This window comes from Chryseobacterium sp. SIMBA_029 (assembly GCF_046535275.1).
GTDB lineage: Bacteria > Bacteroidota > Bacteroidia > Flavobacteriales > Weeksellaceae > Chryseobacterium.
On the sequence record NZ_JAWRXA010000005.1, the window covers coordinates 1 to 115,343 of the forward strand.

The 115,343-nt window shown below is 35.6% G+C and carries 104 protein-coding genes, 1 tRNA gene and 1 pseudogene (1 of these 106 running past the window's edge); 37 read left to right on the forward strand and 69 right to left on the reverse strand.

The window, feature by feature from the left end; genetic code table 11:
• From SB679_RS09950 to SB679_RS10020, 15 genes and pseudogenes are all read right to left on the reverse strand, one after another.
• Nucleotides 1-950: pseudogene (locus SB679_RS09950) on the reverse strand (T9SS C-terminal target domain-containing protein); the annotation flags it as partial.
• A 263-nt stretch (nt 951-1,213) separates the two neighbouring features.
• Nucleotides 1,214-2,827 carry a Na+/H+ antiporter gene (locus SB679_RS09955; protein ID WP_410702104.1) on the reverse strand — a complete coding sequence of 538 codons (1,614 nt, stop codon included), beginning with the start codon at nt 2,825-2,827 and terminating at the stop codon, nt 1,214-1,216.
• 79 nt (nt 2,828-2,906) lie between these two features.
• Nucleotides 2,907-3,911 carry a bestrophin family protein gene (locus tag SB679_RS09960; protein WP_410702105.1) on the reverse strand — a complete coding sequence of 335 codons (1,005 nt, stop codon included), beginning with the start codon at nt 3,909-3,911 and terminating at the stop codon, nt 2,907-2,909.
• A 70-nt stretch (nt 3,912-3,981) separates the two neighbouring features.
• Nucleotides 3,982-4,659, reverse strand: a complete 678-nt coding sequence (locus SB679_RS09965) for a DUF2490 domain-containing protein (protein ID WP_410702106.1) — start codon at nt 4,657-4,659, stop codon at nt 3,982-3,984.
• A 122-nt stretch (nt 4,660-4,781) separates the two neighbouring features.
• Nucleotides 4,782-5,174, reverse strand: coding sequence for a DUF1398 domain-containing protein (locus tag SB679_RS09970; RefSeq protein WP_410702107.1), 393 nt, complete (start codon nt 5,172-5,174; stop codon nt 4,782-4,784).
• Between the two features lie 140 nt (nt 5,175-5,314).
• Nucleotides 5,315-5,764 (reverse strand): VOC family protein, encoded by a 450-nt coding sequence (locus SB679_RS09975; RefSeq protein ID WP_410702108.1) that lies wholly within the window; start codon nt 5,762-5,764, stop codon nt 5,315-5,317.
• A gap of 40 nt (nt 5,765-5,804) precedes the next feature.
• Nucleotides 5,805-6,347: an SRPBCC family protein gene (locus SB679_RS09980; protein ID WP_410702109.1), complete on the reverse strand. Its 543-nt coding sequence runs from the start codon at nt 6,345-6,347 to the stop codon at nt 5,805-5,807.
• A 15-nt stretch (nt 6,348-6,362) separates the two neighbouring features.
• The gene (locus SB679_RS09985; RefSeq protein ID WP_410702110.1) at nt 6,363-6,734 is read right to left on the reverse strand and encodes a VOC family protein; all 372 of its coding nucleotides are present in this window, start codon (nt 6,732-6,734) and stop codon (nt 6,363-6,365) included.
• Between the two features lie 408 nt (nt 6,735-7,142).
• Nucleotides 7,143-7,613, reverse strand: a complete 471-nt coding sequence (locus SB679_RS09990) for a hypothetical protein (protein ID WP_410702111.1) — start codon at nt 7,611-7,613, stop codon at nt 7,143-7,145.
• Nucleotides 7,614-7,624: 11 nt separating this feature from the next.
• Nucleotides 7,625-8,080 (reverse strand): DUF1569 domain-containing protein, encoded by a 456-nt coding sequence (locus SB679_RS09995; protein WP_410702112.1) that lies wholly within the window; start codon nt 8,078-8,080, stop codon nt 7,625-7,627.
• Between the two features lie 208 nt (nt 8,081-8,288).
• On the reverse strand, nt 8,289-9,491 hold the full coding sequence (locus SB679_RS10000) for an ABC transporter permease (protein ID WP_410702113.1): 1,203 nt from the start codon (nt 9,489-9,491) through the stop codon (nt 8,289-8,291).
• 68 nt (nt 9,492-9,559) lie between these two features.
• Nucleotides 9,560-10,516: an HlyD family secretion protein gene (locus SB679_RS10005; RefSeq protein WP_410702114.1), complete on the reverse strand. Its 957-nt coding sequence runs from the start codon at nt 10,514-10,516 to the stop codon at nt 9,560-9,562.
• 17 nt (nt 10,517-10,533) lie between these two features.
• Nucleotides 10,534-11,943, reverse strand: a complete 1,410-nt coding sequence (locus tag SB679_RS10010; protein ID WP_410702115.1) for a TolC family protein — start codon at nt 11,941-11,943, stop codon at nt 10,534-10,536.
• A gap of 246 nt (nt 11,944-12,189) precedes the next feature.
• Nucleotides 12,190-12,678, reverse strand: a complete 489-nt coding sequence (gene eco, locus SB679_RS10015) for a serine protease inhibitor ecotin (protein ID WP_410702116.1) — start codon at nt 12,676-12,678, stop codon at nt 12,190-12,192.
• Nucleotides 12,679-12,724: 46 nt separating this feature from the next.
• On the reverse strand, nt 12,725-18,589 hold the full coding sequence (locus SB679_RS10020) for an alpha-2-macroglobulin family protein (protein WP_410702117.1): 5,865 nt from the start codon (nt 18,587-18,589) through the stop codon (nt 12,725-12,727).
• An 18-nt stretch (nt 18,590-18,607) separates the two neighbouring features.
• Between SB679_RS10020 and SB679_RS10025 the strand changes: the two genes are divergently transcribed.
• The 3 genes from SB679_RS10025 to SB679_RS10035 all read left to right on the forward strand — a co-directional run bounded on the left by SB679_RS10025 (nt 18,608) and on the right by SB679_RS10035 (nt 20,886).
• Nucleotides 18,608-19,363 (forward strand): hypothetical protein, encoded by a 756-nt coding sequence (locus SB679_RS10025; RefSeq protein ID WP_410702118.1) that lies wholly within the window; start codon nt 18,608-18,610, stop codon nt 19,361-19,363.
• A 3-nt stretch (nt 19,364-19,366) separates the two neighbouring features.
• Nucleotides 19,367-20,470 carry a DNA replication/repair protein RecF gene (gene recF, locus SB679_RS10030; RefSeq protein ID WP_410702119.1) on the forward strand — a complete coding sequence of 368 codons (1,104 nt, stop codon included), beginning with the start codon at nt 19,367-19,369 and terminating at the stop codon, nt 20,468-20,470.
• 119 nt (nt 20,471-20,589) lie between these two features.
• Nucleotides 20,590-20,886 carry a hypothetical protein gene (locus tag SB679_RS10035; RefSeq protein ID WP_410702120.1) on the forward strand — a complete coding sequence of 99 codons (297 nt, stop codon included), beginning with the start codon at nt 20,590-20,592 and terminating at the stop codon, nt 20,884-20,886.
• Here the strand turns inward: SB679_RS10035 and SB679_RS10040 are convergent.
• The 3 genes from SB679_RS10040 to SB679_RS10050 are packed head-to-tail and all read right to left on the reverse strand — an operon-like array spanning nt 20,864 to nt 24,644.
• The gene (locus SB679_RS10040; protein ID WP_410702121.1) at nt 20,864-22,894 is read right to left on the reverse strand and encodes a recombinase; all 2,031 of its coding nucleotides are present in this window, start codon (nt 22,892-22,894) and stop codon (nt 20,864-20,866) included. The two genes, SB679_RS10035 and SB679_RS10040, sit on opposite strands and share 23 nt — an antisense overlap.
• Nucleotides 22,895-22,907: 13 nt before the next feature.
• Nucleotides 22,908-23,552, reverse strand: coding sequence for a monofunctional biosynthetic peptidoglycan transglycosylase (gene mtgA / locus SB679_RS10045; RefSeq protein ID WP_034714897.1), 645 nt, complete (start codon nt 23,550-23,552; stop codon nt 22,908-22,910).
• A gap of 45 nt (nt 23,553-23,597) precedes the next feature.
• Nucleotides 23,598-24,644, reverse strand: a complete 1,047-nt coding sequence (locus SB679_RS10050; protein WP_410702122.1) for an ABC transporter substrate-binding protein — start codon at nt 24,642-24,644, stop codon at nt 23,598-23,600.
• Between the two features lie 59 nt (nt 24,645-24,703).
• Here SB679_RS10050 and SB679_RS10055 point away from each other — a divergent pair.
• A tRNA-Arg gene (locus SB679_RS10055) sits at nt 24,704-24,777 on the forward strand.
• A 196-nt stretch (nt 24,778-24,973) separates the two neighbouring features.
• On the opposite strand, the gene SB679_RS10060 is transcribed toward SB679_RS10055, so the two are convergent.
• The 7 genes from SB679_RS10060 to SB679_RS10090 form a co-directional block, all read right to left on the reverse strand.
• Nucleotides 24,974-25,132, reverse strand: coding sequence for a PTS sugar transporter subunit IIBC (locus SB679_RS10060; RefSeq protein ID WP_410702123.1), 159 nt, complete (start codon nt 25,130-25,132; stop codon nt 24,974-24,976).
• Nucleotides 25,119-25,763: a zinc ribbon domain-containing protein gene (locus SB679_RS10065; RefSeq protein ID WP_410702124.1), complete on the reverse strand. Its 645-nt coding sequence runs from the start codon at nt 25,761-25,763 to the stop codon at nt 25,119-25,121. The genes SB679_RS10060 and SB679_RS10065 overlap by 14 nt, the downstream gene beginning before the upstream one ends.
• Before the next feature lie 5 nt (nt 25,764-25,768).
• Entirely contained in the window at nt 25,769-26,593 is an 825-nt protein-coding gene (locus tag SB679_RS10070) for a recombinase family protein (protein ID WP_410702125.1), read from the reverse strand.
• Nucleotides 26,594-27,141: 548 nt separating this feature from the next.
• On the reverse strand, nt 27,142-30,852 hold the full coding sequence (locus SB679_RS10075) for a hypothetical protein (protein WP_410702126.1): 3,711 nt from the start codon (nt 30,850-30,852) through the stop codon (nt 27,142-27,144).
• Between the two features lie 317 nt (nt 30,853-31,169).
• Entirely contained in the window at nt 31,170-31,790 is a 621-nt protein-coding gene (locus SB679_RS10080; protein WP_410702127.1) for a hypothetical protein, read from the reverse strand.
• The gene (locus SB679_RS10085) at nt 31,783-32,757 is read right to left on the reverse strand and encodes an MvdC/MvdD family ATP grasp protein (protein WP_410702128.1); all 975 of its coding nucleotides are present in this window, start codon (nt 32,755-32,757) and stop codon (nt 31,783-31,785) included. Before SB679_RS10085 ends, SB679_RS10080 begins: the two co-directional genes overlap by 8 nt.
• Nucleotides 32,726-33,058: a hypothetical protein gene (locus tag SB679_RS10090; RefSeq protein ID WP_410702129.1), complete on the reverse strand. Its 333-nt coding sequence runs from the start codon at nt 33,056-33,058 to the stop codon at nt 32,726-32,728. Before SB679_RS10090 ends, SB679_RS10085 begins: the two co-directional genes overlap by 32 nt.
• Before the next feature lie 270 nt (nt 33,059-33,328).
• Here SB679_RS10090 and SB679_RS10095 point away from each other — a divergent pair, with 270 nt between their 5' ends.
• The 6 genes from SB679_RS10095 to SB679_RS10120 all read left to right on the forward strand — a co-directional run bounded on the left by SB679_RS10095 (nt 33,329) and on the right by SB679_RS10120 (nt 42,597).
• Entirely contained in the window at nt 33,329-36,205 is a 2,877-nt protein-coding gene (locus tag SB679_RS10095; protein WP_410702130.1) for a hypothetical protein, read from the forward strand.
• Between the two features lie 22 nt (nt 36,206-36,227).
• The gene (locus SB679_RS10100) at nt 36,228-37,223 is read left to right on the forward strand and encodes a hypothetical protein (protein ID WP_410702131.1); all 996 of its coding nucleotides are present in this window, start codon (nt 36,228-36,230) and stop codon (nt 37,221-37,223) included.
• A gap of 188 nt (nt 37,224-37,411) precedes the next feature.
• On the forward strand, nt 37,412-38,485 hold the full coding sequence (locus SB679_RS10105; RefSeq protein ID WP_410702132.1) for a DUF262 domain-containing protein: 1,074 nt from the start codon (nt 37,412-37,414) through the stop codon (nt 38,483-38,485).
• Entirely contained in the window at nt 38,482-39,582 is a 1,101-nt protein-coding gene (locus tag SB679_RS10110; RefSeq protein WP_410702133.1) for a DUF3696 domain-containing protein, read from the forward strand. Before SB679_RS10105 ends, SB679_RS10110 begins: the two co-directional genes overlap by 4 nt.
• Before the next feature lie 9 nt (nt 39,583-39,591).
• Nucleotides 39,592-40,539 carry a hypothetical protein gene (locus SB679_RS10115; protein WP_410702134.1) on the forward strand — a complete coding sequence of 316 codons (948 nt, stop codon included), beginning with the start codon at nt 39,592-39,594 and terminating at the stop codon, nt 40,537-40,539.
• A gap of 759 nt (nt 40,540-41,298) precedes the next feature.
• A complete protein-coding gene (locus tag SB679_RS10120) occupies nt 41,299-42,597 on the forward strand; it encodes an alpha/beta hydrolase family protein (protein ID WP_410702135.1) in 1,299 nt (432 codons plus the stop codon).
• 130 nt (nt 42,598-42,727) lie between these two features.
• Here SB679_RS10120 and SB679_RS10125 read toward each other — a convergent pair whose 3' ends face one another.
• On the reverse strand, nt 42,728-43,261 hold the full coding sequence (locus SB679_RS10125; RefSeq protein WP_410702136.1) for a hypothetical protein: 534 nt from the start codon (nt 43,259-43,261) through the stop codon (nt 42,728-42,730).
• A gap of 657 nt (nt 43,262-43,918) precedes the next feature.
• Here SB679_RS10125 and SB679_RS10130 point away from each other — a divergent pair.
• A complete protein-coding gene (locus tag SB679_RS10130; protein ID WP_034714818.1) occupies nt 43,919-44,152 on the forward strand; it encodes a helix-turn-helix domain-containing protein in 234 nt (77 codons plus the stop codon).
• A gap of 157 nt (nt 44,153-44,309) precedes the next feature.
• Nucleotides 44,310-44,591, forward strand: coding sequence for a hypothetical protein (locus SB679_RS10135; RefSeq protein WP_410702137.1), 282 nt, complete (start codon nt 44,310-44,312; stop codon nt 44,589-44,591).
• Between the two features lie 123 nt (nt 44,592-44,714).
• Here the strand turns inward: SB679_RS10135 and SB679_RS10140 are convergent, their stop codons facing one another.
• Nucleotides 44,715-45,512: a hypothetical protein gene (locus SB679_RS10140; protein WP_410702138.1), complete on the reverse strand. Its 798-nt coding sequence runs from the start codon at nt 45,510-45,512 to the stop codon at nt 44,715-44,717.
• 66 nt (nt 45,513-45,578) lie between these two features.
• Nucleotides 45,579-45,746 carry a hypothetical protein gene (locus SB679_RS10145; RefSeq protein ID WP_410702139.1) on the reverse strand — a complete coding sequence of 56 codons (168 nt, stop codon included), beginning with the start codon at nt 45,744-45,746 and terminating at the stop codon, nt 45,579-45,581.
• A 401-nt stretch (nt 45,747-46,147) separates the two neighbouring features.
• On the opposite strand from SB679_RS10145, the gene SB679_RS10150 reads away from it, so the two are divergent.
• The 4 genes from SB679_RS10150 to SB679_RS10165 all read left to right on the forward strand — a co-directional run bounded on the left by SB679_RS10150 (nt 46,148) and on the right by SB679_RS10165 (nt 47,167).
• Nucleotides 46,148-46,408, forward strand: coding sequence for a hypothetical protein (locus SB679_RS10150; protein ID WP_410702140.1), 261 nt, complete (start codon nt 46,148-46,150; stop codon nt 46,406-46,408).
• Complete coding sequence (locus tag SB679_RS10155; protein ID WP_410702141.1) at nt 46,408-46,698, forward strand: hypothetical protein; 291 nt, start codon at nt 46,408-46,410, stop codon at nt 46,696-46,698. The genes SB679_RS10150 and SB679_RS10155 overlap by 1 nt, the downstream gene beginning before the upstream one ends.
• Before the next feature lie 154 nt (nt 46,699-46,852).
• A complete protein-coding gene (locus SB679_RS10160) occupies nt 46,853-47,038 on the forward strand; it encodes a DUF5808 domain-containing protein (protein ID WP_410702142.1) in 186 nt (61 codons plus the stop codon).
• A 6-nt stretch (nt 47,039-47,044) separates the two neighbouring features.
• Complete coding sequence (locus SB679_RS10165; RefSeq protein ID WP_410702143.1) at nt 47,045-47,167, forward strand: hypothetical protein; 123 nt, start codon at nt 47,045-47,047, stop codon at nt 47,165-47,167.
• Between the two features lie 39 nt (nt 47,168-47,206).
• On the opposite strand, the gene SB679_RS10170 is transcribed toward SB679_RS10165, so the two are convergent.
• The 4 genes from SB679_RS10170 to SB679_RS10185 form a co-directional block, all read right to left on the reverse strand.
• On the reverse strand, nt 47,207-48,739 hold the full coding sequence (locus SB679_RS10170; RefSeq protein WP_410702144.1) for a membrane-binding protein: 1,533 nt from the start codon (nt 48,737-48,739) through the stop codon (nt 47,207-47,209).
• 293 nt (nt 48,740-49,032) lie between these two features.
• Nucleotides 49,033-49,839, reverse strand: a complete 807-nt coding sequence (locus SB679_RS10175) for a hypothetical protein (protein WP_410702145.1) — start codon at nt 49,837-49,839, stop codon at nt 49,033-49,035.
• A 211-nt stretch (nt 49,840-50,050) separates the two neighbouring features.
• Nucleotides 50,051-50,392, reverse strand: a complete 342-nt coding sequence (locus SB679_RS10180; protein WP_410702146.1) for a helix-turn-helix domain-containing protein — start codon at nt 50,390-50,392, stop codon at nt 50,051-50,053.
• Nucleotides 50,368-50,808, reverse strand: coding sequence for a transposase (locus SB679_RS10185; protein WP_410702147.1), 441 nt, complete (start codon nt 50,806-50,808; stop codon nt 50,368-50,370). The genes SB679_RS10180 and SB679_RS10185 overlap by 25 nt, the downstream gene beginning before the upstream one ends.
• Nucleotides 50,809-51,251: 443 nt before the next feature.
• Between SB679_RS10185 and SB679_RS10190 the strand changes: the two genes are divergently transcribed.
• On the forward strand, nt 51,252-52,706 hold the full coding sequence (locus SB679_RS10190) for a tetratricopeptide repeat protein (RefSeq protein ID WP_410702148.1): 1,455 nt from the start codon (nt 51,252-51,254) through the stop codon (nt 52,704-52,706).
• A 304-nt stretch (nt 52,707-53,010) separates the two neighbouring features.
• Here the strand turns inward: SB679_RS10190 and SB679_RS10195 are convergent, their stop codons facing one another.
• Nucleotides 53,011-53,541, reverse strand: a complete 531-nt coding sequence (locus SB679_RS10195; protein WP_410702149.1) for a hypothetical protein — start codon at nt 53,539-53,541, stop codon at nt 53,011-53,013.
• Between the two features lie 655 nt (nt 53,542-54,196).
• On the opposite strand from SB679_RS10195, the gene SB679_RS10200 reads away from it, so the two are divergent.
• Together SB679_RS10200 and SB679_RS10205 are read left to right on the forward strand one after the other, a co-directional pair.
• Complete coding sequence (locus tag SB679_RS10200) at nt 54,197-54,478, forward strand: helix-turn-helix domain-containing protein (RefSeq protein WP_410702150.1); 282 nt, start codon at nt 54,197-54,199, stop codon at nt 54,476-54,478.
• Between the two features lie 149 nt (nt 54,479-54,627).
• Nucleotides 54,628-54,885: a hypothetical protein gene (locus tag SB679_RS10205; RefSeq protein WP_410702151.1), complete on the forward strand. Its 258-nt coding sequence runs from the start codon at nt 54,628-54,630 to the stop codon at nt 54,883-54,885.
• A 30-nt stretch (nt 54,886-54,915) separates the two neighbouring features.
• Here SB679_RS10205 and SB679_RS10210 read toward each other — a convergent pair whose 3' ends face one another.
• Nucleotides 54,916-55,134: a hypothetical protein gene (locus tag SB679_RS10210; RefSeq protein ID WP_410702152.1), complete on the reverse strand. Its 219-nt coding sequence runs from the start codon at nt 55,132-55,134 to the stop codon at nt 54,916-54,918.
• 254 nt (nt 55,135-55,388) lie between these two features.
• Entirely contained in the window at nt 55,389-56,273 is an 885-nt protein-coding gene (locus SB679_RS10215) for a hypothetical protein (protein ID WP_410702153.1), read from the reverse strand.
• A gap of 300 nt (nt 56,274-56,573) precedes the next feature.
• Between SB679_RS10215 and SB679_RS10220 the strand changes: the two genes are divergently transcribed.
• Complete coding sequence (locus SB679_RS10220; RefSeq protein ID WP_410702154.1) at nt 56,574-56,843, forward strand: hypothetical protein; 270 nt, start codon at nt 56,574-56,576, stop codon at nt 56,841-56,843.
• A 28-nt stretch (nt 56,844-56,871) separates the two neighbouring features.
• A complete protein-coding gene (locus tag SB679_RS10225) occupies nt 56,872-57,654 on the forward strand; it encodes a GLPGLI family protein (protein WP_410702155.1) in 783 nt (260 codons plus the stop codon).
• Nucleotides 57,655-58,101: 447 nt separating this feature from the next.
• Here the strand turns inward: SB679_RS10225 and SB679_RS10230 are convergent, their stop codons facing one another.
• The 4 genes from SB679_RS10230 to SB679_RS10245 form a co-directional block, all read right to left on the reverse strand.
• The gene (locus SB679_RS10230; RefSeq protein ID WP_410702156.1) at nt 58,102-58,509 is read right to left on the reverse strand and encodes a 5-fold beta-flower protein; all 408 of its coding nucleotides are present in this window, start codon (nt 58,507-58,509) and stop codon (nt 58,102-58,104) included.
• 157 nt (nt 58,510-58,666) lie between these two features.
• Nucleotides 58,667-62,149 carry a T9SS type A sorting domain-containing protein gene (locus SB679_RS10235; RefSeq protein ID WP_410702157.1) on the reverse strand — a complete coding sequence of 1,161 codons (3,483 nt, stop codon included), beginning with the start codon at nt 62,147-62,149 and terminating at the stop codon, nt 58,667-58,669.
• 19 nt (nt 62,150-62,168) lie between these two features.
• Entirely contained in the window at nt 62,169-63,347 is a 1,179-nt protein-coding gene (locus SB679_RS10240; RefSeq protein WP_410702158.1) for a hypothetical protein, read from the reverse strand.
• 1,007 nt (nt 63,348-64,354) lie between these two features.
• Nucleotides 64,355-64,873 (reverse strand): hypothetical protein, encoded by a 519-nt coding sequence (locus SB679_RS10245; protein ID WP_410702159.1) that lies wholly within the window; start codon nt 64,871-64,873, stop codon nt 64,355-64,357.
• Between the two features lie 656 nt (nt 64,874-65,529).
• On the opposite strand from SB679_RS10245, the gene SB679_RS10250 reads away from it, so the two are divergent.
• Nucleotides 65,530-65,838 (forward strand): helix-turn-helix domain-containing protein, encoded by a 309-nt coding sequence (locus SB679_RS10250; RefSeq protein WP_410702160.1) that lies wholly within the window; start codon nt 65,530-65,532, stop codon nt 65,836-65,838.
• A gap of 163 nt (nt 65,839-66,001) precedes the next feature.
• Complete coding sequence (locus SB679_RS10255; RefSeq protein ID WP_410702161.1) at nt 66,002-67,252, forward strand: PIN domain-containing protein; 1,251 nt, start codon at nt 66,002-66,004, stop codon at nt 67,250-67,252.
• A gap of 248 nt (nt 67,253-67,500) precedes the next feature.
• Here SB679_RS10255 and SB679_RS10260 read toward each other — a convergent pair whose 3' ends face one another.
• Nucleotides 67,501-68,955, reverse strand: coding sequence for a hypothetical protein (locus SB679_RS10260; protein ID WP_410702162.1), 1,455 nt, complete (start codon nt 68,953-68,955; stop codon nt 67,501-67,503).
• Between the two features lie 369 nt (nt 68,956-69,324).
• Here SB679_RS10260 and SB679_RS10265 point away from each other — a divergent pair, with 369 nt between their 5' ends.
• Complete coding sequence (locus SB679_RS10265) at nt 69,325-69,780, forward strand: hypothetical protein (protein WP_410702163.1); 456 nt, start codon at nt 69,325-69,327, stop codon at nt 69,778-69,780.
• 78 nt (nt 69,781-69,858) lie between these two features.
• Nucleotides 69,859-70,071, forward strand: coding sequence for an ArsR family transcriptional regulator (locus SB679_RS10270; RefSeq protein ID WP_410702164.1), 213 nt, complete (start codon nt 69,859-69,861; stop codon nt 70,069-70,071).
• A gap of 84 nt (nt 70,072-70,155) precedes the next feature.
• Here the strand turns inward: SB679_RS10270 and SB679_RS10275 are convergent, their stop codons facing one another.
• Both SB679_RS10275 and SB679_RS10280 read right to left on the reverse strand, forming a co-directional pair.
• Nucleotides 70,156-71,016: a DUF4240 domain-containing protein gene (locus SB679_RS10275; RefSeq protein ID WP_410702165.1), complete on the reverse strand. Its 861-nt coding sequence runs from the start codon at nt 71,014-71,016 to the stop codon at nt 70,156-70,158.
• A 162-nt stretch (nt 71,017-71,178) separates the two neighbouring features.
• A complete protein-coding gene (locus tag SB679_RS10280) occupies nt 71,179-72,303 on the reverse strand; it encodes an acyltransferase family protein (protein WP_410702166.1) in 1,125 nt (374 codons plus the stop codon).
• A 186-nt stretch (nt 72,304-72,489) separates the two neighbouring features.
• On the opposite strand from SB679_RS10280, the gene SB679_RS10285 reads away from it, so the two are divergent.
• Together SB679_RS10285 and SB679_RS10290 are read left to right on the forward strand one after the other, a co-directional pair.
• On the forward strand, nt 72,490-73,548 hold the full coding sequence (locus tag SB679_RS10285; RefSeq protein WP_410702167.1) for a sensor histidine kinase: 1,059 nt from the start codon (nt 72,490-72,492) through the stop codon (nt 73,546-73,548).
• Complete coding sequence (locus SB679_RS10290) at nt 73,545-74,243, forward strand: LytR/AlgR family response regulator transcription factor (RefSeq protein ID WP_410702168.1); 699 nt, start codon at nt 73,545-73,547, stop codon at nt 74,241-74,243. The genes SB679_RS10285 and SB679_RS10290 overlap by 4 nt, the downstream gene beginning before the upstream one ends.
• A gap of 24 nt (nt 74,244-74,267) precedes the next feature.
• Here the strand turns inward: SB679_RS10290 and SB679_RS10295 are convergent, their stop codons facing one another.
• On the reverse strand, nt 74,268-74,891 hold the full coding sequence (locus SB679_RS10295) for a GNAT family N-acetyltransferase (RefSeq protein ID WP_410702169.1): 624 nt from the start codon (nt 74,889-74,891) through the stop codon (nt 74,268-74,270).
• A gap of 303 nt (nt 74,892-75,194) precedes the next feature.
• On the opposite strand from SB679_RS10295, the gene SB679_RS10300 reads away from it, so the two are divergent.
• The 4 genes from SB679_RS10300 (at nt 75,195) to ade (ending at nt 78,848) form a co-directional block, all read left to right on the forward strand.
• Nucleotides 75,195-75,764, forward strand: coding sequence for a hypothetical protein (locus tag SB679_RS10300; protein WP_410702170.1), 570 nt, complete (start codon nt 75,195-75,197; stop codon nt 75,762-75,764).
• 83 nt (nt 75,765-75,847) lie between these two features.
• Nucleotides 75,848-76,549 carry an ABC transporter ATP-binding protein gene (locus SB679_RS10305; protein ID WP_034713678.1) on the forward strand — a complete coding sequence of 234 codons (702 nt, stop codon included), beginning with the start codon at nt 75,848-75,850 and terminating at the stop codon, nt 76,547-76,549.
• 86 nt (nt 76,550-76,635) lie between these two features.
• Nucleotides 76,636-77,082 carry a hypothetical protein gene (locus tag SB679_RS10310; RefSeq protein WP_410702171.1) on the forward strand — a complete coding sequence of 149 codons (447 nt, stop codon included), beginning with the start codon at nt 76,636-76,638 and terminating at the stop codon, nt 77,080-77,082.
• A gap of 140 nt (nt 77,083-77,222) precedes the next feature.
• Nucleotides 77,223-78,848, forward strand: coding sequence for an adenine deaminase (gene ade, locus SB679_RS10315; RefSeq protein ID WP_410702172.1), 1,626 nt, complete (start codon nt 77,223-77,225; stop codon nt 78,846-78,848).
• A gap of 32 nt (nt 78,849-78,880) precedes the next feature.
• Here ade and SB679_RS10320 read toward each other — a convergent pair whose 3' ends face one another.
• Together SB679_RS10320 and lpdA are read right to left on the reverse strand one after the other, a co-directional pair.
• The gene (locus SB679_RS10320) at nt 78,881-79,672 is read right to left on the reverse strand and encodes a patatin-like phospholipase family protein (protein WP_410702173.1); all 792 of its coding nucleotides are present in this window, start codon (nt 79,670-79,672) and stop codon (nt 78,881-78,883) included.
• A 154-nt stretch (nt 79,673-79,826) separates the two neighbouring features.
• On the reverse strand, nt 79,827-81,215 hold the full coding sequence (gene lpdA / locus SB679_RS10325) for a dihydrolipoyl dehydrogenase (protein ID WP_317742042.1): 1,389 nt from the start codon (nt 81,213-81,215) through the stop codon (nt 79,827-79,829).
• A 286-nt stretch (nt 81,216-81,501) separates the two neighbouring features.
• Here lpdA and SB679_RS10330 point away from each other — a divergent pair, with 286 nt between their 5' ends.
• Nucleotides 81,502-82,392 carry a hypothetical protein gene (locus SB679_RS10330; RefSeq protein WP_410702174.1) on the forward strand — a complete coding sequence of 297 codons (891 nt, stop codon included), beginning with the start codon at nt 81,502-81,504 and terminating at the stop codon, nt 82,390-82,392.
• Between the two features lie 80 nt (nt 82,393-82,472).
• Here SB679_RS10330 and SB679_RS10335 read toward each other — a convergent pair whose 3' ends face one another.
• From SB679_RS10335 to SB679_RS10390, 12 genes are all read right to left on the reverse strand, one after another.
• Complete coding sequence (locus SB679_RS10335) at nt 82,473-82,733, reverse strand: hypothetical protein (protein WP_410702175.1); 261 nt, start codon at nt 82,731-82,733, stop codon at nt 82,473-82,475.
• Between the two features lie 168 nt (nt 82,734-82,901).
• On the reverse strand, nt 82,902-83,612 hold the full coding sequence (locus SB679_RS10340) for a YqjF family protein (protein WP_410702176.1): 711 nt from the start codon (nt 83,610-83,612) through the stop codon (nt 82,902-82,904).
• A gap of 34 nt (nt 83,613-83,646) precedes the next feature.
• The gene (locus tag SB679_RS10345; RefSeq protein ID WP_410702177.1) at nt 83,647-84,102 is read right to left on the reverse strand and encodes an SRPBCC family protein; all 456 of its coding nucleotides are present in this window, start codon (nt 84,100-84,102) and stop codon (nt 83,647-83,649) included.
• Nucleotides 84,103-84,132: 30 nt separating this feature from the next.
• Nucleotides 84,133-84,540, reverse strand: a complete 408-nt coding sequence (locus SB679_RS10350) for a hypothetical protein (RefSeq protein WP_410702178.1) — start codon at nt 84,538-84,540, stop codon at nt 84,133-84,135.
• Between the two features lie 77 nt (nt 84,541-84,617).
• Nucleotides 84,618-85,019, reverse strand: coding sequence for a hypothetical protein (locus tag SB679_RS10355; protein WP_410702179.1), 402 nt, complete (start codon nt 85,017-85,019; stop codon nt 84,618-84,620).
• A gap of 7 nt (nt 85,020-85,026) precedes the next feature.
• Nucleotides 85,027-85,371, reverse strand: coding sequence for a hypothetical protein (locus SB679_RS10360; protein WP_410702180.1), 345 nt, complete (start codon nt 85,369-85,371; stop codon nt 85,027-85,029).
• A gap of 68 nt (nt 85,372-85,439) precedes the next feature.
• Entirely contained in the window at nt 85,440-85,943 is a 504-nt protein-coding gene (locus SB679_RS10365) for a GbsR/MarR family transcriptional regulator (RefSeq protein WP_034713698.1), read from the reverse strand.
• A 142-nt stretch (nt 85,944-86,085) separates the two neighbouring features.
• A complete protein-coding gene (locus SB679_RS10370; RefSeq protein WP_410702181.1) occupies nt 86,086-90,177 on the reverse strand; it encodes a TonB-dependent receptor plug domain-containing protein in 4,092 nt (1,363 codons plus the stop codon).
• Nucleotides 90,177-90,605, reverse strand: a complete 429-nt coding sequence (locus SB679_RS10375; protein ID WP_410702182.1) for a hypothetical protein — start codon at nt 90,603-90,605, stop codon at nt 90,177-90,179. Before SB679_RS10375 ends, SB679_RS10370 begins: the two co-directional genes overlap by 1 nt.
• A 3-nt stretch (nt 90,606-90,608) precedes the next feature.
• Nucleotides 90,609-93,377 carry a hypothetical protein gene (locus SB679_RS10380; protein ID WP_410702183.1) on the reverse strand — a complete coding sequence of 923 codons (2,769 nt, stop codon included), beginning with the start codon at nt 93,375-93,377 and terminating at the stop codon, nt 90,609-90,611.
• A 66-nt stretch (nt 93,378-93,443) separates the two neighbouring features.
• Nucleotides 93,444-95,852 (reverse strand): YfbK domain-containing protein, encoded by a 2,409-nt coding sequence (locus SB679_RS10385; RefSeq protein ID WP_410702184.1) that lies wholly within the window; start codon nt 95,850-95,852, stop codon nt 93,444-93,446.
• 12 nt (nt 95,853-95,864) lie between these two features.
• Nucleotides 95,865-96,383, reverse strand: a complete 519-nt coding sequence (locus tag SB679_RS10390) for an RNA polymerase sigma factor (protein ID WP_410702185.1) — start codon at nt 96,381-96,383, stop codon at nt 95,865-95,867.
• Between the two features lie 196 nt (nt 96,384-96,579).
• Here SB679_RS10390 and SB679_RS10395 point away from each other — a divergent pair, with 196 nt between their 5' ends.
• Nucleotides 96,580-97,782, forward strand: coding sequence for an aminopeptidase C (locus SB679_RS10395; RefSeq protein WP_410702186.1), 1,203 nt, complete (start codon nt 96,580-96,582; stop codon nt 97,780-97,782).
• A 252-nt stretch (nt 97,783-98,034) separates the two neighbouring features.
• Here SB679_RS10395 and SB679_RS10400 read toward each other — a convergent pair whose 3' ends face one another.
• Complete coding sequence (locus SB679_RS10400; protein ID WP_410702187.1) at nt 98,035-99,096, reverse strand: NADH:flavin oxidoreductase; 1,062 nt, start codon at nt 99,094-99,096, stop codon at nt 98,035-98,037.
• Nucleotides 99,097-99,231: 135 nt separating this feature from the next.
• On the opposite strand from SB679_RS10400, the gene SB679_RS10405 reads away from it, so the two are divergent.
• A complete protein-coding gene (locus SB679_RS10405) occupies nt 99,232-99,621 on the forward strand; it encodes a winged helix-turn-helix transcriptional regulator (RefSeq protein WP_410702188.1) in 390 nt (129 codons plus the stop codon).
• A gap of 57 nt (nt 99,622-99,678) precedes the next feature.
• Here the strand turns inward: SB679_RS10405 and SB679_RS10410 are convergent, their stop codons facing one another.
• Together SB679_RS10410 and SB679_RS10415 are read right to left on the reverse strand one after the other, a co-directional pair.
• On the reverse strand, nt 99,679-100,392 hold the full coding sequence (locus SB679_RS10410) for a tetratricopeptide repeat protein (RefSeq protein WP_410702189.1): 714 nt from the start codon (nt 100,390-100,392) through the stop codon (nt 99,679-99,681).
• Between the two features lie 100 nt (nt 100,393-100,492).
• Nucleotides 100,493-102,925 (reverse strand): thiamine pyrophosphate-dependent enzyme, encoded by a 2,433-nt coding sequence (locus SB679_RS10415; protein WP_410702190.1) that lies wholly within the window; start codon nt 102,923-102,925, stop codon nt 100,493-100,495.
• Between the two features lie 138 nt (nt 102,926-103,063).
• On the opposite strand from SB679_RS10415, the gene SB679_RS10420 reads away from it, so the two are divergent.
• The gene (locus SB679_RS10420) at nt 103,064-103,357 is read left to right on the forward strand and encodes a hypothetical protein (protein ID WP_410702191.1); all 294 of its coding nucleotides are present in this window, start codon (nt 103,064-103,066) and stop codon (nt 103,355-103,357) included.
• 1 nt (nt 103,358) lies between these two features.
• Here the strand turns inward: SB679_RS10420 and SB679_RS10425 are convergent, their stop codons facing one another.
• The 5 genes from SB679_RS10425 to queA all read right to left on the reverse strand — a co-directional run bounded on the left by SB679_RS10425 (nt 103,359) and on the right by queA (nt 108,609).
• Nucleotides 103,359-104,336, reverse strand: a complete 978-nt coding sequence (locus tag SB679_RS10425; protein WP_034713717.1) for a polyprenyl synthetase family protein — start codon at nt 104,334-104,336, stop codon at nt 103,359-103,361.
• Between the two features lie 73 nt (nt 104,337-104,409).
• Nucleotides 104,410-105,276: a hypothetical protein gene (locus tag SB679_RS10430; RefSeq protein ID WP_410702192.1), complete on the reverse strand. Its 867-nt coding sequence runs from the start codon at nt 105,274-105,276 to the stop codon at nt 104,410-104,412.
• Nucleotides 105,277-105,424: 148 nt separating this feature from the next.
• Nucleotides 105,425-106,357: a sterol desaturase family protein gene (locus SB679_RS10435; RefSeq protein WP_410702193.1), complete on the reverse strand. Its 933-nt coding sequence runs from the start codon at nt 106,355-106,357 to the stop codon at nt 105,425-105,427.
• A 73-nt stretch (nt 106,358-106,430) separates the two neighbouring features.
• A complete protein-coding gene (rlmN, locus tag SB679_RS10440) occupies nt 106,431-107,465 on the reverse strand; it encodes a 23S rRNA (adenine(2503)-C(2))-methyltransferase RlmN (RefSeq protein ID WP_034713723.1) in 1,035 nt (344 codons plus the stop codon).
• Nucleotides 107,466-107,559: 94 nt separating this feature from the next.
• A complete protein-coding gene (gene queA, locus SB679_RS10445) occupies nt 107,560-108,609 on the reverse strand; it encodes a tRNA preQ1(34) S-adenosylmethionine ribosyltransferase-isomerase QueA (RefSeq protein ID WP_410702195.1) in 1,050 nt (349 codons plus the stop codon).
• A 194-nt stretch (nt 108,610-108,803) separates the two neighbouring features.
• Here queA and SB679_RS10450 point away from each other — a divergent pair, with 194 nt between their 5' ends.
• Nucleotides 108,804-109,877 (forward strand): serine hydrolase domain-containing protein, encoded by a 1,074-nt coding sequence (locus SB679_RS10450; protein ID WP_410702196.1) that lies wholly within the window; start codon nt 108,804-108,806, stop codon nt 109,875-109,877.
• A gap of 5 nt (nt 109,878-109,882) precedes the next feature.
• Here SB679_RS10450 and SB679_RS10455 read toward each other — a convergent pair whose 3' ends face one another.
• From SB679_RS10455 to SB679_RS10470, 4 genes are all read right to left on the reverse strand, one after another.
• Nucleotides 109,883-110,374: a DNA-deoxyinosine glycosylase gene (locus SB679_RS10455; RefSeq protein ID WP_410702197.1), complete on the reverse strand. Its 492-nt coding sequence runs from the start codon at nt 110,372-110,374 to the stop codon at nt 109,883-109,885.
• A gap of 171 nt (nt 110,375-110,545) precedes the next feature.
• Nucleotides 110,546-112,540, reverse strand: coding sequence for a S9 family peptidase (locus tag SB679_RS10460; RefSeq protein ID WP_410702198.1), 1,995 nt, complete (start codon nt 112,538-112,540; stop codon nt 110,546-110,548).
• Between the two features lie 432 nt (nt 112,541-112,972).
• On the reverse strand, nt 112,973-113,317 hold the full coding sequence (locus SB679_RS10465; RefSeq protein ID WP_410702200.1) for a phage holin family protein: 345 nt from the start codon (nt 113,315-113,317) through the stop codon (nt 112,973-112,975).
• A gap of 145 nt (nt 113,318-113,462) precedes the next feature.
• Complete coding sequence (locus SB679_RS10470; protein WP_410702201.1) at nt 113,463-114,473, reverse strand: LacI family DNA-binding transcriptional regulator; 1,011 nt, start codon at nt 114,471-114,473, stop codon at nt 113,463-113,465.
• A gap of 181 nt (nt 114,474-114,654) precedes the next feature.
• Here SB679_RS10470 and SB679_RS10475 point away from each other — a divergent pair, with 181 nt between their 5' ends.
• Nucleotides 114,655-115,343, forward strand: partial view of a mannitol dehydrogenase family protein gene (locus SB679_RS10475; RefSeq protein ID WP_410702202.1) — the beginning only. Its footprint extends 742 nt past the window's final position; only the first 689 of its 1,431 coding nucleotides appear in the window; it begins with the start codon at nt 114,655-114,657; the stop codon falls past the right edge of the window.

Consider the following 115,343-nt stretch of genomic DNA (forward strand, 5'->3'; position numbering starts at 1 on the left):
TTATTTCCTGATCTTTCGGATCTTGATTCACCACCGATGATGTATCCATTTGATGTCAGGGCTAAGGTTCTCAAATGATCATCTCCTTTTCCACCGTAATTTTTTTCCCATTCAACTTTCCCATCTTTATTGAGTTTGATGATCCAGTAATCACCCTCGCCTTCATTGTTGGTGGTTTTTTGTACAGTGGCAAAATTTCGGGTGTCAGGTGTATTGCCCACTTCTGTACTTGGTACATTGGATGTTTTACCTGGTACTGCTGAACTTCTTGAATAAACTCCAAGTAATGCTCCGCCGTCTTTTGTCGGAATCATTTTCTCTACTTCATCAAGTCCTTTTCCTCCCAGAATCAATTGGGAGAGTTCTTTTCCGTTTTTGTCTAATTTTATAATCAGAACATCTTTGGAACCGTAACCTCTGGCTGAGTTTTGTACGTTTCCGGTCACAAAAAATCCTAAATCAGTAGTTTGAATAACGGATCTTGCTTCTTCGTCGGAAGAACTTCCCAATGTTTTCTGCCAAAGCTCATCTCCGAATTCATTGATCCGGATCAGCCAGATGTCAGAACCTCCTTTGGAATCTTCTTTTTTATCTAATCCTTTTCCTGAATACGAAGTTCCAGCCAGAAGAAATCCTCCTTCTTGAGTGGCTACAGAAGCAGATAAGAAGTCGTGATTATTCCCTGAGAAATATTTTTCCCAGACCTGGTCACCTTGCTCGTTCAGTTTGACTAAATGAAAATCGTACCCGTTGTTTTGGGCATTATCGGTAGAAAGTTTTTTAGATTGTATTGAACTTCCTGTAATAAGGTATTGTTGATCGATAGTAGTGGTTACCTGGCTTAAGAAGTCCTGTGTGGAGGATTTAATATCTTTTTGCCACAATACTTCCTGGGCAGATATACCCAAGACTGTGCACATTGAAAGTACACTCGTGTAGAGTTTTCTCATCTATTGTGTGTTTTAAGTTTAATGCTAGCTTTTATTATATTTTCGCAAATTTAACTTTTATTAAGAGTTAAACAAACTTAATTTATAACATTTAATATTTATTTCATTAATTGTTCATTATAATGATAATACAAATATATTTCTACACAACGACAAAACGTGACGTATTATAACTATAAATGAATATTATTTTTTACAAAAAAATACCCCGGACATTAGCATGTCCGGGGTACTTATATAATTATTTCTAGTTCAGTTAAAAATTAACTGTGTGAGAATCCTGTGATTTTGGCTTCATCAAAATCCAGCTGCATTTCGATGGTTCGCATCACGTGATCATCAAATATCTTTTCACGCTTCATACGGTGAAGTTCATTTCTCTGTGCCTGGATAACCTGGCGCAGGACATCTTTATTTTCGTTCATTGCTGAGACATAATCTCCCGTTGAAGCCATGCATTGAGCTTTATCAGCCATCATCATCATTTCGTTTTCCAGTTTATGCTTTTGATGGCGTACCAGGCTGTTTTTTTCTGCAAGTTCAGAAAAGTCGGTATCCAGTTTCTGTAAAGCAGTTTCTTTTAATTTACGCATAAGAATCACTTCCTGCTTTTCTTCAGGGAGTTCACTTCCTGCATCATTGATTTTTAAGAACTTCAAGATCGGGCTTAATAATAAACCTTGCCCTACCAGCGTAATCAATATAATAACAAATGTGACGAATAAGATGATATTACGGTGGGGAAATGCATCACCATTCGGTAAAAATGCAGGAATTGAAAGAGCTGCAGCCAGTGAAACCACTCCCCTCATTGCCGCAAAACTGATGATAAAAGGCTCCCGCCAGTCAGGTTTCGGAACTTTTAACCGTAATTCTTTGGAACAGATCCTTGGAAAATACATCAAAGCATAACTGTATATAATTCTTGTAAGAATAATGGCGCCACCAATAACCACACTATAAAAAATCCCTTCCGAAATCGTATAATCCTTCATGGCAGCCACTACCACCGGCAGTTCAAGCCCAATAAGGATAAAGATGATGGTATTCATCAAGAATATTAAAACACTCCATACATTTCCCGACTGTATTCTTGAGGTGTGACTCAGATAACAATGTGAATTGTATGACATCAGCAATCCTCCCGCTACTACCGACAATACTCCCGAAAAATGAAAATGTTCCGCTCCCACATACATAATGTAAGGAACGATAAGCGTAATCACGGTATCAATATTAGAGTTGGAAGGAATTATTCTTAGCAACGCGCCAAATAACAAACCTACCCCCACTCCTAATGCTACTCCACCAATAGCCATCGTAACAAAATCCTGAACAGCATCCCGGAAAACAAACTGTCCGGAAATCACCGCTGCCAAGGCAAATTTAAATACAATTAAACTGGAAGCATCATTAATAAGGCTTTCCCCTTCCAGAATACTTGTAATTTTTTTCGGAATCTTCATATGTTTCAACACAGAGGTTGCTGCTACAGCATCCGGTGGAGAATTCACACCTCCCAGCAAAAATCCCATGGCAACCGTAAGCCCAGGAATAATCGATGAGGAAAGATAAGCGACCACTATTGAAGTTAAAAATACCAGTCCGAAGGCCATCGAAAAGATTTGTTTCCTCCATTTATGAAAATCCTGCCATGAGGTAAACCAGGCAGCCTCAAATAAAATCGGAGGCAGGAAAATAAGGAATACCAGATCCGGCTCTATTTCAATATGCGGCATTCCCGGAATAAAACTGATTAACAGACCTGCTATCACCAGAAAAATAGGATAAGCAACCTTCAGTTTTTGTCCAATCATCACCAATATCATCACAGACAAAAGCACTGCGATTGATATTATAACATAACTGTGAATCATTTATTTAGTTTTTAATGTTAATTGATTGTTTTTGAGTGAATCATTTTTAATTTCCTCTTTCCTTTTCTCAATTTCTCTGTTAAAGAACAATATTATTCTTCGGCACTACTGCGGGAGGAAGATCCGGTTCGTCCAGCATATCCCTCATATCAATCTCAATGGTACGGCTGATCTGGGTAATGGGAACATCATTTGGACTGCCTTCAAAAGGATTCATGGAAGATTCTCCCACCGTATCCAATGTATGGAAACACCAGGTAACCAAAAGTGAAAATGGAATATTAAACCATAGTGTATACCCTTCCAGCATCGTTCCGTCACCGAGTTTATCAAGCTCTTTAATCAGTCCAAAAGGCACCGAAATAATAAATATCAGGAGAAGATAGGTTGCGATGGAAGAGAAATTTCTTGGATAAGGAAAATTCTTAATTCTTTCTGCCTTTCCCTGATTATCCGTAAATTTTACCAGCTGCTGGTTGATTTGTGTCCATTGAAAATCGTTGATTTCTCCTTTTGCATAGGCTTCAGACAAGGCTTTGCTTTGAATTGCTGTAAGCTGTGTGGCTCTATTTTTTTTACTCAGGACATATTGAAGTTCTGATGCTGGCAAATACTTTTTCAGTTCATCTTCCAATTTGGAAAGTCTTTCCGGGATTTCATATTTCTTTGAATACTCATCAAACTGTGCCGTATCCATATTCTCCCAGGCCCTGGACTCACGGAGCTGAAACCTCAATGCAGTAAGCCATGCATAATGACGAAGAAACATCTCTTTTACCTTATCTGCATTTTTTTCGGAAAGAGAATCTCTCAAAATATATCCGAAACTTCTGCTCTCATTAATAATCGCCCCGTAGATTTGCCTCGCTTCCCAAAGTCTGGCATAACTCGCGTTATTTTTAAAACCAACAATAAAAGCAACGGCAGTTCCCATAATAGCGATGGGCTGCCAGGGAATGGAAATAAATTTCCAGCCCAAAAAATACAATACGGTCGGAATAGCCGATAATATTGTCAAGATATAAATACTGCGCCTTGTCCATATTGCGAACTCGAGTGCTCCAAATTTTTTTCCTGAATGCATACTGTGTCTTATTTTTGTTTTCGTGTATTTTTTATAACCTCATTGCCATGATCAATATAAAGATTTGAATTTAGTTTTTGGTAAACGGAATATTATTATAAAAACCAATCTGAATCTGCCCGCGGTTTTTATTTTCCTGGATCTGATTCATATATCCTGCTTCGATTCTCATATTTTTATTGATCACATATCCAAGTGCTCCATACACCCTGTTTCTATCGAAAGTTGGACTGTTGAGATTAAGAAATATCTCATTATACGCTGAAGCATACAGCGCTTTTGGCAGCATTTCTTTTTGAGTAATCGGAATATTTACCCCAAGCATATACCGAAATCTCATTCTGAAATCATCCTGGAGAAAACGTTCCTCCAACCGATAGCGGTGCTGCAGATTAAAACGTCCGAATTTCTGTTTTGTAATAAACTGCTGGAAAATGCGGTGTTCAATATTTTCTTTTTTTTCTCCGTTTACGTAAGGCCGGCTCAAAATGAATCCATATCCTAATAAAACATTGTTGTTATTTTCTGTAAGATCGTAACCAATCCCTGTGCGGATTAACAGCTGTTCTAAATCTCCGATTGCATCAAAATTCCGGTACTGAATCTCATTATGCCAGTTCAGTTTTTTGTTGATCTTGTTATTTCCAAAATACATATACCAGGCGCCTACATCATTTTTCTGAGCAAATGAAAAGGTTGCTCCCAAGCAAAACAAAGTGAAAACCAGCTTCGTAAAAATCTTTTTCATATCTTTTGATTACTATTATCTATCGTATTTAACAAAAATAATACTTTAAATCAATAATAGCAAATCCTATTTTCTGATCAAAAATCAAAAAATAGGACTAAAACAAGACTCTTATTCTACTCTTAACCCGGAATCTGTTCTATTAAAATTTCATTTCCTTTTTTATCAAAATAGATGCAATTCATCGTATCCAAATCCATCTTCCAACCTTCAACACCGCTTTCTGCACAGTCGTTGCAAAAGGTAAGATAATCTGTACCACCCTGCTGATGAAGTTTTAATCTTGATTTAAAATTACTGAGATTTACCGATTCACTAATCGTCAATCGATCATATTTACTTCCTGTATCTGCCGATTCGTTTTCCGCGTCGGCATATTCAATATTTCCGTCTGCCACATAAGCTGTGTAATGGGAAACTCCTAATTTTTTGATGGCCTGAATGTATGCCGGAAAGTCTGCACCGCTTTTTACTTTTTGGTGCTCTGCTTTAATTTCATCAATGGTAAATTTCATTTGTCTTTTATTTTTTTTAATGTGTAATGTGTTGATGTTCCAAAAGTAAAAATTCCGGAATGCAAATGTATTATAAAATAAAAACCGACAGATTACCTGCCGGTTTATTGTAACTATATGTCGTATACAAAATATGAATGTTATGGATGCTGCTGCGCCTTTGCAGGATCATCATAGTTCACCATCCATCCGATGCCGAATTGATCGGTAAACATTCCAAAATAGGCACCCCAGAAAGTATCTGATAACGGCATGGTTACCTGTCCTCCGGCAGAAAGCCCGTTGAATAATTTTTCTGCTTCTTCCTTAGAATCTGCATTGATAGAAATAGAGAAATTATTTCCTGCCTGATAACGGGAAGACCATTCTCCACCGGTATCACTTCCCATTAATATGGTTTCTTTGGAGATCGGAAGAGAAACGTGCATAATTTTGTCTTTATCTTCTTCAGAAGTTTCTTTTCCTTCCATCGGAGGCATTTCTCCAAAAGTTCCGATGTAAGGGTATTCTCCACCGAAAACTGATTTATAAAAATCAAATGCCTGTTTGCAATTTCCATCGAACGTTAAATAAGCGTTTACTGTTGCCATAAAGTGTTTTTTTAAGTGTTTTTAATTATTTTTATCATGATTAAGGTCTCTCCGCGATTTCTTTTAATTTCGAAAGCCCTTTCTGATAGTCTTTTCCCACAGAGCTTTCCATGTCCATAAACACCTTCATTAAGGTAAAAGGATAAGGAATTTCTGATGTGAATCCCCATGTCACCTTACTTCCACTTCCTTCCGGAACTACCTTCACATACGCGTTGGCAGAACTTTCATAAGGCGGTGCATAGGTAATGGATGTATCGATTCTTTTGTTTTCTGCATCTAATTTGGTGAGCTCCTGACAGCCTTTTACCGCTGCATTTTTACTGCTTGTCCAGCACATTTTTTCACCCGGCTGCCCAGTTGTGCCCGACCAGTCTTTTTTCATTCCCGTATCAGCATCATTCTTAGGATTCCAGGTATCTATTGCTTTTAACGTATTAGTATACTGCCAGACTTTCTCTGCCGGAGCATTGATAGAAATAGATTTTTCATATTGACATTTTCCGGAAACAAAAGCGGCAATAACAAGCCAGAGAATAAGTACGGAGCCAAGAACAATGATAATTCCTCTTAAAACTTTCATAAATAGGTATCGAAATTATCGGTGTTGGTCTATTAAAATCATATTTCCATCCGGATCTTTCAGGAAGATGTGTTCCGGACCTGAAGTTGTTTCATCTGCTTCTTTATCAAGCATAATTCCATTTTCCTTTAGATGTTTCTGAATATCTCTTACATCCTCAAAATCCTCCAGATTCTGGGCATTTTCATCCCAGCCCGGATTGAAGGTAAGCATATTTCCGTCGAACATAGCCTGAAACAGCCCAATCAGGGTACTTCCGTTTTTCATGATTAAATAATTCTGTGCTGCACTTCCAGCCATCACGCTGAAACCCAGCTTTTCATAAAAATCTTTAGATTTCTGAAGGTCTTTTACACTCAGGCTGAGTGAAAATGCTCCTAATTTCATATGTAATTTTTTATATATAAATTAAAAATTTAAACTACAAAAGTAGTCTGTTTAGTTTAAACCACCCCGTCAAATCTTTGATTTGCCACCCCTCTGAAAGAGGGGAATGTGATTCTACCAATTAAGGTTGATGAACCTATTCTCTTACTATTCTTAAAAACTTAAAAAATCCTTAATGGTTATTATTTTTAACTCTCGCAGATCATGCAAATTGAGCTGATTTTTCTTTTATAATCATAAAAGAATCTTTGTTTTTTTAAGTCACGTGTACTTTTATGCAGTATAAGTTGACTTATAAACCTCTAAGCATTTAAAAACTTTGTGACTTTTGTGGTTCAATATATAATCACAGATTTCTCAGATTGACACAGATGATTCTTTTAAACTTGTGCAGATTATTCAATATGATTATTGATTTTTGAAGCGCGTTTTGAAATCCAGACTGGCATCATAGCTTTTCCAATCACCGGTAAATTCAATATTCTGGGCTTCTATTTTTTCGGTTTTCTTATTCCATTTGAAGATATAGGTGAATTTCCCTTTGAAAAGTCCGGAATGTTTTCCTTTATTTTCTTCTGCCAGTTCATAATCTCCGAATACCACCCCTCTTTTCCCGGAATCTTTATATTTCGTGATGGTTAATTTGCCTTCAAACTTCGTGTAGGTTTTATCAACAAGAGAGTATCCAGCAATAAAGTATTCCTGATCATTTTTTTTATTCTGTTCAGAAATATTGATTTTAAGTTTTAGTTCCTGCCCTTTGTTGCCAATCGTTCCCGTGTAAGGTTTGCTGTTATTAAGCCAGACATTGGAAATATCAGGCATTTGTGCACATACAAAGTTGGAGATCAGAATGAGGAATACAATAATTTTTTTCATAAGGTTTACCGTTAAACGCCAAATTGCGACAGGTGATGATTCAGGTGTTTGGCAAACATATTATTCCACTCATTTGAGTTTAATTTTCCAAAGGAAAAAGATTCTTTACCATCAAAAGCAGGAGCTCCCAACTGTTGGGTTTTTTGGATAAAACCGATCAGCCTTTTCTTTTCTTCATTAAAATCTTTTCTTCCGCTAATAAGAAACTGAGGTGCCGTAGGAGAATTTCTAGGGTATGCTTTTTCGCTAACGACTTTAGATTTCACGAAATTTTTTAAAATAAACTTGGCAATTGATCCCGGTTTTTTATGTTTTTCAGGCTCATATACCATTTCATAGGTAATACAGCAATGTGCCAGCATCTGATCAACCGTCATTTTACCCCACAGGCCATGTGTATCTTCAATAAGCTTATTTATTCTATCTATGTAATTCTGAGCATCTTTTGCTTCAAATACGTTTTCCATAATGTGTTAAATTGTCTACACACAAATATATTAGTTTTTTTCTTTTGATTTTCTAATCTTTTAAAAAAACGAGGTATTAATTGCAAATTTCTAAATGCATCAGGAGTCCCGAAGATTGGAAATAAACGATTGAAAAAGGATAAATAGTTTTTTTACTGTTGACATAAAAATTATGATAACCGTGTCAAATTAAAAGGAAACAGGCTTTCTATATTTCTTCGAATTCGTTATCAGCATTTTCTTCTATGGGCTTTACATACCTGAATATAAGCCAAAGTTTAATTTTAAGGGCAATCCATCCGATAATCGCATAGATAACCAACAAAATACTCAAATGCCTCAGATAGGGAAAGGTAAGTTCTACAGAACCTTTTTGAATCAGTAAAATTTTAAAAGCCTGTAAAAATGGGGTCAGAGGAATAATATTCGCAATAAACTGTACAAAAGCAGGCATTGCACTCAAAGGCCATGTAAATCCGCTGATAATAAATGCAGGAGAAGCGATCACCATCAGTATCTGTGTTGCCTTCAGGGCATCCGGAATTAATATACTGATAAAGACCCCTAAAAAGGATACTGAGCCGACAAAAACCGCGGTCAGAAGAATGAAATTAAAAATCCCTTCCGGCATTGGAACTCTGAATATCATGTGCATGAAATAGTAAATTCCAACAATAAGAATAGAGAATACCCAAATTGGAATGACTTTGATGAGCATGGTTGGAAATGCCCATCTTTTCATTTTAACATATTCTTTCACAAAAGATCCTCCCTGGAATTCAGCAGCAAAACTTACTGCCATGGCGAGCAAAATCACCTGCTGCAGCACAACAGCGAGCATAGCAGGCCACATAAAAATGAGGTAATTTCCTGTGGTATTAAAAAGGGTAATATAATTGGCTTTGAACGGTTCATATTGGGTAGCTGCTTTTACCGCTGGCATTCCAGCTTTTTGCAGTGCTTTAATGGATACTCCGGCCGAAAAAGTTCCTATGGTAAGCTGCAGCGCCTTGGAAGCAAAATTAGCAGTCAATACGTTTCCGGTATTCACATATACATTAAGCTCGGGATATTTTTTCTGCAGTATTCCTGCTTCAAATTTTGAAGGAATAATAACTACAGCCGCTGCTTCATGCCTGATCACTTCATCTTTAATACTGAAAGGTTCCTGAACATACCGGATGACTTTTACGCTTTTATTATCTTCCAGCATTTCTGTAAGCTGGCTCGAAAGAGGCGTATTATCACGGTCAATCACCAGAATAGGTGTGTTTTCAACTTTTCCGGTTTTGTAAACGAAACCCAATAAGGTGGCATAAAATACCGGAGCCAGAAAGAATACGGTTCTTAAGGTAGAATTGCCGATAAACATCTTGAATTCACGTTGTAAAAGTCGGAAAAATTCTTTCATAAGTAGTTGAAATTAGGTAATGGAAACATCTTGAAAAAGTCTTATGTCTGGAATCTGAAATATCCTATCTATTTAAGGATAACATTTGCATTGACCAGAATATTTTTAGCTTTATTCATATCGGCAGGTTTTACTTTAATTTCATATACGGCGTCCTGCAGCTGATAATCGGGATAGGCAGTGGTAATGTCTGCATACCTTGTCAATTGTTTGATGTAGACGATGTTTCCTTCCAGGTTTTCTTTATTATAAACTACCTGCATGTTCACCGTCTGTCCTTTTTTGTATTTTGAAATTCTGCTTTCCGGAACGGTAAATCTGAAATAGGTACTTTCAGGGATATACCCATTAAATAAGGCAAAACCTGCTGTAGCAAGTTCCCCGGTATTTAAACTGATGGTTTCTATTTCCATATCGTTGGTTGCAATGATATACCTTTCGGAATACGCTACATTGGCTTCCTGCAAAGCTCCCTTGGCCTGCGATGCCTGCCCGGCTGCCATTTCCACTTTCTCTACACGCGTGCCTCTTTTTACATCATCAAGCTCTGCAACTACGGCATCATACTGTGCTTTTGCTCCCTGCATTTTAGCATATACCTCATCATAAGCCTGTGGAGACATTAAACTGTCGCGGTACATGTTATTTGCTCTCCTAAAGGATTTCTGGGCAAATTCGTATTGTTCTTTTAAGCCTTTATATTTGGCATGAAGCTGTCTCAACTGGTCTGCAGTAGCTCCATTTTTGGCCATCTGCTCCTGTGCTGTCGCAGCACTTACAGCGCCCTGAGCCTGTGCAATTTTTGCAGAAACTTCCGGTACGTCAAGCTGTGCCAGTGTATCGCCTTTTTTCACGGTCTGTCCTTCTGAAACATATATTTTCACAATCCTGCCGGTTACTTTCGGGGCAAAAGAGATAACGTCTTTTTTTGTTTTGCCTTCAGAATCATTGAGGTTTTCTTTTTTATTATTACAACTACCCAGCAACAACAGAACAGCAAATACGAGAGATATATTTTTGTGCATCATTTTAAATTTTAAGATTAATACAATTTGGCAATATTCAGTTCCTGAGTAGATCTCATCAGTTCTATTCCTGCTCTTCTCTGGTTGAAAATTGCATTTTGATATTCAAGTTCTACAATTTCCAGATCATTTTCTGCATCAATAAGCTGAGAAGATTTGCTGAGTCCGTATCTGAATTCTTTTTCCGCCTGAACGAGCGCATTTTTTGCCAGTTCTTTTTCTTTCGCCTTCAAGGTGATTTGTGCGCTTGCGATATCATAATTGGTCTGGTTATTAGCCAGGTTCAATGTAAGTTTTTTCAATGCGTCTTCTTTCTGATTCTGCAAAATTTCTTTCCCTATTTTTGCGGTTTCTTCGGCATGCTTTCCTTCTTTTCCATCGAAGATTTCCCATTTAAAGCCTATTCCTGCGGTAAGTAGAGGGAGAATATTGATATTGGTCGGTCTCCAGTCGAGTTTTGCACCACCATATCCCAATGCGGGAACGGCCGGTATAATATTATCTGAAGTTTTAATTCTGCTTCCATACAGTCCGATATAATAAGCGGATGCCATCAGCTGTACTTTGGGAATCATCCAGGTTCTTTCTGCTTTTATTTTATAATCGGCAGCGGTAATTCCGTGTTCTAATGCCCTGATTTCGGCCCTCTGTTCGATTCCTTTTTCTGCAGAAAGCAGTTCTACAGGTGATAGCACAGGATCAATTATTCTGAGGCGTTCTTTATTGATACCTGTTAAAATATAAAGTTGGGTGAGAAGCAGTTCTTTTTTACCTTCATATTCTACCATCTTGGCATCCAATGTCGCCTGGGCGAGCTCAATTTTTTTATGGTCGTAAGGGGTAATTAAACCGTAGCCTAATGCTTTATCTGCTGTTTTACGGTTGATATCAAGTCTTTTTTTGCTTTCATCCAATACTTTTTTAGACTGATGAACCAATGCAAGCTGGTCATAGGCTTTGGAAATACTGGCTACGACCTCATCTCTTGTTTTTTCGAGAAGAATATCTTCAGACATTTTTTTCTCTTCAATGGCCTTTTTCAGGTATTTCACTTTCCCGCCTGAATATACCAGCATTTTGGCATCTGCTTTTGCAATTCCGGAAAAACCTGATACGTTCAGGTTATTGTTGAAACTTCCTTCTGGAATATTGATGAAAGGTCTGAGATTGATTTCCGGAGAGGTCAGCCGTATGGTACCGTTTAGATAACCCGCCTGCCCACTGAGTTCCAGTGTGGGGAGAAAAATGTCTTTCAGTTTGTGTTCATCAAGATCGGTCAGCTTATTTTGGGTAATCTGCATTTTGAGGTCGGAATCCCGAACCATGGCACTGTCTAAAAGTTCTTTGAAGTCCGGCGCAGATTGTGCCCATCCGAAGACAGGAAGCGCGATAAAACCAAGCGTAAAAATCAATAAATTGTTTTTCATGGTTCTTGTTTATAACAAATATAGTGCAAAAAGGGGTTATTTCATAGAAGAAAAGCCACGAAACAGTGAATTTAAAAAACGTTTATCATACGTTTAACGTAAACACTCTATTCATTATTGTTTTAAAGAAATCTTTTAAGTTTTATTTAAATTTAAAAAAGTTGATTTTTTTCTTTGTTTAAAGCTTAAATAAGAAAAAAACTCCCCACAAATGCGGGGAGTTTCGTATATAAATAAGGGTTCAGACTATTTTTGAACGGCCTTCTTCATTGCTGCGTCAGAACGTAAAATTCTATAACGAACTTCAAGGTCTTTCGGAACATAGAATACTAATGGCAGTTTGCTGTTGTATCTTACAATTTGCGGCTGCAGGGTTACAAACTTTTTGGTCTTTTTCTGATCAAGACAAGCCATAAGGGTACCTCCTGTTTCGCCTTTAGATTCTACTTCGTAATAATTATATCCCCATCCCTGAAGATCCTGAGCTTTTACATCTCCTATCAGAAAGTACTTATTACAGTCGAGCATTTTTTCTGCTCCTACAAAGAACTCAACCTTTAAATCATCTTCATTTTTTGCTACCGGAAGCTGAATATACACCTGCTTGTATCCGTCTTTCGCTTTAGGAAACATTTCAATCTGTAGTTTTTCAAACTTTTCTGCTTTCTTTTGCGCGAAAGCATTTACTCCTACCAACATTACCAATCCAGTAATTAAAGTTTTTGAAAATTTCATTTTGTTTTATTTTTAAAAATTTTTACTACAACCCTATAGCCAAAAATCATTCCACAATCTGAATATTGGTGCCTTTTGTATGAGCATTCATCTGCGGTGCATAGTAGTTTTGTATCGTTGTAATCCCATTAGAGAATTTTCCGGATGCATTAGCTACGTAATCATATTCAAATACATATTTGCCTTTTGGCATAGATTGAATATAGAAATTGGTGGAAGCATCTTTAGTTGACTGATAGTAGCCTAAATTGTTTTTCCACTGGTATCCGGACAATACATCTACCGGTTCAAAACCTGCTGCACGCATATCTTTAATATGAATAAATTCCATAGCTCTGTCAGTATTAAGGATCATTCTTACGGTTACCTTATCTCCTACTTTTAACGGAGTTTCCGGTGAAATTTTCTGAAGTTCTTCCCCGTTTACGGTTTTCACTTTTTTATACAGTTCTTTGGTCACAGAGATGTAGTTTTCAGAAGATTTTATTTTATCCAGATCTTCATAATACTGCCAGAATAATCCACCCTGAACAATCCCCGGACCTGGTTTCGTAACGGTAACTGTTGCTAAGTTTTTATCTATGGTTTCAGTTTTTACCGTTGATTTTACATATCCCGTTGCCTGGGTTTGAGGATTCAATTCTTTTCCTCCCCAAACAATGGTTGCTTTATCGCTTTCCGAGCCCGTCCATGATTTCCCTGAATTCAGGATCGTAAAGATCACTTCTGCAGTTCCTCTTGAACTTCCCCATGAGTTTACTTCTTTCTGGGTCACCAGCCAGATTTTCATATCTTCAATCATTTTCTGATCGTTTGGTTTCAGGGTATTGAATGCCTCCAATGCTCCGGCATGGTTAACTACTTTGGAACTGAACCATCCCCAGTCATTCAGATTCTGCTTCCAGTATACTCCTTGTGTTTTGGTATCTGTGGAAGTTTCTTTCAGGTAGGTCATCAGTTTATCGGAAGTAGTTTTCAATCCGTAATCGTTCATCAGTAAGGCTGCACGGTGTAGTCCAAAGAACGTAAAATCGGTAGCCTTAATAGTTTTAGCTTGCTCTTTTACCAGGGTTTTCAGCGTTGCTCCTTTTCCTTGTAACGGATATTGTTTTTCCCAGTAATTTCGGGTGTTAAGATAATCCAGGGTCCAGTTGTTCCAGACATTCTTTTTCTTCACATCCCAATATCTATTAATCTCATTATCGACATACTGTACCAACTTGGCCACCATTTCATTCTGGGCTGAACTCTGATAGTCTTTTGCATTATCTTTTAGCCAAAGATTGATTTTCCCTAAATTCTTAAGAATATACAATGAAACTCCATAAGAACTTGGATATCCGGAATACCATGAGAAACCACCGTCAGGATTTTGCAGCTTTTTGAAATCATCCCAATCCTGGTTGATAGAATTTTTCATAGTATTGGCATCAAATAACAAGGCCAGTTTCTGCATCTGCTCGCCTTCATTTTTACTTTCCAGCACCCATGGTGTTTCTTCCAGTAATAATTGTTTCAGTTCCTGATTTTTTTCAAGATTTGAATTCAGTAATCCTTTGCTTTGGTATTCTTCAAAAACCGTTTTCATTTTTGGATTGGCCTTAAATATTTCTGAAGCCAAAACATCTGCAAACCACTTATTAAAGATCACATCTGCAGAACTGTTCTGGTCGTTTTTCAGACTTGGAAGGGCAAACATGATTTCCCAGATCGGGTTGGTGGTCAGTTCAAGGGTATTGGAAACATTGGAAACCGTAGCAGAGTTTGTATTCTGAAGGTTATCCAGTACAAATGTTTTGGTTTCGCCTTCTTTTACAAATACCGGAACGGCATCGGTTACCAGCATACGGTTCGGCAGAATAGCGACTGCTTTTTGTTCTCCATCGGAATATGCTCCTGCTTTGGCAACGACTTTTAAAATAATCGATGAAACATTGTTTGGAACTTTCACCTTCCATGTTAGTGCAGAATTTCCGTTTTCATTAAGGTCAAAATTCTGCGTAGCTGCATTAAGTCCAAATTGAGAAGAAATGTCTTCATTAGTGAACGCATCCAGGATCTGCAGGTTGGCAGAACCGTTTAATTTTTTACTGGTTAAGTTGGATAGTTTTGACTGTAAGTTCAGCTCATCCCCTTCTCTTAAAAATCTTGGATAGTTCGGTGTTACCGAAAACTCTTTCTGGGTAACGACCTGTTTTTCCAAAGTGGCAGCACGAGCATCTTTGGTATGTGCCAGGAATAGTAATTTCCATTTTGTTAAGGCTTCTGGAGAAGTGAATTCAAAGCTTACATTTCCTTCTGCATCTGTTTTTAAATCCGGATAGAAAAATGCTGTTTCATTAAGATTTTGGCGTATAGGTACATTGCTCAAAACAGTATCAGTTGGTGGCAGGCTTTCTACTTTAGGAGCCTTCAAAGGTTCTGGAACAACATTTTGAATAATTTCATATTTATCTTCGGCATAAACGGCTTCACTATTTCGAGCCATCTTAGCTTGGGCAGCAACCGGTGCTGGTTTTTGTAGGCCTGAAACTCTTCCTCTTATCAGCATTTCCGCACCTCCCAGACTGCCATCAAACCAATTAAACTGAGGTACCTCAACAGAAGTCCCGTCCAGATATTGCAATCTTTTCTGATAATATTTCTGAAGAAGATTCTGTCTGATATCATAAGAAGTTACGATTGCATATGGATAGTACAAATTCTGCCAGCTGAAGCTGTTTGAGGCAAACTGATCCAACGACATATCGTACATATTGGCCAATACTTCGGCATTGATTTTTTCTTTATCATTACCAGCTACTTTTACGGTCCATTTTTCTTTCATATTCGGTTCCAGCTTATCTCTGAAAGTAACGGTTTCAATGGTCAGCGGCTGTTCTGCTGCTTTAATTTTCAAATTAACAGATTGTGTCTGTACATCATTGAATGCCACTACCTGAAACTGGATATTCAGAGTTGATACACTTTTATCTTTCGGAATATCTGCGGTATATTCCAATACTCCGTTTTTAAACTTCTGAACTGTTGAAACTGTTTTTCCGGATCCATCCTGTACGAATACATTAACCGATGCATCAGGAATGGCAGAATACACATACACTTTAGCCTTTTCTCCTCTAGAAAACTCATTTTTAGGTTCTATCACCGTAAGGAATGGTTTCTGGTAAGATGGTAAAGAATTTTTGTTCCAAACACTAAAGTTTTGTGAAGATTTTATGGTGTCTTTCCCTTCGATATTATACAATTCCAACTGATAATCTCCGGCGCTCAGTTTTCCAAGATCAAGGTTTTCTGACGGCTGCTGCACTCTGTCGAAAAGCACTTTTTCAACTTTCCAGTTTTTCAGTTCTTCATTTTTATCAAATATATCGTGCGGGAATTTACTGATGAATTCTTCTTTTGAATATTTCGGCAGATTCTGTACTTCAGATTTGAAGTTATCTCTGAAAATCCGGTTAGGAGTTTCCAGTTTTGACAGTTTCGCCTGATATGTTTTTTTCAGATCCTGCTCATTGTAATTTTTGGTTTCTACTTTTAGCTTTACATTTTCATCGGCAAAAACAGTATTGATGGCATCTGCTTTTATATAATGAGAAACAGAAGCTACTTTCAGCTGTGTATTTCCGGTTTGTGTTTCGCCATTAATATCGGTAACGGAAGCATTAATATCATAATTATCAATCTGGATACCCTCCAGTTTTTCATCTTTTTTAAGGTCTAAACGGATAACGAATTCTCCCTTTTCATTGGTTTTGGCTTCTCCCAATATTGAGTTTTCATTATCATTGCCTTGTGGATACCACCAGAAATATCTCCAACGGATATTGTGTTTTTTAATTTCATACTGTACGGTAGTATTGCTTAATGCAACTCCGGAGAACATCATGGCTTTCCCTTTCAGTTCAATGGTTTGACCATATTTGTATTCGTCTTTTACAGGATCGAAAGTAACTTCGAATTTCGGTCTCTTATACTCTTCTACTCTGATATCTTTATATCCTTCTCCTTCATTGGTCTGCAGGTAGAAAGTTCCATTTAATTGACCTTTTGGCAGGATAAAACTTCCATGGTAAGATCCAAATTCATTGGTCGTGAAATTCTGAGAAGACACTTCCTGGCCATTGGCATCTATTAGCGTTATTTTCTGGCTGATTCCTGATGCTACGGATTCTACCTCTTTATCAATTTTCGTGTTGATTGTTTTAAAATAAACTGTCTGTCCCGGTCGGTAGATCGCCCGGTCTGTAAAGATCTGTGCTTTGGTACGGTTTTGCTTATTGGGATTGTATTCTTCTGCGTTTCGGTCATTTCCATATATCTGCATGATCTGGAAATCATTGGATTTCGGTTGCTGGATTAAGAAATTCCTGTAATAGTCGGTGCTTTTAGTTTCGGGAAGCTTGAAAACTCCGTTTTCATTGGTTTTGCCGTCTACTTTATTTAAGGATTTTCCGGAAACAAATTCATAGAAGGTAATATTTTCATTAGCAGCAGACTTTCCGTTTTCGCTGTTCACCAGTTTCAGTTCATTGGAAAGCTGATTCCTGTCTGTTTTAGTTTGATAAATAATGGTATTTGCGGACACCAAAAAGTAAAAATTCTGTCGGGAATTTTCGTCTTTGGCATCTGCACCGGCTACAGAGTATTCTGCAAGATAAATTCCTGACGTAAGAGGTTTAATTTCCAAAGAAGTTTTATGAAGCTGATAATCTTTAGGATCAGAAAGCTGATACGTTTCTTTTCTTACCAGATTCTTTTTTATTTTACTGAAAGTGTCCCCATAAGAATTCTGGATGTATTGCATCGCTGAAGCATAATCCTCCTTTACTTCATAAATGTTGATTGAAAATTCTGAAACATTCTTATATTCTGCCACCAAATGAATCGGCAGATTACTCTGAGTCTTCGGTTCATATTTAAGAGTCAGATAAGGATTTAAGATTTGATTTTCCGTGTTTTTAATATTGGCGATAAAAGGAGATTTTGGGTATTGCATTTTTGCCTGAGCCGCAACCGCCAACGCTTCTTTATCTTTCTTTTTCCCGGTAAGTTCATTCATGATTTCTTCCATGATTATTACCTTATAATCGCCTTCAACATTAGATTTCACAAGATTCTGAAGCTGTTCGATCTTATCTTTGCACTGATTGAAATTACAGTTTTCATTCAGCTTTTCGTTCATGAAAAACAACTTGGAATTCCCGCTGTTCATTGTGATCAGCTCATCATATATTGTATTGATTTTAGTTCTGTTTTCCGTAAGTTCATTTTTCGTAAAAAGATTATTATCGGATAGAAAGCTTACTTTTTTCAGGGAATACCAGTCGAGCAATGTTGGGAAGTATGCCACATCTTTGGTATTAGTAAAAACATCGCTGTATTTTTTCAGCGCCACATTTTTCATATCCTGCTTCTGCTGATCAAGCTCCTGAAAGCTTTTGGTAAGATAATTTTTAAAATCAAGCTTACTCCAGGTCTCTAGCTGTGAAACATCCTGTGAATTGAGATTGGTTCTGCCATTGACTTTCCAGGAATTCTGATTGTAATAATCCATGAAAAAACCTTGCAGCAAAACGCTGTATACCAATTTTTCTTCTCCTTTCAAATGGCTGTCTGCACTTTGAAGTTTAGTGAAAAACTGGGAAGCGGCATTATTCTGATCATCATCCTGGGTTTGGTTGACGATACTGAATTCTGCTTTCAGAGAACGGATGAGCTGCAGTGCATTATTTTCTTTCATAGCCTGTTTTTGTATGTCTAAAACAATTGGAAGATTAGATTTAAAAGTACCTTTCTTACTGTTTTCTGCTATTTTTTTCCATTGGTCGTCGTAGTATTTCTGGGCGAAGACCGCTGAAAAGTTGAGCATTAACAGCAAAAGCATAAAAATCTTGGAAAATCTTTTCATATATGTTATTTTTGATAAATGAATTTCTTAAAAATACTCAAAAAATCCGTTATAGACAGTCAAGTTTACGTATCCTTAACGGGAACTCTTTTTGCAGTATTCTTCATGGAAGAGCAAAACACATTCCGTTTCCCTTCTGTAGCTTTGATCTTCATTACTTATTTTAGCGGTTATCTGTACACTAAATACCAGTATACACGGCACTTTTTTAAAATTCTGGTCTTAAATGCCATCGCCGGAGTTATCTGTGCAATGCTGATCATCCATAATCATAATGAGATACGACTGCTGAAGTGGTTTATCATCGTGGTATTAGGACTGCTGTACAACAGTTTTTTCCTGGATGTTTATATCCGTAAAATACCTTTATTAAAAGTTTTTTACGTTGGATTGGTCTGGGCACTCGTCAACTGCTGGCTGACCTTACCGGAATTCAATCTTCCTATTTTCCTGATCAGTTTCTTTTTTATCACGGCGCTGGTCCTTCCGTTTGACATCCGGGATATGAAAAGTGATACGGTACAGACCTTTCCCAGGTTAATTGGCATTCAAAACACAAAATACATTGCCTATCTGCTGGTTTTTGTAAGCAATATTCTATCTGCACTTTATTTAAAGCCGTCGTATTCTCTGGCATTTTTTTTATCAGGAATTATCACTTATATTCTTATTTATTTCTCTGAAAATAAAAGAGATGACGCCTACTTTTCATTCGGTATTGAAACTTGTTCTGCACTTCCTTTTTTATTTCTACTAATAATGGAGTATTTTTGACGAATGATTATCAAGAAGCTTTCTTTATATAATTTCAAGAACCATTCAGAAAAAAAGTTCGAATTTTCTCCGCAGATCAATTGTTTTGTAGGAAATAACGGTGCCGGAAAAACCAATATCCTGGATGCGATGCATTATCTGTCCGTGGGAAAGAGTTTTTTAGGAAACCGCGATTTCAACAACATCAAAAAAGATGAAGATTTTTTCACGATTGATGCTGAGATCCAAAATGAAGACAGCGAGGATATCATTAAAATTTCTCAGCCTAAAGAGGGAAAAAAACTTGTAAAAAAGAATGATAAAAGCTATGATCGCCTTTCTGATCATATCGGATATTTACCGAGTGTCATGATTTCGCCTTATGATTCCAACTTAATTTCAGATTCCGGAGAAAGCAGAAGGAAATTTCTGGATTCAATGATCTCACAGACCGATTCTGGTTACCTTTTTGATCTTATTCAGTATCAGAAAACAATTCAGCAGCGAAATGCGTTGTTGAAATATTTTGCTAAAAACAGGGTTTGGGATAAGGATTCTCTGGATATTTACAATGATCCTATTACCCGTTTCGGAACAAAGATTTTTGAGAAAAGAAAAGATTTTGTAGAGCAGTTGAATCCTATTGTTCAGAATTTCTATACTATTATTTCCGGCGGAAAAGAATCGGTTTCGGTTTATTATCAGGCAGATTTAGCGGAAGGTTACGATCCAACTTACCCTGAAACTGCTTTTCAGGAGCTTTTGGCTCAAAGTGTAGAAAGAGACCGTATGCTGACCTATACTTCAAAGGGAATCCATAAGGATGATCTTTTGTTTGAAATGGACAACACGCTCATTAAAAAAATAGGTTCACAAGGACAACAGAAATCGTTCCTGATCTCTTTAAAACTGGCCCAAATGAGCCTCATCAAAGAACTAACGCACAAAACCCCTATTCTTCTGTTAGATGATATTTTTGATAAGCTGGATGACAACCGCGTCTCTCAGCTCATTGAACTCGTTAATCAGGAGAATTTCGGACAGATCTTTATTACGGACACGCATAAAGAACGTACTGAAAGTGTAGTGAAAAAAATTAATGAGGAAAGTATTATTTTTGAGGTGTAAGATGCTAGATAGCAGATTATAGATTTCAGACGTCAGATTTTAGATTTTAGATTTAGAATTACAACCGGATATTAAAATTACAGAATAGACTATTAGATTATTCCCTTGTGTAAAGCCCCATGAAGAAGAAAAAAAAACGTGAATATCAGTCATCAGATCTTGTGAAATCCTTTGCCAGAATCCATGGATTTGAAGATAAGCTGGTTGCTTTTGAAATTAAAGATTTCCTTGAAGACTATCTGGATGAAAGCCTTTTCAATGAGATTCAAAGTGTGAATATTGAACACCATATTGTGATCATTAGAATCAATTCTCCTTTGCTGAAGAATGATTTTAAGATGCGTAAAAGTTTTTATCTGAAAAAATTTCAGGACAAGTTCGGTATAGAAAAATTTAATGATCTTCAGATTTTGTAGAAATCGTACTGTTCATTAAGTCATCCGCTTTTTTATCAAGACCGGAACTCAGCGGAAAGAAAAATTTAAAAGGATGCTTTCTGAAGTATCTGAAAATTTCTTTATAAATCTCACTTACCTGCCCAAAGTTCATCTTTCTGGATCTGAAGGCCAAAAACATAGACAGTGAAAAACTTACCAGGAAGTTGAAGAATCCTATTAAGAACACGGTAAAGAAAGAAATCCAGAACGTATAAGAATCTACGGAAAAGTCTTTTCCATACAATCCTAACGCGAAATTCCCTGCAGCGAAGGTAATGTGCCTGATATCCAGATCAAGGCCAAAAAACAGCCCTACAGGCGCCGTAGCCCCCAGGAAAACTCCGAACCAGAAGTTGGAAACAATACCCGGCCAATTTTTAGCATAATATTTAGACAAACCTTTCGCAAATTTCTTTCCTAAAAAGTTTCTGATCGGAAGGTTTTTAGCAATCCTTTCCGGAATCTGATAAAACACAGAATTGTTTCCGATATTCCCTGAGATAATCCCTGATATAAAAAGATAAAAACCGGCAATACTTGCGTGGAGAATAGCTTTTGATTTAAAGGGATCTAAGTCCATCAGTAATTTATCAGATCTTTCTACCGCTAAGTTTTGGGAGAAAAATACATCCAGTCCATAAATGATCGCCAGAGCAATCGGAAAGGAAAGCAGGACATTCCCTACAAAGGCAATAAACTGGCTTCGGAACAGCTTTGAAACAAGGTGGGCAAATTCTGTATTATTTCTTTTATTATTTCCTTCTTCGGCCAATACTTTAGTCATGGTAGCCGCTGTCATAGCTGGTTGTTTGGTCGCCAGCGTGAATCCCATCAGGTAAATCATTACAAATCCCATCGCATAATTCATCGAATATAAAAACGCATGGGAGAAATCACTTCCGGGAATATAGCCGTACAGCATTTTCAGTACACAGAGTGCTCCTACGATGATTCCGCCGCCACTGGCTTTGTAGAACATCGTCATGTATTCTTTCCGGGTTGAGGTAATGTAATGGGTACCGGTTTCTGCGGTATGATTGGTAATCAGGTGGGAGATCAGACGGGTACTGTCGTTGATCAGGTCTGCAATATTATTTTTATGTGATTTATACCTTACGATATTAAAAATCAACTGTTTAGATTTGATAATAATATCTTCTTCACTATCAATTACCAGCAGCTGAACGATTTCATAAATCCTCTCGGTCTGTTGGCGGATCTTCAGCAGTGACTGGTTAATTTTCCCGGAAATTCCATATTTGGCGGAATTTTTAAACGCTATGTTTACAAATTCCTGACAGTGCTCTGCATAAATCTTGATCTGTTTATAGCGGCTGTCTTTCGAATGAAGCTGTAAATAAGGATTTTTCTCTAACTCCTCAGCCAGCGCTTCCAGTTCATTCTGGAGTGCCAGAAACGGATTGTCAAAATTACGGTATTCGGGAGCCATTCTGACTACCTCAACTTCCATAGCCATCCCGGTTGCCCGCCAGGAAAGGATATTCATGGAGAAAATAAGTTCTTTCTTTACGGCAGGACTGGTGATAAAATCTGCAATTCCTAAAAGCGTCAGAAATTCATTCACTTCATTCTCGGGAAGATTGTGCAGGTATTTCAGATCTTTGTTAGGCCTTAAGCTTACGTTATCGATCATGTACCACACTGTATTTTCATTTTCTACAGGCGGCAGGATTTTATTCAGTATTCTTTTTTTAAGCTCAGGAAAAAAGGCATTTTCCGAGAGAATATTGGCTTCCGTTAATGATAAATTAAAGGGTCTTCCGTCAAAAATATTCTGCAGATACAGTTTAAAGTTTTCCGTATACCCTGGATTACTTCTGAAAAAATTCAGAACATCCGTAAAATCGCTCCTTTTAATGCTTTCTATAAACTCTGCAAAGGGTTCCAAAGAGCGTGTTTCATTCTTAAAAGAGAAATATTTTTTAAGAACGGATTCAAAATTTGTACTTGAAGTAAAGAATTTCATTAGTACAAAGATACTATTTCAAACTTACATTCCTCATTTGTCTCATAATCCAGTTATGTTTCTTTCTTAAATAGGGCGATGGATTTTTAGGGTCATACTTTTTAGGATTAGGCAGAACGGCCGCAATCCATGCTGCATCTGAAGCACTTAAGTCTTTGGAAGATTTTCCAAAATAATATTGGGAAGCCGCTTCCACTCCAAATACTCCTTTCCCCATTTCAATGGAATTCAAGTATCTTTCAAGGATAATATCTTTAGTCCATACTTTTTCTATGATAAAGGTATACATGGCTTCCAGTCCTTTTCTGAGCCAGCTTCTGCCCTGCCAAAGGAAGACATTTTTCGCTGTCTGCTGAGAAATGGTGCTTCCGCCCCGAATTTTCTTTCCTTCCTCATTATGCTTCATGGCTTTTTCTATTGCCGTATAATCGAATCCGTTATGGATAAAAAACTTTTGGTCTTCGGAAGCAATGACTGCTTTTTTCACATTATTTCCCATGTCATCATAGGAAATATAATCCCGCTTCAGTTTCCCGAATTCAAACAATGCTCCGATCTGCGTAATCGTAACCGGCGGATTGAAAAACCTGCCCCATATGATAAACACTACATTCAGAACAAGAACGATAAAGATGAACTGTTTAATTTTTTTCCACATAACTTTTTCTAAAAAAGAAGTACAAAAATAAGCAAATACTCTGAGTTATTGCAATTCCTTCATATAGGTTAGTTGATAATCCGGCAAAAGTTCGGGGTGAAAAATTTTAATATAATCTTTCAGAATCAGGTCTGCCCGTACTACGCCACTCTCAAAAAAGTCATTGGCTTTCTGTTTTTCTTTTCCTGTGATCACATACATATGGCCTTTATTGAAAACATCCAGCTTTCCGTAGAACGGATTCATCCCCAGCATTTCTTTTTTGGAAGTATGGTTTCCTGCGTTTACCCAATATTGCACACCGCTGGATTTGGCATAGACTTCTTCAAAACTCATGGTTAAAGCTTTCTCTTCGGTATTATCTTTTAAAATATAGGCTGCGTTGGCATCGGAAATATAATTAGCTACAGAAGTTTTACCTCCCGGAAGATACCATACATCCCCATACATTTCATTCGCCAAGACTGCAGGTCTTTGCTTTGCTTTTAATGCCAGTTGTTTCAGACTGTTGTAATTCTTTTCAATTTCCTGGTATTTAGCAGCTGCTTCTTTCTCTTTTCCTAATAATTCTCCAAAAAGCTTTACATAGGCTGTTTTTTCCAACGGTTTTTGTTCCATATATTCATCCAGGAAAATCACCTGAATTCCATTGTTTTTCAATAACTGATACGCATTGTCAAAACTGGCAATATAGTTCGTGAAGATCGCATCAGGTTTCAGAGAAATAATTTTCTCAATATCATATTTCTGATCACTTCCTACATTCTGGATTTTTCCTTCTTTAAGGAGCGATTGAATTTTTTCTGAATAAATATATTCCGGACTTGATACTCCGATAATCAGATTTTCCGCACCAAGCTCTGAAATATAACCCGCCATACTTGCATTTAACAGGATAATTTTCTTAAATGGAGTCTGATTTGATTTAAATTGATAGGTGAAATTCCCCGATTTTAACTCCAGTACTCCGTTATTCTCTTTATACTGCGTTCTATTTGATATTACAGATGCATCTGCGGATGAAATTTTTTGTTCTCTCTTACAGGAGATTAGCACTACAACTGTAAATAAAAGTAAAATTCTCTGTTTCATCTTTCAAAGAAAGGAAAAAAGTGCTATATTTGCAAACCCTTAATCAACAAGGAAACAACGGCCTCGTGGCGCAACTGAATAGCGCATCTGATTACGGCTCAGAAGGTTACAGGTTTGAATCCTGTCGAGGTCACTTAAGGAGACAACTATCGAATAGTGTCTCCTTTTTTTATGCCAATAAGAATCTGTGACCCAATCTTTTACAATCTGGTCAGGTATAGTTCGATTTTTTTTAATTAGAATCTTTAGGCTGTTTTCAATAAACAGTATAAAAGTGCTTAAACAGGCATTTAACTCCCCTTTAGCATACGTTCGACATCTCTTTAAGGTTATAAGTTTTTTCTCTCTTTTAACTTATTATAATTTTTTGATACTAAATATAGCAATTCCAATATAATTATTGCTTCATTATCATCCACATGAATACCATTCTTTGCTAGTATGATAATAGCCTGTTCAACTGTAACATTTTTATCAATGAAATTCATTTCGACTATTTTTTGATAATATTTTTGAAAATGCACTATTTAAATTCAAAGAAAGATTTCCTGTCTTATAATCAATATTAATAGGCGGGATAAGATCTATAAGATATCTTTTATCCGCTGTATCAAACTCTTGAAATCCTTGAAAAATTTTAGCAAATAATCTATTTTCTACAGGGTCTTCTTTTCTATCAATATCTTTTAATTTAGCAGTAATATCATGAAGTTCCCTTTTAAGGCATTTAGTGTTAACCTCATTCTCTTTTTTCAATTCATTATAATCATCGAGCTTCAGTATTCCCACTATAAATAACTTTCTAGCTTGAGAAAGAGTCCCTCCTTCCTCTTTTAGTTTTCTCTCAACTAAATTTTGCGAATGTAAATAACCTGCTTTTAGTGTTTTAATATTTTGATCTTCCAAAATATTACTGAATAATTCAATAGCATTACTTGAAAGCACCCATTCCTGAAGTTTATTTTGATAACAATTATTAAGAAAAACCGCATTTATCCTTATTCTACAGCCTTTATGACAATGATAATAAGGATACCTTTGTTTTGAACCTTGTGAAAAACTCCCAGTAAGTTTCCGATCGCAAATAGGGCAAATTAAAAAACCCCTTAAAAAAAACATAGCTTTTAAATTATCTTTTTAGCTGTAGTTTTTTTTGGGGTATTAATAATCGACTGAACCTGATAAAACAACGATTCAGATATCAATGGTTCATGTAATCCCTTTACGACTTGTTCTTCTTTAGAGTTAAATTTTATTGGTACAAGACCACAATAAACTGGGTTCCGTAAAATTCTGAAAAAGTGCGATCGTGAACATATCAGTCCTTTATCATTAGCCGCCCTCTGAATCTCAGATATTTTATGGTCATTTTTAGCAACCTGATGAAAAATCCATTTTATCAGGTCTGCTTCCGGCTCCTTAGGAGCAATAACCTTTTTACCATCTATTAATGTCAGATTGATAAATCCCAAAGGAGCTTTACTGGGATACCTACCCATTAATTTTGCACGACGAATACCGTTGGCCGTATTTTGTGCTCTTCGAGTATTTTCCGCTTCTGGAACAGCTAAATATACTGCAAGCATAACCGTGCTTTCCGGAACAGAAAGATCTAAAGGCTGATCAATAGCCATTGCTGTTGTTTTATATTTCCGAAGCATTCCTATCATTTCATAAGCATACTCAACATTACGACTAAATCGATCCCACTTGATGAATAATATGTTCCTATCTTCTCCTGATGATTTTTTTTTGATTATTGAAAATAACTTTTTCCATTCAGGGCGATTAAAATTTTTAGCGGAATAATCTTCACGATAAATTCCTATAACTTCGATATTGTTATATTTACAATATTTTAATAGTCGATCCTCCTGCTCTGGTAAGGAGTACCCCTTTCTTCTTTGTTCGTCCGTACTTACACGGACGTATAAATAGGCTGTTTTCATACAAATAATGTATTAAATTAATACATTAAAAATAGAAGTAAGGAACTATATATCCTATTAGCCATATTGATTTTAACTGCAACAGAACTAAGGAAGAAATCAACATTTATAGATTAGACTTTATGACCCAACGGGCAGTCAACTGTTGTTTGTACGACAGTAACCGCAGTAATTAAATGACATTGTTACATATTAATACGACACCCACATATCACAAGTATTTTAAGGAACTGAAGAATTTTAACTACGTTAAATACATACCTTCCTATCATCCAGGATATCGCAGCACAGTGGAAATACTACAGCCACGGCGATTTTAATGTATAAAATATAGCTTAATATTCATCTTTAATTCGCAGGCATATATTCATTAGCATAATCATGGCAATAATTTGAATATGTTTATAATCAAACTTTTATACTGTTTTGAAGAGGAGTGTTAGGATATTAGTAGAGATCAACACCTACAAAAATTCTAGACCAGGGAATATAAAAACAATGCACCCCACAGAGCCAACAAAATATAATAAAAACAGTGAGTCAACCTATTACCAAAAGCCTCTAAAAATATGTTTCCTTTCTTGATTTGTCTGGCGATTTTCGGATGCGATCCGCTCGTCAAGGTAGTTTTTATGTTTAAAATATTTGTAATGATTGGGCATAGAAAGAATGGCATCCTTTATTTCTCTTAGTTCTCTGGATTTAAAATCCGACCAGATCTCATGTCCAGTTGAGCTAAAATGATTGTTGTGAAATTGCAGTTTCATAAAGAGGGCAAGATCATCGTTCTGCGAAATAATCTGTTGAATTAACCGCATATAAAACTGTTTAAGGCTGTTTCTCGCAGTATCAATAACCATATTGAGCACGTTAATGTCTTCCGGAAAGCCCATTACTATTTTCTCAAGTACTTCGAACGCTTTTTCGTGATGCTCCTCCTGAATTGAATTAAAAAAAATACAAGCTAAATGCTCAGTACTTGAAAACCGTGTAATCTCTGCTATTTTCAGCATTGATCGGTATACCATTTCGCTTGCATTAGAAAATCCCCATATTCCACTAAGTATCTTATTATCCGTTTTATATAAAATTCTTTCTGAGTTAACAAGCCAATCAATGTAGCGGTCAAAAAACAGGTTATCTCTTTCCACTAGAAGCATCAGCTCACGACCATCATAATCAAAATTTCCCGGCATTTCTTCCTGCTGAAAGTAAATTTCCTGACAAAGCCCCAAGTTGGAATCGAGCAGTTCTGAGCTTTCCTGAAAGAAATTGTGTTTAAGTTTATAAATGAAGGAATTGTTTTTTGTCCTATTATCATATAATGCCTGCATTATACGTCCTTTTGTCCCGGAACGATAATCCTCATACTGGTTATAGTGGTCCCCATAGATATCTATAGCTCCTGAATATAAGGTATAAAACGCAGTCAATTGATCAATTTTTTTATCATCAATTTGATCTTCGGGTAAGTAAAGGAAAAGGCAATTTATCCATTCGTTTTTATTTGTGAACTCATATTTGTTGATAAGTAAGTAGAATCGATCGGTTGATTCTTTCCCTTGCATTAAAATAGGCCAAATAATACTTGACCCACTGAGAAAGGCGATATTGCCATTTTGTAAGTAGAATTCCAAACATTCCATGCCTAGTTCCAAGTTCGTTGACAAAATGTTCCGAATCAAAATAGCTACTCCGTCTCCAGCACTACTGAAAAAGGGCTTAAAATCAAATATTTCAATAAGTCTATAATATATGTTTCTAAAATCTTCCAAAGATTTAACAGATATTTTCTCTGAAATTAATTTAGTCTTATGCATCCGGAATTCTTCCCAGCTAATCGTTTCGTCGATCAACCCATACTTCATTGAGAGCATCGAATAAAGCTCATACGTTGCACTTGTGAATTTTTCGCGTAAAGATGATAATACCATTGGTGAAGTAGAAATATTTTTCTCCACTAAATCGACGTATCTGTTTACAAAATAAGACTCTACAAAATTCTCATGATGCATGCACTTATCAATAATTGCTAATATACCATCAAAATCTTGTTCAATTTCGGGATATTTTAAATACTTTTCTGCTCTTATATAATTGATGAGCAACAATCTAACAAAAGGTTTGTGTGATTCATAATCATCGAGATAATGGTTGAGAAGCTGGCTTCTAAATCTCTTTAAAATATCTTTCAATATGTATCTGTCATCAATTTTTTCATATAATTCATTACGCCATGAAATTTGAAAAATGACATGATCCATAATTAGGTACAATGCATATTTATATTTTATATCTGTTTTTGCCTCCCCTATTAGGAAATCGAAGACAAATGAAATTTTGGGAAGCCCGTTCAATATTTCAGTTTTATTTACATATAGCCTTGCTTTCAGTTTGTCTATTAAAATAGCAAGAGTTTCAGGCTTCTTTCCGGCATATTCAAAACTGAGGTATATTGCAGTTTTGAATTGATCTAATTCTACAAGATAGAAGGTTTGTAAAAGATCTAGGATCTCATCATTAGGCTGCTTGTGATGGGGTTTGACTAAACTTTCATATGAAAATACTTGCTCATCTGAGAATTGAGTACTGTTCTTATTTGTTGAAATCCAGGTAAAGAACAGATCAGGAAAATATTTGCTGAAAATTCTCATAAATAACAAGGCTGTCCCATTGTTGTCCTTAATCACATTCCAAAAGGATTGCCAATCGGTATACTTTTTAGCTATGACATTGTCTTCTCCGAATGCATTAATGGACGGAATGACTGAATCCTTTAGCCTATAGGTATTTCTTTCATAACAATGAACTAACAGCGTATTAAAATCCAAAATTGGATTTCGAAAAAAACAGTCGTAGAAAAAATAAGTTGCGATAATCTGCTCGCTGATCCTAACCACAGAACGGTCAAATATTTCTGTAATTTCAAGTTCCTCTAGCTCAAACGCACATTCAATAAATTCATCAACATTAAGACCAAAAGAAGTTATAATATCCTGTTCCTCAGGTAGCGATGTGTCAATGGTATAAAGAAAGGAGATTATGCCTAATACTTGACGAGTATGCTTTTTGCTAAGAATCTCTTTTTCAATTAATATATTGTCAAAATATGCATCATAAACCCGAGTAACGTCTCCCAACACATTTGCATCTGGATCCGATTTCATGGTTTCTGCGGCCATAATAGCCAGTCTAGGATTCCCGTCGCTAATCTGAGCAATACGATTTATAATTTCCCAATCATTGACCTGAAAAGGCTCATGTGAAATAATTTCTTTGATAATTTCATCACTGAGTTTGGCAAGAATAAAGCCATGAGGCTTCATACTTCCGCACTGCTTGATTACGTCATCTTTTGCATAGTCCCTCACCGTCATTATCACTTTCAATCTCACGTCAGATTCTACAAACTTCTCAAGTACCTTTATAAGATTGTTCAACTGCCTGTTGGCATCGTCAATTAGAAGGATATAAGACTGCCCTGCTTGAAGGAAGGTTGCCAAGTCCTCCGTAATTTCGCCGGATTTTGGAAAAATATAAAAAGAAGTAAATTCTTCGTTGGACTTTATAAAGCTATCCATCGACTCTATAGCAAGCCTCGATTTGCCAACTCCTGCTGGACCACTTAAAAGGACCAAGTCATGATAAATTAGTTGTTCAATTAATACAGACTTTTCATGCTCTCTACCTACTAGCGGATTATCCAACGGAGTGGAGAGATTCTTTTTATGGTATTGTTTTAAAAATTCTGGCTTATTTAAGACTTGGCCAGTGTCAAAAGCAATCCCCAAAAAATCTTTTGCAAAGACTTTGCCTGCTGTAGAATAATAATATGCCAACTCGTGTAAACCAATAATTTTTAAACCGATGCCAACATCTGTACAAATCGATTCAAGGGCTTCTGATGCACCGGTGTCAACAGATGAATTACAACATAAATATATTGAGTCTACCTTTTCTTGAGGAACCTGAAGCTTGTCAAAATTAAGACAAGCCTTGAGGTCCGCCACCAGTTTTTTATTAAAGTCCGCAGAATTTAAATTATCCTTCGTAGTACATTCTCCAAGAATATACTTCCCGTCATCTTGCTTTAAATAGATATCTGGATGTCCTTTTTTTGTCTTTTCTTTTCCATCTACTGTACCCGGACTATGGATTAGACCTCCAACATTATATTTTAGGTATTCTATACAAACAATTTGGAACTTTCCTTGCTCCATTGCCCTAAGTTCTTGGGTGATCTGCGTGTATTTGCTCATTATTGTTGTTTGTAAATATAAAATATGACAAAAAGAACTAATTAGATCTCGAAATTTATAAAATTAACTCCCTGAATCACAATTAATAACTAGTACATAATATTAGCACCAAGAACAATATCAATTCCTTTCGAACCTTAATTCGACGGCATCCAAAGTCCATTGAATTTGCTAGCTATCTTTAGTAATTGGAATGAAAATCAAGCAATATAAGATTCTACAACTTCGTACAGTCAGCAATTATTACATTATATAGCAAAAAATTACAATTCTTTTCTTATTTACTTTTCACCTTTTAATCAAACCAATTTTATCATTTACAGAAAAAAACAAAAGTAGAAAACCATGAATGCATATAGACAAATAACAAACATAGCTCTTTTGTAATACTCCTGTGCCATTACCAAATTCGAGACTTTCATATTTATAATATCTTCATTACCCTTAATAATTTTGAAAAAAATAAGAAGGATCTCCCTTTTAAATTTGTTTTTATCTCCAGGAATATTTATATCATCATTTCCCAACACATGATATATTCCTCTTTCCAATACTTTTATTGAGAACCATACAGTTCTAAGTGTATAAATGGCTAAAATTACAGATATTAATACGGAGATCTTAATAACTCCATTAGGGATATCTTTACCCCAAATTAATGTATTCGCGCCGATCACAATCGTATTTGCCAAACTTAATGAGCCTATAAAGAGAGCTGCTTTGGATTCAGTACCTTTTCTGCGGTCTTCTTCTTCTTGGTATATCTTACCTTGTAATTGTAGAGCAAGATCTAGATTTTCCTCCTCAATTTTGATAATAGTTTGTACCTCGGATGCCTCGCATTCTGCGGTTAAATTTTGATCAGAGACCTCGCTATTATCGTCCACTTCAAGCAACGGCCAAACCAGCTCTCTAAGTTTAAGTAAAATTTTATTCATCAATTTTGCTCTTTAACAAATTTACTATTGCTCCTGAGATATTAAAATCAAGCAATTTTTCAATCCATGCCCATTGGCCATTCGGATTAATTTCAAGAAATACGTATTCTCCATATTCATTCAAAATAAGATCAATAGCGCCAAAATTTAAATTTAAAAACTTCACCAAGTTGATACATTTGGTTGAAATTTCTACTGGGAGGGTATAAATACTGTGTTTAAGCCCATTTTGGCTAAATCTCCAATCTACTTTCGAATCCTCAGAATCCTGTGAGTGTATTAAGGCTGCAAATACATTATCTCCCACAACAGTAATCCTTAAATCGCCTTTCTTCTTAATATGTTCCTGGAAAAATGTTGGACAACAGCGAACACGCTGCACATTAATATGATCCAAGTACACTTTATTGGTGAAAATAATACCTTCTTCGCTTTCATCATCAGATACTAATCCTGTACGTATTGGTTTAATAATACATTCTTCCTCATTCGCTTTAAAAAAGCTAGTCGCAGAATTTGTATTCGTAGTAATCAAACTCGGCGCAATGCTAAAACCTAAGCTTTTCGCAAGACGAAGCTGATCGATTTTGTTTTCTGCATTTCTAATGTGACTAACATTGTTCAACCAATATGCAGAACCAAGTATTTTATAAATTCCCTCTAAGGTATAACTGATTTCATTACGTATAAAATGATTTTCGGCTTTACTAAGCTCTGGGTTATCCTCAGGCAGTTCGGGCCTTCGGAAATATACACTTTTCACCGCCAATAAATCAATTTCAAGTTCAGTTGTCCTGTCAAGAATTCTAAAATTATCGTTACAAAAGTCAAAATCAACCTCAACATTACTACCTAAATCCTCAGTATTTAATCTGTAAAACGCTATGTCATTCTCTTTAAGCCTTCTTACTACAAAGTCGGTTGTAACATCAGTTTTATTGGTAATAAGGAGTACGCGTATCATCATTTTCTAATTTCACAAGAGTTTTTGTCGTATACATAACGTAATCCAATTGATAGTCATCTTTCTCGCCACTAACCTTAGTCCTAGTTGCTAAATCAAATGACAACGAGTAGTCATCACTTTCAGACTTGACCTTCGTAACTGTATTAAGGTTAACGGTTAAATCGCTCGAAGCATCAATTAAAGGAATTTTCTTTCCATCAATTTCAACAATGTTAAGAGACTCAAAAGGATCGTAAATGTAATCTGGATCAAAATTTGACTCGGGGCGAATAATCTTATAATCTAATATTAATGGCTTCATACTTTTGTTAAGGTAAATATTATAAAAATAGTAAATATCTTGCTCTTTTCATCTCACGAAAAGTAAAAATACGCCATTAAAAGACAAATAAGAGTTGAAGGGAAGAAATTTTTTATGATCAATTTTATTTTCATTTACTAAACGTCTTATCTAAATCTAGCAGTACTTAGATTATAAATCAGTCCTACGACATTGATCAGTAATTTTTTAGACCAAATTAATATCAATAAACTATATCTTTGAGCGTGATATAAAACTTTTGATTAAAAAATGCCAGATATAGATCTAAACTCGATTAAAATTTTCAGAAGAAATGGAGATGCAGTTTCAACAAACAGGGGCTTTTATTATCAGTACTTGTCTCTGTTGAAGAAATGGATAACAAATTTTATAAATGGAGCTGAGAGTACTCTTTATACAGAAGTTGACAATGATATCAAAGAGATTGGAAAGACCTGTGTATTCACTCAATTAAAGTGCTATAGTTCAGATTTTAGTTTAAACTCGAAGGAAATTAGACATTCTCTGTTTGACTTTTTCATTACTTATCTTAGGTACAAGCAAAATAATATTACACCAAAATTTTCATTTGTCACCAACTCAGGAATACAGAAAAAAGAAAAATTGTTAGGTAAATGGTTTAGTAGAGAAATTTTTAAAAATACTGCAGATATTGAATCTTTAAAGAAAAAAAATAGGGAGATACTCAAAGGTGAATCCAACAAAATAAGACAGGCAAAGCTTAACTGTCAAAATGTTTCTGCACACAAAAAACTTGAAGTAAATACTAGCTATAAGGCATTGTGTTCTATTCTGTTGGATGATTTGCTCATTGAAGATTTTTGCAGGACAGTCCATTGGGAGTTTGGCGAGCTCACAACAGAAGATGCTGTATTCCAAATTAGGCAAGAGATATTAGTCTTATTAAAGAATAAAATATTTGGTGATAGACCGATTGAAATTATCTTTAGAGTGCTTTTATCTGAAATAAATAGGTGTTCACAAGAAAGCGAAGCTTCAATGAGATGTCTGACCACTTCCGATTTACAAGATCTTCTGGATTTAAGCGATTCTGAAATAAAGGCAAGAATCGATTCAAAATTTATACAATTTATCGGTTTTGAATTAGAGGAAATAAAGGATAGGATTAAAACTGTTGAGTCAAAACAAGAAAATCAAGCAGCACGCATAGAAAACCTTAAACCCAATACTTTAGAAAACATTGATCTTACATTAGTTCCATATGTCAATGATTTAGATATTATTTTTGGCTGGAATAATGAATTTAAGGATACATTTGATATTCTCAGTAAAAAAAAGCTAATCACAATTCACAATTATGGCGGTGTTGGAAAAACAACATTTGCTAAAAAATTCCTTACGATCAACCGAAATAAATATAATAACGTTATATGGTTAAATATTGAAAAATCAATACAAACTTCATTTGTATTTAATAACCTGTTGCTTTCAAGTTTACGTATAAATTTAGATAAGGAAAAAACTGTAGATGAGCAATTTAATATTATTTTAGCTGAGCTGGGTAAAATCGGTGATAATAACCTTATTATATTAGATATCCAAGATAATGACGAGACTTCTTCGGCACTAGACAGAATTGTAAGTTTAAGAAATTGGAAGAAAATGATCCTAACGCGGGCTAGATTTAAAACGTTAAACCCTTACCTGCTCCCACATTTGGATTATGACAGTGCAGGCAACCTCTTTAAATTACACTGTTCAAAGGATTTTAACGAAGCAGTATTTAAAGCTTTTTTGGAATATATTGAGTTTAATACACTTATTATTGAGCTTGTTGCCAAAACAATTGAGAATGGTTTTGATCTCACGTTAGAGTTTATATTTGAGTCGATTAAGACGCAGAATTTAAACAATGAACTGCTTAAGATAGATATTGGTATTTATAATGTAGAGAGCAAAGTAGCAGCTATTTTTGATTTTATCCTACAAAAATTTTCTGTTGAGGGCATAAATGATAATGAAGAGTTCTTTTTGGAATATCTTGCACTACTTCCATCTACTGATATAATCATTGAAGATTTAATATTAATATGCGGCAAGGAATTCTATGATGGTAACAAAATCAGTTATATAAACTGTATCAATTCTTTAGAAAAGAAAGGGCTTCTGCAATATGAGGACAACAAAAAAAGTATACGCGTCCACAAAATTCTACAGCAAACAATTATTTATCGTTTAAGAGGACAAAATAGTCCTTTTGTAGAGTTCTCATTCTACATATCCTGGTTAGCGCGAAGAATAGCTGAAGGATATAATAATCCGAAAGGATCGTTCCGGTTTCTAAAATATGCAGAATCAATATTAAATACCATTAAAGAGGAGTATCGATCAAATATTTATCAGCCACTTCTTCTACTGGAAAATGAATATTTGCATCTATCTTCATTTTTCTTTATACGTAATAATATCGATGAATTATGGGCTGATTTAATAAAGAGAACTGAACATTATTTAGGAAAGGATGCTCTTTGTTTAGGAGCAATGTACAATAATCTTGCTTCGACATTAAACATTGAGAATTCTTTGGATGATATTATTAATTATCAGCGAAAAGCTAACAAATTATATTCACAACATTCCGGTGATTTTAAAAATGGTGATTTATTAATGTTTATCACCTCATTACAAAATCTAGCCCAGGCATATCTATTAAAAGATGAGCCAGAAAACGTACTTAAATGTCTTCAGAAAGTAGCAGTCCTAAGAAAACAAAATTATTTCTATAATGACGCACAAGTCGGCGTAGAGTACACTATATTATCTGAACTTCACCGTAAAACAAAGAATTTTGATATATCGGAGTTACTAATCACGAAAGCCATTAAATATCATAATTCAATACCCGCTGAAAAGAGAAACGAATTATTATTATCTAGCTACTACAATAAACTATCGGAAAGCTGCATTTTGAAAAACAATTTGGATGAAGCTATAGCTCATCAGCTAAAATGTGTTGAAATTCTGGATTCGGAGAGAATAAAAAATACACATGTTGTAAAAATGTATCAATTTTTAATTGAACTTTATAAAGTTAGTAATGATATGGATGGTGCTGCAATTTATAGTTGTAAACTTGATCTATTGATAGAACAAAACAAAAATTAAATAATATGCAGGTCCTTAAGTAATGGTTGAAACGCAAATATATATTTCGGTAAATAGAAAGGCAGATATCGACGTAATCAAAACCATCTTGATTAGAAATAAGATAGAATCTCCTGTTTATATTACCGAATTCGGGGAAAACTTTGGAATAAATTTTACCAGTAGCTACGAAGAATGGGAGCTTGACAAATTAATATCGGAAACATTTCCTGGATATGAATTCGTAACGGATCTGAACCGAGGAAGAAAAGAAATACGACTAGAAATTTCAAGGTACCAATCTGAACTGTGTACAACGAAGTGGGGAAATCCAATCGATAATCCCTTAAATCAAACCAGATATCTGATAAAAAAAAGTTTAGAAGTTCCCATTCGATTTAATCCAGAAATAAAAGTCCTTTTCGGTTCAGATGAGAAATCATATCATATAAATATCATACCTGGTATTAATAGTTCCACTCAAGAAAAGGGATTCCTCCTGTTAGATGATTTTAAGCAAAAAGCCGATCCTGAGACAACGGATTTCTTTCCAGATAAACTATATAAAACTCAACTTGATGCTTTTTATAGAGGGAAAGATAAATTGGAAAGTATTGTAGCTACAGATTTCATGGAATTTCTGGGCTTAAAAAAGAGAGAAAAACAACAATGTGAAAAAATTCCTAGGAAAATAATCCGTGAATTTGTAAATAGTTGCAATAATTACGATTATGATTCCATTTTAAAAGATTTATCTCCGAACATTGAATTTGAAATAAGAGTAAATTGGCAGCAAAAATTTGTTACTGAAGGCATAGAAGATTTAAAGAAATACATTAGGTCTTCACATCAACAAATATGCGGAAGGCATTTCAAAATCAAATCTCCATGGACATTTCACCAAAAAGATATAAGCATTTCATTACATACCAGCACCCCACCCTCAGAAACTGAAGAAGTACCAAAGAATTTTTATAGAATCCAACTAAACTTTAGGATGGAGGAACAGAAAATAAATCAGATAATCTTTGAAATATAAGACAGTAATCCCTATCCCGTAAAAATACAATACGCAAGGCTATCATTTTTCTTCATGAAACAAAACCTATGTTGGTTATTTTGCTAACTAGTTTTAAATTATATTACTATAGGCTGATTGGCTTTGATTTCGTATTTTTACACATAGATTCACAAAGAATATTTAGTTACATTTGAAACGTAGCATTAATGCCTGATTTTAAGATTTTTAATTCCAACAAATTACCATATGATCCTAATGACGTTGACATTAGGCAGCAATCTTTTTCTCTAGATATGATTGCTCATATGATGAGATTAGGTGAAATTGAACTTTGGCGTCCAAATGATTTTCAAAGATTAAGTGGATTATGGAGTGCAAAACAAAAAAGCCGCTTAATTGAGTCATTATTAATGAATATTCCATTACCAATTTTTTATATGGATGGCAGTAGGATGCCTTGGAAAATTATTGATGGCCTGCAAAGACTAACTGTTCTAGATGAATTCATGAATAAGAACTTATTTGCACTTTCAGATTTGCAATATCAATTTGATATTGAAGGCCTTTATTTCAATGATCTCCCTTTTTCATACCAACGTAAAATCAGAACCTTTGTTATAGAGGCTTATGTAATTAATCCAGGTACACCGGAAGAAGTTAAGTTCAATATTTTTCAAAGAATCAATACAAGTGGAATAAGGTTGAATACTCAAGAATTAAGAAATGCATACTACTCCGGAGTTTCGGCATCATTTATTTTAGAATTAACTGAACTTTCCAATTTTAAAGATTCTATTGGAAGAGATATATCATCAAAAAGGATGAAAGATAGAGAATTCGCACTTAGATTCTTTGCATTTTACTCTAATCTTAAATCTTATAATTCTCCAATGGAAAGGTTTTTAGATATGGCTATGCAAAGTATTGAGAGTTATACTAAATCTGAATTAATTCAAATTAGGGATAATTTTGATTTGGCATTGCGCACATGCATGCAACTTTTTGGCGAAGATGCCTTTTTTATTATCAATAACAATGGTAAAAGACTTACCAATACTCCAAATATTGCATTATTTGAAGCGTGGACAGTTAATTTAGCATTAAGAGGTCAAAGTATCCACCATCAGATATTACTTAATAAAGAATATTTGACGCGGAAATACTTGGAGTTTTTTCATATTCCTGAATTTTATCGTACAATTACATCTACTACAACAAAGAAAGAGTCTGTTGATCTTCGTTTTGCTATGATCAGCGACTTAATAGATATTTCAATATGATTAATCAAGTTAAATTATATCAATTTAAAGGTTTTAAAGAACAAATTTTTAATTTTTCAAAGCTTACTCTTTTGACCGGGGTCAATGGAATGGGAAAATCCAGCCTTATTCAAGCTCTGCTTGTTTTAAGGAATAGCTTCGATCGCGGAGATTTACAACATGGTACTGCACTTACCATTGAGGATAAAGAACTTGTAAACTTAGTGAGTCCCGATTCTATGTTAAACTTCGATGCTGAAAATAGTGAGGTATCTATAAATTTGCTTGATGGTGATTTTGAGGGGGAATGGACGGTTGTTGCTGAAGGAATTAGCAATTCACTGCCACTTATTGACCATCAATATAATTCCGATATTTTTAAATCGTCTTTATTCCAAACCTCTTTCCAATATTTAAATGCAGAACGTATAGGTCCGAGAAAATCTTACGATCGACTTTCTGTTAGTCGTAATCACAGCCCATTAGGATATCGCGGTGAATATACTGCAACCAAACTTTCTGAGGCAGCGACAAAATTAGAAAAAATGATTCACCCTTCTCTATCTTTAACCTCGAGTGAATTTATTTATGACCAAGTTTCAAACTGGTTAAGTAAAATTATCCACCCGGGTACAAAAGTGAGTCTCGATGAAACCAATACAAGCGATATTTCAATTCAGTATAACTTTGCGAGACAGAAAGGCAAAAACTTCAATCCTTTAAATATAGGTTTCGGTTTTTCTTTTGCACTGCCAATAATTGTAGCTGTGCTTACCGCTGCAAAGGGATCGTTATTAATTGTAGAGAATCCAGAAGCTCATCTTCACCCAAAAGGACAAGCAGAAATGGGAAAGTTTTTGGGATTGGCAGCTAACTCTGGTATACAAGTAATTATAGAAACACACAGTGACCACATATTAAATGGATTAAGGATTGCCATAAAAGAAAAGGAAATACCCAAGGAAGCAATTGGGATTATTTTTGTGGGAACATTTAATGATAATGGGCAAGATAAGATTTATGTTACTGAGCCTGTAATTAATTCAGATGGTAGAATTAATGATTGGCCAGAAGATTTTTTTGATACTTGGGAATATTCAATGATGCATTTACTATAATTTCCTCCAATGTCTGAATTAGCTTTTAATGAACTAAGCCTTGATACCGAGGTAGTAAATATCGCGCATGCTACTGCTCTACTAAAAACTTTCTTCAAACTTTGTGATCGAATAAATGAATTAAAACTAGGAACTCTAAGATTAAGAACTCGAAAAGGATTTGTAGGAGAATCGTTTAACGGAATACATTTTACCATTCATGACTTTTTAAAAACACTATCATTTGAAGACAGAACACAATACAGTACCTATCTTGCACAAGCGCCTCTGATTACGGATAACCCATATTATATGCTTGAGAAAACCGAAGTGACTGGTTTTGGCCATGCTTTCGAGACAGAAGGAATTACAATAAGTATAAATAATTCTAATAATTGGAATAAAACTTCTTATTTAATTACTAGAGAATATCTGGGAGAGAGTCAAGATGCTGAAATTGAATATGTAAAAAAAGATGTTAGACATCTGCCTCATGAGGATCACATTATAAATCTACAACCTTATTTAACAAATGTTGCATTATCAAAAGCACGTTTGGATTTAAAAGGAATAAAGAGTATTGAAGAATTTTGGGATCAAAGATATGAAAATTTCAGAATGCTAGATTTTTCTCCTGATTCAGAACTTTTACTGCATAAATTTGGTTCAATCAATAACCCGAATTTTATCAAAGCTGCAAAATATCTTGAAAGGTTAAACCTTCATTTAATAGAGGTAAGTTTAAAAAAACGAAACTTCGATGAAATTCCAGGAGATGTAAGTTTAGAAAGTGAAAGTACAATGAATAAATATGGTAGTGATCGCATCTTCACGTTGCCATCAGGGAAAAAGGTTCAATTTTCATTACATGCGAAAATTGGTGGTGATTTAAGAATTTATCTCCTACCAAATGAAGCTGAAGGTAAAATAATTATTGGTCATATTGGAAATCACTTAAAAACAGTGAGGTTCAACTAAAATTTCCAATTCTATATGACTAATGTGATTCTTTCTGCTAAATACATTAGTCTTTAAGTCAATAATGTAAAATTCGTATCTTTGACAATAAAAGTTATGGAAGTTCTTTGAGGTCGTTATAGAATGATTAAAGCGTTGATTTAGCCCATATTTTTTTGTGGCGAAGTCATGGCAGTAATCTAAAATATACTTGAAAATATGGTTTTAAAGTGGTTGGAACGACTTAGTTCGAATCCCTCCCTATCTCCGAGTCACTAGCCACATCATAAACCACAGAACCAACATTTTCTTCTATATAACTGGATCATACTTCCTCTAATTATTGCAGTTTGCCTAATGCCTATGTGATCGCTTCGCATCGAACGCCCCAAAAAGTCTGCTTGGATACACCAAAAAGGATTAGAGTCAAGAAAAAAAACGCAAAACCCTATTAATCAAATACATATTTCTAATATTTTTTCAATATCAGCAATAAAAGTGTTCGAAGATAATCCTGTCAAGTTCACACAAAGCCAAATGGCGCCACTTTTTTAAAGTGGCGCCATTTTTATATCCTATAGAGAAACAAAGTTGTCAATTACAATTCTGGAAGTAATAATTTAGAAATAAATGAGAGTTAGGGTTATGTAAAAAAACTTGATGATCAATATTTTTTAAAGACAATGTAACTAATTAATCATCATCTTTGTCTTTCATATAATAGACTTTATCTAAAGACACACAAACCAGTAACATATACCAATAGAAAACTATATAAATATGAAACCTCTATATACCATTCTTTTGCTTTTAATAGCACACATTGCGCACAGTCAAACTCCACAAGGTCATTATGAAGGTGCCTTAACACGGAACGGATCTGTTCAGTTAATTTCATTTGATTTTAATAATGATAAAACAACTTACGATATACCGGAAATTGGTTATATGGATGTGGCTACAGAAAAAATATCGCAGAATAAGGATACTTTGAATGTAAAAATATTCTATGGTGATTTCTATTGTTTTTTAGATCCTAAAACAGGAGATCTAGTTGGGCTAAGCAAGAATACAAAACCTGAAATGAAAATCCACCTGAAAAAAACAGAGGCAAAGGAAAAAAGCTTTACAGCAGAAGAAATCAAATTTTCAAATGCAGATATCTCGCTTGCAGGTGTTTTGTACAAGCCCAAAACATCTGATAAGCCTGTTCCTTATGTGATTTTGGTACATCGCTCCGGATGGGAAGACAGGGATACACCGTGGTATCATTCCCTGGCTTATATTCTGGCAAGCAAGGGAATAGGCGTTTTACTTTATGATAAACGTGGTACCGGTAAATCAACAGGTAATTTTTCATTGGCTGATTTCAATGACTTTGCAGAAGATGCTGCTTCCGCCTTTAATTATCTGAAAGCACGAAATGATCTGAATTATGCCAGAATAGGCTTTTTGGGTGCAAGCCAGGGCGGATGGGTCGTACCATTGGCTGCCAATAAAGTCTCCGATTGCGGCTTTGCTGTTTTAGTTGTAGGCCCCGCAGTTTCTCTCTACGAACAGGATATTAACCGGGTTCAGTATACCCTGACCGAGGAAGGATACTCAAAGGAATCCATTAATTCTGCCCTTCATTATTCTGGACTTTTTTTTAAATATATTCAGACTAATACTCCAAAAGACTGGGAAGCCCTTAAGAAATATGCCTCTGAAATAAAAGGCGAAAAATGGATAGATCAGCTAGATATCCCCCAATCGCAAACCGGGGACGATGTCTTATGGTGGAGAAAAAACAAATACGATCCTAAAGAAGCTTTAAGTACAATAAAATGCCCTGTATTAAGTATTTTGGGAGAGAAAGATGTATTGGTGCCACCCGCAGAGAACAAAAACAAAATGGAAACTTACCTGACAAAGGCAGGCGTGAAACACAAGATCGTTACCATAAAAGATTGCGGGCACGACATGATCACACAAGGTAAGATGAATGGTGCAGAAGAAAACTGGCCCCATACCTATTGGCAATGGCAGAAACAGCCAGAGGAATTTGTCAATTCAATTTTTGAATTTATAAAAAAATAAAGCAAATAAAAAAGGCAGCAGGAAAGCGGTTTTATCAGATCAGAAATTTCGGATTATTTTGGCGTATCAAAATAATATATCTAAGAATAACTTCCTGCTCCCCTCTTCCTGCTCAGCCTTGTAACCCTACTCAGGTAGCCAACTTCTTCCCTCTCCTTTCCAAAATGAGGTGTGCTGCATCCAGCATTTTAATCAGATGGATGTAGGGATTCACAATATTCCTTTCCGGGAGATGGTCGTAGATTCCCAGTGAGAAATACACCATTCCGGACATAAAATAATCAAATTCCTTGATGCTGTATTCTCTGAATGCTTTTTTAAAGACCAACATCGGATTTTGGTATTCTTTCTCCGAAAGCAAGCCCAGAACCAAAGGAGAGACATCTTCCAACTTCATATTGACAGTCCATTTCCTTTCCTTCAGCGTGATGAGGTAGCCTGCCCGGACAAATGACTGCATCGACTGCCGAAAGTGAAAAAGAACGGACGGATCTTCTTTGATCCAGCTGTTCTTTTTGACCGCATAATTCATAATGTTATGTAATGTCTTTTTAGAGGCGGCCAGATCGTTGAGCTGAAAAAAGGTTTCCATCAGCTGAAGACCGGAGCGTTTTCTGCTGTCTGCCCAAAGACGGGTTTCAAAATCTGTTTTAATTTTTTTCATGTGTGTGTATGTTTTTACTGCCTGTAAAGGAGGAAGTCCGGGCAATGCTGAACTTCCTGCCCATACAAGACAAAAAATAAAGGGTATTGTATACAATTTTACACCTCCTGTCATTCCGACGAAAGAGGAATCTCATTGATAGATTAGATTCTTCATTTCACTTCGTTACATTCTGAATGACAGTAGGATAAACAGACCTCAACGTCTGGTGCAGCATTGTATATTCTTACCAAAAAAATATGATAGAATTTGTGTTTTTATAAAAGCCCGAAAACCGCAATGGATTGTACACCCCATTGTAACATATCATGATACTATGTGTAGTAAAGCTGGCTTAGAAAAAAGATGATTGTAGAAAAACAGAACAGCATGAAAATAAAAACGGCATGGGACTCTACATTATCCGATTCGGGGCACTGGTATACCTTGTACACAGATAAGAGAGCCCACGCCTAGGTCGTGAGCATCAATACTTATCGTCTCGTGTACTAAAATTACCAGTTTTCGAATCGAGATTCTAAGCAATAGCTTCTAATATTTTTTGAAGTATCGCAAAGCTACTTTTATTGTAGCTTATTTTACAAATGTAATAAAAATATTTTTAATTACGGTCGATCGACCGTGTTTTTTTGTTTATTAATTATTTCATTTGTTTATATGACAGATATAAACGAAAAAATTTGTTCATACATCACAAAAAACTGGTTAATACCTTGGCTTAAAGAAGACAAGTCACAGACTTCTTTTGCTAAAAATCATGGTGTGGAAGAAAGTACCATTAGAAAGATTAAAAGTGGAGAACCTTACAGAATACCTGTTGAAACACTTTTTAAAATGTGTGAAACTAGAAAGATTAGTTTATCTGATTTTTTTAAACTTATAAATGAATAAATCCTGACGAGAGTTTTACTTTGCAGATCTTCAAAAGTATGATTCGTGAAACTGGGAGACTACAATAATGAATTAGAAATTAAATCGTCCTCCAATTACAAAACCTTTTCTTCGCACTTAAAGGAAAAGAATTAACTTTGAAATAAAATTAATAAAAGTGTACTACCCAAATCCAAACTACCAAAAACACGCAATCTTATTTTTTAATACTGTTGTTGTTGATTATACTAAAGATGATACATATCTATTTAGCCAAGCAGAAAAGTATATTAGAAATGAAAGTGATTTCAGACACAAAGACTCTTTAGAGACAGGAACTTTATTATCTGTCCTAAAAGACAAAGGATTCGTTAAATTTTTAGGATATACATTACACCGTACAGAACGTTATTCTATTACAGAAAATGGTTTAGAATATTTAAACTCATTAAAAAAATAAGCCTCAATTAAGGGGCTGTTTTATTGATCGGGACGTAAATCTTTTACTAATTGCCTAATATCCTTAAGAGTAGATTTTTCTTCGTTAATTTTTACAATGACAAAATCAAGCAATGCTTTAATCTTAAATGCTTTGTCTAAAGATTCTTCTTCTGTGAAACTGTGAAGTCCTTAGATTGTACAATAACATCAATGGATTATAATTGATACTTTGTAGGCTTAGTGGCAAAAACTGATATATATTTTCGTAAATAGAAGAGACTTTTTTACTTTTCTCATATTCATCCAATAATTTCTGTATGGCTCCTTTATCAGAATTTGGGAGGCTTTTTACCTCTCTTACAATATGCATTAGTTCGCTTTCTACAATTCTCCTAAAATAGCCTAGCGCCCCAACACCTAAATTATTACTTAAAGCCTTCAATCCCTTGAAATAAAAGGTCTTATTTTCTTTGTCAAGAAATTTATTAATTTCTTTATCAACTTTTATTTTAACTTCTGGAAAAATACCTGCTTTTTCGATATAAATTTTAGCGTTAGGTTCATCATATCTATAACCCTGCCTAAATTGTTCATCTGTAACAGTACCTATTTTCTGTGATAGCTTTTTGTCTGAGTACACATGAAGTAGAAAATAAACTTTTTCTTTTTTACATGATTGACAGGTACATACAGCTGTAAAGGAAAAATCTAAAAAATCATTTTTAAAGTAAGAATCATGAATTTCACTACCAAAGGAAGAATTAGTAGCATAGTTTAATCCTAATTGAAAAGTAGTAGTTTTTTCTTCTTCTTGACAATAGTAATCAAAGGTTGTGTCTTCGAATTCTTGTTCATCATAATACTTTTTGTTTCCTACTTTGTAATCCTCCAAAATAACCTTTTTTTCATATAAGCCAGCAGTTGTTAAGAAATCTTTCATTATACCTGTTTTCTACAAATATAACAAAAAAGCCTTCTCAAAAAGAAAGCTTATTTTAATCCTATCTTAACCAAGATATGTATCATAACATATTTGAGTCATAATTTCAGTAGCATCTGGATTATCTGTCATTCCTGCCTCCCTTAAGCATTCATTTAGCTCCCAAATAGGAAATTCCCCACTTCCATTAATTTGTTTCATTTTTGTTTTACTTAAAATAGTTGCGTTTTTCATAGTATTAATATTTTAATTGGTTAACTATAAGGCTAATATAAAAAATATTCATTACATATTTAAAATATATTTTCTAAAGCTACCGTTATGAGCTAAGACAGGATTTTGTAATCTCTGATCTCCCCCGATAACGCACGAATCCTTTCGTGCTGTTTAAGTATTATAAATTAAACATTATAATAATATAATCTAAAAACCAAAGCCACACGATACAATCGTGCGGCAACGAGGGGGCAGGTCTAGGCCTGGTTCAGCAGTGAAATTAGAAACAAAGTTTAAGTACTTTGCTTCTTTTTATGAGTAGATATTGATCAATCACCAAAAAAGAAACAATGGGAGTGTAAAAAAATTCATGTAATTTTTTTTCAACCATAATTTTCTTTAACATTGCAAAAAAAACCATGAAAAACTTAAAATTAGTGTTGGCAGCTGTTGTTATGCTGTTCTCGGCGGTGAATGTAACGGCACAAAAAAAGAAACCGGCGGCTCCGTCACAACGCGGGCCGATGGAAATGCCTAAAGATGCTGAAGTTCAGGTCATGGCCGGAGGCGAGAAAGCCATAAGCTATTATTATAAGACCAACGATCAGGTTACCTTTACCTATATGCCAGCTATAAAAATGCAGATGTATACATTACGGAAGACGGTACCAAGAAATTAATGTACAAAGCCAAACTGGATGGTACAGGCGTTGATACCAAGCTAAAAGCACGAATCTACCATTATAAAATATACAGTTTGGATCGTAAAACCCTTTTATTCACCTACGAATCTGAAACAGCAGTTACCAGCTTAATAAAAATGATCGCGGTATCTCCGGCAAAAACCTCTACCATTCTTGATTTCTCCCAAGCATTCGGCCCTGATGAATATACGCTTGGTAAAACAGAAACGTTTGAGAAGTTTCCTGTTTTCTTATATTATTCCATATTTAATGCGCCCAAAAAGTAATTGCAGTATTGTACAGCATGCTTTTCTTTTTTCCAGGAATTTTATTTCATTTTAGTATATTTATACTATACTTTTATGTTTCCAATAACAGGAGCATTACTACTATATTTAGATAAAAATAACGATGTATTTAATTATTTAAAAATATTATATCATGAATGAAGATAATTGGAAATTTGGCATTTTTTACTATAATAAAGATGACAAGAGGCTCTTTCCTCCTAAAAGAAATAAATTTTTAGGTTGGACTGTTAATTTTGCTAATCCTTATTCTATTTTAGCAATGATTCTAATAATTATATTGTTAGCATTAATAGGAGAATCTTTAAAAGAAATGTAATTTTTTATGATACACATATTTTTCATTGTCAATAAAAAACAATGGGAAGACTACGAATATCAGAACAAAGTGTTGAAAGCATGGCAGGTTCAGGCATTGTTTCAAAAAGTACAGAATCATTGTGGGTAATCCTGCATTTTTGACGGTCAATGATCAATACATATTTTATCACGATTCATAAAATTCATACTGAAGATCAGCTTCTGTGATCTGCGTATCTAATGTGTTGTAAGCATCCGGATCCTGCGTTTCTGCAAGTATTTTAGAATCCTGAATCAGCTTTCCTTCCGTATCATACATTTTTACGATAATCCATTTTCCACTGCGCTCGAGTTCTTTTGCACCGGATTCAGATTTATATTTAAGTTTTCCGATTTCAATAAAGCCATCTTTTACAACTGCTTTATTGGCAGGTTTTCCTTTGGCATACTGTACAATCTGTGCAGTGAAACCATCACCCTGCTCTACCGGATGGATGTAAGTATAGGCAACAGCCTCGTTTTCATCATAGATAGTAGAATTGTATCCCGTTTGATCTGCATTGATTTTTGTTTCGGTTTTTAATGTTTCGTCCAGTCTTAACGACTTGGAGTACACTAAAACACCGTCTTTATAATGCTGCTCAATCAATCCTTCGTACAGCGTACCGTTATAAGGCATATCATCTTTATACGTTACAGTTCCTTTGGGTTTTCCATCCGGATAATAGTATCTGATCTCCTGGGTTATTTCATCTTTTAACACCTGCTCGGAAGATAAATTCCCATCTTCATCAAAATATTTATTCAGAATTACCAACCTGTTTTTATAAACATTAACAGCCGTGAATCCGGAAAACTCATAATTAAACTGATACTCTTCTCCGTCCTGCGGCGTGTAATAGTCCATTTCTTTATCATAGATGTAGGTAAGGCTGCCTATTTGCTTGCCCGCTTCGTCATACGTCTTTTGATAGCCGCCTTTTTTGTTTTTCTTTTCTTCCTGCAAAATACCCCCTTTTTGAGAGTAAATGATACTTTCTGTTACCTTTCCGTCTTTATTTTGCTTTTCGATTTTAGAGACCTTCATCGGATCCTGATAATACTCTACCGTCACTTTATCGCTGGAATCGCCAGAACGATTCGTGCCAATATATTTTCCTTTTTCGTCATAAAATTTAGTTTCATACAGTTCTTTACCATCACTGACGATTTCATAGCGAATTCCTTTGATATCTTCATCATACACCACCGATTTGAAACTTTCAGGAGTTTCATACGTTGTAATACTATTATGATAAGACATTTCATCCGGATTTTTATAGGTGTGTATTTTGCCTGTAAAAGTACCGTCAGCTCTATAAATCACATCTTCCAGAGGTCTTCCCTGCTCATCAAAAGTTTTAGCAGGTCCAATTTGCTGCCCTGCAGAATATGTTCCCGAGCTCACAACTTTACCTTCAGCATTGTACCAGGTAATTTTACCTTCATACACTTCACTGCCCGGCGTAGTATCCGAAACAAGACCTTCCATCTGAAGGGTTCCGTTTTTATAAAAGTCTCTGATTAAAGTAAGCTTGCCCTTGTTTTCTGTTTCACGGTAAAATTCCATTTTGTCTTGAGTGGTTTTTTCCCAGTTTTCATCAAAATAAATTTTTTCCTGTGCATTTACGTGGATGCTTATGATCAGGGCGAAAACCGCTGACGTGAATAATTTTTTCATGTTTTTAAAGATTTAGATAGATACAGAAGCCATAGAGAATAGCTTCTGTCATAGTTTTATATTATATTTTTCCGACTGACAGAAAAATTTCATCATTGTGTTTTTGTGTCCGAAAAAACATAAACAAAGATCTGTAAAATCATCACTGCATAAAATCCCTGCTTTCAGCTAATTTGTGTGATTACATTTTCGAAATAATAATTACAGCAGGGAAATATATACATGCGTATTACAGATCTTATTTTAAAAAATGAGAGTCTCCAATCCTATGAAATTGAAATATGATCGTGGTTTTAGCAATCAAACTGAATGGCAACTTCAGCTGCTTTTTGAATGAGTTTTCCTTTTTTTGCCTGAGAAGAAAGGTATAAGATCACCCGTTCTTCTTCATAATCTCTGTTGGCACCAAAAATAAAATCAGGCTTTCCATCCCTGTCAATATCTCCTATGAAAAGCAGTTCGACAAAAGTATCATTAAAGGATTCTTCTTGTAAAAATAAGGTTTCCGGGGAATTATCAGCTGACAGATAGAGCTTATAATCTTTTACATTCTGATAAAGCTCTTCTCCATTATCGGTCTGTACTTTTTCGGATGAAAGTACTTTTCCTTCCGCCCGCAATGTGTACCCTTCATTTCCAAAATGAAATTTTAATTTTTCCTTTGGCCAGATTTTATTTTTTTCGATTTTAACAGTCTTCACTTCCCCTGTTGCCAGTCTTGAATTACCAATCAGTAAAATGGTATTATTTTTAGAATTAATGATTCTGGTAGAATCTCCTGAGCATTCAGAATATCCTCTTGCAACGGTATAATCAGCTTTTCCCACATAATACTTTCTATTTTTTTGATATAGATCCAGCCAATTATTGGTGAGCTCATTTACTTCATTTTCCTTTCCCTGGTCGCGGTATTCTTTAGGTAAAAGAATTTTAAAATCTTCAGTCGTTTCTTCAGCCGAATTCCGTTCCGGATCTGTTGATTTTTTATCGGATTGAACTTCTGTCTGATGCTGTACTACTTTTTTTGGTGTTTCCTGTACCTTATCCTTACAGGAAATGATCACCGCGAAGGATAGAAAAATTAAAATTGTTTTCTTCATTATTTTGCTCTTTTGGATTCCATCCATACAAAAGACAAATATGTGAAAAAAATATCATTGTAAAACATCCCTGTTTTCAGCCAGTTTATTAAAATCCCGTATTGAAAAGAAATTAACAAAACGGTTTTCTATAAATCCTGACTTAGCAGAAGCCAAAAATAGCCATGTGCATTACATGGCTATTGTCACTTCTTGTTTTTTTGAAGCGTTTTTATCTCTTATTGATCATTTTTTTCCATTTTGCTACCGTATTTCTACTTAACTTAAAATGACTGGCCACCTGGGTATTACTCAATACATTTTTTTTTTGAAATTCTAGAATTTTTCTTATTTCCTGTTGATCGTAAGCGCGATGCTTTTGATTAAAAATTTCAGCTTCTTTATTCATACCGAAAAGAAGACGGTCTAATTCTAAAATATGAAAGACAGAAAATTCTTCATGGTTTAAAATGGAAGAGCAGACTGATATTTTATCCGGAAATTTTTTCATAATTATATCCTGATAAATTTTTTTATAATTAGGTCTGTTTAGTTCTTGTACTTGATTATCCATTTATAAAGTGTGGTTTTAGGGATTCTATATTCATCTATGATCTGCTGTTTTGTCTTTTCTCCGGATTCTATCAATTCAAGTATAAATTTTATAATTTCTTTAGTATACACATTTTTTCTAAACGCTGGAGGTGAGGATTGTGTTACTTTATCATCCTTTTTATTATAATCTGTACACGCTAAAGACGCATACAATACCAAATGATGAGAATAAAGTCTGAAAAAATCATATCTCAGTAGCTTACTGCACTTCAAAAGCACTTCTAAGTCTACACTTGTAGATTGATAGATCTCATCGACCTCTTCTTCTGATCGGTTAAGAAAACTACAAATACAAGATTTTTTCATGTTGCATTCTGTTACTCTCTGATAAATTAATGATCCAATATGGATGTCTTTCAGATCAATCGATGTCATTATTTAATAGTTTTATTTTTTAGATAGTGTTCATACTATTTCCCCGTCTATATTTTAAGTTTAAATCATCTTAAAAACAGTTTTCAGATATTAATTCCCGCTTGATTATAGCGTTACTACAATAACACATACTCACCTAATCATTGAATTTCCGTTAAGGGGCTTCAAAGAAATAAATGATTTTTTTTATATGCAAAAAATGATATCCTACACAGATACTCACCTAAATAAACCACTAATAACCAGAATATTAATAAGTGCAAATATTTAAATTTTATTGAAAAAAATTGTAAAGATTTATATGAAAACATGCTTGATCTAATGGTATTAAAAGAATAATATACCCACTAAATACCATAATCATATTCTACACATAATGATTAGTAAAAAAAATATTGACTTATAATAGAAATTAAGAATATTATTGCAACCTTTTAAAAACAATGAAACTTTATTTCCTCATTTTTTTACTTTTTTCCTTACATTTTTCTTCTCAAACAACTGATGAGATTGAAAAGAAAATCAAAGGTTCGCCACATCTTATTTCTGAAGGAAAAAAAGATGAATTTATTCAAGTCATGAATGATGTCATTCGAAGTTCTTCCAGGATTGAATATCCTTATGGAATAGCCAGCGGGTATTATGGAAAAGCCTATATTGCTTATATCAACAGAGACTTTAGCAACAGTATAAACTTTTCAAAGATTTCTGAGCGGGAAAATCTTGGTATAGAATATTCCAAATTAAAAACGGAAAATTACCATTTATTAGCGGAAAATTACGCCGAACTGGGGTTGAATGAAGAAGCAATCAAATATTACAGAAAGATGATCATCTCATCCAAAACCATCCCCGATAAGAATAAATCTGTTTATAATGAAAATATTGCCTATAATGATATTGCTTCTATTTATCAGAATAGTAAAAAAAATTCAGACTCCTCTTATTATTACATGCTCAAAATATATAATAATTTACACGATTATAATGACCGGGATGAAAAGCTTGCTATTCTTTTGGCAAAGGCAACAACTGCTATAGGACTTTTGAATAAAGTTAAAGGAAAAAAGGATTCAGCGGATTATTACATGAATCAGTCTGCAAAACAACTCCCTGAAAAATTTACAGAAATCTCTAAAACACCTTATTTATTTAAACATCTAACATCACTTTATCTTAGCCAGGGACAATTCAGTAAGGCAAAGAAATGCGTTGATTTATATACTGAAAATTCAAAAAAGACTAAGATTTTAAGCGATATAAAAAGTGCTTATGAATTAAATGCTGAAGTATCTGAAAAAACAGATTCCGGCAAACAGGCTTATAGATATTTAAAAGAATATGTACAGTTAAACGATAGTATTAATCAGATTGATAAAAATAACATCAACACAATCTTTAATAAAAACCTTCAGGAAAAGAATAAACGGATAACAGCAGAAATTAAATATTCAAGAGACCTATTAATTGTTATTATTTTAACCACTTTAGCGTTAAGTGTTGGAAGCTATTTTATAAAAAAACATCTTAGAGAGAAAAATGATGAAAAAAAGATGAGTTTAATTAAAAAAGAGTTTGAAATTACAGCTTTAGCATCTAAAATTAACATTGCTTTTGAAGAAGTTGTTTCTTTGGCGAAAAATAATTCTCCAAATTTCTTAACACGCTTCCGGGAGGTTTATCCCGATTTCTGTGAAAAACTCATTGAAATTTATCCTGAAATACAAAATTCAGAACTTACATTTTGTGCTTATTTACGTTTAGGTTTTTCAACAAAAGAGATTGCCAATTCTATTTTTGTCACGCCTAAAACAGTTCAAATGAGAAAATACAGATTGAGAAAAAAGCTCAATATCTCTTCTGATAAAGATATTTATATCTGGATGAATAATGTGTAAAAGAAACTACTTATCCCGCTGTCATTCAGAATGGAACGAAGTGAAATGAAGAATCTAATCTATCAATGAGATTCCTCCTTCGTCGGAAGGACATAAGCTGGTGTTTTGAAAATTGCCTTGTTCGAAAATCGCAAAGGCGCAAGGTTATAAGCTCTACGAATAGTGTAAGGCGCAAGAAAATCAAAGATTTTCAGCCAGGCATTCATTATGAAATAAGCCATATTTGATGGTAGCAGAGACCATATTACGCTTTTTTAACGCAAAGGTTTTTAGTAATCCTTTGCGTTAATGAATTTTCTATTCGTTAATTATATTTCCTCCTTCTTCTTTCCAAAATAAGGTGCGCGGCGTCCAGCATTTTAATCAGATGGATGTAGGGATTTACGATATTCCTTTCCGGGAGATGGTCGTAGATTCCCAGTGAGAAATAGACCATCCCGGATAGGAAATAATCAAATTCTTTGATGCTGTATTCTCTGAATGCTTTTTTAAAGACCAGCAGAGGGTTTTGGTATTCTTTCTCCGAAAGCAAACCCAGAACCAATGGAGAAACGTCTTCCAGCTTCGTATTAACCGCCCATTTCTTTTCCTTCAGCGTGATGAGGTAGCCTGCCCGGACAAACGACTGCATCGACTCCCGGAAGTGAAAAAGAACGGACGGATCTTCCTTCATCCAGCTGTTCTTTTTGACGGCGTAATGCATAATGTTATGTAATGTCTTTTTAGAGGCGGCCAGGTCGTTGAGCTGAAAGAAGGTTTCCATCAGCTGGAGCCCGGAACGTTTTCTGCTGTCTGCCCAAAGACGGGTTTCAAAGTCTGTTTTAATTTTTTTCATGGGTGTGTATGTATTTTGTGATCTATAATTGTATAAGGATTGGATCGTTTTTTCTTTAATGAAGTTGTATTGGATGAGACATAGCCCAACCTTCCAGCATACGAGTGTACGCTGAGTTGATGTTCATTTTTCTGTAGCTAAATACTATGTTCTCTGTAATACGGTTTTTACTGGCAAGTAAGGGAGGAAGTCCTGACCACAGGGGCCTGAACCTCCTGCCCATACAAACCAAGGGTAATATGATAGAATTTGTGTTTTTATAAAAGCTTTAAAGCCGCAATGGATTGTACACCCCATTGTAACATATCATGATACTGTATGTGGTAAAGCTGGCTTAGAAAAAGATGATTGTAGAAAAACAGAACAGCATAAAATAAAAACGGCATGGGACTCTACAATATCTAAACTGAGGTACTGGTATACCCTGCAACAGATAAGAGAGCCCACGCCTAGGTCGTGAGCTTCCTGCTTATCGTCTCGTTGCTTTAAATTACCAGTTTTCAGTTTGAGATTCTAAACAATAGCTTCTAATATTCTTTGAAGTATCACAAAGCTACATTTATTGTAGCTTATTGTACAAAGATAATAAAAAAATCCAAAAAGGATACATATAAGTATCCTAGATTTTAATTCCAAACCTAGAATTTTACAGTTAATGAATGAAATCAACCTTAATAACTGTAAAAAAGCTCTTGGTTATAGAATTTCTGAATTAAGAAAGAAAGTTATAAACCCCGAGACCAATAAGCCTATTTCACAAGAAGAATTAGGTTTAAGAACCGGGCATGCAAAAAAAACAATAGGAGAATTAGAAAGAGGCAATACAAATCCCCGATACGATACCCTACTCATAATAAGCAAAGAACTTAATGTAACACTACAAGAACTCTTTGATTTTGATATGAAAAAATACATCAAACTATCAAATAAATCCTGACGATAGTTTTACTTGCAGATTTTCAAAAGTACGTTTAGTGAAATCGAGAGACTACGATGATTAATTAAAAATTAAATCGTCCATCAATTACAAAACCTTTTCTTCGCACTTAAAGGAAAAGCGCTAACTTTGAAGGAAAATTAATTATAATGAAAATTGAAATTGGCAAAAATGTTTACAGATTCCCTTGTGGAGGTGACATTGATAAGCTTGAACCTGATGAGATAGAAATATTAAAGGAATACAACAGAGCAACTGCCATACTTGATAAAATCAATTCTAATCCAAACTACAACACTCCTTTGGAATTTCGGCATGAAGATAAAAATATAACTTACACTGCTGAAGACATTAGAAATTTAGATGCTAGTTACGATCCCGAAGAAGAAGACGCTATTCTCCCATAATAAAAAGCCCCAGTTAAGGGGCTTTTTTGATTATTCATCTTCGTCCTTATAATCATAAAGCTCCATATACCCACATTCTTCACAATAATGAATATCATAAGCAAAGCCTTTTGTCACTTCTAATAATAAAGGTTCTCCAACATTGTCAGGTTTTTTAAATGAAGGCACCATATAAGAGCTTTCACCTTTTATCATTTTGTGATTTTTGTCATTTAGACACTCAATTGTTCCGTTTTCGTTTTTTGGCATAATAAATCAGTTTTTGTTAAGCGTCTAAACTAATAAAACTATTTAATCTAGCAATAAGTATTTCCTAAAACTTTCATTATTTGCTAAGGTAGGATCTTGTAATACCTGATTCCTCCAGTAAAACAAAAATAAGAAAGTTCCGCTATTTCTTCACCGAAAATAACATTTCTCAAGATCCTATAAAGAGCTATAAAGTTTAGCGCCATTTCGTGAGTGAGTCAGTCATATTCGGTGTATTCTGATAAGGTAAAACTTTACATTAATTGAGTTACAAATTCGCTTATTTTAGGTATAGCATCATATAGCCCTCTTGCTGCTAATGAAGAAGCAACACTTGCACTCCATGCCATTAGTTTTTTTGGGAATGTAGAACTCTCTTTGTTGTTTTCCGTAAGGATAGTATTTAATTCTTGAATTTCATTTTCATTAACACCCAAATGTCTTAAGTTATTTTCTTGAGATTCAGAAAGTGTATTTGTATAATTAGATGTTATTGTCGCGTTTGCACCAACCGCATTATTTAAGCTGTTATTAGGTGCAAGTATATTATTAGTTATAATATTTTGAACCATTTCTTTATTTGTTCGAGTGTTCTCAAAATCATTTTCCAAATTTGGAAATTCATTGTCTAAATTCATAAGAGTATCTAATAGCTTTTGTTTTGTTAATTCGATAATATTTTTTAAATGTACTTTTCCAATAGATTTGTAACCACTTCTTATTACATAATTACTATTACTCACATATAACTTACTATAAAGATTAACTTGCTTAATATTTAAAGAAATATTTCCACTAGGCCCTTCTATCGATTCTATATTCTCAATTATTGTATTAATTGGACCTGATACTCTATGAAAATATGTTTTTTGCTGAATTTCATCTCCATACTTGTCCGGAATTAAAATCTCAACATGTTGCGTCTCTCCAAATGGAAATTCTGCTACTAAAAAACAGGGAGTAGGAATGGTTCTATAATCCGGAAGCTCATCATTCTCATCATAACCTTCCGTTTCTTTTTTTATCCAACTTTTGAATGTAGTATTGTTGATTTTAGATGCAATTATTTTTGAGCGAGTTAGTGCTTGTGATAGGGTTATATTATCATAAGCCAAATCTGTTATTAGTTGTTTAATCATGCGTTAATGGAAATGGAAATGGAAATTGATACAAATATAAACTATTTCACAAACTTTTTATTTCTCCCCTCTAATGCACGAATCTTTCGTGTAGTTTAAGTATTATAAATTGAACATTATTATAATATAAAAGTTAAAACCACACGATACAATCGTCGGTAGCGAGGCGCTTTACCCACCAATGCAAGTAATTAAAAAATAGCAACTTAACATAAAAAAATAATTCCCATGTGATTTGATTTATTTATATACATTTGAAATGAATTTTTAAAATAAATATTAATTCATTAAACAAATTTTATGAAAAAAATGATTTTATTAGCAACCGTATGTGTTGCTGGATTAGTAAGCGCAAAAAGTGCCGAAGTTAAAACAGAAACAAAAGAAGTAAATGCTGTTACTACAGCTAAGTTCATTTATCACTCTGTTACCCTTACATCCTCTTGCGGTTATACACAAACTATTGAAGTAGGGCCAAACGATACAATTGATTGCTTTTTAACAGACTTACAACAAATGGAAGATGAGTGTTCTGCACCATTTACCAATCCTATGTTGGGAATGTGGTAACCACAAAAGAATTAATTAAATTTAGAGGATGCGTAAATACTTTTTAATACTATCAATACTTTCATTTGCTAATGTATTTTCCCAGCAAATTAAAAAATCTCTTTCAGAACTTGAAGTTCAATATGAATATTCTTTTGTACGAGATACAACAGATATAGACCCAAATCATAGGTTCAAAGAGCTTATGTTATTGGATTTCAATTCTAATTATTCATTGTTTTATAGTCAGCAATATCTAGCTGCAAGAAATGCCATCAAGAAAGCAACTATTGAGGCCCAAACTGCTAGCAATGTTGAAATTAAAGCTGCTGAATTACCTAAATATAAGGTAGGTTATTCTGTATATAGAGAGGATTCTAAGATTTTTTTTACAACAAATATAAATCGTGATTTTTATACAATTGAAAATACTTATTTAAATTGGGAAACTGGTTATAAAGATGTTAAAACGATTCTTGGATATAAGTGTAATAAAGCAACTACGAAATTCGGTCATAGAGTTTATACAGCTTGGTACACACAAGAAATTCCGATCTCGGAAGGCCCTTTTAGATTTAAAGGTTTAACAGGCTTAATTTTAGAAGTTAGTGACGAGAATAAATATCACTCCTTCACAGCAATTGGAATTGTAAAAAAGGCGGTAGAAATTGCACCTTTGCAAAATGGCGTTCCTGTATCAAGAGAACAATATATTAAAAAGAGAGAGGAATTTAAAAGTAATCCGTATCCACAAAGTAAAACCCTTACAAAAGAAAGAAGGGATCAAATGATTGAAGCTTTTAAAAAAGATAATAATTCAATCGAAAACTAATTAAAAAAGCACCTGAATAATTCAGGTGTTTTTATTTTTTCGGTTCGTATTTTTTCAAAATATTTTTTACTCCCGCTCCCACACGCATCCTTTCGTGTGGTTTTAGTATTATATATCAAACATTCAAAAACATCCTAAGCCTAACAAAACCCCACCACAAAGCCTGTAGGCCATTCCGAAAAGTCAGCAGGCACTTCCCTAGCCCTCTCACGCGTCTTCTTAACGGCCTATCGCCACTTGAGGAACCGTCGATACCCCCTTACCCAAGGGGGTAAAAATACTTATGTAAGGGGGCCATGGGGCTTACGAACGGCCTTCAGGGAGTTATTCAAAGGCAGCCAGACCCATGTTATACTTCCTTGAGAGGGTTATACAATGGGGTGAAGGGATATAGGATGTAATAGACGCAAATAAACCGTACAAATTCTTTATTTTCTCCGCAGATGATCAATCTAACTTAAAAAAGAAATACACTACTGCTGCCCACTCTTTTTTAATTCCTTTGGCATAGCCAATAGTGCTGCGGCTGCTGTTTTCTACCGTTCCATCGTCTTTGATGTAGCCAATGGTGGAACGGCTGCTGTTTTCAATCGTTCCGTCTTTTTTAACGTAGCCAACGGTAGAGCGGTTTTTGTTTTCTATGGTGCCGTCGCTTTTGATGTAGCCGATGGTTGAGCGGCTTTTATTCTCGATGGTTCCGTCGGATTTGATGTACCCTACTGTGGAACGGCTGCTGTTTTCAATGGTTCCGTCCGGTTTGATGTAGCCCGTTGTGCTGCGGCTTCCCGATTCAATGGTTTGTGCACTTACCAGAGAAAGGCTGAAGAGAAGGAAACCAAGGATTGTTTTTTTCATGATGTTAGAATTTTAAATGGATATAGCTTTTGTTTTTCTAATGTATTAAAAATAGCAATTCGTTTTAAAAAAACAGCACCACTTAAAGATAAGTGGCGCTATTTTGAAAGATTTCAAATATAAAGAAATCTTAGCAATTCTATTAAATTTTTAATGCTTATCGCTTGATTACTTTTACTGTTTTCACAACGTCATTAGCAGCATTTAATTGAACCAGATAAACCCCTGATGCGAGTCCGGAAACATCAATGGTTCCTTTCGTATCATTGATAGCCTTCGTAAGGACCTGCTGTCCGGCTGCATTGTAAACCACTACCGACAGTATCTTCTGGTCAAACGAAATCGTTAGGATATCCTGTACCGGATTTGGATAGACCTTTAATTGATCTGCTTTTGCTGTAATTTCATCAACCGCTAAACTCCCTTTAACGGAAGTCGAAACTTTAGTAACAGTTCCACTACCTGTACCACAAGCAACGGGTGTGAAAATTTTCTTTTGAGCATAAGTACCATCTCCTATCTGCCCCTTGAAATTATAACCACTGATGGCCAGAAATCCATTAGCATTGACAGCAAACGTATTATTAGCTCCTGCCGCAATACTTTGCCAGTCAGTTGCATTTCCGATACGCATAGGTGTAGATGTATTCGTTTCTGTACCATCTCCTAATTGCCCCCAGCCATTATACCCCCAGGTCCATAACGTTCCATCGGTTTTTATGGCTATAGTAGAACCGTATATACCCGTCTTCACACTTTGCCAGTTGGCTCCTGTTCCTACCTGTGTCGGGATATTCTTTGAACTTGTAGTTCCATCAGCTAATTGTCCCCTGTCATTATACCCCCAGGTCCATAGCGTTCCATCTGTTTTGAGTGCTATCGAATGATCGTTTCCTGCAGTAACCGTTTTCCAATTCGTTGCCGTTCCGATTTGAATAGGGGAACTTATTGCTATTGTAGTACCATTACCTAATTGCCCATAATAATTATCTCCCCAGGCCCATAGCGTTCCATCGGTTTTTATAGCAAGGGTATGAGATCCTCCGGAGGCGATACTTAGCCAGTCTGTTGCTGTTCCGATTTGTACAGGTATGCTTTTGTTAATGAGAGTACCATCACCTAACTGTCCAAACCTATTATAGCCCCAGGCCCAAAGTGTTCCATCTGACTGTATCGCGAATGTATGATTTACCCCCGTTGCAATATCCAACCATCCTGTTGCGGTACCTACCTGCGTTGGAATATTTCTGTTGGTTGTAGTTCCATCACCTAACTGCCCATAATAATTATCTCCCCAAGTCCATATGGATCCATTGGCTTTCATGCCTACTGAAAAATAAGACCCGGTAGCTATTTTCACCCAATTATTTTCGGTCCCGATTTTTGTTGGGGTATTTTTATTGATCGTTGTTCCGTCGCCCAACTCTCCTTCATAGTTATCTCCCCAAGCCCATAGCGTTCCATCAGTTTTGAGCCCCATTGAGTAATTAATACCACCACTCACACTTTGCCAGCAGCCTGTTGCAGTGGTAGAAAGTGTCGTAAAGGAACCTCCCGGGATCCAGATATACGGGCTGAATCCACAATTAGATCCCACCCACCAATAGTAAGTAGTGTCAGGGAGTAAATTGGTTAAATTGGCTGTGGTGGAAGTAGAAGGTACACTTCCCTGAATCCCTCCAACCGTTGGGCTGGTACTATAAAGATATACATACCCCTGGCCAGGTGTCACCGTTGCGGCTGTCCAGTTAAGAGTAGCCGTTGAAGAAGTAATATTGGCAGATGAAACCGGTGTCGGAGGAATACAATACCCAGGGCAAGCCGTAGAAATAAATGTATTTTTGTTAACTTTCGTACCGTCACCTAGCTGCCAGCTATCATTTCGTCCGCAAACTTTTAGAAAACTGTCAAATTTCTGTACAAGAATATGATTTTCACCTGCGAAAACCTGCTTATTGTCTGAAGAGGAATCTACCTGTGCAGGTGATGTAATATTTCCTGTACTGGTACCATTGCCCAACTGTCCAAAATTATTGCTGCCCCACGACCAAAGGGTTCCGTCTGTCTTGGTTGCAAATGTAAAACCATTTCCTGCCGCTGCAGTTTGCCAGTTAGTGGCTGTTCCTACTTGTATCTGGGTAGTTTTTGAAGCTGTAGTTCCGTCTCCCAGTTGTCCATTGCTGTTACCTCCCCAGGTCCATAGCGTTCCATCGGTTTTGATTCCTACCGAATGCTGAACTCCTGTATCAATACTTTTCCAGTTAGCAGCAGTTCCGATTTGTGTTGGAGTGTTTTTTGAAACGGAAGTTCCGTCTCCCAGTTGTCCATAGTTGTTAATTCCCCATGCCCATAGCGTTCCATCGGTTTTGATTGCTAACGTCTGATAATTGGCAGCACGAATACTTTTCCAATTGGCAGCCGTTCCGATTTGTGTTGGGATATTTTTCGAAATGGTAGTTCCGTCTCCCAGTTGTCCATAGCTGTTACCGCCCCATGCCCATAGCGTTCCATCGGTTTTGATCCCTACGGAATGTTCAGCTCCACCGCCAAGACTTTGCCAATCTGTTGCAGTTCCGATTTGTGTTGGAGCATTTTTTAACATTGTAGTTCCGTCTCCCAATTGCCCAAAAGCATTGTTCCCCCATGCCCACAACGTTCCGTTTGTTTTAATGGCAAGGGTATGCCTGTTGCCGACATAAACACTTTTCCAATCTGCTGATGTTCCTACCTGGACGGGGGTAAGTTTGGCATATGTGGTTCCGTCCCCTAATTGTCCTGATGTATTACTTCCCCATGCCCACAAGGTTCCGTCTGTTTTAATTCCTACCGAATGGTCCCCTCTTGTGATAAGGCTTTGCCAACAGCCTGTAAAAGCTGTGGTCTGTACATCAATAATATTTCTAAAAACAGGACCCCAAACACCCGTATTATCTTTAATTCGGACATTAAATACATGCAAGCCATTAGCCGGTAAAGCAATTCCTGCATCAGCCAGCTGCTCAAAAGAGGTGTCAAAATTTGTATCAGCAGCCAATAAAGCGGTTCCATTTCCCACTCCCGGATCTGTATCCCAAAAATACTCGGCCTGAGAAACAGCTATTAATGGAGATGCTGAAGTTTGTTGAATATTAATGACATGGGTAAAAACCGGTCCCCAAACTCCCATATTGTCTTTAATACGGATACTGAATTTGTGTAAACCGCTGCCCGGAGTGACAACTCCTATTGCATTTAGTTGCTCAATAACGCTGTCAAAAGTACCATCGGCAACCAATACGGGATTCCCATTTCCTGCTCCTGGGTCTGTATCCCAAAAATACTCAGCCTGCGAAACAGCTATTATTGCAGAAGTCTGATTAGACTGAACATTAATAATGTTGGTGAAAACCGGTCCCCAAACTCCCGTATTGTCCTTAACACGGATACTGAATTTGTGTAAACCGCTGCCCGGTGTGGCAATGTCTGTTTTGGAAAGCTGTTCCACAACGTTATCGAAAGCCCCATCAGCAGCCCATACCGGAGTTCCGTTTCCTGTTCCGGGATCGATATCCCAAAAATATTCTGCCTGGCTGACCAATACTTGTGCCGGGCACAGCATCACCATCAACAGGGCAATTATACTATAGATATAATTTTTCATATTGTTATATCGTTAGAAATTATTTAGAAAAACCAGACCCGCTGATGTTGAAAGTTCCGCTGGTAATAGATCTTGGAGTCGACAGATAGTTTACCTGAGGTTTATTGGCATTATTTGCCGGCCAATAATTGATCCAGCTGTTAGAGCCTCCATAATGGCCGGCGTCGTTTCTTGTTAAGTCTAAATCGGTGTATTTTATCGCAGGATTTCCGGCATTTACATTCATTCCGGTTACCGTATACGCTGCATTGTCGAAATTCAGGGTCATTGATCCGGAATTGTCGCTCTGCGTCATATTACCTTCTGTTACAAAAGTATTGGTGAATACATTATAATTAGCGGTTATAGCAACATTATTGCTTTTGTTTTGAATGCACGCATTGGTTCCTCCTACCACAAAAGAAGAGGCATTGTTGATAATAGCAATATTCCCTGCATTAAGGCTATTCCCTAAGTTGACGTAAAACGGAGCCGTATCTGCGGCAGTATAATTATAGACGGTATTGTTAATGATTTCGTTAGAGCTTCCTGCTTTAAGACCGTAAATATAAATACCAGTGCAAAAATTATTGTTAAACTTAAAATTATAATTGGATTGAGAATTGGATATAAATGAGCTGGATACATTACCATACACCTCAATATCAGATCCAACAGGGCTGCTGTCCTGCGTGGCTACCACGGCAATGCTCTGTGCTTTATTAGCAGTACATCTTCCGTGAGAAAACTTCAAGTTTCCGCTAATTGTACAGCCGGAGATGTTGGTCGTGAAATTCACTTTATCTGTTAAAACATTATGCAGATCACAGTTCACAATATTAATGATCGTTCTTCCCGTACCTATTGGAAAAGTTGCCTCTACATTGTACATGCCGTAATATCCTGAGCTCAGATTGCTGATCGTCACCGTTCTTCCTGTTGCCGGATTGATGCTTACATTTCCCTGAATAATATATTTGGTATAATTGGTTTCAGAAACAAAAGTCAGTGATTTATTGATAATCAGATTTTCTACATAAGCTTCTCCATTCGCTTTAGGCTGAATGATGATACGATCCCCGTCTGAAGCCGCTGTGATTGCTGTACTTACGGTAGAATAAGCTCCGCCTGCGCCCCCGTTTCGAACATATAAATCAGCTGCAAAAGCCATAGTACACGATAAGCCTGCGAAGGCAATGGTTAGTAGTTTTTTTGTCATAATAGTGTAAAAATTAATGTTTAATAGTAAATTATATTCTTTGGTTTTTAAATGATTCGCTCGCCGTCATTTTCCCATCTACCCTTTTACCGGGCACTGGATTATGGTTATAAGGATATAGATCAATGAATACACATTGATTTTGAACGTATTTTCGTGAAATAGATAGTTAACATCATCATTGGTACAACAGCAACCTTCCTTATGCATCGTGAAAAGCATTTTTCTTTCCCTCAACCGATAGCGGAAATACCCTGGTATTCTTTCGCCTGATTTCAGGAAATAATCAAATAGGCCATGGGTTACCTATGGCTTACAGTTCCGAAGAAATGTTGAGGAAGTAGTGTTGTTTTAAATTGCCGAAACAATTAGTTCTGATGAATCAGAGATCCCGTGTAGTTTTGTTCATGTTTATGATTTTAATTAGTTTTCAAGTTTGGTTTAGTTTTTAGTTTTTTTAAGTAGAAACAATATATCCATCAATGAAGACTTTTACACTGTTAGCTGCAAAAATATATTTTTATTGTGAATCCATCAAATAGTTATTAAAAAAATACTGTCTTTTTGCTTATGTGTGGTATATTTTCATTTTCAGAGACTAGTGTGTATACAATTTACACCAGACTTCATTGACCTCTTATCCTCCTGTCATTCAGAATGCAACGAAGTGAAATGAAGAATCTTATCTGTCAAAGAGATTCCTCCTTCGTCGGAATGACAAGAGCTGGTATTTTGAAGTTATGAACGTCGTAAAGATCACTTATCCTACTGTCATTCAGAATGCAACGAAGTGAAATGAAGAATCTTATCGATCAATGAGATTCCTCCTTCGTCGGAATGACATAAGCTGGTGTTTTGAAGATAGAAGCTGGAAGAAAGAAGTTATGGAAGTCTACATATAACTTATCCTACTGTCATTTAGAATGCAACGAAGTGAAATGAAGAATCTTATCTATCAACAAGATTCCTCCTTCGTCGGAATGACAAGAGAGGTAAAATGGCATGTACTACCCTTTCCTTTCCAAAATAAGGTGCGCGGCATCCAGCATTTTAATCAGATGGATGTAGGGATTTACGATATTCCTTTCCGGGAGGTGGTCGTAGATTCCCAGTGAGAAATAGACCATCCCGGATAGGAAATAATCAAACTCCTTGATGCTGTATTCTCTGAATGCTTTTTTAAAAACCAACATTGGATTTTGATATTCTTTTTCCGAAAGCAAACCCAGCACCAACGGAGAAACGTCTTCCAACTTCATATTGACGGCCCATTTCTTTTCCTTCAGCGTGATGAGATAACCTGTCCGGACAAACGACTGCATCGACTCCCGGAAGTGAAAAAGAACGGACGGATCTTCCTTCATCCAGCTGTTCTTTTTGACTGCGTAATGCATAATATTATGTAACGTCTTTTTAGAGGCGGCCAGGTCGTTGAGCTGAAAGAAGGTTTCCATCAGCTGGAGCCCGGAACGTTTTCTGCTGTCTGCCCAAAGACGGGTTTCAAAGTCTGTTTTAATTTTTTTCATGGGTGTATGTGTATTTTGTGATCTATAATTGTATAAGATTGGATCGTTTTTTTCTTTAATGAAGTTGTATTGGATGAAACATAGCTCTACCTTCCAGCATACTTGTATACGCTGAGTTGATGTTCATTTTTCTGTAGCTAAATACTATGTTGTCTGTAATACGGTTTTTACTGGAAAGTAAGGGAGGAAGTCCTAAGCACAGGTGCCTGAACCTCCTGCCCATACAAACCAAGGGTAATATGATAGAATTTGTGTTTTTATAAAAGCCCGAAAGCCGCAATGGATTGTACACCCCATTGTAACATATCACGATACTGTAGATGGTAAAGCTGGCTTAGAAAGATAATGGTAGAAAAGCAGAACAGCATAAAATAAAAACGGCATGGGACTCTACAATATCCGCTTTTGAGGTACTGGTATACCCTGCACACAGATAAGAGAGCCCACGCCTAGGTCGTGAGCCAACTTACTTATCCTCTTGCGTGCATAAAAATTACCAGTTTTCAAAAGCAAGGTTCTAAGCAATAGCTTCTAATGTTCGTTGAAGTATCGCAAAGCTACATTTATTATAACTTATTTTACAAATGTAATAAAAAAAACAATACAACAACATATATGTGTTGATGAAAAATTTTAGAAAGCCCAAAATTTACTGAATGTATAAATGGGAAGTAGAAGAATTAAAAATTCAAATTGGAAAGCTTATCCAATTACACAGGCTAAAGAAAGAACTTTCTCAGTTCCAACTTGGAAATGAACTTAATCTTTCAAGTAATCATGTTGGTAGAATCGAGAGAGCTGAAACTAATCCAACAATAGAAATTCTAGTTAAATTCTGTAATTTTTTTAAAATTGATATGTTGCTTTTATTCACGAAACTAAGTGATAGTGAATTAAAGAATATCGAAAGTGAAATTGATCATCTACAAAAAGAATTTAAAAATCAAAATAAAAGAAAATCCTAACGAGAGTTGGGATTTTTTTTTGCCAAAAATTTGAAGCTATTTCTCTTTTTAATTTTTGAAATTTCCGGGAAAATACGGATTGACAATTTTAACGAATCTATTATATTTGTTTATATAAAGTTTTATATACTATAATATTTGAAACATAAATGCGAGACTAAAAATGGCAGAAGAAAATAAAAAACACTTCCTATATAAGAAACATTTTCCACAATGGAAAGCAATATTAGAAAGAAAAGGAAAGCAAACTAAGGAAATTTTTGAAACAGCAGTCTTTGTTTTGGACACTAATTCATTACTTGCACCTTATAATGTTGGTAAAGATAAAATTGAGCAAATTGCAGAAATATACAGAAAATTGATATTAGAGCAAAGATTATACGTTCCAGAACATGCCTTACTTGAATTTGCAAAAAATAGATCTTCTAGGATTTCTGATTTATTTACAAATATAGATAACCAATTATCATCTTTACATCAAGTTAAAAAATTTGAATATCCAATTTTAGAAGGACTGGAATCCTATAAAAACATGGAGAAAGATCGCGGAGAAATAGTAGAAAAAATAAAAAGCTATAAAAAAGAATTAACCAAGCTAAAAGATGAAATCATTAATTGGAACTGGAACGACCCTGTAACAGTTATGTATCAAGATGAATTCAACGAAAACATTTTTATCACATCACAATTAAGTGAAGAAGAACTAATAAAAATGTACAATCAACGTATTGAAGATGAAATCCCACCGGGCAATAAAGACAAATTAAAAGAAAGTAACGGAATTGGAGACTTTCTTATATGGCAAAGTATGTTAGAATTAGGAAAAAAAATAAGTAAGGATGTAATATTTGTTTCAAATGACGAAAAAAATGACTGGTTGGTAAAAGGAAATCAAAAATCAATATCAACAAGATATGAATTAGTGGATGAATATTATCGATATACAAATGGGTATAATTTTGTCACTATAAATTTTAATGACTTTTTAGAAAATCATGGATTGGCAATAAAAATTTTGGATAAATTTAAAGAACTTGAAAATTTTATTGAAAAAAATTATGATCATATAAACTATACACTAACAAACCTTAACCAAGTAGAGAGAATAATTACTGATTTTATTGGTTATTATAACTCTGAAAATAATCACATTAAAGAGTCTGATTTTCATGAATATGTAAATGGTTTTAAAGGAAGTTATAAAAATGAGTATTTTGGGACAGAAGAATGGTCATTTTATTTTGATTATTTTTACATATTCGATGAATTATTAACTGAAATTGTTTTACTCAATGATGAAATTATTTATCAAAATCACCGAATGAGAAGAGATACAAGGACAGATCAAGTAAAACTATTAGCATTATGTCAAGAATTTATAGATAGATATAGTACATTTCCATTATTACAATAATTCTTACTATTATTTTTCTAAATTGATTTTTGTTTTAAGACCTCCCCCTGCTACCGCACGAATTCTTTCGTGTGGTTTTAGTATTATAAATTAAACATTTTAATAATATAATCTGAAAGCCAAAGCCACACGAAAGATTCGTGCGTGTGGTAGCTGAGGAATAACTTCGTTCACAGTATTGAATTTTTCAGATGACAGTTCAAGTACTTCTAATATCAAAAATTGAATTTACTTAGTGATAAATTTAATTACCTAATGTCATAGCTATCTACATCTTTCGTATAATTTTTAGGATTAGAGTTTTCAAATTCTTCTTTAGTTGCATACATATATCTGCGATTTCTATGACTAAAGTACTCAATTAAGTTTAAAATACAATCTCTTAATATATGATCTAGTTTTAGATAGTTTTGATACATTTCATCATGACTTTTTCCAACTATACCTTCATGTACTGCAAGATTTCTTTCTCTTTTTATAAGACTTTTTACATTTTTATTAATAGGAATTTTAGCATATTCTAAGAAATTAGTCAGTGATTTATTTGTACTTGTATGATTGATATTTAAGTTCGATATCACAGCATTCATTCTGCTCCATGATGCTTCATCAATATTTTTTACAGGTAAAATAGCCTTTATTAAATTGGGTTTTATATCTTTTGAGAAGGTATCTTCATCTATCATACCTGTAGATTCAACAGTTATATAATTTGAATATTTTTTTGCAATTCTTTCGAAGGCTGTAATCAATATGAAATACCTCTCTTCAATTCCAATAGTTTGTGATGAAACATTTAATGAAAAAATTAAAGATTCTAAATCTAAGATTTTATTAATTCTCTGAAATTTCACAAAAGATCGGAAAAATATTTCTCTGAAAATCTCATCAGAAAAAGAATTATGGGTATTTATAGGAATGTAGTCATTATAGTGATCGTCATTCTTGTTTTCGAAGGAGTAATTTATTTCTACTTCTGATGTATATCGATTATTATTTTGTCCGTGGTATCTTCCAATATATTCTTTTCGTACCTTGACTTTGGCCCCATTAATAAATGATAGTATGCAAATTAATTCCTGTTTTATTTTTAAGTAATCCTCATAATACAGTATGCAACGATTTCTTCGTTCTTTATGATTTCTGAAGTCTATTAATACATTTTCAGAATTCTTATTTTGAATTAATTTGAATTTAAAATAGTTCCCATTTCCTTCTAGTCCATCAATTACCCACGATGTCTCAGTGTGATCGAATGTAAAATCAAAAAAACTATCATCACTTTCAATACCATTTATGAACTTTTTAGTTTTAGTGGAATTAGCAAATTTTGTAGTAAAATTTTCAAGTTCCACATACCAAATATTTTGTTTCTTCTCTACTTCTTTTTCCTCACCTTCATAAAGCGCGCGCGCTGGGGTATGTAATTTAATATAGTCATCGCAAATAAATGTTACTTTATTATTACTCCCTTCATGTTTTGTCAAAAATAAATTATGACATTCAATTCTATATTTTTTTTCAGTTAAACCAACTATTTTATAATAATGATTGAATCCGTTTTTTTCATAAATTGAATTGTCAGTAAGTAACGTTTCAATCTTATAAACCCCATTTTCTAAAAAAACCAAAGCAAATGAAAGATCGATTATTTCATTTTGACATTCTAAATACCCAGAAGTAATAGTATAAACTAAATCCATGATAAGTAATTAATTTTATTGAAGATATAAAAAAATTATGATTATAATGTTGCGAGTTTGATTGCTTCTTCATATTATGGTTTTCCGTAATTGATTATAACTATTAAAAGCTAATTTCACTACTACCGCACGAATCGTTTCATCTGGTTTTAGCATTATAAATCAAACATTCGAAAAACATCCAAAAACTAACAAAACCCCACCACAAAGTATGTAGGTACTTCCGAAGGGGATGCAGGGATATGTAATGATCAAAGTAAGCATTCTCATAAGTGAAATGTGATATCTTAAAAATAAATATCAAAACAAAAAAACACCATCTTTCAAAAGAAACTCCAAAATTTTCCGTTTAATTCTTAAATTTGGCTCATGCGAAAGAATCTTTATCTCATCATTATAGTATGTTCCCTTACCAGTTGTTATACGTACCAGGTAAAAAAACCAGCAGATCCGGCGGCTGACAATAAGAATGCAGTGGCTGCTGCTCCTAATTCCATGAAAATGAAAGGTGCACCCGCTGAGTCCCAAAACATGAACGTACAGCAACCCGCTGCTCCAATCAATATTCAGGAGAAATTGGCCCCTAATAAAAATGTTAAAATTAACGTTGATGGCAGGTCCTATAAAGTAATCGTCGACAAGTGGGAAAGCGATAGCCTGGTGGCCCACCCGGTTCATAATCCTAAAAAAATTCTGAAATTCCATAAGAACCAGATCAATGCCGATAAAATTGCGGAAAAACGCTTTTCACAACCCATCGCTGATATTATCACGGTTACGGCATATGCCGGAATTGGTGCTTTAATCTATTTTCTTGTCCGCTAATTTTTTTAACTTTTTCCGGTACAATATTTAGGGAGACAGCATTGAATCTAGTACTCAACACCTATTTAAACTATCACCATGAAGCAAAATACCACTAAAAAACCAGCCAAAACCTGCTACAACCATATTGGCGGGAAACTGGGAACGCTCCTTCTGGAAGAATTTGTAAACAAAGGATGGATTGCAAAAGAAAAACCTGATGCCAAACATTTTTATATTACCTATGATGGGATAAAAGGCTTTACAACGCTTGGCATTGACCTTTCGCAAATACAGTCAGAAGAAATATAAACATAATTATTGCTGCATCACTGGTGAAGTGAAGCAGTATTCTTCATTAGAATATTACCCTAAAAAAATTGGGTGAGATTAGGTTTATGCACTTCTGAGTTCTCCAATTTCTTTTACCAATTTCGGGTATAGGGTCTGCAAATCTGCTCCGCCTTTGGGCTCACGGTTCATCTCACGTTCCGGGCTGTCATAATGATGATGCGGATAGAGCTCGTCTACCGTATCTCTTATTTCAGATTCATCTTCATTATCGTGATTCTCCGAATAGGCTTCATCAGATACATACAGAAGTCCTTCTGCCCAGCAGTCGCCGATATTAAAGCTGTATTTTCCGCTGACAAATGACTGAATATCTTGCTGAATATCCTCAAAAAATTCTTTTCCTTTTAACAAAAGCCAGCACCGGAAGTAAATAAACCCGTCATCAGAAAGGTAATCGTTAAAAACATATATTCCGTTTTCCTGCTTGAATTCACATTCCAGAATAATGGAAAGTTCCGCAATTTCTGCGGTATACAGGGCACTGAGCTTTTCCTGAAGAGTTTTTTCAAAAAGAACGAGTCTCTCTTTCCCAAATTTAGAAAGATAGGCCGTGAGATTTTCCAAATGTTCTTCCACATCGTATTCGCTCCAATGGGCTTTTTTTTGTTTATTGGATTTTTCAATGGCTTCCCAGAAGTAGATATCCGCTTTTTCATGTTCCGAAAGTTCTTTCTTCTGTGGAACCTCATCGTTTTCCGTAATTTCGGTATAACCCTTTTTTATCTTTTGGTTGATGAGTTTTTCAGACTCGCGTATGCATTCCTGTTCATCGGTAAATTCTTTGACTGTTTCCCGGCCTTTAGTTCCGGTTTTGCCAAATAGTATTTTTTGGGTGGTTCCCTGGTATTCTATATTCCAAAATTTGTCTGAGAGCTCATTTTGATTGATAAAGTGCCTTTTCATGCTGTAATAAAATGTGATGGATGTTTTCAGGGATTAAACTACAAAAAAATAAAGAATCCGTCTGCTATTTCCTCTACAAATTCCCATATAATGGCGGAAAATTCATACCATACAAAACGAATTCACATGATTGATCCATAAAAACAAGGTAAGAATCCTATATTATTCTCTGTTTTTATTCAAAATGAGGTATTTAAGCTTTGCAGAAGGCTTTTCAATAACAAAACGAAAGAAGAGTCCCCCTGCAATGCAAGCCATAAAGCATACCCAAAGGCTGATCCCGCCAGAAGTTTCAATATTACAATCATCCAGAACTCCCTGAACGATATGGATAATCCCTTTATGGGAAAGATAAACCGCATAAGACAGCCCCGCCAGCTGGGCCGTAACATAAGATTTCGATTGGAAAAGAAAGGAAGATCGGGAAACAGCCGACATCAGAATAACGCCATAACTCAATGCAACCGCTGTAAACCCAAACACGGAAGCTCCCTGAGAAGCCTGGTCATTACAGATCCAGAATGAAGCTCCCAACAGAACAACCCCGGCAATAAAAAGTCGGTTTCCGTTGTTATGAACCATCCGTTGAAATCTCAATGAATACTGCATCAAAAAACTAATCATAACCCCCACTGCCAAACCATCTAAACGGGTATGAGTGGGATAATATATTTTCATATACCATATCTTCCAAAAATCATCGGTCTCCATCACAGGAACAACAGAGATGTTCCATGTAATAAATCTAACCGTTAAGGAAAACAGGATCAGGAAAATGGCAAACAGAACGGTATACCTGTACATTTTTGTTTGTATTCCCACCAGAATGAGCAAGGGAAGAAAAAGATAAAACTGCTCTTCAATACATAAAGACCATGCATGCGAAAATGTTCCGCGGTTCATGACATCCAGCCCGTAATTCTGGGTAAAAGTGATGAATTTCCAAAACGAAGACAAGGCCTCCCGCTCCCTGAACAAGGGAAAACCAAAGTACAGGAACAAAGTAAACAAGTACGGCGGAATGATCCTGAAAAATCGCTTGATGAAAAATGTTTTCAAACTGATACCCTTGCTCCTTTCAATTTCTTTAAACAGCTGTCCGGATATTAAAAAACCACTCAGAACAAAGAATAAATCCACCCCGGTCCATCCGAATTTCCCTACGGTATCAATCCAGTCAGGATGTTTAAATGCACGGTAATGATACATCAGAACTAACATAATGGCCAGGGCCCGTAAATGATCCAGTCCGTAAATTTTCTCAGAAGAATAAGGGGTTGCAGGCATATTTTTTTTCCGCAAATATTATAAAACAGACTGTTCTTTTTTGGGGACGAGGACAGAAAACATACATCCGGATGCCAACACTCTTATCTGCTGTCTGAACTGCACTCGCTGCTTTCTGTCATTAATTTGATTGATTGTATCAAAAAACGGTGCACCGTGGCTCAGGATTTTCTACTTTTGAGGCCTATGAAATTCGGACCAGAAAATAATCTAAAACAGCATGTCTATTTTCAGCTGTTTTTTTGGACAGCGCTCTTTGTATTCGGATCTGTAAGAAATTACGGAGAATATTACGATGAAATGTCCCCGGAAATCATCATTTATAATTTCTGTCACTGGATATTCCAGATTGCGGGAGCCAATTTCATATATTATGTTCTGGTCCGCCATTTTTTTGACCGGAAAAAATACGTCTTATTTTGCCTGTACCTTATCGTGTCTCTCTATTTTATTTCTGTGATCAACAGGATATTTATTGTTTATATTGCCGAACCTTTGTTCACCCATGAATTGAAAGACAGCTTTTTTGATATTTTTACCGATATCAGCTATCTGCTGTTCCATTATACATTTATGATCATTAGCGGCGCTTTTATTTTCATATCGGTGATGTTCATTCTCCGCTATAAGGATGAAAAAGAAAACACCACACAACTGCAGAAAGAAAAAGCAGAACTGGAATTAAGATCCCTGAAATCCCAGCTGAACCCGCACTTTCTGTTCAATACCCTTAATAATATTTATTCTCTTTCAGTAAGTAATTCAGAAAAAACCTCGGAATCCATCAGCCGGCTTTCGGATATTCTGGATTATATCTTATACAAAGGTCCTAACAATGAGGTTCCGGTAGCAGAGGAAGTTTCCGTGATTGATGATTACATCGCCCTGGAAAGCCTGCGATACAGTGAAGGAAGACTTAAAATTCACAAAATATCAACCATATATCCCGGGGCCACCATTCCACCGCTGCTCTATCTCACTCTGGTTGAAAATGCTTTTAAACACGGAGCTGCCAAGACCGCAAACAATGCAGAAATAAACATCTCTATTTCCTGTGATGGTCAGTACTCCGTTTTCAGGATTGAAAACACCTGTGAAAATGATGACCATGAGGATTCGGAAGGCATCGGACTGAAAAATGTAGAAAAACAGCTCCATTATCATTATAAAGATCATTTTACTTTCAAAGTATGCCGGGAAAACAATATTTTTAAAGTTGAAATAAAAACACCCACCACCTTATGATCCACTGTATTATTGTAGATGACGAACCTCTGGCAGCCTCACTGCTGGAAAAACACATTGCCCGGATCGACCATTTAAAACTGATCGGAAAAGCTGAAAATGCCCTCGAAGCTTATGGACTCCTGCAGACCAAGCCTGTAGATCTTCTGTTTCTGGATATACAAATGCCTCATTTAACGGGAATTGATTTTTTAAAGTCACTCGCCCATAAACCGCCCACTATTTTCACGACGGCTTACCGTGATTTTGCCATAGAAGGTTTTGAACTGGAAGCTGTGGATTATCTTTTGAAACCCATTACTTTTGAACGCTTTTTCACCTCTGTAGACCGGGTCTTAAGAAACAGAAATACGGCTCAGGAAGATTTTATTATTGTTAAAACAGAAGGGATGAACAGGAAGATCTTCATCCGTGAAATTATGTATTTTGAAAGTCAAAGGAATGATATCAAAATAATGTTGGCCAACCATGAAAGTATCATAGCAAAAAGTACCATCACAGAGTTGGAATCCCTTTTATCAAGGAAAGGCTTTATAAGAATTCACCGTTCGTTTATGATTAATTCTCAATACGTTACTGCTTTCAATAATAATGAAGTCATGGTAGGCATTTATCCTGTTCCTGTTGGAAGAAGCTATAAAAGTGAATTTGATGCTTTCGTGGCAACAGTTTCTAAAGGTTCTATTAATCAGTAACAGGAAGGAAATGTAGATGTAGATTTATATTGCCACTTCACTACGTTCCACTTTATAATATGCTAATTCACGATCTGTTCTCCGGAGATTGTCCAACCGGCTAAAACCTGCCTTCTCCAATACCTTTTGTGAACCTATATTATCCAGATCAGTCACAGCTACCACCTCATTTCCCTCGGTAGCAACAAAACAATATTGTACCAAAGCACGGCTTACTTCTGTAGCAATACCTTTACCCCAGTATTCTCTACACAAAGTATATCCTATTTCCATCTGGCCGGGTACATCTGCAAAGTCCCTTACAAGACACATCCCGATAAAATCATTAGTTTTGGAATCGAATATCCCGAAACGGCCAAAGGGACCCTTATTATAATCATCCAAAGCGATTTCAAACATTTCTATATATTGTTCAGGAGAACGGTATGGAAGGTATTTCGTGACTTCTGTATCTTCAAAAAGAGTGCAAAACAAGTTCTGTTCCTCAGCTGAAAATTCACGGATGATAAAGCTTTGATCCTGATATAAACTACGCATATGCAAATTATAATGATGAAAAGATAAAATTACAAATTTATATTTCATCAGCCAGACCTTAATAAGCTGGAAAATTTCAGGAGTAATAAAATGTTGAACATTCAACTGCAATTCAAGGATTTTTTTTGATATAAAAACTTTTACCAACTGTGTATGAATACATTACACAGTTGAAAAATATAAAACCATCAAATGGAAATTTTAAAAACATTCAATACATTCATTGATAAAAATAACCTAATTATATGATTTACAAACAACTGCACATACAATGAACCGCATAACATCCAATGTCTATGCCTTATGGATATTAAAAAAAAGTATTACTTTTGCTTGATGTAATAAAATTGTTTTAAAGCATATTTATTACTAATTTTAGGTACACAAATTATAAAAACATTAAAATCCCTCCACATGAGAAAAATAATTCTACTCATTACATGCATGTTCAGCATTTCAGTTTTTTCGCAGATCAAAATTCTGAAAAACGAAAGCTTGGTGGAAATTGGCAAAGATAATTCTGTAGGCTTATATAAAAAAGAAGATAAATATACCATCAACTACCAGGATCTGAACACCAGTAATCTGAATACGATCAGATCTTTTTCTTTCCAGAACCTTACTGGCGATGTTTCAGATTTATATAACTTAATTATAGACGGCTTCATTACACCACCGGTTGAAAATGTTATTCTGGAGCTTCCTAATGACATCATCGAGCTTCATTACGAGAAGAACTACGGGCAACCGACTGTTCAGTTTATTCAGTACATCAATAAAAACCGTAAATACGTTGGAAAGTCACAGTTTTTAAACAGAAAACAGGTTGAGAAGGTTTTCGGAAAAACCAATGGAAAGTCTGCTATGTACGAGAAGCCTGCTACCATGAACCACATCAATGGGGCAAAATCTACCTCAAATCAGGGAGCTGCCGCAGCTCCAGCTTCCAACAGCAGCAATAAAAGCAAGAAATCAAAAAAATAATCCTATTATTTTTCAATATTACTAAACTCATTCATCTGAATGAGTTTTTTTATTTTTACTTTTGCAAAAAGACATTTTAAATTATGCCGCTTCAAATTATCAATCTGACCAAAAAATTTGGCGAACAAACAGCCCTTGACAATATCAACATTTCTATTGACCAAAATGAGATCATTGGTCTTCTCGGTCCAAACGGAGCAGGGAAATCCACTTTAATGAAATCTATTGTCGGAGCCTTAAAGATTGATCAGGGAGAAATAATTTTTAATGGAAAAAATATCACTGAACACGAAATCGAAAGCAAAAAAAATATCGGTTTTCTTCCCGAAAACAATCCTCTGTATCTGGAAATGTTTGTAAAAGAATATCTTCAGTTTGTGGCTAATATTCATAAAATATCCGAGGCTCGTGTAGATGAGGTAATTGAATTGGTAGGCATTACGCCGGAAAAATCCAAAAAAATCGGACAGCTTTCCAAAGGATACAAACAAAGAGTAGGTTTGGCGCAGGCGATCATTCATCAGCCGGATCTATTAATTTTGGATGAACCGACTAACGGATTAGATCCCAATCAAATCATAGAAATCCGAAATGTGGTGAAAGAAATTGGCCAGCAAAAAACCGTACTGCTTTCTACCCACATCATGCAGGAAGTTGAAGCGCTTTGTTCAAGAGTGATTCTGATCCATAAAGGAAATATTCTTCAGGACTGCCCGATTGATGAGTTTAAAGGAAGATTCAACAGCCTGGAAGAAGCTTTTGCAAGTTATACTGCTGTTTCTTAAGATCGGAATTATGTTTAATCTTTGACTCACTGCAAATGGCGTTATATTTGATGAAAAGTAATGATCAACCAGTAACCGCTATAACAATGATCAAAAAGATTCTATTAGGAGCCTTCTGTATGGCTCAGTTTTCTTTAGTATATGCTAACGAAATTCCAGTTGAAACAGTACATAACCATCCTTTAACCAGCTATTCCGGCAACTTTCAAAAAGTACCGAAAACAGTTATCATTAAAACGAAAAAGTTTAAGATAAGAATTGACAAACAGCCTAACGGTAAATATCTTTACCAATCCTGGGGAGTGAATTCAAAATTGACCTCAAAACCAAGCATGATCATCAGCAATGGCGAACTGATCCCTGACGGTACCGGAGGTAACTATTATTATGAGTTCACCAATAATGGCTATACCTATCAGGTTTGGAGAAATTATCTGACAGATTCGGCCTCTACTCCACCGTATACTCTGGTAGTCAATGACACCAATGGAAATGAGATTGCGAATGAAGATGGCCGCGTAGTTAAAAATTAATAGTATAAAATCCTGCTTTGAAGCAGGATTTTATTTTTTAAATAGATAGGGAATCAATGATGACCAGTAAGAAATACTAGCTATCCTGATCAAATTTTTGTAACTTCGATCGTAAATAGAATTCTAAAATAAAACCCACGTTGGCACTTACTTTTACATCCAATTTAATCGATCTCGTTTCGAAAGAAACCTACCCTGCTCAAGTAACCGTTACAGATGGTAAAATCACGGCTATAGAAAAAACATCCGAATCTCCGGATACATATATCTTACCGGGTTTTATTGATGCTCATGTCCATATTGAAAGCAGTATGCTTGTCCCGTCAGAATTTGCACGTATTGCCGTACAGCACGGAACGGTAGGAACGATATCGGATCCCCATGAAATTGCCAATGTATTGGGTATTCCGGGAGTGGAATTTATGATTGATAATGCCAGCCAGGTTCCTTTTCATTTTTATTTCGGAGCTCCTTCCTGTGTACCTGCCACCAATTTTGAAACTGCGGGAGCAAGGATTGATGCTGATGATATCGATACATTATTAAGCAGAAAAGAAATTATATACCTCGCAGAAATGATGAATTTTCCGGGAGTGATTTATAACGACGACGAAGTTTTGAAAAAACTGGCTTCTGCAAAAAAACATCAAAAACCCATTGACGGCCATGCACCGGGTTTAATGGGAGAAGAAATGAAAACCTATTTTAATGCCGGGATCACAACCGACCACGAATGTTTTGGATATCAGGAAGCATTGGAAAAGCTGCAGCATGGGATAAAAATAATGATCAGAGAAGGAAGTGCCGCTAAAAATTTTGAAACGCTAATTCCTTTACTAAAAGACTATCCGGAGCAAATTATGTTTTGCTGTGATGACAAGCATCCCGACAATTTACTTGAATCCCACATCAACGATCATGTAAAACGCGCCCTGGAAAAAGGATATGATCTGTATGATGTATTGCGAGCCTCGTCCTATAATGTTATCAAACATTATAATTTACCTGTCGGCTTACTACAGGTGGGTGATAATGCAGATTTTATTGAAATTGATACGATACAGGATTTCAATATTTTAAAAACCTATATTAATGGAGAGTTGGTAGCAGAGAAAGGGACTTCTTTCATTACGTCCGTTGAATCCCCCATTGTGAATAATTTCCATTGCAGTGTAAAACAGCCTTCTGATTTTAAGGTTAAAAGTGAAAGTGATACCATCCGTGTGATAGAAGCACTGGACGGACAATTAATAAGCAACGAAATCGTAACCGATTCATTAACTGTCAACGGATATGCAGAGTCCAATACGGAAGAAGATATCTTAAAAATTGCTGTGGTAAACCGCTATTATGACGCTCCCGCAGCCATCGCTTTTATTAAAAATGTAGGATTAAAAGCTGGTGCAATAGCCTCCTGTGTTGCGCATGACTGCCATAATATAGTGGTAGTGGGTACCAATGATGAGGATATGTGCAAGGCGGTTAATGCTATTATTAAAGCTAAGGGAGGAATTTCATTAGCAACAGCAACTGAGGAATTAGTTCTTGAACTTCCTATTGCCGGGATTATGACCAATCTTTCTGCAGAGGAAGCAGCAGCAGCTTATATTACGCTGGATAAACGGGCAAAAGAACTGGGAAGTCGGTTAAAATCACCTTATATGACCTTATCTTTTATGGCACTTTTAGTCATTCCCGAATTAAAGTTAAGTGATAAAGGGCTATTCAATGGGAGAAAATTTGAGTTTACAGAGGTTTTTATCTGATCAATGATACTTCTTCCTGAATAATTAAAAATCTATTTCTTTAATTCTGAGTAAAAACAGCTTTCTGCAAAACTTTCTTTAGCGGCTTTGTATCCGATCATAAACATTTCTTCCATACGGTCGCTTCTCCTTTCAAAAGCTCCGTATGCAGCCAGCTCCTGTGAGGATATAAACCAATCGCAGTAGTCGAATTTAATTTTTTCTATCCGGTAGGACAGCAAGTCGTAAGAGCGCGAAACAATGGCTTTAATGGTCTTTAAATCTTTAATATCAATATTGTTGGGCGGCGATACAAAAATCCCGATTAACCTGTCACATTCATCTCTGATAATGTCTGCCGGGAAATTGTTCAATACACCTCCATCGCAGTACATTTCATCTCCGATAATATAAGGAGTGGTAATCCCAGGGATAGAACATGATGCAATGATCGCATCCACCACTTCAAAATTTTCATCAAATATCTTTTGTGTTCCGGATACCAGTTCTGTGGCAACAATTTTGACCTCTTTGTTCAGGTCCTTTAATTTCATGTCATGAAAAATAGGTTTCAGGTAATTCCTGAAAATAACCGAAGAAACAAGTCCGGGTTGATTGAACGCAAAATGTTTCCAGTTGAAAAAATAGACTGAGTTAAAGAATTCCAGAATTTCTTGAGGGGTTTTGCCTATCGCGTACAGACAGCCTACTATAGATCCTGCACTGCAGCAAGACAGAACGTCTACGTCTATATTTTTTTCGATCAAGAATTTTAAAACTCCTGCATGAGCGATTCCTTTGGTTCCGCCACCTGATAAAACAAGCCCTACTTTGTCAAAATTCATAGATTAAAATTAAGAAAACAAGGTGAGAAAACGGAACTATTTTCCCGAAATATGCTGATTTTAAAATTATTTTAATAATTAATAATATAAACAAAAAAAGCCCGGACAAAATCCGGGCTCTATGATAAGTATCTGGGATACGTTATTGTATAAATTAAATGTGAATCACTTCACCATAAGCAGCAGCAGCAGCTTCCATAATTGCTTCAGAAACCGTTGGATGCGGGTGGATTGATTTGATAATTTCGTGACCTGTAGTTTCCAGTTTTCTGGCAACAACAGCTTCAGCCACCATATCCGTTACTCCTTCACCAATCATGTGGCAACCTAACCATTCACCATATTTAGCGTCGAAGATTACTTTGATGAAACCGTCTGTATTTCCGTTTGCTGTAGCTTTTCCACTAGCAGAAAGAGGGAATTTACCAACTTTGATCTCATAACCTTTTTCTTTAGCCTGCTTTTCGGTAAGACCTACAGAAGCTACCTCAGGGTGACAGTATGTACATCCCGGGATATTGCCATAGTCGATTTTCTCAACGTGCATTCCTTTGATTTTCTCTACACAAGTGATCCCTTCAGCAGAAGCAACGTGAGCTAGGGCCTGAGTTGGGATAATATCTCCGATTGCATAGTAACCAGGAACTGAAGTTTCGTACCATTCGTTTACTAATACTCTTCCTTTATCTGTCTGGATTCCTACTTCTTCCAATCCGATGTTTTCGATATTGGCAGCGATACCTACAGCAGACAGTAAAATATCAGCTTCCAGCGTAATGTTTCCATTAGCCGTTTTTACCGTAGCTTTTACTCCTTCTCCGCTTGTATCTACACTTTCTACAGAAGCATTGGTCATGATTTCGATTCCGGTCTTCTTTAAAGATTTTTCTAAGTGCTTAGAGATATCTTCATCTTCTACAGGAACGATGTTTGGCATAAATTCAACAACGGTTACTTTAGTTCCCATTGTGTTATAGAAATCAGCAAATTCTACCCCGATCGCTCCAGAACCTACAACGATCATAGATTTTGGCTGCTCAGCAAGGGATAATGCCTGTCTGTATCCGATTACTTTTTTACCATCCTGTGGTAAGTTCGGCAATTCTCTTGAACGTGCTCCGGTTGCAATAATGATGTGACCTCCGGCATATTCAGTTGTTTTACCTTCTTTATCGGTAACAGAAACTTTTTTATCTTTTAAAACTTTAGCAGTCCCTAGAATTACATCAATTTTATTCTTTTTCATCAAGAACTCAATCCCTTTGCTCATTTTACCGGCAACTCCACGGCTTCTTTGGATAACGTTCGGAAATTCAAAACTTCCTTCCACTTTATTCAAACCATAATCTTCCGCGTGATTGATATAATGAAAAACCTGAGCAGATTTCAACAAAGCTTTCGTTGGAATACAGCCCCAGTTAAGACAGATTCCTCCTAAATTTTCTTTCTCGATAATTGCGGTTTTAAAACCCAATTGTGCTGCTCTAATAGCTGTAACATATCCACCAGGACCACTTCCGATGACAATAATATCGTAGTTCATTAGCTTAAAAATTTTATGCGAATTTAAGGAAAAATATTGGATGTATAACGTTTCTGCTTCTTCATATTTCACGGATCGCAGTTCGCATTTTTTTACCATTTACTTCTTATCATAGAAATTGTGCTAAAGTTTTCATTCTAATTAAATGAGTAATGAATCATATTTTGAAAAATACAACAGATATCGCATTTCACTAAAAAGAGATTTACGCTAAATAAATGTAAAACAAACTATTGCATAATAATATTTTAGAATAAAATTAATAATTTTGCAAAAATATTAGAATATGAAAACGAAGAATTATCTATCGATTATTTTATTTTGCGGATTGTCTTTGAGTGCGCAAGTTGGTATTAGAACCGTCACCCCCAACAGTACTTTAGACGTGAATGGATCTATGGGAGCTGATTACAAGGAAATCACCGCCACTGCTTATACAGTAACGGCTACAGAACATTATTTAACCTATAACGGAGCGGCCAATACCGTGATCACTCTTCCAGTTATAGGGACCGGAACAACCAGCTTCAAGGGAAGAATTTATAAAATAAAGAATATTTCTGCCTCAAGTATTACTATCCAGGCGTCCAGTGGCAATACGTTGAGAGTGGACAACACTCCGGTCGCCACCTTTGTAGTTCCAACGGGAGCGTATGCGGAAGTAGTGAACAACAGCAATACCACAGGGGGAACGTGGGATCTTTCTTTTTCTGCATTACCTAAACCTGGAAATGTAGAGGTATATGGCACCCAATTATCTATCCCTCCTCACGGAGGCGGAACATCGGGAATATTGGACTGGACAAACCATACCAACCCTGCATATGATACAGGAACAGGAACTGACGCCTGGTGGATCATAAGTAAAACATCAACTGCCTATGCTCATACAGCATCCTATTCTAATACCAGCAGAATGACGGTTGTATATGAGTATCAGGGGGCACCTTTCAACATTACGAATATGTATCCTATTTTAACAGCCGGGAACAATTCCAGTTTTCCTGATGTTTTTACCGCTTCTTTCGTAAGTCTTGCCAATAACGGAACTTCGGGAAAAACAAGACTTACCGTATCCGTAGCCCGTATTGATTTTATCGGGACAAATGCGGGTAATAACAGTAACTGGACGGGAACATTTATGCTGAACCTGCTATTAGCAAGAAAAGTTTTCTAAAAATACAAACCTTATATACCAAAATAAAAAGAGCAGGAATTTCCTGCTCTTTTTGGATTAATCCAATATTGTTAATTTAATTACATTTTTTTAAGTAATTTTTTCTGACTGCGGTATTTCTGATTTAAAGCTTTCATCTGATCCTGCTTCATTTTTTTAGTGGCCAGCGGGTGATTCATAATCAATTTCTTTTCCTGATTATATCTTTTATCCAGCTCACGCGATTTAGCATTAATTAATTCGGTTTTCGACGGATGAGGAGGAACCGGAGGGTGTTTCTGTCCATACACATTCATTGATAATCCTAATAACACCAGTGTTGATATAAAAAACTTTTTCATGAGATTTACTTTTAGTGAATGTTGATAATCAATACATCATTATTAATTAAAATCATTCAGATTCACAGTGAATATTACATATATCATACCAACCATGAAAAACAAAAATTTATTCAATTATCATATACTTTTTTAAATGAAAATTTTCTCTTGATTATTTCCTGATCATTATTTTATCATTAAGCTCTTCTTGGTTCTCACTTCAATACTGGAACCTTCGGCCAGCATTACAGAAATGGGATGCTGAGCAGTTAAAAATTCAAAATCATTTCCATATATGCTTTTAAAATCAATTTCAAGGGTGTATTTTTTTATCGGATACTGTTCCCATTCCGGGTGGCAGACTTCATATTCTGACGTTTTGTTCCCTATTTTGGTAAAGCCAAAATAATGTTCGGTGATGAATTCAAATTCAGAATCAGGCAGCATGGGCAAGGCTTTATTTTCTGCTGTAATTTCTATAGAATGCCAGCTTTTGTCTTTCCAGGAATATTTCACCTTCAATTCATTGTCTTTTTCATGAATCTCATTTTTCATTGGCATTGTGAGGTAATTTTCTCTGTAAAAAGTATTGGCAACAAAGCTCAGTGCTGATTTCGGAACAATTTCTTTAATAAAAACAACACCTCTTTTCCAACCGTTATTTTCTTTTTTCTTTACATAAAACCTAAGGTTTACTTCTTCAAAATTTTTATGAAATGGTACTGAAACCCCTAATAGTTTAGTATTTAAAAACATAAATCCCACGAGACTTGCATAGCATGTATCGTTATAAAAATCCAGTTCCGTCCCCTTAGGAAGATATTTGATGAGTATCTCCGGATCGACTTCGTAATTGATAATGGCCAGTTTCCGCCATTCTGCTTTTAAAAAATTCATAAGGGTGATTTGTTTTTGGAGAATATACAATGTTTTAATGGTTTCCTTCGGCAGTTTCCTTAATGAGTGCATTTCTCTCGAGAAGGAAACTTTTAAGATAACCGGTCAGAAAAATTCTGTTAAAAATCTTTCCAAGAATTCCAAATGGTGATTCAAATTCAAAATGGTCTGTCATTACCGTACCGCCATTTTTCACTTTGAAGGTATGTTGGTGCTTCATTGATTTAAAAGTTCCTTTCAACATGACATCGGTAAACTGATAGGGTTTTTCCATACTTATAATTTTAGCGGTATGGGTTTGATAAACCCCTAAATGTTTGGCTCTCCACGTTACTGTTTCATTTTCCTCAATCAGTCCGCTGGTTCGTCCGGCGATAGCTTTTTCCTGTGTTTTAAACGTTGATTTTTGATGCAAATCAATATCTCGTGCCAGATCAAAAACAATGTGAATATCGGCTTTGATGAATGTTTCTAAATATATTGTTGCCATTTTATTATTTTATATAATGAACATCATTGATTAAATTATTTGGGACTTTACATTATTTTTAGAATCAGAACAGCTGATGAATAAAGACTGAAAAATAAGAAACGGTGAAAGAATCATCCAGCTGATGACCATCAGTTCAAAGAGGTTTTTCAGTTCATCCGCAAGGAAGGAATTAAAAATAATAAGAATTAAAAAACCTGTAACTACATAAGTGGAAAGAAACATATATATCTTTCTTGAATCGGTCTTCAGATATTTTTTACTGAAAAATTTAATCACATTCAAAGAATACTGTACAGCAGCAATGAGAAAGAACTCGATGAGCAGAATGGTGATAATAAAATTTTCATCAGAAAATAATGTTGCAAAAAGAGTCAGGACAAATAATATGATCAATACTAATTGAATTTTTGAATCATATCTTAGAATAGTTTTCATGATTATACATTTAAAGGTTTAGAAAGTCGCCTCGGGTTCTTTTATTCTGAAATCTGAAGGTAAAATACATCCAGATTTTAAAAAGGAGTGTTTTCATTTTGTATTGGATCTACTTTATTAGAAGCATGTTTACGGCCTTTTAAGAAAAGCATCAGGTTCAGAAGCATCATCACTCCAAGATAGATGGAAAAGCCACCGATTTTCTTGCTTAAACTCACGACCAGTCTTTCCACTGTTTCAATCTGAAGGAATTCAATAATACAAAGCGCAAACCCTATATTTAAAAGATAAAAGCCTATTTTAAATAATGAATTGGTAGCCATTGCGATATCTTCTTTCTGATGAAAAATATCCATCATAAATGTTTTTGAGTTTTTAAACAGAAACTGTGAAACAAATACAGTAAGGGTAATCACAATTGGTAAATAGATCATGTACGCTGAGAAATTGTACGTCTGAGTTAAAATAGTTGTCGTCATTGTAATTTTATTTTATTGTTAATTTTTTTCTTACAACATAAAGCATCATAATATTGGTAAAATGTAGGACACATAGGAGTAAAACAATGTATCCAATGCGGACAGATACAACTGCGATCAATTCTTCCATACTTCTAATGGTCTCCCAGAAACTAAGATTTACAGCGATGTAACCCAGGTTTAGCAAATAATAACTTCCTAAAAGAATCCTGTTGATGGTTAAACAAAAATCTTTATCACCAATCAGATATTCTAAATATACTTTTCCTGAATTAAAGCATCTTCTGCCCACATCAACGGTAATGTAAAAACTGATGCTAAGAAAAATACTGTATGAAATGATATTAAACATCTTATAAATATTATATTTTCAGTAATTTTTGAAAGTTTATCTGAAATAAAAAAGGAGCAACTCCTCTTCTATTTTAACAAGTTGGTGATCTTACCCACCAGCCAGTGATCATCGCTTTTAATCGCCAGATCCATAATATTATTGATTTTTCCGGTTACCGAGCTGAAATCTTCCATAAGCTTTATAAACTCTTTGGCATCTTCGGAATCATTATCTTCGATATTTTTAAGCTCTTCCAGAAAAGAAATAACGGGTTCTATTTCCCTTTTTCTGCGTTCTTTAGTAATCTGTTTAAAAAGATACCAGACATCTTTTTCAGCGATAAAATATTCCTTCCGGTCTCCCTTTACAAATTCTTTTTTTACAATTCCCCAATCGATCAGAGCCCTTAAATTCATATTGGCATTTCCTCTTGAAACTTCCAACTGCTCCATTACATCATCCGTAGACAAAGGTTTACCTGAAGCCAAAAGCAACGCATGAACCTGTGCCATAGTTCTATTGATTCCCCAATTGGTGGCGAACGTTCCCCAGGTTTGAATGTACTTTTCTTTAGCTTCTTCCAGTTTCATTTTGTCTGTCTTTTAATTTGTATTACAAATGTAATTATATTTATTGAATTTTCAATAATATTTGAAAGTTTATTTTATTTATTTTTCTCCTCCTTAAAAAATCCCAACTCTTACAGTCAGGATTTCCTTAGTTTAGAATGATTTAAGGTTCTATTTGAGCAGTAATGCCTGAATTCCAGAACTTGGCTTCCGGCATATAGTAAAGATAGACATTACTTGATTTCCCGGTATATTCTCCTGAAAATTCCACCTTAAGATCCAAATTGATCACTTTCTTTTCGTTGGCATCCATATGTTCCCAATATAGAACCAGATAATTATCAAAGATCTCATAATAGGAAACCTGTTTTTTATCGATCAGATCTTTCAATAAAGCATTTTGTAAGGTCAACCCCGCAGGAATTCCTATTTTAGCAACGGTCATGGGAAGCTGCGTATTGATTGTATTTTCTACTGTAACAGTCATTCTGTTGGTATTTCCTACTTTGGAAATTGCAGACTGTAACTGAGTCGTCATCTTCAATATCTCAGAGGTACTTTTAGGAGCCTCCAATGTATAATACTGATAGTCTAATTTATAAGGCAGTCCTTTTTCTGTAGAATACGTAACCTCTATATTGTTATCCCCTACTTTATAGGCTGATGAAAAGCTGCTTTCAGGATGTACCTCAGCACCATTTATTTTGATCTTAGGCTTGTCAGTACCGTATACTTTTTCGTTTTTAGCGAAAAATTCAGATAAGGTTTCCAACGCCAAGCTTGTAGCCTGTGTTGATCCAAATCCATAATATCCATTGTAACCCATCAATTCATCAGCCACTTTTGTAGTCTTTGATTGGGTGTCTTTACTGCTTTTCTGAAGCGCCATCATGTAAAGTGATAACGTTTCTGCACGGGCGGAATACCCTCCTGATCCTGTAAAGGTTATTTTAGGATTTACATTTTTATTCTCATACTGATCATCCAGCATACTCTTCAACAAGTCATAATCTTCATTTTTACCAAGATAGAATGCTGTATTGGCCATTAAAGCCAGCTGATAGGAATCTTTTGTGGCTAAACTTCTGTTTAATGCCAGCTTGTAAGAATCTATCAGGTCATTTTTAATCCCTATTTTCGATAAGGTATAGAGTATGTACATATTTCTCGACCATGCATATTCTGAATAAGGGGCATTGATTTCGTAAGATCTTCTCACTTCAAAAAGTCCGTTTTTATTTTTCTTAGATAAAATAAAGGTTGTGAGGTCCTGGATAATCTTCGGTTCAATTGCAACATATTTTTTAAGGTCTCTGAATTCAAGCAATGCAAATGCGGAAAGAGCAGCATCGGATTCTGAGGAATTAAAATAACCGAATCCGCCATCTTTATTTTTATAACTCAGCATCTTCTGGTATCCTTTCTTCATATTTCTGATTGCTATACTTTCAGTCTGGCTGTTTATTTTTTTTACTGATTTTAAATAATCCAGGATAAAAACATTTGGATAAACGGTGGAAGAAAGCTGCTCAAAGCATCCGTAAGGTTCTTTCTTCAGGTTCTCAATATCTTCAAACATCTGAAGAGCTGTATGTTCAAATACATAATAAAATGATGAAAAGCTTCCATTGATGAATGCGGGAATGCTAATTTTTGTATGCTCTGTTTTATTATTAATAATTGCGTAATGATGAGGGAATCCTTTTTCTTCAACTTTAAAAGGAAGTATCATGGTTTCGCGGAAATCACCGGATCTTATGGTAAACTGAATATTGGAACTCACCACATCATCAGATTGCAGCTTGACCCATAACCTTCCTGATTCCAGTGGTTTTAAAGTAATAACACTGTCGAATTTAATTAACCGCATGCGGTTGGGAACGATGACATCCATCACAAGTTTTCTGGTTTCAGCAGAATTATTTTTAACCACTACAGGAATGGTTAACTGATCCGTTCTTGTAAGATATTGTGGAATTTTAGCATCAATTGAGACCAAACTTTGTGCAGCATAGGTCGTTTCATCTCTGCCGGGAAGTCCAGTGGCAGCGATCCCTTCAGTTATAATTCTAACCGTGGAATTGGCATCGGAATTATAGAATTCCAGTGATGCTTTTCCATTTTTACCGGTTTCCACCACAGGATTCCAGTACAATGCTTCCCGGTAATCATAGCGGTATGAAGTATTGGTTGTTTTATACACCGGATAGAAGAATTCTCTGTTATAGGCATATGCAACCAAACTGTCATAGGGTACTGCCTGTACGGCGAAATATGATTTGGGGGTAATATCAAACTTCAGAGAAGAGGTTTTACTGTCTAAGGAACTGATGATAATAACCCCATTAGCGGCAGCACTACCATAAACAGCAGTAGCAGCAGCATCTTTTAAAACAGTCATGCTTTTGATATCATTGGGATCAATAAGAGTGTTGAAATTCTCAACAGGGATTCCATCTACAATGAATAAAGGAGTCTTATTTGAAATGGAAGTGGTACCCCTTATACGAATAGTTGTAATACTTCCGGGGTCGCCATTGGAAGCCATCACGCTGATACCCGCAACTTTCCCGTTAAGAACTGATGCTACATTTTTATCTGTAAATTCAGATTTTCTTACCAATCCCACAGAGGAAGCTTCATTTTGCTTTTTAACTTCGCCATAACCAATCATAACGACTTCTTCGATTGATGAACTTCCGATAGTATCTGATCTTATTTTGCCAGTTTTTTTCAATTGATTTTCAATAGAAGGCTTGTTATTCGGTTTTTCTTTAATAGAAGCTTCTTTGATAATCTCTTCCACATCAACATTTTTAAGCTTCTGCGGCTCCAATGGATTGATATGCAGTTTATAAGATAGCATGCGGATATTCACGGTGTGTTTCGGCTGAAACGATTTTGCAATAATCTTATACGACACATTACGGTCTAAGTCTGTAAAATAAAACAATCCATTATCAGTAGTGGTTTGTTTTATTATTTTTCTCTTATCATAGCCTTCTTCTGTAAGGAAAACTTCCGCTTTTACAGGTTTTTTATTTTCATCTTCAACAATTCCATAGATCGGGTTCATTTTTTCCGGCAGAAAGGTGTACTTTTTATTTTTTATGACTTCGGGAGTCAGTTCAAAATACCTGTATCCATTGGTAAGCATCAAAAGATCCAGGCTCTTGGAAGCTTTTTCTTCTTTCCGGTCAAAATAAAACTGTGGCTTTTCAATTTTCCCCCTTAATTCAGAATCCATCAACAGCCAGGAAATGATATGACTCTGTTTGTCATCCGCATAAGTCCAAAGTTTATCGTCCACTGCGCTCACTGCAAGATTTGCAGGAACGGGTTTATTATTTTCATCTAAGGTCTCCACTTCCAGTATTACTTTTTCTCTTGGCAGGTATTGCTTTTTTGAAGGGGTTATTTTTATATTCAGCTGTTTATGCTCATTGGTGAAAATGATTCGTTCGGCAAGAGGAATCTGATCATCAAATACGGTAAACCTGCAGATTCCGATGGGTAATTCTGTTTCAGGTATTTCCAGTCTATTGATCCCCTTTTTAAGCAAAATTATTTTACTGAATATTTCTTTATCACGAAAACTACCTTTCATAATAATTTCCCTATCCTCTGTAGACCATAGAGTGCATTCTATCTTCTCGTCATGCTTTATAAAATTCAGGATAATTCCTGCATCTTTCGCTTTAGGAAAATCATATGTAGTGCTGATGTTTTCGGGCTTTTTTACTTTAGCATAATAAGAATTTCCTTTTTCCGGAATGAAAGTAAAGCTCCCCATCCCAAAATTATAGGCTGTAACTTCTTTTATTTTTTGATGGTTTTGATTGAAAATTTCCAGTACTGCATCTACGGGTTTTTCAAATTCATCCAGAATCTTAAAAGCGATGTTCTGCTCTGTTCCGTTAATAAGAGTTCCACCTTCGGGCATAAATTGTACATCCAGATTATTCAGAACAATCGGAATATTCCTTGAAATAGATTCTGCAAATCCATCAAAATTCACTTTTATGTTCAGCAGGGCATCTGATGATTTAAGAACTACAGGCAGTTTAAACTTTAACTGTACTTTTCCATCTTTATCTGTTAACAGTTTCCCCACAGAAATTATTTCACCATTATGCATCACTGTAAATTCAGCTTCGTAAAACGGAATAGGCAAATTGGCAAGGCTTTTCATAGAAAAATCAGCCAGTACTTCATCGCCAGCTCCATATCCTTTTTTAGGGAAATCAAGTTTCATCAGAATTCTTGGAGATACAATTTTTTGGAGGGTAATTTCTTTTTCAAAGCATTTTTCCCTTCTTCATTCTGCATCCAGTTGGTGTAAGCCTTTATCTTATACAATCCTCCTTTCATATCATCCCCAAAATAGGAATACCCCTCTGCATGGCCATTCTGTATCTGATATTTTGATTTTTTAATAATACTTCCGCTTGGATCAGTCAGTTCAACGTTGACGACTTTACTTTGTTCAGCAGGAAGATTATTCGCGGCTTTTACCACGTAAATTTTAAAATACATTTCCTCCCCGGGTTTATAGAAAACATGGTTCGTCTGTATATATGTTTTTTCTTTTTCAAAATCCTGAAAATTGCTTTGTGCCTTCAAAAAAAGAGTTGAAAACAATACACTGAAAAAGAAAAGTGATGATGTAAAATTGAAATTCATACGCTAAAATTGAAATGAAACCATACAGCCAAAAGTTTTATAAGAGGGAAGATTAAAAAAATCCAGTCCCCGGCCATTATCCATATCATAAAAATTCTGGTTGGGATCTGCTCCTTTATTGGCCTGCCAAAGGAGAATATTATTCACATACAAAGTAATTCCCAGTGCTCTTTTGAAATTGCCGATATTGAGTTTTGCCGTAAGAGAAATACTATTAATCCTTACATAATCTGCTTTTTCCACATAGTCTTCTGCAACTCCCAAAAAGCCATATCGGGTCCATCTGTTCTGGCTTACATTCTGATTCGGGTCATAAAAATCTACAGGAATCTGATTGACATTTCCATTGGAGTTTACCCCCTGAAATACATAATTTTTAGTATTCCTCTCATCCGCGGAACGTTGTGATCTTCCATAATAATCAAGTACGGCTTTTGTACCATTCCAAAGCTGTCCTCCCTTTTTCCATTCCCAATTAATGTCTAATGACAACATTTTGTAGCTGAAATTGTGATTAAATTTCATGACAAAATCCGGAGTCGGATCTGCTATCACTTTCATTCCATTTGCTTTTTTCGGAAACCCGGACTCATCAATAATCAGCTGTCCTTTTTCATTTCTTTCAAAATAACTTCCCATTACTGAGCCCAGCACCTGACCTTCAGTCAAAGTTTTATAAATATCACTGAAACCTGAAACGGCAAGATTATTATACCCCGGAAGAGTCCGGTCAACGATATCTTTATACTTAAAAAACGAAACTCTCTGACTGCTAAAAACATCTTGTGCAATTCTTATATAGGATATTGAAAAATTGACATCATAACCACTGTATGTATGATCTGCCATGTTTTTCAATATCAACTTATTATTTTCAAACACCGGAAAAACATCATCTTTTAATTTCCTGTTAAAATATTCCCCTTCCAGATCTATCTTGTAACCTAACCTAAATCCTGCTCCTGCTTTCCACTCTTTGGTCCTGATATTAGACAGTCCTTTAAAACTTTCGACTTCATTGACCGGAAAATACTGATAGGCATTTTCTGCTTTCAGTAAAGTCGTAGCATATGAGGCATATGATTTCGTTATTTCCGGTTCCGAGCTTAGCTGTGTGTAGGCTCCTATAAGTTTTAAGTTGATATTTCTCCAATTGAAAATATCATCAAACTTTACATAGCCATTTATTTTTGGAATCCAATAGTTGTTTGTTTGTGAAGTATTTGAAATGTAAAATGAGTTCCCTAGATTAACTCCCGTTTCAAAATCATCACCAGTCCACCCCAGTTTATAATTAAAAATATAATCCTGTGAGGTCCGCTGATAAAGATATTTTCTGCCTGTCAAACTGCTCGAAATCTCTGATTCTTTATTATTGACGATAAAATTAGCACTGAAAACGTTTTCCAGATAGTCTCCATTTACCCTATAACTTCCTGAAATATTTGAATAATAAATATGATTATTCTGTGCTCTTTCATTGGATATCCCATTAAAAAAGCCATAAGACGACGGTTTATATTGATCCAGGTTCCAGGCTTTATTATCTTCATAAGACTGGCTCACCGTAAATGTAAAATCCCTCCAGTTTTTAGTCACGTCAAAACTAAATTGGCGGCTGCTGTTACGGTAATTATATGTATTAGGCTGGCTGAAAAGGAAATCCGGATTGTCTGCATTTTGACTGTAGCTTCTCTGTACACCATTGGCCAGCATAATTTGCTGGGAATTGGAAAAAGAAACCGGTGTCAATAATGCATTCTGATATGCTCTGTTAAAAAGCCCTGCCCTATTCGTATTGGTTGCTTTATTATCTTCATAAGTAAAGCCCACATTAAAAAAATAACCTTGAATATTTCTTTTTAATTTAGCTTTAAAGAAATTAAAATCATTGAACTGATCCATAAAATACGTTTGCCTTTTCTGCTGGCCAAGTTCTAATGAAAGTCTCCATCTCTCCACATCCTCCTCCCGGATAAAAGCATTTATTTTCAGTTGATTGCTATAACTGAATGTCGTTTTAAAAAGATCATTATCGTATACATTTGCCAGAGACGCTGCATTGGAGAGTCCAACAAGCCTTCCGTTATGGTCATAGTCGTAAGGCTGGTGGTCGAAGCCTAATGTTGAAATATCAGGTCCAAAACTGAACATTTCATTGGTTTCAGGTCCTTTCCATGTTAATTTACCGTTCTCTGATCTTCCCTGTACATATTTTTTTTGAGTATCAGGAATAGCATTTCGGCTTATAACATCAAAAGAAGTTGAAAAACTACCGTTAAATACCAAATGTCTTGGGGATAATTTTTTAAGCTGATAAAGACTGTCATTCTTCTGTTTTATCTTTTTTACTTTTGAAAAATAGTGATCTGAATTTTTATTTAAAAATGCAGGGGCATTTTCTATGCTGAATGCATCTTTATTTTTTGTAGCAACAAGACTATCATAGGATTTGCTGTACTTATTTTTTACCTGTTCTTTTTCTGTTTGTCTTTCCAGAATATATTTCAGTTCATACAGATTATACGATGAAATCACCTGAATACTTTTACCATTATTCCAAACCAGTGTGTCATAAGGTTTGGCCGCAATGAGAGCAAACCCTTTTTCATCCGTAAGCTCATAGACACCACTGTTTTTATTGTATACTTTCAGAAAGTTCTGCGCTTTATTCTTATGATTAAAAAAAATTCCCGAATAGTACTTTTGTGAATCCTGAGCCGACAACCATGTCATCGTAAAAGGCAGTACCAGCAAATAAATTTTTTTCATCTATGATAATATCTTTAAAAATAAAGAAAAAAAAGAAATCTCCGGAGAAATTTCTTTTTTGTTGGATTATTTTTGAATCGTTTTGTAGCTCTCTACCAATCGGATAAATTCTGAACGGTAGCCTTCTTCATCTTTACTTTTCCCTTGTTTGGCAAGGTTTTCAATTTCTGAAAGATCTTTTTTCTTAATCAGATGAGAATCTCTTGCCACCAGACCGAACCAGGCTACAGAAGAAGCAAATTTAAAATCAGGACTGGCGCCGTAGATCTTCGCATTCGAATTGGTGACCGTTTGGGTAATTTCCCTGCTTCTGTCTCCGTCCGGTTTTTTATATCGGAATTTTATCGTTGCCAGTTCATCTGCAAAATTTTCAGAGCTTTCGGAACGGCTATACTTCAGATCATTTTCTTTAGGCAGAAACTCTGACTTTACCTGTACAGGAATCACTTCGTATAAAGCGGTAACAGTATGTCCGCTTCCCAATTCTCCGGCATCGATGGTATCGTTCGTGAAATCTTCATTTTTCAGCCTTCTGTTTTCGTAACCGATCAGGCGGTAAGACTGTACATAGTTGGGATTGAATTCAATCTGGATCTTAACATCTTTTGCAATCGCGTACATGCTTCCTGCAAATTCTTTCCCTAAAAATTTATTGGCTTCCTGCAGGTTATCAATGTATGCATAATTTCCGTTTCCTTTATCTGCCAGGGTTTCCAGCATATTATCTTTATAATTTCCCATTCCAAATCCCAGACAGGTTAGAAAAACACCGGATTTTCTTTTTTCTTCAATCAAGGTTTCCATATCGGAAGTAGAAGATGCCCCGACATTAAAATCTCCATCTGTAGCGATAATGACACGGTTATTTCCGTTTTTCACGAAATTCTCTTGTGCGAGTTTATAAGCCAGCTCAATTCCCTCACCTCCGGCTGTACTTCCTCCGGCCTGTAAATGATCCAATGCCTGAATTATTTTCTCTTTTTCTTTAGCAGAAGTCGGAGTCAGCACCATTCCTGCACTTCCGGCATAGACTACAATACCTACTTTGTCCTGAGGTCTCAGCTGATCCAGCAATACTTTAAAAGAAGATTTCAGCAGTGGAAGTTTATTCTGCTCATCCATAGAGCCTGATACATCGATAAGGAATATAAGATTCGAAGCCGGAAGTTGATTCGTTGGAACATTTTTCCCTTGCAATCCTATTTTCAGCAACTTATGATCCGGATTCCACGGGGCTTCATTGTATTCTGTATTGATCGAAAACGGCTGATCATTTTTAGGCTGCGGATAGTCATAGGTAAAGTAATTGACCATTTCTTCAATTCGTACTGCATTTTTATCCACCGCCTGTCCGTTATTGATCATTCTTCTGACATTGGAATAAGAAGCGTTATCTACATCAATCGAAAAAGTAGACAAGGGGTGATTTTTCGTCAGTTCAAAAGGATTTTCCACAAAGACATCGTAACTTTCATCAGTGATTACAGGAACGTCTTGCTGTACTTGTTTATTTTCTTCCTGGAGTTCCTTCATCCTCATTTTTTCTTTTTTTGAAAGTCTTTTTGTCTTTACGACTACTACTCCATTAGCTCCCTGGCTACCAAATAATGAGGTGGCATCAGCGCCTTTTAATATTTGTACATTTTTTATTTTTTTTGGATTCAGGCTGCTGAAATAAGTGCGGTCAACCACTTCACCATTCACAATAAATAATGGATTATTAGTAGTGTTTAATGTACTCATTCCTCTCACCACAATCTTATCATCACTCAGATATCCACGATTAATATTATCAAAAGTGGTTACAATCTGGTCAGATTTTTGTCTTCTGCTTCCCTCCTGAGCAATCTGCACCCCTGCAACTCTACCCTGAAGTGCATTAGAAACTGAGTTTTGCTGCATAATACTCTCAGACCGAACTGTAGTAACACTTCCTGTAACCTTTTGCACACTTTTTTTCAGTCCGTATCCAGTCATGACTACTTCTTCAATATTCGTTGTAGGCTCATTGACAACTTCCGGATAATTAGAAGCCAGATAGGGTATTTCATTGTAAAGCGGGGCAACACTAGGTGGCTGCATCATTTCTACCGGCGGTATATTATAGGCTATAATCGATTGGTTGGGTTTCTTTTGAGCACCAGTTTCTTTTGTGATTTCGGAAGCGATAGTGCTGTCAATTTTCTGAATAGTATTCTTAGACTGATTTCCTTCTCTGTTGTTTACAATAAGAGGTTTTTCCGGTGCTGTATTTTCTTTTTTATCTAAAAAGTAAAAAGCTCCCAACCCAATGATCAAACTGGCTGCAATTCCGTACGGGATCCAGGCCGGGATGATTCGTTTTTTATCTTCTTTTTTATCCAGTCTTTCTTCAACGTTTCTCCAAACTTTTTCAAAAGCAGGAAAAGTCTCTGGCTCTTCTAACATTTTAGAAGCTTCATTGAATTTTTTATCGATGTCGTGATTATTTTCCATTGTCTTAAAAGTTTAAATGTTTTGATTACCCAAGAGTTCCTGTAATTTTTTCCTTGCAAAATTGAGCTGGGATTTTGAAGTTCCTTCACTGATGGAAAGCATTGAAGCTATTTCTTTATGAGGATATCCCTCAATGGCAAAAAGATTAAAAATCGCTCTGCAGCCTTCAGGAAGGAAATTCAGCAGGCTCAGCATATCTTTTTCGAAAGAGATATTCTCCGCAGAAGCATCTGAAGATCCCGAAAAGTCTTCATCTAAAGAAATATGCAATGCTTTACTGCTTCTTAATTTCTGCAGGCATTCATTCACCGCAATTTTTCTGGCCCAAGCCTCAAAAATATCAGGATTCTGCAGTTGGCTGATCTTTGTGAAGATTTTGTAGAAGGTATCGGCTAATACTTCTTCAATATCTTCATCATTTTTTAAGTAGCGTCTGCATACCGAATACAACCTGCCGGCCATCTTCTCATAGATTTTCCGTTGCGCATTCCTGTTGTTGCGCTGGCATTCTAATAATAATTCTCTTTCCATAGTCAGGCTTTATATCTGTATAGATGCATAAACTTTCGGTTGGGTTGGAAACATGGTCTGTTTTTTCAATAAAAAGAAATTAGATAAACAATTAGACGAAGAAGCTTCTTATCTTTTTTTAATTCAAATTTAACTTTTACCTTTGTAACTTATCTTTAATAGTACCGACTATTCATATAATAATCTTTTTATAGTAATGAAAAATAACAAATTTGCATCATTACTTTTTGTTTTGTCTGCAGGAAGTATGATGTTTGCACAGGATGACTTAATCAATAAGTTAAAAAACAATCAATCACAAAATGCCAATTTTAAGTTTGAAACCTTAAAAGATGTTGGCGCCACTTCAGTAAAAAACCAAGGTTCATCAGGAACTTGCTGGAGCTATTCTGGAAATTCATTCCTTGAATCTGAAATGCAGCGTATGGGCAAAAAGCCTGTAGATTTGGCTGAAATCTTTACGGCAAGGAATTCTTATCACGATAAAGCAAAATTATATGTTCTTAACGGCGGAGCAATCAGCTGGGGTGATGGAGGAGAATTACATGATGTAATTAATATGTACAAGAAGTATGGTGCTGTGCCTCAGGAGGCATATACAGGATTAACACACGGACAGACTACGAATAACTTTAAAGAAATGCAGGGTAAAATAAAACCTGTTCTTGACAGTTTGGTGGCTGCTTCTTCAAAAGGAAAACTTTCTGACGACTGGATGTCTTCTGTAGATGCTATTTTAGATGAATATTTAGGAAAAGTTCCTGCTAACTTTACGTACGGAGGAAAATCTTATACTCCTATAACTTTCGCTAAGGAAGTGGTAGGTATTAATCCTGAAGATTATGTAGAATTGTCTTCTTATAAAGATTATGCATATTATCAAAAATTTGTAGTTCCGATTCCTGATAACTGGAGCCATGATTCTGACTGGAATGTTCCTATGAAAGATCTTACTGCTATTATTGATAATGCAGTAACCAAAGGATATTCTGTAGGTTGGGCAACGGATGTATCTGAGCCTTATTTCTCTTATAAAAATGGGGTTGCCTATGTTCCGGATGTAGATTTGGACCAGATCAATGCTGATAATAAAAAAGACCTGTTTACAGAGCCTAAAAAAGACAAAACGATCACTGAGGATATGCGTCAGAAAGCTCTTAACAACTTTTCTACAACAGATGATCACGGTATGCATATCGTAGGATTGGCAAAAGATCAGTCTGGAAAAGAATATTATATGGTGAAAAATTCTTGGGGAGTAACCAATGATTTTGAAGGATATATTTATGTAACAAGACCGTATGTTGAGTATAAATCAACGGCAATTCTTGTTCATAAAAATGCCATTCCAAAAAACATTTTAAAACAATTAAAACCAACTCAAAATATTGGTTTATAAGACATCACTATTGTCATTCATCTGACAATTTTAGATATTTAAATCTGTTAATAAACCGTTCTCATTTTTGGGAGCGGTTTTATTTTTTTAGACTCTAAGCCATTAAAACTAAAAACCGGCTGCAGAAATTCTGAAACCGGTTTTGTTTAAAAAGATAAACAGGTAGAAAATTTAATATAAATAAGTGAATTGCCAATTGGTTTACCGCGCTGATATCATCAGCAAAGTACATTCACAACTCATGCTTGCTTTTTAGTAAAGAACGCCTAAACTTTCCGCAGAAAAGTTTAAAAGGTCCTCGGTATTTCCTTCTTTTACTTTTTTCACCCATTCAGGGTCTTGTAAAAGTGCTCTTCCAACAGCTACTAAATCAAAATCACCTCTTTCCAATCTTCTGATTAATTCTGATAAATCTGCTTTTTCAGTTCCTTGACCGGCAAATGCGCCCATAAAGTCACCTTCAAGACCTACAGATCCTACGGTTATAGTCGGTTGTCCTGTAATTTTTTTAGCCCAGCCTGCAAAATTCAGATCAGAACCTTCAAATTCAGGTTCCCAGAAACGACGTTGTGAACAGTGGAAAATATCTACTCCTGCTTCTTTTAAAGGGAGTAACCATTCTTCCATTTCAGCAGGTGTGGATGCCAGTCTGGATTTGTAATCCTGTTGTTTCCATTGGGAAAGACGGATGATAATCGTGAAATCTTCACCCACTGCCGCTCTGATCGCTTTTACAATATCAACGGCAAATTTGCTTCTCTCTTTCAGTGTCTTACCACCGTATTCATCGGTTCTGGTATTGGTTACTTCCCAGAAAAACTGGTCAATCAAATATCCATGCGCTCCATGGATTTCCAGCACATCAAATCCTAAATCTTTAGCAGATTTTGCGGATGCTGCAAACTGAGCAATAGTATCCTGAATATCCTCCAATGTCATCGTTGAAGCTTTCTCCATATCCACCAACGGATAATCTGCTGATGATCTTGTATCGCCTACATGCCAGATCTGAGGTCCCATTTTACCGCCATTGGCATGAACGGCATCAATCACGTTTTTCCAGCCCTGTAATGCTTCTGTACCGTAGAAATCAGGGATATTCTGCATGTTTTTGGATCCTGGACGGTTGATCACCGTTCCTTCGGAAAGAATCAATCCTACATCGGAAGCCGCTCTTCTTGCGTAATAGTCTGTAATTTGCTGAGTGGGTACTCCGTTATCAGATTGAGCCCTTGTCATCGGAGCCATTACCACTCTATTTTTAAGTTGAAGATTTTTATAACTAAATGGACTAAATAATGCGTCTGTATTCATTTTTTGCAATTATTTTATTTAACATATTTAAATTGTTACACAAAGTAACTAATAATAGTTCACATTTGTATCTCTTAAAGAAAAAAAAGTGGTAACTTTGCAGTAACTTACATTAGTAACTTACAAGTAACGCATATGGTAAAGAATGAATTGATGAAATACAGCTGTCCTTTAGGCAAAGCAATGTCTGCCTTAGGAAGCAAATGGAAGCCTATTATTGTATTGGTTATCAAAGACCGTAAACTTCGTTTCGGAGAACTTGCGGTACGCATTAATGTGATTTCCAGAAAAGTTCTGACCGACCAGTTAAGAGAAATGCAAACCGACGGGCTAATCATCAGAGAAGAATTTAAAGAACTTCCTCCAAGAGTTGAATATTCATTGACAGAAAAAGGATTGGCGCTGTTGCCGATTTTGTATCAACTGGAAGAATGGGAAACAAAATATCATGTTTATGATCCTGAGAAAGAAAAAGACTGTAAAACTCTTTTAGAACAAAAGAATACAAAAAAAGCTGTCGTTTGACAATCTTTTAATATTTAAAAAAATCAATTTTGAATTTTACTAAGTTGCTTAAAGAAACTATTTACAGTAATTTTCTAAGTAAGTCTTTGCTTTAAAACCCACCTTTTCTGCATTATGAAAATCTTCACACCCTCCTAGTTTATCATTTATTTGTAATTTAAATGTACCTCGATAAACATAAGCCATTCCATTATTTGGATTTAATTTCAAGGATTTTGATAAGCTTTTAACAGCATTTTCTATATCTTTATTATTTCCCTGTAACACACCTTTGACAAAGTATGAAACAGAATTTTTAGGTTCGAGGTTGATTGCTTTATCAATATTTTTAAGAGCATCATTATAATTAGAATTTTGACTTTCAATATTAGCTAATAATTGATACGCAGAAGATAATTTATCATTCAATTCAATAACTCTTTCTATATCAGCTTTGGCACTTTTTAAATTTCCATTAACGAAAAAAATATTTGCTCTTCCATAATAGGCCAATGTAAAGTTTTTATTCAATTCTATAGCTTTAGAATAGTATTTTATTGATTCGGTAGTATTTCCCTCGAGAGAATAAGTATAGGCAAGTCCGTAATATGCATTTGCATTTTCAGGGTGAGATCGTATGGAATTTTCAAACTCTTTTTTTCCATTTTCAAAATCGGAATTCAAAACAAAATTATTTCCACGAATAAATGCATCATCACAAGGTTGTTCTGTTTTTTGCGTGCAGTTTGCAAGTAAAATACAAATTGTGATTAAAAAGTATATTTTTTTCATAGTTAGGTTTTATTTTTATCTATAAAATAATTTTCAGTTTTCTAATATAGAAAAAAACCGCTTCCTAAAGAAAGCGGTTTAGTTTTATCTAAAATCCCAATTAAAATATCGCAGGATATTTCTGAGGATTTGTTTCATTAAATAGTGCATAAATTCTTTCAACCATATCATCAGAAGATGGCTTGCTGAAATAATCACCATCACTTGCATAGGCAGGTCTGTGATCGTTAGCTGCAATCGTTAACGGATCTGAATCCAGGTATCTGAATGCTTTCTGCTTTTCTAAGATCTGCTGTAAGATAAATGCTGAAGTACCTCCTTCTACGTCTTCGTCGATCACTACCAAACGGTTTGTTTTCTTAACGCTTTCCGCAATTTCATGAGATAAATCGAAAGGAATCAGAGACTGAACGTCAATCACTTCTGCATTGATTCCTAATTTCGCCAGTTCTTCTGCTGCTTCCATTACGATTCTCCAGGTTGAGCCATAGGTAACCAGTGTTACGTCCTTCCCTTCTTTAGTGACTTCAATTTTTCCTACAGGAACTGTAAATTCTCCTAAGTTATCCGGTTGTTTTTCTTTTAATCTGTATCCGTTCAGACACTCAACAATTACGGCTGGATCATCACTTTTCAACATCGTATTATAGAATCCGGCTGCTTTAGTCAGGTTTCTCGGTACCAATACCAAAATTCCCTTTGAAAGGTTCAGAATTCCCGCCATTGGAGAACCTGAATGCCATACTCCTTCTAATCTGTGTCCTCTTGTTCTGATAATCACCGGAGCTTTTTGGCCTCCTTTGGTTCTGTATTGTACGGTTGCCAGATCATCGCTCATTCCCTGTAAACAGTAAAGGATGTAATCCAGATATTGGATTTCAGCGATAGGTCTTAGTCCTCTCATCGCCATACCAATTCCCTGTCCAAGGATCGTAGCTTCCCGAATTCCGGTATCTGCTACACGAATATCACCGTATTTTTCCTGCATTCCTTCCAATCCCTGGTTGACGTCACCGATATTTCCGGCATCTTCACCAAAGACTAAGGTTTGAGGATATTTTTCAAAAATCTTATCAAAATTATTTCTTACCACGACTCTTCCGTCAACGTCTTCAGAGCTGTCAGAATATACAGGCTTGATCTCCTGTACATTTTCAGCTTTCCATTGAGACTGAGAATATAAATGGGAAGAATAGTTGTCTTTTTCTATTTCGAAAACCTCATTGTATTTCTGCATCAATTGGTTTCTTTCTGCAGAATTAGTTCCTCTTGTAGCCAGTAAAGCTTTTCTTACCAAATGGAAAGCATCTTTTTTAGCTTTGGAAACTAATTTATTGAAATGAGCGATATAGTTTTCGATTTCAGCGTTCTGTCCTTTAAGGTTTTCCACCAAAGGTAATACGGACTGAATAAGATCTGTAATGGTTTTCTGGTAACTTTCCCAAGCCTTTTTCTGACCGGCTTTTACCATTTTTTTGGCTTCCTCATCAATAGCATCCAGTTCTTCTGTTGCTGCGATGATTTCTTCTTTTCCTTCAATTTCAATGGAATAGTTTAAAATCCATTCTCTGAATTTCACAATTCCATCAAAATCCGTTTCCCAGGCAAGACGCTCTTCATTTTTATATCTCTCATGAGATCCTGAAGTAGAATGTCCCTGAGGCTGTGTAACTTCGATTACGTGAACCACTACCGGAACACTTTCTGTTCTTGCAAAATGTTCAGCTTTGGCATATGCATCCAGTAATGCCGGGTAATCCCATGCTTTTACCTGAATGATCTCACATCCCTGGTTTTCGCCTTCTTTTCTCTGGAAACCGCTTAACATTTCAGAAATGTCAGCTTTTGCTCTCTGATTTTTAGTAGGAACCGAAATTCCGTACCCGTCATCCCAAATAGAAACAATCATAGGAACCTGAAGCGCGCATGCTGCATTCAGGGTTTCCCAGAAATGACCTTCTGCAGTAGAAGCATCTCCAATGGTACCGAAAGCGATTTCATTTCCGTTTTTCGAAAATTTTTCAGATCCTTCAAACTGTACTGATTTATATATTTTGGAAGCCTGAGCCAATCCCAGCAATCTTGGCATCTGCCCTGCTGTTGGAGAAATATCAGAAGATATGTTTTTCTGTGCTGTTAAATCTTTCCAACTTCCGTCTTCGTTTAAACTTCTTGTTGCAAAGTGCCCGTTCATCTGTCTTCCGGCTGATGCAGGTTCTCTTTCTACGCTGGTATCAGCATATAGCTGAGCGAAGAAACTTTCAACCGTTAAGGCGTTGATTGCTAATGAAAACGTCTGATCTCTGTAGTATCCTGAACGGAAGTCTCCATTTCTGAACACTTTCGCCATAGCAAGCTGTGGAAGCTCTTTTCCATCCCCGAAAATTCCGAATTTAGCTTTTCCTGTAAGTACTTCTCTTCTTCCTAAATAAGACATTTCACGAGAAATTCTCCCTAACTTATAGTCTTCAAGTATTTGATTTTTAAAATCTTGAAAGGAAATCTGCTGTGTTTCAATATAGGTTGTCTGCATAGCCAAATGTAAAAGTTTTTTTATTCTTCAAGTATTTTGCTAATATACAATTTTTAAATTAATTTTAATTTTTAATAATCTTTTTTAAAAATTTGATAATAAGAAAAATTGTGTTTTACTTTGGTAAAAATATATGTTATGGATAAGAAATCACCTCATATCTTAAACGCTTCCAGCAACCTATTGGGGTTTTCGCTGTTGATCATAACTTCTTTAAAGATCAGTAAAATGAGCCAGGCTACCTATCTGGACGAATTTGCCGCTATTGCATGTATCTTTTTTGCGTGCAGCTGTTTTTTCTCATTTTTAGCGATAAGAACCTCTAATGAAAAGCAGGAAAATAAATTTGAGACTATTGCGGATTATTTATTTTTAACCGCCTTATTTTGTATAGTTTTAGCCGTTATTATTGTAACGCTGAAATTATTTTAGTTTAAAATTTTCTCTCAATTACATAATCCAGCATACTATGTAACGATTTTTTTGGTTCAGAATCAGGAAATTCGTTGAGGATATTTTTTGCTTTCTGTTGAAAATCTTTCATTACGCCGATAGCATATTCCAGACCGCCGGAATCTTTCACGAAAGTAATGAGTTCTTTCACTCTTTTCTGGTCGTTGTTATAACGTTTTATGGTAGTAAGGTAATATTTTCTGTCGGCTTCACTGGCTATCTTTAACGTATGGATTAAAGGCAGTGTCATTTTCTGTTCTTTAATATCAATTCCAACCGGTTTACCAATCACATTGGAACTTAAGTAATCGAAAAGGTCGTCTTTGATCTGAAAAGCCATTCCGGTGTAGGTTCCGAAATCCTGCATCTTTTTGGCTAATACTTCATCCGCATTGTTAGACAATACTCCGATTTCACAGCACGCAGCAATTAAAGTTGCTGTTTTCTGGCGGATAATTTCATAATACACATCTTCTGTAATGTCCAGTTTTCTGGCTTTTTCCAATTGAAGAAGCTCGCCTTCAGACATTTCACGGATGGTTCTTGAAATCACGCCAAGAAGGTCGTAATCTTTATGATCAGTAGAAAGAAGTACTGATTTTGATAATAAGTAATCTCCCACCAATACTGCAATTTTATTCTTCCATAACGCGTTAATAGAGAAAAAATTACGTCTTTTAAAACTTTCATCCACCACATCATCATGAACCAGCGTCGCGGTGTGGATCAATTCGATCATTGATGCTCCGCGGTAGGTTTTTTCGTTCACGTCACCTATTAATTTTGCACAAAGAAATACAAACATAGGACGCATCTGTTTTCCCTTCGTAGTAACGATAAAACGAGTGACTTTATCTAATAAAGCGACTTTACTCTGCATCGATTCATAAAACTTCTGCTCGAAAAGTTTCATTTCTTCATTGATCGGTTGCTTGATTTCTTCTACAATGTTAGCCAAAATTCTAAATGATAGATAAATAGTTAATTAATTTAACAAAGATAATTTTTTTCGGGCAATTTTAGGTGGTTTTTCAATCTTTGAATCTTTCTTTTGGAATAAAATACAGACTGGGCTTTGCACTTCCGAGCGGAGATTTGAATTTTTCCCCGGAAATATAGATTCCCGATTCATCTACAGCAATTCCTTCAATTTGCCCAATAGCCAAAGCCGTTCCCAGGTAATAATGCTTAGGTTTTTCTTTAAAAAAGATGCCTGGTTCCGTTTCTTTAAAGACATCCAAAAATACTTCTGTTTTCTTGGTATATCCCACCAGATACAGCTTACCGTCAAAATAGGCAGCGTCTGTAACGAGATAATTGGTTGTATAGGATTCTACCTTCTCCGCTTTCTGGTTTTCAGTAATTTCAGGGTCTATGATATAATGGGTTACTTTTTTTGACACCCATTCTTTAGAGAAAATATGAAGTTTTTTATTCGTGTAGACCATTGCCTCCGCATCCAAATCAATACGGTAATATCTGGAACTAAAATCATTCTGATCGGGATAATAAAACGGCAGGGTCTGAACCGGACCGTTATTTTGAACAGGAACTTTAAAAATTTTCAGGTGTTTTCTGCTTCCGTCATTATTTCCAAAATCCCCGATGTAAAAATGAGTTCCGTCATTGGTTAGTGCTTCCCAGTCTGTATTCTGTGCCTCTATTTTCAGCACATTGATGATCTCTCCTGAGGTTTTATTGATCTCAAAAAGCTCGGGAGCGTTGCCACTGTCGTTGAAGGTGTATAAATTTCCGTTCAGGATATTAAGCCCGGAAGATTCATGCATTCTATCATTAAGATAATTAATCCTGTATTTTTTTATTTTCAGAAAATCGGCCTGCTGAGAAAATGCAATTTGAGAAAGAATCACGGCAACCGCCAGAAATAATTTTTTCATACGGTAAAAATAAAGCTTTATTTTTAAATAGTAAAGGCGGAAAAGATCATTAACACTAGATTAGTGGTTAATAGTCTCGCACTTTTGTAACGATCACCTGCTCATAAACCATTATCTTTTCTATAATACCTACTTAACATTAAAAATGCTAAGCTGATTTTTCTCGTTTTCGGATATTTGCTTTCTTTTCGAAATATTCTTGCTGGTATTGTCTTACCGTCTTCCCGGTACCATCATGTCTCCAGCCTGGAGAATTGAACAGATAATTGATCCTGTCGGAAAATTTCAGGCCCGGCTGCTTCATATCTTTCCAAATCCTCCTCCATTCATATAGAAGTACTGTGTCTGGCCTGTTATCAGGCATTTTTGGGTATATTCCGTATTTTATAGGAACATTGGGATCTTCTTTTTCAAAAGTTCCGAACATTTTATCCCAGATAATCAGGCACATTCCCATATTTCTGTCGAGGTATTTGATATTGCATGCGTGATGTACTCTATGATGGGAAGGAGTGACTAAAATATATTCTAAAATCCCCATGCTTTTCACTGTTTGGGTATGAACCCAGGTTCCATACACTTGTCCAATGGCGTATACCACCATAATATGCCAGGGATTGAATCCTAAAAACGCCAAAGGAGAAAAATATAAATACCGGTATAGCGGCTGTAAAACCGGACTTCTGAAGCCTGTCGTGAGGTTGAAATATTCGGAATTGTGATGGGTAATATGCACTGCCCAGAATGCCCGTGAATGATGGTCTACATAATGAAGAACGTAATAAGCAAAGTCTGTAATGATAAAACAGATCAGCCAGTATGCTATTGTAAAATCCCAGGTAAAAAGGCGGTGATTGTAAAAGAAAAACATAACGCCCATGGCAAAGACCTTCATGATCAGGTCTAGTCCAAAGTTCATTAATGCAAGATAAATACTGGTGGCAACATCTTTTCCATTGTATAGTTTAGCCTCTGAAACGTGGCTATAGATCATTTCAGCTAAAATAACGGTAGCATGAAGAGGAATTGACCATGCATAGACATTCTCTAACCCGTCCTCGCCCATAAAGTAATCCATCATTACTTATTAGTTTTTGTAAAGGTAAGGCTTTAAGAAATCTTTAAGAAAATATCCTGTTGTTTTTAATGAAATTTTAATCGGCTGTTTTGTTGGCTAGCTGTCCGCACGCAGCATCGATATCTCCTCCACGGCTTTTTCTGATCATCACGGTAACTCCTGCATTTTCAAGCTGACGAACATAATTCTCCTCCGCCTGTTTGTTGCATTTGTCATATTTTCCGTCTCCAATCGGATTATATTGGATAAGATTCACTTTGGAAGGAACCTGCTTACAATATCTGATAAGTGCTTTAATATCTTCATCTCCGTCATTAATGCCTTTCCAGACACAGTATTCGAAAGTAATTACAGAATTGGTTTTCTTGTACCAGTACTGAAGAGCTTCCATAATATCTGTTAATGGAAATTTATCTGAAAACGGCATGATCTCATTCCGTTTTACTTCTATGGCAGAGTGCAGCGACAACGCTAATTTGACCCGCAGATCGTCGTCTGCAAGCATTTTGATCATTTTCGGAATTCCGGATGTAGAAACGGTAATTCTTCTGGGTGACATGCCCAGACCTTCAGGCTGAGTGATCTTCCTGATGGATTCCACTACATTTTTGTAGTTCATCATTGGTTCTCCCATTCCCATAAAAACGATATTGGAAAGGGGTCTTTCAAAGTACATTTTACTTTGGCTATCAATAAGCGCCACCTGATCCACGATTTCGGCAACTTCAAGATTTCGCATTCTTTTCAGTCGTGCGGTTGCGCAGAATTCGCAGTTTAATGAACATCCTACCTGTGAAGAAACGCAGGCTGTAGTTCTTGTTTCTGTTGGAATAAGAACAGATTCCACCATCAGTCCGTCGTGAAGCTTCACTCCGTTTTTGATCGTTCCGTCTGAACTTCTCTGAAGCAGATCTACAGAAACAGGGTTAATCGTATATTCTTCGGAAATTCTTTCACGAAGCGATTTTGAAAGATTCGTCATTTCCTCAATCGAATGGAGATTTTTACTCCACAGCCAGTCATAGACCTGTTTCGCACGAAACGGCTTTTCTCCCAGGGTCAGAAAATAGTCTTTAAGCTGGTCTAATGATAAAGTACGGATATCCTTCATTTTGTTGTAAAATGTATTATGTAAAATGTATAGAGTAACTCTTGCATGTATTTCTACATTGTGCTCTGTACATTTTACATTAATACAATAATTTTTATAAAATTAACATTGCGTCACCGTAAGAATAGAATTTATACTTTTCTTTTACGGCTTCTTCATAAGCATGCATTACGAATTCTCTTCCTGCAAATGCAGCAATCATCATCAATAATGTAGATTTAGGAGTGTGGAAATTGGTAATCATTGAATTAGCAACTCCAAAGTCGTGAGGCGGATAAATAAATTTATTCGTCCATCCGTTGAATGCAGAAATCTTTTTGTTTGAAGAAACAGAAGTTTCCAATGCTCTCATCGTAGTTGTACCTACTGCACAAACTCTTCTGTGTTCGTCTACAGCTTTATTGATGATATCAGCATTTTTCTCATCGATGATGATTTCCTCTGATTCCATTTTGTGCTTAGAAAGATCTTCTACTTCGATCGGGTTGAATGTTCCCAATCCTACGTGAAGAGTAACTTCAGCAAAATCGATTCCTTTGATCTCTAATCTCTTCATCAAATGTCTTGAGAAGTGAAGCCCTGCTGTAGGTGCTGCTACCGCTCCTTCTATTTTAGCATAGATCGTTTGGTATCTTTCAGCATCTTCAGGCTCAACAGCTCTTTTGATGTATTTTGGAAGTGGAGTTTCTCCTAATTCTTTTAATTTGGATCTGAATTCTTCGTAAGAACCGTCGAATAAAAATCTTAGGGTTCTTCCTCTTGAAGTCGTATTGTCGATCACTTCAGCTACCAAAGATTCATCTTCAGTAAAGAATAATTTATTTCCAATTCTGATTTTTCTTGCCGGATCCACAAGAACATCCCAAACACGGGTTTCTTTATCAAGCTCTCTTAAAAGGAAAACTTCGATTTTAGCGCCTGTTTTTTCTTTGTTTCCATACAAACGTGCAGGAAAAACTTTAGTATTGTTGAAAATGAATAGATCTTTCTCATCGAAATAATCAACAACATCTTTAAACAGTTTGTGCTCAATGGTTTCAGTTTTTCTGTCCAGAACCATTAATCTAGCTTCATCTCTGTGTTCTGATGGGTGTTCTGCCAATAGTTCCTCAGGAAGGTCGAAATTAAAATCGGATGTCTTCATTTTTTTAAATTACGGTTTAAAAATTATTAAAATTACAAGTGTAATTTTCGGAATGCAAATATACGACATTGAATACCCCTTTGTCAAGCTTTATTTAACAAAGATGTCAAATCAATTAATTTTTTAATTATTTTATATCCAAAAAGTAGTACTTTCACTGGATAAAACGGGTACAATAATTTAAAACGATCTCCATGAAAAATATATTGGCAGGTGTGTTGTTGTTAATGATCAATACCGCTCATTCTCAGGTGCAAAAAGTCGAGGAAGTCATTAACTCCAGTGTAAAAAATGACAACTTCAACGGCGCGGTATTACTGGCTAAAGAAGGTCATATTGAACTGCTGACCTACAAAGGATTGGCCAACAGGCCTTATGCTATTCCTTATTCTGAGGAGACCCGGTTTCATATTTTTTCGCTTACGAAGTCTTTTACAGCCGTACTGATCATGCAATTGTATGAAAAAGGGAAAATAAATCTGGATGCGCCCTTTTCGACCTATTATCCTGAATATAAAGGTGAGGCTGGAAAAAAGGCTACGATCAGGAATTTGCTCACTTACAGCAGCGGAATGATGCATAAAGACATCAGCTCACCTGAGCTTATTCATCAGGCTTATGATAATACGATCTGGAATCTGGATGATTTTATCACCACCTTCTTATCTGAAAAGTTAATCGATAAGCCGGGAACAAAATTCAGTTACAACAACGGTGATTATATCATTTTAGGTAAAATTATTGAAAAAATATACAGCAAGCCCTTTGAAGAAGTCCTTAAGGAGCAGATTCTGACTCCTTTGAACATGTACAACACCGGATTTTTACATCATGAGGATATCATCAAAAATCTGGATGAAGGCTATACCGCAAGTGATACTGACTCTTTTGCGCTTCATATGCCTACCAATACGTATATTGATAATCTTTATTCAGCCGGAGCTATGTATTCCACGCCTAAGGATCTTCTGATTTTTGATCAGGCGATATTCAACCATAATTTATTTAAGAAAGCAACCTTAGATACCATGCTTACGTCCTATAAAGAACTGGGAGATACGGCATTTAGTTTTTGGGTGTATCCTAAAAAATTCGGTTCTGTGAATACGGTATTTGCCGAACGCCAGGGAGAAGGATACGGACACAGTGCGAACTGGGTGCATCTGGTGGATAAACATATTTCCCTGTTTATTTTATCGAATACGAAAGATATTAAGTACCTGAATAAAATGCGAGAAAAGATACTTACAGCTTACTATGGACAGTAATCCGTTCATTTGATAAACTCAAGGATTTTTTTCCATTCTTCGTATTTTTTTTCAAACGGAATGGTATGAAGCGGACTTGTTGACGGCAATAGCATAACAGGAAGTTTATAATTTTTTCCTAAAATTTTCTGTAAGTTTTTATACGATTTTCCTCCATTACAGAAAATAGCTTTCACGTTGGGATAGTTTTCAAGAAGTTCTGCAATCTGATTCGCTTCTTCATTTTTGATCTCGGAATCCAGGCTCCCCTTTCGCTCACAGGAATCGATAACGTCCCAAACGGCAATATGATTCCTTTTCAGGGTATTGACTCTTTCCGCATAATCTTCCGTGAATTTTTCATTGAATAATTCGAATATAATTTTCCAGAATTTATTTTGCGGATGGGCATAATACTGCTGCTTTTCCAAAGATTTTACTCCCGGAATAGATCCCAGAATGACAATTTGAGACTGTTTGTCAATAAGAGGTGGAAATGAGGAAATTCTGTTTTGCATTGTTCAAATATATTGATTTTGGGTTTGATCAAGATATGAGTTATATTTTAAATGAGTTAAAACCCATTTTTATTGAATATCAAAAAATATGACATACAAAAAGCGGGCTAAAGCCCGCTTTCATTGATTATTTTCACATCATTATTATTAAATAATGATTGTTTTTACTTATTACAAAGTTTCTTTCAACCAGTCAAAGAATTCTCTCTGCCAAACTAAACCGTTCTGCGGATGAAGAACCCAGTGGTTTTCGTTAGGAAAATATACTAATTTAGATTTTAAACCTCTCATTTTTGCAGCCTGGAAAGCTTCCTGTCCTTGCTCATACGGTACACGGAAGTCGATGCCTCCCTGAACGATCATGATGGGTTTATTCCATTTATCAACAAAATTGCTTGGGTTGAATTCCGTATATGCTTTTGGAAGCGGTTTTTCCCATGGAGAACCTAAATCCCAGTTGGCAAACCAAAGTTCTTCCGTCGTTAAATACCAGGATTTCATATCGAATAATCCATCGTGTGCGATGAATGTTTTGAATCGGTTATCATGAATCCCTGCCAGCATAAAAACACTGTATCCTCCGTAACTGGCTCCAACTGCTGCTACTCTGTCACCATCTACATAAGGTAATGTTTTAGCATAATCTGTTGCTGCAAGGTAGTCTTTCATCGGTTGTCCACCCCAGTCTCTGGAGATTTCTTCATTCCATTGAGTACCCCAGCCCGGCATTCCGCGACGGTTAGGTGCTACCACGATGTATCCGTTTGCTGCCATAAGCGCAAAGTTCCATCTTACACTGAAAAACTGAGTCAAAGCAGACTGTGGACCACCCTGACAGTACACCAAAGTAGGATATTTTTTGTTTGGATCAAAGTTTGGCGGATAGTGGAACCACACTCCCATTTCTTTACCGTCCGTTGTTTTTACCATTTTAAGCTCGGATTTACCTTGTGCCAATTTGGAATAAACATCTTTGTTAGGCTCTGTAACCTGTTTCATTTCTCCGTTTTTAAGATTAACAGAGAATATGTCTGTAGCATGATTAACATCGGTTCTTCCTACCAGCAATGAGCTTTTGTTATCTGCAAAGATCTCGTTGACATCAAAATCTCCTTTTGTGATCTGCTGTACTTTAGAAGATTTGGAATCTAAAGAGAAAAGCTGTTTAGTTCCTTTGAAAGCAGCTGTAAAATAAATTGTTTTGGAATCTCCGCCCCAGAAAACATCTCCGGAAACACTTTCGTCCCAGCCTTTTGTAAGGTTTTCAGTCTTCCCGGACTTCCAATCCATGATTTTTACATCATTTTTATCGGCTTCATACCCGTCTCTTGCCATACTCTGCCAAGCCAAGGATTTCCCATCCGGGCTGAATTTTGGATTAACATCATAACCTTTATTGGATTCTGTCAGGTTTTTAACCGTTCCAGACGCCAGGTCGTATGCAAAAATATCAGTGTTCGTGCTCGTAGAGTATTCTTTACCGCTTTTAGGTTTGGTAACGTATAAAAGTTGTGATGAATCAGGCGACCAGATAAAATCTTCTGTTCCACCGAAAGGTCTTTGTGGAGAATCCCATGTTTTACCCTCAAGTAAATCTTTTGCTCCGTCTACTTTATCTGAAGCATTCACCACAAATACATGGTTGTATTTACCTTCATTGTAGTAATCCCAGTGCCTGTGGTTAAGATCGGTATATACCTGAGCGGTCGTTTTCGGAGTGTCGGCATATTTGTCTTTCCCCATTAGTTTTTCAACCAGAACCTGCTTGCTGAACGCAATTTTCTTTCCGTCTGGAGAAATGACAATATTGTCGGCTTCTCCAATGGTATAAAACTCAGTCCATGTTTTTCCATTGTCTTTGGAAAGATAGATGTTATCTCCTTCCTGAGCATAAATTCCGTTTTTGTCCCATTGAATAAGGGCTTTTTTACCGAAATCTATTTTGGTAGACTGGTTATTAAGGACATTGAGAAAATAATTCTCATTTTTTGTTTTTTCTGTTTTTAAATCGACCTGCCCAACTTTATAAATAAGTGAAGACTGATCCGGCGAAACTGCCTGTACGCCTACTTTTTTCAAAGTCCAAAGAATCTCAGGCGTCATTAATTGTTGTGCATTCATTAAAAGCGGAGCTGCCAAAGCCAGCAGACTGTACTTAAGTTTCATAAATTCCTATTTAATTCAAAGATTGCCAAAGTTAATATTTAAAATAAAAAGGAACGATATAATTAACATTTAGTTTACCGGAATCCAAAAGATTTATTTTGAATCCCTGAATGTATAATCTGGTTTTTAAACACTTTAGTTGTTTTTAGTTATGCATTTTGTGTATAAGTAAGAATACATAAGAAAAAAATCAAATATTTTCATTCATCATAAAAAAAGCATGCTTAATTAACACCAATACAAAAGGTTAACATAATAATCTGTGTGAATCTGAGAAATCTGTGGTAGCGTAAATTCAAACCACATAAATCACAAAACTTTTTAAACACCTAAATTTTTTTATCTGTTTTAATTATAAGCATGAAGTATAAATTCATAAAAAAATCCGCCAATATAACATTGACGGATTAGTATGTGTGATCATCTTATTTGTTAATCTCCATCTGAGAATAAAGAATTGGCCAGAGAGGTAATGATTGACAGCAGTACACTGAAGATCAATGCCCACCAGAAACCATCTACCACCATACTGTCAATGAAATAATCAGCAATGAGAATAATAACGGCATTAATCACCAAAGCAAATAATCCTAACGTAATAATCGTAAGCGGTAATCCTAAAAGACCTAAAACAGGCTTTACAATCAGGTTTAAAACTCCCAGTACAATGGCAAAAATAATTGCCGTTGAAAATCCTTCAAAATGTACTCCGGGTAAAATTTTCGTTAAAAGATACGCAACTATTGCGGTTACGAACAATCGGATAATTAAGTTCATATTATTATTTTTTAATGTTTATAGGGGCTACTGAGCAAAAGGTATTCCATTCAGAATAAATAAACAGCTTATAATAACTCTAATATAAGGATTTTTTGAACCTGAATCGTAAAACTGCAACTATATATTTCTGGTTGTTAAAAACTTAATGAATTGTAGAAGCTCTATAAATTAATTCCGTATCCATTACAATTGTTTGAGACGGTGCGGATCTATCTTTTATAGCGTCTACCATTAATTTCGCTGCAGCTTCACCCATTTTGAATAAAGGTTGCTGTACACTTGTCAGTTTCGGATGTACGATGGTCGCAAGTTCTGTTCCCGAAAAGCTAGCAACGGCAACCTGTTCCGGGATTTTTATCCCCTGCTCCAGAAGATAATTCATCGCTCCGATGGCCAGTGTATCACTGAAAGCAAAAATACTGTCGAATTCAATGTTTTTTTCCAACAGTTGTTTTGCCGCATTTTCTCCGGCTTCAAACATCATTCCGTCTGTTTTTATGATCAGCTCAGGATCGAAAATATGGTGTTTTGTTACAATACGTTTATATCCCATTTCTCTTTCCACCGCATTACGAATTGTAGCAGGTCCCATAATATGTACAATCCTTTTTCTTCCGGTGTTTATCAAATGTTCAACCACCAGAGAAGCTTTGATGTTATCATCCACAACCACTTTTGAAACATCCAGTGTAGCACTCGGAATCCTGTCGAAAAAAACAAACGGAATTCCACGGCTCATGATCTCTTTATACAGATCTTCATTGTAGGTTTCATGACAAAGATTAATGATAATTCCATCTACATTAAACTCTTCCAACAGCAGGATATTTTTCCTTTCAATCAAAGGATTTTCGTCGGATTGGGTAATAATTACCCGATATCCCAACGGATAGAGAATATTCTGAATTCCCTGAAGAACTTTTGAGGAAAAAGGCGTGATCATTTCAGGAACTACCAGTCCAATATTCTTGGTTTGCCCGTATTTTAGATTTAAAGCGGTGGGATTGGGTTTATATCCTAATTTTTCTGCGGCTTCCAGTACTCTTTTCTGAGTTTCGGGGTTAATATTTTTATCATTGAGCAGCGCCCTCGAGATCGTAGAAGTGGACAAGGATAAGAATTTGGATAAATCTTTAATGGTAATTCGCTTCATCAGGTGCCTTTTTAGGATAGATTTTCATCAAAAATACATAAAAATTACACAAATGGGAACGTTCCCGGGATTTTGGGAACGTTCCCATAAAGAATTTTCAAATAAAAAATATTATTGATAATCAAATTAATATAAGTTTGAGAAATCGACTCTTATTTAAAATAATTACATTTTTTTTCACATGAATATACAAACTTATCAATACGATTCTAAAAACATACAGGCCGGTATTCTTCACATCGGTGTCGGAAACTTTCACAGGGCCCACCAGCAGTTTTACATCAATGAATTATTAAAGTATGAGAAACAGCAGCATTGGGGAATCTGCGGGGTTTGTCTCCTTCCTTCTGATGAAAAAATAGTCAGCAGCCTGAGATCCCAAAACCTTATGTATACGCTGACCATTTGCGGCAGGGACGGCAAGGATGAAATTCACACCATTGGCTCGCTGACAGAATTGATCTGGGGCGTGGAAGATCCCAACGCGGTCATTACTAAAATTGCTGACAGCGCCATTAAGATTATTAGTTTAACCATTACAGAAGGTGGGTATAATTTGGATAAAGAAACCAATGAGTTTAATCTGAATGATGAAAAAATTAAACATGACCTCGAAAATCCCAATTCTCCCACCACTGTTTTCGGGTTTGTTGCACAGGGTCTGCGGAAAAGAAAAGCAGACGGAAACGGAAGTATCACGATTCTGTCTTGTGACAATCTTCAGCATAACGGAAATACGGCGAAAAGATCTTTCACAGCTTTTATTGAGGCGCAGGATAAAGACCTGGCTGAATGGGTGAAAAGTAATGTGACCTTTCCCAACAGCATGGTTGACAGAATTACTCCCGCTACCACTCCGGAAGACAGAAT

Coding starts and splice junctions, on each gene's coding strand:
- SB679_RS09955 (WP_410702104.1), bottom strand. CDS start 2,827: ATGATTCACAGTTATGTTATAATATCAATCGCAGTGCTTTTGTCTGTG.
- SB679_RS09960 (WP_410702105.1), bottom strand. CDS start 3,911: ATGCATTCAGGAAAAAAATTTGGAGCACTCGAGTTCGCAATATGGACA.
- SB679_RS09965 (WP_410702106.1), bottom strand. CDS start 4,659: ATGAAAAAGATTTTTACGAAGCTGGTTTTCACTTTGTTTTGCTTGGGA.
- SB679_RS09970 (WP_410702107.1), bottom strand. CDS start 5,174: ATGAAATTTACCATTGATGAAATTAAAGCAGAGCACCAAAAAGTAAAA.
- SB679_RS09975 (WP_410702108.1), bottom strand. CDS start 5,764: ATGGCAACAGTAAACGCTTATTTAACGTTCGATGGAAATTGCAAACAG.
- SB679_RS09980 (WP_410702109.1), bottom strand. CDS start 6,347: ATGAAAGTTTTAAGAGGAATTATCATTGTTCTTGGCTCCGTACTTATT.
- SB679_RS09985 (WP_410702110.1), bottom strand. CDS start 6,734: ATGAAATTAGGAGCATTTTCACTCAGCCTGAGTGTAAAAGACCTTCAG.
- SB679_RS09990 (WP_410702111.1), bottom strand. CDS start 7,613: ATGAAAAAAATTATTGTATTCCTCATTCTGATCTCCAACTTTGTATGT.
- SB679_RS09995 (WP_410702112.1), bottom strand. CDS start 8,080: ATGGAAAACGTATTTGAAGCAAAAGATGCTCAGAATTACATAGATAGA.
- SB679_RS10000 (WP_410702113.1), bottom strand. CDS start 9,491: ATGAAAGAATTTTTCCGACTTTTACAACGTGAATTCAAGATGTTTATC.
- SB679_RS10005 (WP_410702114.1), bottom strand. CDS start 10,516: ATGCACAAAAATATATCTCTCGTATTTGCTGTTCTGTTGTTGCTGGGT.
- SB679_RS10010 (WP_410702115.1), bottom strand. CDS start 11,943: ATGAAAAACAATTTATTGATTTTTACGCTTGGTTTTATCGCGCTTCCT.
- eco (WP_410702116.1), bottom strand. CDS start 12,678: ATGAAATTTTCAAAAACTTTAATTACTGGATTGGTAATGTTGGTAGGA.
- SB679_RS10020 (WP_410702117.1), bottom strand. CDS start 18,589: ATGAAAAGATTTTCCAAGATTTTTATGCTTTTGCTGTTAATGCTCAAC.
- SB679_RS10025 (WP_410702118.1), top strand. CDS start 18,608: ATGAATTTCTTAAAAATACTCAAAAAATCCGTTATAGACAGTCAAGTT.
- recF (WP_410702119.1), top strand. CDS start 19,367: ATGATTATCAAGAAGCTTTCTTTATATAATTTCAAGAACCATTCAGAA.
- SB679_RS10035 (WP_410702120.1), top strand. CDS start 20,590: ATGAAGAAGAAAAAAAAACGTGAATATCAGTCATCAGATCTTGTGAAA.
- SB679_RS10040 (WP_410702121.1), bottom strand. CDS start 22,894: ATGAAATTCTTTACTTCAAGTACAAATTTTGAATCCGTTCTTAAAAAA.
- mtgA (WP_034714897.1), bottom strand. CDS start 23,552: ATGTGGAAAAAAATTAAACAGTTCATCTTTATCGTTCTTGTTCTGAAT.
- SB679_RS10050 (WP_410702122.1), bottom strand. CDS start 24,644: ATGAAACAGAGAATTTTACTTTTATTTACAGTTGTAGTGCTAATCTCC.
- SB679_RS10060 (WP_410702123.1), bottom strand. CDS start 25,132: ATGAATTTCATTGATAAAAATGTTACAGTTGAACAGGCTATTATCATA.
- SB679_RS10065 (WP_410702124.1), bottom strand. CDS start 25,763: ATGTTTTTTTTAAGGGGTTTTTTAATTTGCCCTATTTGCGATCGGAAA.
- SB679_RS10070 (WP_410702125.1), bottom strand. CDS start 26,593: ATGAAAACAGCCTATTTATACGTCCGTGTAAGTACGGACGAACAAAGA.
- SB679_RS10075 (WP_410702126.1), bottom strand. CDS start 30,852: ATGAGCAAATACACGCAGATCACCCAAGAACTTAGGGCAATGGAGCAA.
- SB679_RS10080 (WP_410702127.1), bottom strand. CDS start 31,790: ATGAATAAAATTTTACTTAAACTTAGAGAGCTGGTTTGGCCGTTGCTT.
- SB679_RS10085 (WP_410702128.1), bottom strand. CDS start 32,757: ATGATGATACGCGTACTCCTTATTACCAATAAAACTGATGTTACAACC.
- SB679_RS10090 (WP_410702129.1), bottom strand. CDS start 33,058: ATGAAGCCATTAATATTAGATTATAAGATTATTCGCCCCGAGTCAAAT.
- SB679_RS10095 (WP_410702130.1), top strand. CDS start 33,329: ATGCCAGATATAGATCTAAACTCGATTAAAATTTTCAGAAGAAATGGA.
- SB679_RS10100 (WP_410702131.1), top strand. CDS start 36,228: ATGGTTGAAACGCAAATATATATTTCGGTAAATAGAAAGGCAGATATC.
- SB679_RS10105 (WP_410702132.1), top strand. CDS start 37,412: ATGCCTGATTTTAAGATTTTTAATTCCAACAAATTACCATATGATCCT.
- SB679_RS10110 (WP_410702133.1), top strand. CDS start 38,482: ATGATTAATCAAGTTAAATTATATCAATTTAAAGGTTTTAAAGAACAA.
- SB679_RS10115 (WP_410702134.1), top strand. CDS start 39,592: ATGTCTGAATTAGCTTTTAATGAACTAAGCCTTGATACCGAGGTAGTA.
- SB679_RS10120 (WP_410702135.1), top strand. CDS start 41,299: ATGAAACCTCTATATACCATTCTTTTGCTTTTAATAGCACACATTGCG.
- SB679_RS10125 (WP_410702136.1), bottom strand. CDS start 43,261: ATGAAAAAAATTAAAACAGATTTTGAAACCCGTCTTTGGGCAGACAGC.
- SB679_RS10130 (WP_034714818.1), top strand. CDS start 43,919: ATGACAGATATAAACGAAAAAATTTGTTCATACATCACAAAAAACTGG.
- SB679_RS10140 (WP_410702138.1), bottom strand. CDS start 45,512: ATGAAAGATTTCTTAACAACTGCTGGCTTATATGAAAAAAAGGTTATT.
- SB679_RS10145 (WP_410702139.1), bottom strand. CDS start 45,746: ATGAAAAACGCAACTATTTTAAGTAAAACAAAAATGAAACAAATTAAT.
- SB679_RS10150 (WP_410702140.1), top strand. CDS start 46,148: ATGAAAAACTTAAAATTAGTGTTGGCAGCTGTTGTTATGCTGTTCTCG.
- SB679_RS10155 (WP_410702141.1), top strand. CDS start 46,408: ATGTACAAAGCCAAACTGGATGGTACAGGCGTTGATACCAAGCTAAAA.
- SB679_RS10160 (WP_410702142.1), top strand. CDS start 46,853: ATGAATGAAGATAATTGGAAATTTGGCATTTTTTACTATAATAAAGAT.
- SB679_RS10165 (WP_410702143.1), top strand. CDS start 47,045: ATGATACACATATTTTTCATTGTCAATAAAAAACAATGGGAAGACTAC.
- SB679_RS10170 (WP_410702144.1), bottom strand. CDS start 48,739: ATGAAAAAATTATTCACGTCAGCGGTTTTCGCCCTGATCATAAGCATC.
- SB679_RS10175 (WP_410702145.1), bottom strand. CDS start 49,839: ATGAAGAAAACAATTTTAATTTTTCTATCCTTCGCGGTGATCATTTCC.
- SB679_RS10180 (WP_410702146.1), bottom strand. CDS start 50,392: ATGGATAATCAAGTACAAGAACTAAACAGACCTAATTATAAAAAAATT.
- SB679_RS10185 (WP_410702147.1), bottom strand. CDS start 50,808: ATGACATCGATTGATCTGAAAGACATCCATATTGGATCATTAATTTAT.
- SB679_RS10190 (WP_410702148.1), top strand. CDS start 51,252: ATGAAACTTTATTTCCTCATTTTTTTACTTTTTTCCTTACATTTTTCT.
- SB679_RS10195 (WP_410702149.1), bottom strand. CDS start 53,541: ATGAAAAAAATTAAAACAGACTTTGAAACCCGTCTTTGGGCAGACAGC.
- SB679_RS10200 (WP_410702150.1), top strand. CDS start 54,197: ATGAATGAAATCAACCTTAATAACTGTAAAAAAGCTCTTGGTTATAGA.
- SB679_RS10205 (WP_410702151.1), top strand. CDS start 54,628: ATGAAAATTGAAATTGGCAAAAATGTTTACAGATTCCCTTGTGGAGGT.
- SB679_RS10210 (WP_410702152.1), bottom strand. CDS start 55,134: ATGCCAAAAAACGAAAACGGAACAATTGAGTGTCTAAATGACAAAAAT.
- SB679_RS10215 (WP_410702153.1), bottom strand. CDS start 56,273: ATGATTAAACAACTAATAACAGATTTGGCTTATGATAATATAACCCTA.
- SB679_RS10220 (WP_410702154.1), top strand. CDS start 56,574: ATGAAAAAAATGATTTTATTAGCAACCGTATGTGTTGCTGGATTAGTA.
- SB679_RS10225 (WP_410702155.1), top strand. CDS start 56,872: ATGCGTAAATACTTTTTAATACTATCAATACTTTCATTTGCTAATGTA.
- SB679_RS10230 (WP_410702156.1), bottom strand. CDS start 58,509: ATGAAAAAAACAATCCTTGGTTTCCTTCTCTTCAGCCTTTCTCTGGTA.
- SB679_RS10235 (WP_410702157.1), bottom strand. CDS start 62,149: ATGAAAAATTATATCTATAGTATAATTGCCCTGTTGATGGTGATGCTG.
- SB679_RS10240 (WP_410702158.1), bottom strand. CDS start 63,347: ATGACAAAAAAACTACTAACCATTGCCTTCGCAGGCTTATCGTGTACT.
- SB679_RS10245 (WP_410702159.1), bottom strand. CDS start 64,873: ATGAAAAAAATTAAAACAGACTTTGAAACCCGTCTTTGGGCAGACAGC.
- SB679_RS10250 (WP_410702160.1), top strand. CDS start 65,530: ATGTATAAATGGGAAGTAGAAGAATTAAAAATTCAAATTGGAAAGCTT.
- SB679_RS10255 (WP_410702161.1), top strand. CDS start 66,002: ATGGCAGAAGAAAATAAAAAACACTTCCTATATAAGAAACATTTTCCA.
- SB679_RS10260 (WP_410702162.1), bottom strand. CDS start 68,955: ATGGATTTAGTTTATACTATTACTTCTGGGTATTTAGAATGTCAAAAT.
- SB679_RS10265 (WP_410702163.1), top strand. CDS start 69,325: ATGCGAAAGAATCTTTATCTCATCATTATAGTATGTTCCCTTACCAGT.
- SB679_RS10270 (WP_410702164.1), top strand. CDS start 69,859: ATGAAGCAAAATACCACTAAAAAACCAGCCAAAACCTGCTACAACCAT.
- SB679_RS10275 (WP_410702165.1), bottom strand. CDS start 71,016: ATGAAAAGGCACTTTATCAATCAAAATGAGCTCTCAGACAAATTTTGG.
- SB679_RS10280 (WP_410702166.1), bottom strand. CDS start 72,303: ATGCCTGCAACCCCTTATTCTTCTGAGAAAATTTACGGACTGGATCAT.
- SB679_RS10285 (WP_410702167.1), top strand. CDS start 72,490: ATGAAATTCGGACCAGAAAATAATCTAAAACAGCATGTCTATTTTCAG.
- SB679_RS10290 (WP_410702168.1), top strand. CDS start 73,545: ATGATCCACTGTATTATTGTAGATGACGAACCTCTGGCAGCCTCACTG.
- SB679_RS10300 (WP_410702170.1), top strand. CDS start 75,195: ATGAGAAAAATAATTCTACTCATTACATGCATGTTCAGCATTTCAGTT.
- SB679_RS10305 (WP_034713678.1), top strand. CDS start 75,848: ATGCCGCTTCAAATTATCAATCTGACCAAAAAATTTGGCGAACAAACA.
- SB679_RS10310 (WP_410702171.1), top strand. CDS start 76,636: ATGATCAAAAAGATTCTATTAGGAGCCTTCTGTATGGCTCAGTTTTCT.
- SB679_RS10320 (WP_410702173.1), bottom strand. CDS start 79,672: ATGAATTTTGACAAAGTAGGGCTTGTTTTATCAGGTGGCGGAACCAAA.
- lpdA (WP_317742042.1), bottom strand. CDS start 81,215: ATGAACTACGATATTATTGTCATCGGAAGTGGTCCTGGTGGATATGTT.
- SB679_RS10330 (WP_410702174.1), top strand. CDS start 81,502: ATGAAAACGAAGAATTATCTATCGATTATTTTATTTTGCGGATTGTCT.
- SB679_RS10335 (WP_410702175.1), bottom strand. CDS start 82,733: ATGAAAAAGTTTTTTATATCAACACTGGTGTTATTAGGATTATCAATG.
- SB679_RS10340 (WP_410702176.1), bottom strand. CDS start 83,612: ATGAATTTTTTAAAAGCAGAATGGCGGAAACTGGCCATTATCAATTAC.
- SB679_RS10345 (WP_410702177.1), bottom strand. CDS start 84,102: ATGGCAACAATATATTTAGAAACATTCATCAAAGCCGATATTCACATT.
- SB679_RS10350 (WP_410702178.1), bottom strand. CDS start 84,540: ATGAAAACTATTCTAAGATATGATTCAAAAATTCAATTAGTATTGATC.
- SB679_RS10355 (WP_410702179.1), bottom strand. CDS start 85,019: ATGACGACAACTATTTTAACTCAGACGTACAATTTCTCAGCGTACATG.
- SB679_RS10360 (WP_410702180.1), bottom strand. CDS start 85,371: ATGTTTAATATCATTTCATACAGTATTTTTCTTAGCATCAGTTTTTAC.
- SB679_RS10365 (WP_034713698.1), bottom strand. CDS start 85,943: ATGAAACTGGAAGAAGCTAAAGAAAAGTACATTCAAACCTGGGGAACG.
- SB679_RS10370 (WP_410702181.1), bottom strand. CDS start 90,177: ATGAAACTTGATTTCCCTAAAAAAGGATATGGAGCTGGCGATGAAGTA.
- SB679_RS10375 (WP_410702182.1), bottom strand. CDS start 90,605: ATGAATTTCAATTTTACATCATCACTTTTCTTTTTCAGTGTATTGTTT.
- SB679_RS10380 (WP_410702183.1), bottom strand. CDS start 93,377: ATGAAAAAAATTTATTTGCTGGTACTGCCTTTTACGATGACATGGTTG.
- SB679_RS10385 (WP_410702184.1), bottom strand. CDS start 95,852: ATGGAAAATAATCACGACATCGATAAAAAATTCAATGAAGCTTCTAAA.
- SB679_RS10390 (WP_410702185.1), bottom strand. CDS start 96,383: ATGGAAAGAGAATTATTATTAGAATGCCAGCGCAACAACAGGAATGCG.
- SB679_RS10395 (WP_410702186.1), top strand. CDS start 96,580: ATGAAAAATAACAAATTTGCATCATTACTTTTTGTTTTGTCTGCAGGA.
- SB679_RS10400 (WP_410702187.1), bottom strand. CDS start 99,096: ATGAATACAGACGCATTATTTAGTCCATTTAGTTATAAAAATCTTCAA.
- SB679_RS10405 (WP_410702188.1), top strand. CDS start 99,232: ATGGTAAAGAATGAATTGATGAAATACAGCTGTCCTTTAGGCAAAGCA.
- SB679_RS10410 (WP_410702189.1), bottom strand. CDS start 100,392: ATGAAAAAAATATACTTTTTAATCACAATTTGTATTTTACTTGCAAAC.
- SB679_RS10415 (WP_410702190.1), bottom strand. CDS start 102,925: ATGCAGACAACCTATATTGAAACACAGCAGATTTCCTTTCAAGATTTT.
- SB679_RS10420 (WP_410702191.1), top strand. CDS start 103,064: ATGGATAAGAAATCACCTCATATCTTAAACGCTTCCAGCAACCTATTG.
- SB679_RS10430 (WP_410702192.1), bottom strand. CDS start 105,276: ATGAAAAAATTATTTCTGGCGGTTGCCGTGATTCTTTCTCAAATTGCA.
- SB679_RS10435 (WP_410702193.1), bottom strand. CDS start 106,357: ATGATGGATTACTTTATGGGCGAGGACGGGTTAGAGAATGTCTATGCA.
- rlmN (WP_034713723.1), bottom strand. CDS start 107,465: ATGAAGGATATCCGTACTTTATCATTAGACCAGCTTAAAGACTATTTT.
- queA (WP_410702195.1), bottom strand. CDS start 108,609: ATGAAGACATCCGATTTTAATTTCGACCTTCCTGAGGAACTATTGGCA.
- SB679_RS10450 (WP_410702196.1), top strand. CDS start 108,804: ATGAAAAATATATTGGCAGGTGTGTTGTTGTTAATGATCAATACCGCT.
- SB679_RS10455 (WP_410702197.1), bottom strand. CDS start 110,374: ATGCAAAACAGAATTTCCTCATTTCCACCTCTTATTGACAAACAGTCT.
- SB679_RS10460 (WP_410702198.1), bottom strand. CDS start 112,540: ATGAAACTTAAGTACAGTCTGCTGGCTTTGGCAGCTCCGCTTTTAATG.
- SB679_RS10465 (WP_410702200.1), bottom strand. CDS start 113,317: ATGAACTTAATTATCCGATTGTTCGTAACCGCAATAGTTGCGTATCTT.
- SB679_RS10470 (WP_410702201.1), bottom strand. CDS start 114,473: ATGAAGCGAATTACCATTAAAGATTTATCCAAATTCTTATCCTTGTCC.